General features: G+C 48.3%; 94 protein-coding genes, 1 tRNA gene, 1 rRNA gene and 1 riboswitch. Of the genes, 7 read left to right on the forward strand and 89 right to left on the reverse strand.

The features are described 5' to 3' along the window. Positions 1 to 224: 224 nt before the first annotated feature. Complete coding sequence (locus ACFPXP_RS19500) at positions 225 to 494, forward strand: hypothetical protein (RefSeq protein WP_379896076.1); 270 nt, start codon at positions 225 to 227, stop codon at positions 492 to 494. Then, entirely contained in the window at positions 482 to 883 is a 402-nt protein-coding gene (locus ACFPXP_RS19505; protein ID WP_379896077.1) for a cupredoxin domain-containing protein, read from the forward strand. Before ACFPXP_RS19500 ends, ACFPXP_RS19505 begins: the two co-directional genes overlap by 13 nt. Positions 884 to 925: 42 nt before the next feature. On the opposite strand, the gene ACFPXP_RS19510 is transcribed toward ACFPXP_RS19505, so the two are convergent. The 9 genes from ACFPXP_RS19510 to ACFPXP_RS19550 all read right to left on the reverse strand — a co-directional run bounded on the left by ACFPXP_RS19510 (position 926) and on the right by ACFPXP_RS19550 (position 7,856). Then, positions 926 to 1,393 carry a putative iron-sulfur cluster-binding metallochaperone gene (locus ACFPXP_RS19510; protein ID WP_379896078.1) on the reverse strand — a complete coding sequence of 156 codons (468 nt, stop codon included), beginning with the start codon at positions 1,391 to 1,393 and terminating at the stop codon, positions 926 to 928. Between the two features lie 39 nt (positions 1,394 to 1,432). Further along, on the reverse strand, positions 1,433 to 2,926 hold the full coding sequence (locus tag ACFPXP_RS19515; protein ID WP_379896079.1) for a multicopper oxidase family protein: 1,494 nt from the start codon (positions 2,924 to 2,926) through the stop codon (positions 1,433 to 1,435). 43 nt (positions 2,927 to 2,969) lie between these two features. Then, positions 2,970 to 3,380 carry a rhodanese-like domain-containing protein gene (locus ACFPXP_RS19520; protein ID WP_236595681.1) on the reverse strand — a complete coding sequence of 137 codons (411 nt, stop codon included), beginning with the start codon at positions 3,378 to 3,380 and terminating at the stop codon, positions 2,970 to 2,972. Between the two features lie 14 nt (positions 3,381 to 3,394). Beyond that, the gene (lgt, locus tag ACFPXP_RS19525) at positions 3,395 to 4,201 is read right to left on the reverse strand and encodes a prolipoprotein diacylglyceryl transferase (protein ID WP_379896080.1); all 807 of its coding nucleotides are present in this window, start codon (positions 4,199 to 4,201) and stop codon (positions 3,395 to 3,397) included. Between the two features lie 144 nt (positions 4,202 to 4,345). Beyond that, positions 4,346 to 5,203, reverse strand: a complete 858-nt coding sequence (locus tag ACFPXP_RS19530) for a prolipoprotein diacylglyceryl transferase family protein (protein WP_379896081.1) — start codon at positions 5,201 to 5,203, stop codon at positions 4,346 to 4,348. 13 nt (positions 5,204 to 5,216) lie between these two features. After that, a complete protein-coding gene (locus tag ACFPXP_RS19535) occupies positions 5,217 to 5,732 on the reverse strand; it encodes a TlpA family protein disulfide reductase (protein WP_127608029.1) in 516 nt (171 codons plus the stop codon). Positions 5,733 to 5,793: 61 nt separating this feature from the next. Beyond that, positions 5,794 to 6,507: a cytochrome c biogenesis CcdA family protein gene (locus ACFPXP_RS19540; RefSeq protein ID WP_127608030.1), complete on the reverse strand. Its 714-nt coding sequence runs from the start codon at positions 6,505 to 6,507 to the stop codon at positions 5,794 to 5,796. 60 nt (positions 6,508 to 6,567) lie between these two features. Beyond that, positions 6,568 to 7,425 (reverse strand): M56 family metallopeptidase, encoded by an 858-nt coding sequence (locus ACFPXP_RS19545; protein WP_379896082.1) that lies wholly within the window; start codon positions 7,423 to 7,425, stop codon positions 6,568 to 6,570. Continuing rightward, positions 7,422 to 7,856 (reverse strand): BlaI/MecI/CopY family transcriptional regulator, encoded by a 435-nt coding sequence (locus ACFPXP_RS19550; protein WP_127608032.1) that lies wholly within the window; start codon positions 7,854 to 7,856, stop codon positions 7,422 to 7,424. Before ACFPXP_RS19550 ends, ACFPXP_RS19545 begins: the two co-directional genes overlap by 4 nt. A 176-nt stretch (positions 7,857 to 8,032) precedes the next feature. On the opposite strand from ACFPXP_RS19550, the gene ACFPXP_RS19555 reads away from it, so the two are divergent. Further along, on the forward strand, positions 8,033 to 9,694 hold the full coding sequence (locus ACFPXP_RS19555; RefSeq protein ID WP_379896083.1) for a multicopper oxidase family protein: 1,662 nt from the start codon (positions 8,033 to 8,035) through the stop codon (positions 9,692 to 9,694). Between the two features lie 62 nt (positions 9,695 to 9,756). Here ACFPXP_RS19555 and ACFPXP_RS19560 read toward each other — a convergent pair whose 3' ends face one another. From ACFPXP_RS19560 to ACFPXP_RS19590, 7 genes are all read right to left on the reverse strand, one after another. Continuing rightward, on the reverse strand, positions 9,757 to 10,656 hold the full coding sequence (locus ACFPXP_RS19560; protein ID WP_379896084.1) for a WD40/YVTN/BNR-like repeat-containing protein: 900 nt from the start codon (positions 10,654 to 10,656) through the stop codon (positions 9,757 to 9,759). A 23-nt stretch (positions 10,657 to 10,679) separates the two neighbouring features. Then, entirely contained in the window at positions 10,680 to 11,759 is a 1,080-nt protein-coding gene (locus ACFPXP_RS19565) for a sensor histidine kinase (protein WP_379896085.1), read from the reverse strand. Continuing rightward, positions 11,756 to 12,448, reverse strand: coding sequence for a response regulator transcription factor (locus tag ACFPXP_RS19570; RefSeq protein WP_127608036.1), 693 nt, complete (start codon positions 12,446 to 12,448; stop codon positions 11,756 to 11,758). Before ACFPXP_RS19570 ends, ACFPXP_RS19565 begins: the two co-directional genes overlap by 4 nt. Before the next feature lie 18 nt (positions 12,449 to 12,466). After that, complete coding sequence (locus ACFPXP_RS19575; protein ID WP_127608037.1) at positions 12,467 to 13,291, reverse strand: C39 family peptidase; 825 nt, start codon at positions 13,289 to 13,291, stop codon at positions 12,467 to 12,469. A 104-nt stretch (positions 13,292 to 13,395) separates the two neighbouring features. Next, positions 13,396 to 15,564 (reverse strand): spermine synthase, encoded by a 2,169-nt coding sequence (locus tag ACFPXP_RS19580; RefSeq protein ID WP_379896086.1) that lies wholly within the window; start codon positions 15,562 to 15,564, stop codon positions 13,396 to 13,398. A 74-nt stretch (positions 15,565 to 15,638) separates the two neighbouring features. Further along, the gene (locus ACFPXP_RS19585; protein WP_379896087.1) at positions 15,639 to 16,424 is read right to left on the reverse strand and encodes an IS3 family transposase; all 786 of its coding nucleotides are present in this window, start codon (positions 16,422 to 16,424) and stop codon (positions 15,639 to 15,641) included. Between the two features lie 43 nt (positions 16,425 to 16,467). Continuing rightward, on the reverse strand, positions 16,468 to 16,791 hold the full coding sequence (locus ACFPXP_RS19590; RefSeq protein ID WP_379896088.1) for a transposase: 324 nt from the start codon (positions 16,789 to 16,791) through the stop codon (positions 16,468 to 16,470). A 478-nt stretch (positions 16,792 to 17,269) separates the two neighbouring features. On the opposite strand from ACFPXP_RS19590, the gene ACFPXP_RS19595 reads away from it, so the two are divergent. Beyond that, on the forward strand, positions 17,270 to 17,431 hold the full coding sequence (locus ACFPXP_RS19595) for a four-helix bundle copper-binding protein (RefSeq protein ID WP_307720683.1): 162 nt from the start codon (positions 17,270 to 17,272) through the stop codon (positions 17,429 to 17,431). Between the two features lie 62 nt (positions 17,432 to 17,493). On the opposite strand, the gene ACFPXP_RS19600 is transcribed toward ACFPXP_RS19595, so the two are convergent. From ACFPXP_RS19600 to ACFPXP_RS19665, 14 genes are all read right to left on the reverse strand, one after another. Continuing rightward, positions 17,494 to 18,684: a D-alanyl-D-alanine carboxypeptidase family protein gene (locus tag ACFPXP_RS19600; protein WP_379896090.1), complete on the reverse strand. Its 1,191-nt coding sequence runs from the start codon at positions 18,682 to 18,684 to the stop codon at positions 17,494 to 17,496. A gap of 345 nt (positions 18,685 to 19,029) precedes the next feature. Next, a protein-coding gene (locus tag ACFPXP_RS19605; RefSeq protein ID WP_379896091.1) for an IS630 family transposase occupies positions 19,030 to 20,092 on the reverse strand; the annotation gives its coding sequence in 2 pieces (ribosomal slippage) (positions 19,030 to 19,551 and positions 19,553 to 20,092; 1,062 coding nt in all). Positions 20,093 to 20,217: 125 nt separating this feature from the next. Beyond that, positions 20,218 to 20,841: a nitrite reductase gene (locus tag ACFPXP_RS19610; RefSeq protein ID WP_379896092.1), complete on the reverse strand. Its 624-nt coding sequence runs from the start codon at positions 20,839 to 20,841 to the stop codon at positions 20,218 to 20,220. Positions 20,842 to 20,888: 47 nt separating this feature from the next. Continuing rightward, positions 20,889 to 23,318, reverse strand: a complete 2,430-nt coding sequence (locus ACFPXP_RS19615) for a heavy metal translocating P-type ATPase (RefSeq protein WP_379896093.1) — start codon at positions 23,316 to 23,318, stop codon at positions 20,889 to 20,891. Between the two features lie 97 nt (positions 23,319 to 23,415). After that, positions 23,416 to 23,616, reverse strand: a complete 201-nt coding sequence (gene copZ, locus ACFPXP_RS19620; RefSeq protein ID WP_054798833.1) for a copper chaperone CopZ — start codon at positions 23,614 to 23,616, stop codon at positions 23,416 to 23,418. A gap of 25 nt (positions 23,617 to 23,641) precedes the next feature. Then, positions 23,642 to 23,980, reverse strand: a complete 339-nt coding sequence (locus ACFPXP_RS19625; RefSeq protein WP_379896094.1) for a metal-sensitive transcriptional regulator — start codon at positions 23,978 to 23,980, stop codon at positions 23,642 to 23,644. A gap of 386 nt (positions 23,981 to 24,366) precedes the next feature. After that, on the reverse strand, positions 24,367 to 24,750 hold the full coding sequence (locus tag ACFPXP_RS19630) for a DUF302 domain-containing protein (RefSeq protein WP_141336216.1): 384 nt from the start codon (positions 24,748 to 24,750) through the stop codon (positions 24,367 to 24,369). Positions 24,751 to 24,821: 71 nt separating this feature from the next. Beyond that, positions 24,822 to 26,075, reverse strand: coding sequence for a cell wall-binding repeat-containing protein (locus tag ACFPXP_RS19635; protein WP_379896096.1), 1,254 nt, complete (start codon positions 26,073 to 26,075; stop codon positions 24,822 to 24,824). A gap of 891 nt (positions 26,076 to 26,966) precedes the next feature. Continuing rightward, complete coding sequence (locus ACFPXP_RS19640; RefSeq protein WP_141336214.1) at positions 26,967 to 27,275, reverse strand: type II toxin-antitoxin system RelE/ParE family toxin; 309 nt, start codon at positions 27,273 to 27,275, stop codon at positions 26,967 to 26,969. Then, positions 27,268 to 27,528, reverse strand: a complete 261-nt coding sequence (locus tag ACFPXP_RS19645; RefSeq protein ID WP_379896098.1) for a type II toxin-antitoxin system Phd/YefM family antitoxin — start codon at positions 27,526 to 27,528, stop codon at positions 27,268 to 27,270. Before ACFPXP_RS19645 ends, ACFPXP_RS19640 begins: the two co-directional genes overlap by 8 nt. Positions 27,529 to 27,688: 160 nt before the next feature. Further along, positions 27,689 to 30,016, reverse strand: a complete 2,328-nt coding sequence (locus ACFPXP_RS19650) for a VirB4-like conjugal transfer ATPase, CD1110 family (protein WP_379896099.1) — start codon at positions 30,014 to 30,016, stop codon at positions 27,689 to 27,691. Between the two features lie 5 nt (positions 30,017 to 30,021). Next, positions 30,022 to 30,372, reverse strand: coding sequence for a PrgI family protein (locus ACFPXP_RS19655; protein WP_127608046.1), 351 nt, complete (start codon positions 30,370 to 30,372; stop codon positions 30,022 to 30,024). Beyond that, positions 30,356 to 30,727, reverse strand: a complete 372-nt coding sequence (locus tag ACFPXP_RS19660; protein WP_127608047.1) for a hypothetical protein — start codon at positions 30,725 to 30,727, stop codon at positions 30,356 to 30,358. Before ACFPXP_RS19660 ends, ACFPXP_RS19655 begins: the two co-directional genes overlap by 17 nt. 16 nt (positions 30,728 to 30,743) lie before the next feature. Next, on the reverse strand, positions 30,744 to 30,932 hold the full coding sequence (locus tag ACFPXP_RS19665) for a hypothetical protein (RefSeq protein ID WP_054795922.1): 189 nt from the start codon (positions 30,930 to 30,932) through the stop codon (positions 30,744 to 30,746). Between the two features lie 157 nt (positions 30,933 to 31,089). Here ACFPXP_RS19665 and ACFPXP_RS19670 point away from each other — a divergent pair, with 157 nt between their 5' ends. After that, positions 31,090 to 31,422 (forward strand): helix-turn-helix domain-containing protein, encoded by a 333-nt coding sequence (locus ACFPXP_RS19670; RefSeq protein WP_127608048.1) that lies wholly within the window; start codon positions 31,090 to 31,092, stop codon positions 31,420 to 31,422. A 7-nt stretch (positions 31,423 to 31,429) separates the two neighbouring features. Here ACFPXP_RS19670 and ACFPXP_RS19675 read toward each other — a convergent pair whose 3' ends face one another. The 43 genes from ACFPXP_RS19675 to ACFPXP_RS19880 form a co-directional block, all read right to left on the reverse strand. Continuing rightward, positions 31,430 to 32,311, reverse strand: a complete 882-nt coding sequence (locus ACFPXP_RS19675) for a hypothetical protein (RefSeq protein ID WP_449288668.1) — start codon at positions 32,309 to 32,311, stop codon at positions 31,430 to 31,432. A 17-nt stretch (positions 32,312 to 32,328) separates the two neighbouring features. Beyond that, positions 32,329 to 32,628: a glutamyl-tRNA amidotransferase gene (locus ACFPXP_RS19680; RefSeq protein ID WP_430016623.1), complete on the reverse strand. Its 300-nt coding sequence runs from the start codon at positions 32,626 to 32,628 to the stop codon at positions 32,329 to 32,331. After that, positions 32,625 to 34,400, reverse strand: coding sequence for a VirD4-like conjugal transfer protein, CD1115 family (locus tag ACFPXP_RS19685; RefSeq protein WP_379896100.1), 1,776 nt, complete (start codon positions 34,398 to 34,400; stop codon positions 32,625 to 32,627). The genes ACFPXP_RS19680 and ACFPXP_RS19685 overlap by 4 nt, the downstream gene beginning before the upstream one ends. Further along, positions 34,387 to 34,578, reverse strand: coding sequence for a hypothetical protein (locus ACFPXP_RS19690; protein WP_054795919.1), 192 nt, complete (start codon positions 34,576 to 34,578; stop codon positions 34,387 to 34,389). The genes ACFPXP_RS19685 and ACFPXP_RS19690 overlap by 14 nt, the downstream gene beginning before the upstream one ends. Positions 34,579 to 34,593: 15 nt before the next feature. Further along, the gene (locus ACFPXP_RS19695) at positions 34,594 to 35,487 is read right to left on the reverse strand and encodes a hypothetical protein (protein WP_379896101.1); all 894 of its coding nucleotides are present in this window, start codon (positions 35,485 to 35,487) and stop codon (positions 34,594 to 34,596) included. Then, positions 35,484 to 36,446, reverse strand: coding sequence for a DUF3801 domain-containing protein (locus ACFPXP_RS19700; RefSeq protein ID WP_379896102.1), 963 nt, complete (start codon positions 36,444 to 36,446; stop codon positions 35,484 to 35,486). The genes ACFPXP_RS19695 and ACFPXP_RS19700 overlap by 4 nt, the downstream gene beginning before the upstream one ends. Continuing rightward, positions 36,358 to 37,779 (reverse strand): relaxase/mobilization nuclease domain-containing protein, encoded by a 1,422-nt coding sequence (locus ACFPXP_RS19705; RefSeq protein WP_379896103.1) that lies wholly within the window; start codon positions 37,777 to 37,779, stop codon positions 36,358 to 36,360. The genes ACFPXP_RS19700 and ACFPXP_RS19705 overlap by 89 nt, the downstream gene beginning before the upstream one ends. Before the next feature lie 13 nt (positions 37,780 to 37,792). Continuing rightward, positions 37,793 to 38,158, reverse strand: coding sequence for a plasmid mobilization protein (locus ACFPXP_RS19710; protein ID WP_379896104.1), 366 nt, complete (start codon positions 38,156 to 38,158; stop codon positions 37,793 to 37,795). Positions 38,159 to 38,441: 283 nt separating this feature from the next. Further along, entirely contained in the window at positions 38,442 to 38,759 is a 318-nt protein-coding gene (locus tag ACFPXP_RS19715) for a type II toxin-antitoxin system RelE/ParE family toxin (protein WP_379896105.1), read from the reverse strand. Beyond that, on the reverse strand, positions 38,737 to 39,027 hold the full coding sequence (locus ACFPXP_RS19720) for a type II toxin-antitoxin system Phd/YefM family antitoxin (RefSeq protein WP_144938692.1): 291 nt from the start codon (positions 39,025 to 39,027) through the stop codon (positions 38,737 to 38,739). Before ACFPXP_RS19720 ends, ACFPXP_RS19715 begins: the two co-directional genes overlap by 23 nt. A 124-nt stretch (positions 39,028 to 39,151) precedes the next feature. Beyond that, the gene (locus ACFPXP_RS19725; protein WP_379896106.1) at positions 39,152 to 40,096 is read right to left on the reverse strand and encodes a DUF3991 domain-containing protein; all 945 of its coding nucleotides are present in this window, start codon (positions 40,094 to 40,096) and stop codon (positions 39,152 to 39,154) included. Positions 40,097 to 40,218: 122 nt separating this feature from the next. Continuing rightward, positions 40,219 to 40,503: a hypothetical protein gene (locus ACFPXP_RS19730; RefSeq protein WP_379896110.1), complete on the reverse strand. Its 285-nt coding sequence runs from the start codon at positions 40,501 to 40,503 to the stop codon at positions 40,219 to 40,221. Positions 40,504 to 40,690: 187 nt separating this feature from the next. Further along, positions 40,691 to 40,855 carry a hypothetical protein gene (locus ACFPXP_RS19735; protein ID WP_379896111.1) on the reverse strand — a complete coding sequence of 55 codons (165 nt, stop codon included), beginning with the start codon at positions 40,853 to 40,855 and terminating at the stop codon, positions 40,691 to 40,693. A gap of 20 nt (positions 40,856 to 40,875) precedes the next feature. After that, positions 40,876 to 41,190, reverse strand: a complete 315-nt coding sequence (locus ACFPXP_RS19740) for a DUF6664 family protein (protein ID WP_379896113.1) — start codon at positions 41,188 to 41,190, stop codon at positions 40,876 to 40,878. Between the two features lie 64 nt (positions 41,191 to 41,254). Further along, positions 41,255 to 45,169: a DEAD/DEAH box helicase family protein gene (locus ACFPXP_RS19745; protein WP_449288669.1), complete on the reverse strand. Its 3,915-nt coding sequence runs from the start codon at positions 45,167 to 45,169 to the stop codon at positions 41,255 to 41,257. Positions 45,170 to 45,346: 177 nt separating this feature from the next. Next, positions 45,347 to 47,401, reverse strand: a complete 2,055-nt coding sequence (locus tag ACFPXP_RS22755) for a hypothetical protein (RefSeq protein WP_449288670.1) — start codon at positions 47,399 to 47,401, stop codon at positions 45,347 to 45,349. Then, positions 47,329 to 47,769, reverse strand: a complete 441-nt coding sequence (locus ACFPXP_RS19750; RefSeq protein WP_379896115.1) for a TnpV protein — start codon at positions 47,767 to 47,769, stop codon at positions 47,329 to 47,331. The genes ACFPXP_RS22755 and ACFPXP_RS19750 overlap by 73 nt, the downstream gene beginning before the upstream one ends. A gap of 770 nt (positions 47,770 to 48,539) precedes the next feature. Continuing rightward, on the reverse strand, positions 48,540 to 48,806 hold the full coding sequence (locus ACFPXP_RS19755; protein WP_379896117.1) for a helix-turn-helix domain-containing protein: 267 nt from the start codon (positions 48,804 to 48,806) through the stop codon (positions 48,540 to 48,542). 21 nt (positions 48,807 to 48,827) lie between these two features. After that, positions 48,828 to 49,256 carry a hypothetical protein gene (locus ACFPXP_RS19760; RefSeq protein ID WP_379896118.1) on the reverse strand — a complete coding sequence of 143 codons (429 nt, stop codon included), beginning with the start codon at positions 49,254 to 49,256 and terminating at the stop codon, positions 48,828 to 48,830. Between the two features lie 38 nt (positions 49,257 to 49,294). Then, entirely contained in the window at positions 49,295 to 53,119 is a 3,825-nt protein-coding gene (locus ACFPXP_RS19765) for a DUF5704 domain-containing protein (protein ID WP_379896120.1), read from the reverse strand. Then, a complete protein-coding gene (locus ACFPXP_RS19770; RefSeq protein ID WP_379896121.1) occupies positions 53,120 to 54,232 on the reverse strand; it encodes a copper amine oxidase N-terminal domain-containing protein in 1,113 nt (370 codons plus the stop codon). 114 nt (positions 54,233 to 54,346) lie between these two features. Continuing rightward, positions 54,347 to 55,330 carry a hypothetical protein gene (locus tag ACFPXP_RS19775; protein ID WP_379896122.1) on the reverse strand — a complete coding sequence of 328 codons (984 nt, stop codon included), beginning with the start codon at positions 55,328 to 55,330 and terminating at the stop codon, positions 54,347 to 54,349. Further along, positions 55,317 to 55,865, reverse strand: a complete 549-nt coding sequence (locus ACFPXP_RS19780; protein WP_379896123.1) for a hypothetical protein — start codon at positions 55,863 to 55,865, stop codon at positions 55,317 to 55,319. Before ACFPXP_RS19780 ends, ACFPXP_RS19775 begins: the two co-directional genes overlap by 14 nt. A 10-nt stretch (positions 55,866 to 55,875) precedes the next feature. Then, positions 55,876 to 56,265, reverse strand: a complete 390-nt coding sequence (locus tag ACFPXP_RS19785) for a hypothetical protein (RefSeq protein ID WP_379896124.1) — start codon at positions 56,263 to 56,265, stop codon at positions 55,876 to 55,878. Between the two features lie 79 nt (positions 56,266 to 56,344). Beyond that, entirely contained in the window at positions 56,345 to 56,824 is a 480-nt protein-coding gene (locus tag ACFPXP_RS19790) for an ABC transporter permease (protein WP_379896125.1), read from the reverse strand. 75 nt (positions 56,825 to 56,899) lie between these two features. Then, positions 56,900 to 58,969 (reverse strand): hypothetical protein, encoded by a 2,070-nt coding sequence (locus tag ACFPXP_RS19795; protein ID WP_379896126.1) that lies wholly within the window; start codon positions 58,967 to 58,969, stop codon positions 56,900 to 56,902. Further along, positions 58,959 to 60,830, reverse strand: a complete 1,872-nt coding sequence (locus ACFPXP_RS19800) for an ATPase, T2SS/T4P/T4SS family (RefSeq protein WP_379896127.1) — start codon at positions 60,828 to 60,830, stop codon at positions 58,959 to 58,961. The genes ACFPXP_RS19795 and ACFPXP_RS19800 overlap by 11 nt, the downstream gene beginning before the upstream one ends. After that, positions 60,830 to 61,672 carry a hypothetical protein gene (locus ACFPXP_RS19805; protein ID WP_379896128.1) on the reverse strand — a complete coding sequence of 281 codons (843 nt, stop codon included), beginning with the start codon at positions 61,670 to 61,672 and terminating at the stop codon, positions 60,830 to 60,832. Before ACFPXP_RS19805 ends, ACFPXP_RS19800 begins: the two co-directional genes overlap by 1 nt. Positions 61,673 to 61,705: 33 nt before the next feature. Then, on the reverse strand, positions 61,706 to 62,410 hold the full coding sequence (locus ACFPXP_RS19810; RefSeq protein ID WP_379896130.1) for a hypothetical protein: 705 nt from the start codon (positions 62,408 to 62,410) through the stop codon (positions 61,706 to 61,708). Positions 62,411 to 62,421: 11 nt separating this feature from the next. Continuing rightward, a complete protein-coding gene (locus ACFPXP_RS19815; protein WP_379896131.1) occupies positions 62,422 to 63,534 on the reverse strand; it encodes an SAF domain-containing protein in 1,113 nt (370 codons plus the stop codon). A gap of 46 nt (positions 63,535 to 63,580) precedes the next feature. After that, entirely contained in the window at positions 63,581 to 64,189 is a 609-nt protein-coding gene (locus tag ACFPXP_RS19820) for a hypothetical protein (protein ID WP_379896132.1), read from the reverse strand. After that, a complete protein-coding gene (locus tag ACFPXP_RS19825) occupies positions 64,177 to 64,389 on the reverse strand; it encodes a hypothetical protein (protein WP_379896133.1) in 213 nt (70 codons plus the stop codon). The genes ACFPXP_RS19820 and ACFPXP_RS19825 overlap by 13 nt, the downstream gene beginning before the upstream one ends. A gap of 85 nt (positions 64,390 to 64,474) precedes the next feature. Continuing rightward, complete coding sequence (locus ACFPXP_RS19830; RefSeq protein WP_379896134.1) at positions 64,475 to 65,410, reverse strand: ParB/RepB/Spo0J family partition protein; 936 nt, start codon at positions 65,408 to 65,410, stop codon at positions 64,475 to 64,477. Then, positions 65,358 to 66,185 (reverse strand): ParA family protein, encoded by an 828-nt coding sequence (locus ACFPXP_RS19835; RefSeq protein WP_379896135.1) that lies wholly within the window; start codon positions 66,183 to 66,185, stop codon positions 65,358 to 65,360. Before ACFPXP_RS19835 ends, ACFPXP_RS19830 begins: the two co-directional genes overlap by 53 nt. 382 nt (positions 66,186 to 66,567) lie before the next feature. Next, positions 66,568 to 68,052 carry a recombinase family protein gene (locus tag ACFPXP_RS19840; RefSeq protein ID WP_379896137.1) on the reverse strand — a complete coding sequence of 495 codons (1,485 nt, stop codon included), beginning with the start codon at positions 68,050 to 68,052 and terminating at the stop codon, positions 66,568 to 66,570. Positions 68,053 to 68,054: 2 nt separating this feature from the next. Further along, complete coding sequence (locus tag ACFPXP_RS19845; protein ID WP_379896138.1) at positions 68,055 to 68,210, reverse strand: hypothetical protein; 156 nt, start codon at positions 68,208 to 68,210, stop codon at positions 68,055 to 68,057. 1,052 nt (positions 68,211 to 69,262) lie between these two features. After that, complete coding sequence (locus ACFPXP_RS19850; RefSeq protein ID WP_379896140.1) at positions 69,263 to 70,111, reverse strand: hypothetical protein; 849 nt, start codon at positions 70,109 to 70,111, stop codon at positions 69,263 to 69,265. 300 nt (positions 70,112 to 70,411) lie between these two features. Continuing rightward, positions 70,412 to 70,789 (reverse strand): hypothetical protein, encoded by a 378-nt coding sequence (locus ACFPXP_RS19855; protein WP_379896142.1) that lies wholly within the window; start codon positions 70,787 to 70,789, stop codon positions 70,412 to 70,414. Beyond that, positions 70,773 to 70,958 (reverse strand): helix-turn-helix domain-containing protein, encoded by a 186-nt coding sequence (locus tag ACFPXP_RS19860; RefSeq protein WP_230876310.1) that lies wholly within the window; start codon positions 70,956 to 70,958, stop codon positions 70,773 to 70,775. Before ACFPXP_RS19860 ends, ACFPXP_RS19855 begins: the two co-directional genes overlap by 17 nt. A gap of 565 nt (positions 70,959 to 71,523) precedes the next feature. After that, on the reverse strand, positions 71,524 to 72,996 hold the full coding sequence (gene rlmD / locus ACFPXP_RS19865; protein WP_379896144.1) for a 23S rRNA (uracil(1939)-C(5))-methyltransferase RlmD: 1,473 nt from the start codon (positions 72,994 to 72,996) through the stop codon (positions 71,524 to 71,526). A 34-nt stretch (positions 72,997 to 73,030) separates the two neighbouring features. Further along, positions 73,031 to 74,065: a diacylglycerol kinase gene (locus ACFPXP_RS19870; RefSeq protein ID WP_379896146.1), complete on the reverse strand. Its 1,035-nt coding sequence runs from the start codon at positions 74,063 to 74,065 to the stop codon at positions 73,031 to 73,033. A gap of 11 nt (positions 74,066 to 74,076) precedes the next feature. Further along, positions 74,077 to 74,853 (reverse strand): sirohydrochlorin chelatase, encoded by a 777-nt coding sequence (locus ACFPXP_RS19875; protein WP_379896147.1) that lies wholly within the window; start codon positions 74,851 to 74,853, stop codon positions 74,077 to 74,079. A gap of 67 nt (positions 74,854 to 74,920) precedes the next feature. Next, positions 74,921 to 75,211 carry a YerC/YecD family TrpR-related protein gene (locus tag ACFPXP_RS19880; protein ID WP_379896148.1) on the reverse strand — a complete coding sequence of 97 codons (291 nt, stop codon included), beginning with the start codon at positions 75,209 to 75,211 and terminating at the stop codon, positions 74,921 to 74,923. A gap of 330 nt (positions 75,212 to 75,541) precedes the next feature. Here ACFPXP_RS19880 and ACFPXP_RS19885 point away from each other — a divergent pair, with 330 nt between their 5' ends. Continuing rightward, positions 75,542 to 76,057, forward strand: a complete 516-nt coding sequence (locus tag ACFPXP_RS19885; protein WP_379896149.1) for an aminotransferase — start codon at positions 75,542 to 75,544, stop codon at positions 76,055 to 76,057. 95 nt (positions 76,058 to 76,152) lie between these two features. Here the strand turns inward: ACFPXP_RS19885 and ACFPXP_RS19890 are convergent, their stop codons facing one another. Then, a complete protein-coding gene (locus ACFPXP_RS19890; protein ID WP_379896150.1) occupies positions 76,153 to 77,241 on the reverse strand; it encodes a DUF3048 domain-containing protein in 1,089 nt (362 codons plus the stop codon). A 366-nt stretch (positions 77,242 to 77,607) separates the two neighbouring features. Between ACFPXP_RS19890 and ACFPXP_RS19895 the strand changes: the two genes are divergently transcribed. Further along, positions 77,608 to 78,141 carry a DoxX family protein gene (locus ACFPXP_RS19895; RefSeq protein ID WP_379896151.1) on the forward strand — a complete coding sequence of 178 codons (534 nt, stop codon included), beginning with the start codon at positions 77,608 to 77,610 and terminating at the stop codon, positions 78,139 to 78,141. A 158-nt stretch (positions 78,142 to 78,299) separates the two neighbouring features. Here ACFPXP_RS19895 and ACFPXP_RS19900 read toward each other — a convergent pair whose 3' ends face one another. From ACFPXP_RS19900 to ACFPXP_RS19970, 15 genes are all read right to left on the reverse strand, one after another. Continuing rightward, positions 78,300 to 78,968, reverse strand: a complete 669-nt coding sequence (locus tag ACFPXP_RS19900; protein WP_379896152.1) for a Bax inhibitor-1/YccA family protein — start codon at positions 78,966 to 78,968, stop codon at positions 78,300 to 78,302. A 301-nt stretch (positions 78,969 to 79,269) separates the two neighbouring features. Continuing rightward, positions 79,270 to 80,550, reverse strand: coding sequence for a phosphoribosylamine--glycine ligase (gene purD, locus ACFPXP_RS19905; RefSeq protein ID WP_379896153.1), 1,281 nt, complete (start codon positions 80,548 to 80,550; stop codon positions 79,270 to 79,272). A gap of 73 nt (positions 80,551 to 80,623) precedes the next feature. Next, entirely contained in the window at positions 80,624 to 82,165 is a 1,542-nt protein-coding gene (gene purH / locus ACFPXP_RS19910) for a bifunctional phosphoribosylaminoimidazolecarboxamide formyltransferase/IMP cyclohydrolase (RefSeq protein WP_379896155.1), read from the reverse strand. A gap of 200 nt (positions 82,166 to 82,365) precedes the next feature. Further along, positions 82,366 to 82,992 carry a phosphoribosylglycinamide formyltransferase gene (purN, locus tag ACFPXP_RS19915; RefSeq protein WP_379896156.1) on the reverse strand — a complete coding sequence of 209 codons (627 nt, stop codon included), beginning with the start codon at positions 82,990 to 82,992 and terminating at the stop codon, positions 82,366 to 82,368. Beyond that, positions 82,989 to 84,032 carry a phosphoribosylformylglycinamidine cyclo-ligase gene (purM, locus tag ACFPXP_RS19920; protein ID WP_379896157.1) on the reverse strand — a complete coding sequence of 348 codons (1,044 nt, stop codon included), beginning with the start codon at positions 84,030 to 84,032 and terminating at the stop codon, positions 82,989 to 82,991. The genes purN and purM overlap by 4 nt, the downstream gene beginning before the upstream one ends. 22 nt (positions 84,033 to 84,054) lie before the next feature. Beyond that, positions 84,055 to 85,560, reverse strand: a complete 1,506-nt coding sequence (purF, locus tag ACFPXP_RS19925; protein WP_379896158.1) for an amidophosphoribosyltransferase — start codon at positions 85,558 to 85,560, stop codon at positions 84,055 to 84,057. Beyond that, positions 85,533 to 87,788 (reverse strand): phosphoribosylformylglycinamidine synthase subunit PurL, encoded by a 2,256-nt coding sequence (gene purL / locus ACFPXP_RS19930; RefSeq protein ID WP_379896159.1) that lies wholly within the window; start codon positions 87,786 to 87,788, stop codon positions 85,533 to 85,535. The genes purF and purL overlap by 28 nt, the downstream gene beginning before the upstream one ends. Further along, positions 87,766 to 88,455, reverse strand: a complete 690-nt coding sequence (purQ, locus tag ACFPXP_RS19935; RefSeq protein ID WP_379896160.1) for a phosphoribosylformylglycinamidine synthase subunit PurQ — start codon at positions 88,453 to 88,455, stop codon at positions 87,766 to 87,768. The genes purL and purQ overlap by 23 nt, the downstream gene beginning before the upstream one ends. A gap of 1 nt (position 88,456) precedes the next feature. Beyond that, complete coding sequence (gene purS / locus ACFPXP_RS19940) at positions 88,457 to 88,705, reverse strand: phosphoribosylformylglycinamidine synthase subunit PurS (protein ID WP_379896162.1); 249 nt, start codon at positions 88,703 to 88,705, stop codon at positions 88,457 to 88,459. 50 nt (positions 88,706 to 88,755) lie between these two features. Continuing rightward, complete coding sequence (locus tag ACFPXP_RS19945; protein WP_379896163.1) at positions 88,756 to 89,631, reverse strand: phosphoribosylaminoimidazolesuccinocarboxamide synthase; 876 nt, start codon at positions 89,629 to 89,631, stop codon at positions 88,756 to 88,758. 76 nt (positions 89,632 to 89,707) lie between these two features. Further along, complete coding sequence (purB, locus tag ACFPXP_RS19950) at positions 89,708 to 91,003, reverse strand: adenylosuccinate lyase (RefSeq protein ID WP_379896164.1); 1,296 nt, start codon at positions 91,001 to 91,003, stop codon at positions 89,708 to 89,710. Between the two features lie 90 nt (positions 91,004 to 91,093). Beyond that, positions 91,094 to 92,245 carry a 5-(carboxyamino)imidazole ribonucleotide synthase gene (gene purK, locus ACFPXP_RS19955; RefSeq protein ID WP_379896165.1) on the reverse strand — a complete coding sequence of 384 codons (1,152 nt, stop codon included), beginning with the start codon at positions 92,243 to 92,245 and terminating at the stop codon, positions 91,094 to 91,096. Then, positions 92,242 to 92,736 carry a 5-(carboxyamino)imidazole ribonucleotide mutase gene (gene purE, locus ACFPXP_RS19960; RefSeq protein ID WP_379896166.1) on the reverse strand — a complete coding sequence of 165 codons (495 nt, stop codon included), beginning with the start codon at positions 92,734 to 92,736 and terminating at the stop codon, positions 92,242 to 92,244. The genes purK and purE overlap by 4 nt, the downstream gene beginning before the upstream one ends. Positions 92,737 to 92,940: 204 nt before the next feature. Then, a riboswitch (purine riboswitch) is annotated at positions 92,941 to 93,042 on the reverse strand. A 658-nt stretch (positions 93,043 to 93,700) separates the two neighbouring features. Beyond that, positions 93,701 to 93,817 (reverse strand): 5S ribosomal RNA (gene rrf, locus ACFPXP_RS19965). 19 nt (positions 93,818 to 93,836) lie between these two features. Then, positions 93,837 to 93,913, reverse strand: a tRNA-Pro gene (locus tag ACFPXP_RS19970). Positions 93,914 to 94,216 lie beyond the last annotated feature (303 nt).

Below are 94,216 nucleotides of genomic sequence, written 5' to 3' on the forward strand. Positions count from 1 at the left end.
TAAATCTGATGTAAAATGATTCATAGGGAAGACCTCTTTCTTGTGAGTTGGTTGTGGTGACTTAATTCTACAAGAAAGGTCTTCCTTTTTGCTATTTATCTATTTACACAAGATATTTTACGCTCTCGTAGAAGTTGTTGAAATCAAGTTTTTTCCACATTAATATTTAGGACATTCCATACATATTTTTAATATACAAGCTATCATTTACTGGAGGGCAAAAAATGACGAACACTTTCTTTTTCCTGGGCATTTATTCCGTTTTAACCATATGGATTCTTCGATTCATTATCGTTTTCCGCCATCGTTTATCCTGTATGGCCGGTATGATGGCTGCAATGGTGCAGGGAATGACAATCGGTTTAGGCGTAGGGACGCTGCTCGTTATATGGCTCCCGGGTGAAATCTTTCATGCAACAATAATTAGTATGTTAATCGGGGGAATCATCGGGACAGTTTCTGGAATCCCTATTAGTATTATGTGTTTGCCGTAATCGTTTTGTTTGCAATCATAATTATTTTGGGTGTAGGGAGTGATTTACACAATAACTACTACGGTAAACAATACAATAATACAGCTGATCCTAACGCTACGCATGAACACCAACTAGAGAAGAATTTACCAGACCTATCCAAAAATGAACTCGCAATAATAGCGAATGAATTTTCATTTTCCCCATCCACAATCCACATGAATGCGAACGAAAAAATAAAGATTATTTTGTATAACGCAGGAAATGTTGAACATGACTTTGAAATTGTCGGAACTGATATTCATGTCCATGCAAAACCAGGGCAAAGAAGCAGTGTAATCTCCACTCTGGAGAAACAGGTGAATACCGAGCAGTGTGTACATTGCCTGGCCATCAGGAGGCTGGAATGATCTCTGCCGTTCGTGTTCATCCATTATAGAACAATATTGATATTAAGACGTAGGATTTTTATCCGTGTTAATGCTGCGTATAAATGAGGTTACATTACCCAAACAACAAGACCCTTGCGGGTTATTAACTTCACAGCCACAACGCTTGGCTTGTACCTGCATGCGTATATGTTCTATGGGGCGTTGGTTTTTTAGAGTTGCTTCCGTTAGGCGTTTTCTCGTCCATCCAAAACAGTAGCAAACCGGCACATTCAAAGCCTTGTTTTTCTGAAATACAGATATTTTGAGGTCGTCTGAAACGTAAGTTTGATCATTGCTGAAATAAACTACTTCACATGAGGAATTTGAGCAGAATGTGTATATCAATTCACTGTCTATGGTGTCTAAGGCTTTTGGTATAAGCATTGCTTTGAGTGTAATAAGAGGAACGTTCTTGCCCTTTTGCTGACAAATAGGGCAATAATTAAGATTCGACTTTTCCAACGATGATGATTGGCAACATTCGTTCAATGATGACCACTCCTTAATGTCCGTAGAAACACGCTAATCTTACTCGCTCGGCTGCGATTGATCAATATGGCTCGGAATTGCATACCCGTCATAAAGTACTGATGTCATCATCCCAGAACTCGCATGGTTGAGATCGTGGCAATGAAACATCCACTCTCCGGGATTATTTGCAATGAAAGCCAACTCATACTTCTCGCCCGGTTTTACAACAAGTGTATCTTTGAAGATCGCCCCGTCTTCAACCGGTGAGCCATCCTTACTTAATACTTGAAAAAAGTGTCCATGCAAATGCATAGGATGATCGAACATCATATCTTTGCTTTCTAATGTTACTTTAATAATATCCCCTCTCTTCACATCAAGCGGATCGATATCAGGATATGTCCTTCCATTAATTGTATAGATCATCCCCATTCCTTTCATTCCATGCGACAGCACCATCTTGTATTCTTGATCATATTTATTTGATGCAAGAGATGCATATTCTGTTGCAATCCCGGATCCAATCAATGTAAAGATTCCGTCATACTCCGTTTCATCCAATGTTTTCTTGGATGTTCTATTAATTAATGGAATGATTAATCCATCTGCAGCAGGCGTATTTATCATCTCTCTTATAAAAAAGCTGCTATCGGGCGCAGTAAATTCCACATCGTATCTTTCCCCTGGTCCAACGGGCAAAAGCTTATTTTGGATTATTTGCGGATCCATTACTGCCTGCCCATCAACCGCCACGACTCTATATTCGATCGAACCCAAGTTCATATAATGGGTTATATATCCTGCATTTATAAAACGTAACCGCACATTCTCACCCGTTTGAATTTCGTACGCAGAAATCAAATCACCAGACTTGCCATTTACAGTGAAAAGATCATCATTGGAGCTTCCCATCATACCCTTTGGTCCTGCTTTTCCCTTACTATTCATCTCATCCAGGATAAACGTATAATCTCGGTCCAACTCCGTTTGCCGGTCGCCCTCCACGATCAGTGCACCATATAACCCAAGATCCACTTGCTCGGCACTTTTGTAATGGGAATGATACCAATAGGTGCCTGGAACGGTTGCTGTAAATGAATACTGAAAACTCTCTCCAGGTTTCACTGCGTTCTGTGTTACCCCGGGTACTCCATCCATATCTACCGGAACAGGATATCCATGCCAGTGGATGGTTACGGGCTGATCCAGCTCATTCTTCAAATTGACTTCTACCTGCTGCCCCACTTTTACACGGATTTCTTGGCCGGGTACTGTTCCGTTATAGGAATAAAGGTTTAGTTTTATTCCCGACGAGACCTCTTGTTTCGTTTTTTGTGCAACGATATTATATGTGATCTTATCGCCTTCGATTTGAGGCCTTGTATAAAAGGTATCATCGATTGGAAGTATTGAAAACTGATTAATATCCACTTCTTTCCGTTGTCTTTTTTCACTTGTGGGTTCTGATCGATTCATCATTCCCATCATTGAACAAGAACCAAGGACTGAGGCAATGAGAAGGATTAGAATTGCTTTATAAATGTTTTTCAACCGCTAGTCCTCCTTCTTAACGTGCTCGTATTTTAACGGATAGTTACTTCTCGAGGTCCCCCGTCCATTTAGCCATACCGCCGTCAAGATTATAAACCTGGTTATAACCATTCTCTAACAAAAGGTTCCCACTTTCCACTCCCATACGACCGGTATGACACACAAAGACAATTTCCTTATCCTTAGGCAGTTCAGTATACCTCAACTGAATCTCCTCAAAAGGAATGTTTATCGAGTTGGGTACTCTACTATTGGAAAATAATTCGGGTTCCCTTAAATCGACAATGACCATATCTTTTTTACTGTTTATCATATTCGTGAGCATCTTAGTATCCACGATTTGCAGTTCAGGTATAGTTTCTAGGGACTTGTTCGTTGTTAAAAACTTGATGGAGGCCGCTCCTAACATAACTACAATCAATACAAGTAAGACAAACCACTTATTTCTTATCACAAGCGACCCTCCTTTTAATGAATTTGTTCTAACTTGGGCGAAAGATCTTCGGGGTCTTTTCGTTTCTGTCTTAAAGTGAAGATCATCATGATTACCAGACTAATTACAATCACAACTACACTCGTCCATTGTCCTGCTGTCCAATTAAAAAGATATCTAGGAGAGTCACCTCTTAAAAACTCCAGCATAAACCTTCCGATCGCATACAAGATGTTATAAGATAAGAACAAAAACCCTTTAGGCCATGTTTTATTTTTCATGATCAATAAAATCGCAAATACAATGAAATCCCACTGACCTTCCCATATCTCGGCTGGCCAAAGTGGTTGCGGACCGTATTCGGCATATGCCATTGTGCCTTCCGGATAAACGATGCCAAAACTTGAGCCTGTAGGTGATCCATACGCATCTCCATTTAAAAAGCAAGCGATACGACCGATAGCCTGGCCAAATATAATAGCTGGCGCCATCGTGTCCGCCATCTCCCAAAATGAAATCCGAGCCACTCGGGCGTAAATCGCCGCAGCGATAAATCCACCTACTAGCGCTCCTTGAATGGCAATACCTCCGTTCCAAATAGCAGGTATCTCCACTAAATGTTTGGAGTAATAGTCCCATTGGAAGAAGAACACATGCCAAATTCTCGCAACCAAGATTGCTCCGATTATTACATAAAACATCATGTTTGGAATATGTTTGCGATATGTTGTCCCTTTTGCTAAATAATACGCCACACCCATGGCCAACATGATGGCTAAAGCAACGACCAATCCATATGATCGCACTTGGAAATCGCCAATCGAAAAAAGAATCACTCTCATCCTATACCCTACCTTGCCCTATAATTGTTTTGCAAATTAGGCGTTCGCCCAAAAAAACAGTCCCTTACCGCATCCGGGTCTAAATCCACCGCAAAGCAGAGCGCTTCAAACCATTCTGTTTGTATAAACGTTAATGCATCTTGTTTAATCTGAAAATATTGTCCTGTTCTCTTTGCTCGAATTTTCAGATCGGATTTGGTCAGCAACAGCATTTCCTGGATCAGAAGATAATACCCACGCGGCATCATGTTGATCTTCATCCCTTTCGCTTATTGATGTCTGTTCATGATGTTTCAATCTGTTTAAGAACATGGAAGATATAAATCCCGCTGCCATCATCAACAAATACACGATTTGTTGTCCAGATAACCCTAGTAGAAAAAGTGCTTTCGGCTTAAATAACGACACTAGCATCAAGCCTGCACCAAAATAAGTTAAAAACAGAACAACTATGTTTCCCGAACCGACCTTCGACCGTTGTCTCCACAAGTAAATGAGCATGGGAACTGTAATAAACAGCATGTAAACATTGATAGGATGATATTTAAACTGAGGGCTTTCAATCGAAATTCCCCAAGGCAACGAAGTAGCCGAACCGTATTGCCATCCAATCAAACTGTATACGAGGACTGACGTGATGGTTCCAATAGCAAGCAGGTCACCAATAAAAAAAGCCGGAACTTTCAATCGCCGTATACTTATGGTCATGTAAAATACGGCAACCGTAACTCCTATCCATAATCCCGTTGAAGAACCAATCATAGTAATTAATCGATACGGGTTACTCCATAAAATAGACGGCGAGAAAAGCAAGGGGCTGAATTTCCAGACGAAGAATACGATAATAAAACTATTGAAAAGCTTATCAAGAATTGGACTATCATAGAAAGGGGAGTTTTTGATTAGCTTTTGCAGTACATAGTAGCCAACCATTCCTGAAAACCCCATCAGCAGCCAGTTCAATTTAATCATAAAGGGTCCAAATTGCAGTATTTCCGGCATAACCCTTTGCCCCCTAACGAATAAGTCGCTTAAATTTACTTTCCAAATCTCGGGAATCTACAACTCCGATTACCTGATCCACAATGACGCCTTTCCCATTTACAAAAAAGGTTGTTGGAATTGGCCTGATCTGATATCGCCCAGACACTGTTCCTTCCGGATCCAGTAAAACGGGGAAATCAAAACCGTATTCCTCCACAAAAGCTTTTGCTCCATCAATACTGTCGCCGACAGTAACGTTTACTGCATAAATCTCGATCTGTTCATTATATTTTTCATACAGTCTCACCAAATCGGGCGCCTCAATCCTGCATGGGCCGCACCATGATGCCCAAAAGTTAATAACAACGGGTTTGCCATTCAAGTCATCAAAAGAATACGCCTTCCCATCAAGTCCAGTTAGTGAAATCTGCGGGGCTCGATACCCTACTTTGGGCAGTTCTTCCTTATTATTTGGTGATGGCGATTGATAAACAGCCGCAACGGTGAGAACAACAATAGTCGCTAGCACTATCCATTGTTTTTTCATCCTTTTCCTTCTCTCCATTACCATATTCAAAAAGTTATATTTTCCAGCATACTACTTCCTTTTAAAATCCTGTAAATCCACCGAATAACTGAATCAAGAAAATCGTAATTTTTGTCATTTGGTCCGTATACAACAGAATTCCGGTCAATACCATCAAGGCCCCACCAATTTTCATCAAGATGCCTGAATATTTAAGTATCGATTTTAATCGTCCGATAAAGAATGCCATCACGAAAAACGGAATAGCAAAACCAATTGTGTAAGCAACGGTATAGATAATTGCCTGATTCGGATTGGCCACTCCAAGCATAATCACCGCCGACAAAATTGGTCCGACGCAGGGTGTCCAACCCGCCGCATACGTTATCCCGACAAGTACGGAACCAAAATAACCAACTGGCTTGTTCTTGAAAGTAACTCTCGCGTCTTTCATTAAGAACTTGGGTGTAAAAACTCCAAGCATAACCAGACCCATAACAGCGACCATAATACCTCCAAGTTTGCGTATCAGGTCTTGATAATCAGTAAATAAGTTTCCTATGAAACTAACTGAGATACCGAGAGCAATAAAAATAATTGAGAAACCGATCATAAAAAACACCGTATGCATCATCGCTTGCCGGTGGAGCATTCCTTTACCTTCTTGCAAATCTTTTACAGAAATACCTGTAATGTATGATAGATAAGAAGGATACAATGGAAGACAGCAGGGCGAAATAAATGATAAAAGACCTGCGCCAAATACAAGCCAAATGCTTAAATCTGCAGCATTCAAAAAGGTTACCTCCATTTTTACACTACTGATTGTAGTGTAAATTGTTTGAAAAGGGCGGGCTTACGAACACCCACCTAAAATAATGCTACTCATAATAAATATAAGAGATAGGGTCAGTAACAACGGTTTAAAGTCAGACATGGGAACATGGATCCGCTGTTTCGGTTCAAGAACTTGCATAATTCGATAATTGATTGCATTTTCTGCAAAGTAAGCAACTGCAGTAGAGTGCTGAATCTTGCCTACTTTTGATAGCTTTAGCAGAACATTGCCTAAATAATACTCCGTCCCCATTTGCTTAATGGCGAATCGGTCGGCAAGCAATTCCTTCCAGGTCTTAAAATCACGTACCATCGCCTTCATCGTCGGTATATACCCTAACCCGTCAAGGATCAAAGCTAACAGGAACATTTTCAATGGGTCACGATTCCGGCAGTGGTACCACTCATGAAGCAGAATGGCTTCTACTTCATGATTAGAAAACATGCTCAATACTCCGGTTGAAACAATAATTCGGGGCTGGAAGAATCCTATTGTTAGAGCAATAAACTTCTCATCATTAACAACAATGAACTCTGTCCCCCACTTTTTATACTTATCATTCAGTTGTTTGGTAAGTTTCGTATGTTTCTTGCTATGAAACACCCTGAGCCATTTTTGGGTTAAACGTAATTGCTTGTAAAGACGCCAGATCATTTTCCCAAACGTATATAAAATGATCACGTTGATCAAAAATTTTGTGACATTATGGGCTACGGTTTCTTCCTTTAATGCACTTATACAATATTGGAAAAAGTTCCAGGGAAGGCGAACATCCCATAGTTGATGCGCTATATATAGGCCCATTTGTACTAAAATCATAACACCGACGAGTAACAAGGAACCGAAAATGAAATTTATTCGGAATACAGGATTCATAAATCTTTCCTGCTTTTCAGTTGATTTAATTTATCCGATAATTTATTGATCAATTCAGAGTCGGCATCCTCCAACGCATCAATCATGTGTCCCACAACAAGATCACCAAATTCTTGAATGAGGCCATCTGTAACCGCCTTAGTTTGTACGTGCAGAAATTGTTCTTTCGTTTGCACAGGTTCGAAAACTGTCACCCTATTCCTGCCTTTTCCACGTGTATCTTTACTAAGGTGCCCTTTTTCCAGCAATCGATTCATTACGGTCATCACTGTGTTAAACGAAATAGGACTTTCCTGATTTAAAATTGACTGCACATCCTTGATACTCATACCATCGGACAACCACAATATGTTCATAATCTTGGCTTCGAGTGGGCCGAAAAAACGATTTAATCCTTCTTCATTCACATTAAACTTCTTCACATTTGTCATTTTCTGCACCCCCCCCACACTACAAATTGTAGTCTATTAAATACACTGTGTCAATCGCTCACAAATCGGTCAAAAATGAATCCGGCCTCCCTACATAAGTTCTACATAATCATGCATTATGATTAGTTTGTGATAAATGTTATAGACAAAAGTATTGAGGATAGGGAGGAAGCATTATGAAGATTGGTACAAGTTTTAAATTAGTATTCGTTTTTGCAATATTTGCTGTTTTGCTTACAGCCTGCTTTGATTCGAAGGATTCGATGGAAGGAATGGATCACTCGAACATGAATCAATCCGGTATGACCAATACGGATAGCAGCAATCAGTCTAATGTAAATACACAAGATAAAACATCAAAGATGACAACCTTAAAGGGGAAGGAATTTACGCTTACCGCAAAAACAAGCAATTTAGAAATCACTCCTGGAAAAACGTTGCCTGTATGGACATTTAATAACTCTGTGCCAGGCCCCGAATTTCGTGTTAAACAAGGCGACACCGTCAAAATCACATTAAAAAACGATTTGCCTGAACCCACTACGATACATTGGCATGGTTTACCTGTTCCCAACGAAATGGACGGCATTCCGGGTGTAACTCAAAATGCTGTACAACCTGGGAAGTCATTTGTCTATGAATTTAAAGCTACTGTTCCCGGCACTTACTGGTACCATTCTCATCAAGACGGTGCTAATCAAGTGGATAAGGGCCTCTACGGTGCGTTTATTGTTGAAGGAACAGATGAGAAAGTGGATCGGGATTATACGTTAGTTTTAGATGAATGGATGAGCATGGGCGATATGGACATGTCATCAATGGACAATAGCAGCATGAACATGGATATGTCATCGATGGATCATAGCAACATGAATATGGATTCTTCAAAAGACCAGGCATCGAGTGAAAATAACATTGACCATGGAAATATGAGTGATGATGCTCACGGTTCTTCGGCTGAAGGTCATGATATGAGTATGTACGATATATATTCAATCAATGGGAAGTCGGGAGACTCGATTGATAAACTTATAGTGAAAAAGGGCGAAAAAGTTCGCATTCGACTCGTTAACGCTGGATTACTTTCGCATAATATCCATTTACATGGGCACGAATTTAAAGTCGTCTCTACTGACGGACAACCGATCAACAATCCTGCTTCTATCAATGATCAGGTCATTTCGATTGCTCCGGGAGAACGCTACGATCTCGAATTTGAAGCGAACAACCCCGGGCAATGGTATATCGAAGATCACGGAGATGATCCGCGTGTGAAAGGCATGAAGGCCATCATTGCCTACGAAGGCGCAAACGCAGATACAGACAAGCCAAACGAAACTGCCGCGCTGCCAATCCTTGATTTGACACGTTATGGGCAATCATCAAATTCAGTGTTCACATTGGACCAAAAATATGATTTAGAGTACACGATGGATCTGAATACGGATCAACAGAGTGGACAGCAGGTCTATACGATTAATGGAAAAACATATCCCGACACTGAGAAAATCAAAGTCAAAAAGGGAGACCTCGTCAAAGTCCGATTAGTCAATAATTCCAAGACCGACGATCATCCCATGCACCTTCATGGTCATTTCTTCCAAGTTCTTAGCAAGAACGGTAAGCCTATAGAAGGCTCACCCATCGTGAAAGACACACTTAATTTGAAACCAGGAGAAGAATACGAAGTGGCTTTTGTTGCGGATAATCCAGGAGACTGGATGTTCCACTGTCACGAACTTCACCATGCTGCAGCAGGTATGGTTACGCATTTGCGATATACCGACTATAAGAGCGATTTTGTACCTGATCCGAATGCCGGCAATAAGCCTGAATAACCTTAAATGGCCTGATCTTACGCCTTAAATTAGCGTAAAATCAGGCTGTTTTTTGCAGGTTGTTATTTTGTTTTCACCCAGCTCTCACCACCGTCTTTACTTTCAAATACCGAATACCTTTCAGTCACAATTAACAGACGGTTGGCGTCTTTCTTCGAACCTTTGATCCCAAGCGGCATTTCTCCATTCAAATCGACTAGCATTGGCTTCCAAGTTGTTAAGTCGTTCGATCTTTGAACTCCGCTTTCATTCATAGTAATGATTTCCCCGGTTGGCGTAATAAAAATTTGAAATGTCGGCTCATTACCGATCTTCGTCTCTTTTATATTGTTATCCATTATATCGTAACGGTACAGCCCGCTTTCTGTGCCGGCAATAATGGATGAAGATTGACCGGGTGCAATTGCTATAGAATATGCAGCTTGAGGAATAACACCTACCTTCGTCCAGGTATTCCCACCGTTGTTGGATTCATACAGATTGTCTCCTGGACCAGCAAGCATTGTATAAAGATGCTCAGGGTTATTTGTATCCATGGCCAAAAGGTGCGCATCCGGTTCATTTGGTTTTTGTTTATTCGGCAGCCCGTCTTCGGCCACATCCCAAGTCTTTCCACCGTCTAATGATCGCTTAACAAAACCATGACCGGAAACTATCATTTTTTCCGGATTTGTTGGATCGATTTCCAGTCCCATTACGTCGTTACTTTGCAAAGGTTGTAATGTGCGTAACCATTTCCCGTTGTTATATTCATAAACACCTGTATGCGTTCCTAACCAGACAGTTGATTCATCTGCAGAATAGCTAAAGACATGAGGATGCGTTGCCGAGCCGGGTTTTAACTCGTCCGCTGAGCTTGTCCTATTTATGATTCCCCAGACAGCCACGCCTAAAATTCCAATCATAACGATCGAAAATACCCACCCTATACTCAACGAAGATCCTTTTTTCTTACTGGCCATATTTATCTCTTCTCCTTCAGTTACTAATCCAAATTTTTAGGAAGTTGAATATAAACAATAGTTCCATGGTTGCTTTCAATCCATACCGATCCATGGTGGGCTTCGACTATTTTTTTTACGATTGTAAGACCAATACCTCCACCCCCGGATTTTCGATTTCGCGATTTGTCCCCCCGATAAAACCGTTCGAAAACATATGGCAAATCTTTAGGCGAAATACCTGATCCAGTATCACTCACAGTGATAAGAACACTTTCCCCCTTATCCGTCGCTTTTATTTCCACATATCTATTTTCCGGGGTAAATTCCAAAGCATTGCTTAACAGATTAACAAGAACTTGAATAAGACGTTCCTTGTCAACCTGTATGATGATTGAGGGAGCACTTTTGACTATGAGTTGAACATTTTTTTGCATGTAGGCAGCTGATACCACGCTTACTCCATGTTGGATCAACTTACTTATGTCTTCTTGTTTCAAAGATAATCGAAATTGGGAGGATTCTATATGTGTGAGTTGCTCCAAATCTGCAACCAAACGAATTAATCGCTCGATTTCTTCATAACAGGCTTGAATCCGCGACGGTGTCGGTTGCCAAACTCCATCTTGGAATGCTTGCATGTGACTTTTTAACGTTGCAAGCGGAGTACGCAATTCATGTGCAATATCTTGAGTCATTATTTTGCGCAAATGTTCCTGATTTTGCAATTGTTCTGCAAGTTGATTTAATGAGGCTCCCAGATCCGCCAACTCGTCATTTCCTTTAATGTTTGACCTTGATTCTAAATGTCCATGTGTCATTTTTTCCGCAACATGTTTCATTGTGATCAGCGGCGCAGATACTCGTTTCGCTATATATAAGCTAATACCGATGGTCAAAAGAAGCGCTACCAAAAATGTCCAAACGATGGATTGAATCAATGCTTGTTCTAAATGATAAATAAGCTGAGAAAAATCGTGAGTCATTCCCATCGACTGGTTCTGATACATCAAGAAGTGATAATGCGTCTCAAATATAAGACTTATACTAACGAATACGAGTATGGCTGCCACCGTAAAAATAAAAATGAAGGAAAGGCGGGCACGCAATCCGGTTTTTCTCATCTAGTACCACCCATAAAGCGATACCCAACACCGTAAAGGGTAACGATATATTCCGGTTTTTTAGGATCCGGCTCAATTTTTTGACGTAAATTTTTAACATGCTGATCAATGGACCGAACATCCCCCGCATAATCAAAACCATACACTTTTTCCACCAATTCTTCTCTTGTAAAATGTCTTTGAGGATGTCGGGCTAAAACCATCAGCAGTTTATATTCGTTCGGAGTTAACACAATCGGAGCTCCATTTAAATATACCTCATGGCGTAAAACATCGATAATAAGCTCGCCATCGTTAAAAGAGACGCGATCAGCAAGTAAATAACTATCATCGGAACGTCGAAGGATTGCCCTAACCCTGGCAACCAACTCTCGAACATCAAAAGGCTTAATCAAATAATCATCTGCACCAAGCGAAAGACCTTGTATCCGATTATTTTCTGAAACCTTTGCGGTAAGCATAAGAATGGGAACGGAGCTTTGCTGACGAATTTTTTGGCATACTTCTTCTCCAGGAATATCCGGAAGCATCAAATCCAGTATGACCAAGTCGATTGCCGTTGATTCGATAAACGATAAGGCTTCTATACCCGTTCCCGCCTCAACGACGTTGTACCCCTCCTTTACCAAATAAGAACTAATGACATCGCGGATTTTTTCCTCATCATCGACTATTAAAATGCTCTTCATACCCTATCATCCTCGCAATTAATCTACTCTGTAGGATAGCGCCTGTTTTCCTAAGGCTTCCCAACTCTCAATAAATTGTTTCTTATCGACTTTAATTCCTTTTTGATTTTTTCGCGGGTCGTTTATAAACACATGATCATTGTCGTAACCGACCAAGAGCACCGTATGCTCTTGAAACGTCGTCCGGATCGGCCCAAGTGGGGAATCCCACACCATCCATTGCTTTTCAGACGGCTTCGTGTATGAAACGGTTGTCCAAACCAGAACCGGAAAACCGTCAGATACTTGTTGCTCCAGTTCATCAAAGTCTTTTCCGGTAAAATCAATTCCGGTTGGAATATATTTGATAAGTAATTCAAATAATGCCGTGTGATAAATACCGTATCCTTTTTTCTTGCCTGTTATATCTCCTACAAAACCTAAATTCGGGTTTCCCCAATAGCGGATGCTTCCGTCTTTATTATACTCAATAGGCGTAGGATCCTGTTTTAGTTCGGGAAGCAAATCCATTTTACTTTTATCGATGCCGTAAAAATTGAACATCATCGTTAATGTTGCAATTTCACATCCGTTATAAAGTTCGGGTAACTGAAGAACGACAGGTGCGTCAATAAAGGCCGATTCGAGCTTTTCTTTTTTCTGATCAACATTATCACTTTCATTATAATCATCTTTATTTTCAGTTAAGATAGCGACGGATTGTCGCATGTCATCGGGATTAGAACCTATCAAAAACTCCTGATCAGTTATCTTTAAATACAATAACAACGTAAAGAACGCGCTTGTCATAACAAGGCCGATGACTAATATTGTTGCAAATATGTACTTCAGAGTTTTCAACATACTTTCTGCCTCTCCCGTTGTACAACCACTCATAATAAATTTAAAAATTTAATACACTACATATTGTAGTATATATTTGGATAATTGTAACTACCTGTTCTCACTTATTTATAAACCAATTTCGGATGCACAATGTATAGCAATCCGTAAACAGCGGCCCCGATCATCATTGCAACGGTAAATCCCATTGTCATGGAAATCATTACGGAAAGAAGGGAACCGGCTACTGTCATCAATCCGTTTATCGCCCAACTTACCGCCGTCTGCCGTTCCGAAACTTGAGTTAAACCATAAGGAAAGGGCATACCCATAAAAAAGCCCAGCGGGAATAACAATATCGCTGCAACTGCTATTCGATAAATCAAAGGCAAATAAAACATTTGCTCATTGTACCAAGTAATTCCCGAATTCACTCCTATCGCAAGAATTGTTATTATCAGTAAAGGGACAAATCGTTTCGTTTGTCCATTGAACCATATCCCGGATAACAAACTCCCGATTCCACCGGCAATCAGTAAAATACCCAGAACCAATACAAAAGACAACGTAGGATGGCCTAACGGTAAAATAAGCCGTTGCACAAGCGTTGTTTCAATGATAATAAAACCGATGGCAATACCTGAAAAATAGGCGGTCCCTCCGTATCCGTTTTTCGTTATTCTAGCAAAGACAAATACGAACAAAAATGTCAGAACTACGATCCAAATAAACGAATAGGGGATTTTTCCTGTTTTGTTATAAAAGAACGGCATATCGTCGCTATTCGCAGCCAAGTTGACTTTCTGATCGGCTAATAACTTACTTAACGAAGAGTATTGATCATTTACATGAGGAATGTGAATCGGAATTTGCTGTATGCTCTCCGTTTCCGATTTTAAACGGTTGGCTAACATTAACGAAATCGGCCGCTTGTTAATGATCAACAGAGGCCGTGTTATCACGCTTCCCCCCATACCCCAAACCTCGTGTCCAAGATGCTGAAACGTACCAATCACTGCAATGTGATCACTTATTCGATTGTTGGTAACCCCTTCGCTTTCAAGGGATTTTTCAACAGCAGTCATAACCTTCGCCAATTCCATTTCGTTATGAAGCAGAAAGGCAAGTCTTCCGCCCGGCTTTAACTTCTTTAGATATTCTCCTACCGCTTCAACTGTAAACATATAGTTTTCTGTTAAGGTCATACCCAAAGCGTTTTCTGACTCCTTTTTTACCAACGATAAGTAAATTAAGTCATACTGATTTTGGGTTTGCCGGATATAGTTACGGCCATCGGATACAATTTCCCTAACGCCAGGCTGTTTAAATACATTGCCTGAAAAAGATGACATTGCCTCAACAGCCCGAAAACTTCCTGGATTGATATCGACTGCCTCAATCTGCTCAAAACCGGCCATTTTTGCAGTCAGGACTTCTTGTCCCCCGCCAGCACCAATAATTAAGACCCGTTCTTTTGTAACATCTTGAAAAGCAAGAAAACTCGTTGTCCATCGCAAATAATCGACCTGCTGCAAATCGCCTGTATATTTCGAAATTGGCGATACTGCTCCGCCATCGATCGTGATATATAACAATTGCCCATCTCCCGCGTCGTATACATCTGTGCGAGAAAATGAATTCCAATCCGAATAAACAATGTGAGTGTCTTTTTCACCTAAAAACAAATTTGCCGGGCTCGTTTGGTAAGCACGAAATGGAAGAAAGTTAGTAAAAGGTTGAACTAAGTTGAAAATCAAGATAGCAAGACCCGTTATATATATATATTTTAATGGGTTTGCAGCGGTTTTGACGCTGCAAACAAAACTAATGAACACTAGCGCCGCTGATATTAGACTGACCATTTCGATCGGACCTAGTACATCCATTAACCATATAGAAAATACCGCACCAATTCCGGCACCGGCTAAATCGAAAAAATATATCGTCCGAATATTTTCACGTTGCCCCTGCATGATTGCGGCAAGCAACGAACCACCCGCGAAAAAAGGTAAAAGTGCTACAGCCGAATAGAACCATATATTCTGATAAGGAAGCACATATATTGTTAAAACTGAAATAATCAACAGGATAGCAAATAGCCCTAACCATTCATTGCGGTTTCTAAAGACGAATCCTGAAGATTTGTAGGCTAAAAACCCGCCAAGACCGATTCCTAATGTTGCCAGGGAAATCGTTAAAAAGACGAAGTTATAATCCAGTATCACCGAAAAAAAACGGGAGAGGAATACTTCATATACTAAAAAAGCAAAAGCCGATGAAAATGTAATCAGCATATCTTATAATGCTCCCCATTGTCAAGACACGAAAAGACGATTTCTAAGTTAATTCTCCTTTCGTATATTGGCATTTAGGCAGCACTCAAAAGAGTTCTACCGTAGTACACATCGTCGGGGCAAAGATCATCAATGGATGAATGAGGTCTGTAGGTGTTGTATTCGTGCATATAGCCGTGAATGGCCTTTCTCAGTTGTCGCGGCGTATCGAATTCATGAATGTAAATCAAGTCATACTTCAGCGTTCTGAAAAATCGTTCTGTTCTCACATTATCGAGCGCTTGACCTTTGCCATCCATCGAGACCTTCACTTCGGCGCTATCTAGAAGTTCCAAGTAATCGGGATTGGTGAAATGACTACCTTGATCGCTGTTGATGATTTCAGGCTTGCCGCTTGCCAGTGCCCGTTTCAGGCAGTTCATGACAAAGGTCTTCTCCAAGGTGTTGGACAGCTCATAATCGATAATACGCCGGCTGTACCAATCTATGATGACAAAGAGATACATGAAGCCCTTTTGCATCCGGAGATAGGTAATGTCGACTCCCCAGACTTGATTTGGACGAGAGATATTCAGCTTCCTCAATAGGTAGGGACGAATATATTGAGCATGATACCGCTTGCTTAGATTCGGTTTGGGATAGATCGTATAAACACCCATCTCACGCATCAACCTGCGGATCTTCTTGCGATTGACGCATCGCTTGTCATCGCGGCGAATGACCTTCGTAATCGTCCTGTAACCCCAGGTAGGATGGTCTGTGTGCAGTTCATCAATCCTCCGCATGATAAACAGATCCTCATCGGAGATCGTGTTCTCCTTGGGCGGCTGACGGTACACGCTGCTTCGATTGACGCTCAACAAGTCAGCCTGCCGACTAATTGTAATGTGGGACTCCTGAAAATCAACGTGGTTTCTTCTTCCAGCCGGGTCCGAGGATTTCTGTAGATTTTTTTTTCAACCAGTCTACCTCATAGGTAAGCTGGCCGACTTTACGCTCCAAATCTGCGATATGTTCTTTACTTTGTTCAAGTTCTTTTTCGGATTCGGAAGGTCCTTTCTTAAACACGTCCGAAGCTCGTTCCAAGAACTCCTTTTTCCAACGGGACAGGACCACTGGACTGACCTCGTATTTGGCAGCGATTTGGTTCACTGTGGATTCTTCCGACAGGATCTCCAGCACAACTTTCGTCTTAAATTCGGCAGTGTAATTCGTTCTCTTTTTCATAGTCTTAGTATAACTTAGATTTTAGATTCCGTGTCTCACCCTTGGGGAGCATTATATCTTTACGATCGCTTCGCTTCAATGACATAGTTCCCCTTCATAAGGTAATCCTGTTAATATTAACAGTTTGGTCAAATCGTGATGACCTTAAAACCAAGCAAGGGGTGATGTTTTTATAATATCTTTCCGGATTAATTAAATGAAAGGAAGATGGTTCTCTGCCCTCACGAATATAGATGTATCATTTGGGAATTATACATCAAGAAGTAACCAACGATATAAGGAGGAGTGTTATTCCATGCCAGTCACAACGCATACTGCACAGCATCACCAATCTTGTATCGACACATGTAATGCCTGCGTACAAGCTTGTGAACATTGCCTAACCGCGTGTTTGAATGAACCGGATGTGCAGGCAAGAATTCAATGCATTCAGTTGCTGCGGGATTGTGCAGATATTTGCTCAATCTCATCTCAATTCATGTCACGTAACAGTCCCTATGCCAAACAAATCTGTAATATCTGCGCAAGCATTTGTGATGCTTGTGCGGCGGAATGTGCGAAGTTTAAAGACGAACACTGCCAACACTGCGCCGAACTTTGCAGAAAATGCGCTGAAGAATGCAGAAAAATGGCAGCTTGACTGAGATAGGGGGACGGTTGTCCCCCTTTCAGTTATCCCTCTTTTTTTATTTGGATTTTTCTCTAATTTTCGAAAATTTGTTTAGATAATTTTTTTTGCTTTCTCTTTTTCCTTAAGATTAGAATAACGACCGTAAGAATTAACATAAACATAAATGTTATACTGGTGCTGAATGGGGATGATGCTGCCTTTTTTTCAATTGAAGGATCTTCCGTATTATCTCGTTTAAGTTCTTTATTATTATTGATTTCCAATTCTTTTGAATATATTTTTTTTCCGTCAAAGTTCAAAACAACGATTAGGAAAGCAGAATCATCGATCTGGATATCAAATTTTTCGTCTTTATCGCTTGTAAAGATTAATTGTTCCGGGATTACAAAACGGTCGATATAAGACTCAAATGCTGAGGGATTTAAAGTAATCTTATTGGTTTGAAAATGTTCAAATCCATAGTCGAACAATTTTACCATATCACCGTAAGCTAATTCTGACGAATCGGCTTTCAAGGTAACGGCAATCCATTCTGAATTCCCTCTCTTGACAGAGGCAACCAACGTGTTTCCGGACTGACTCACATATCCGTTTTTTACACCTGTTGTTCCTTCGTATCGCCATAGTAGTTTGTTATGATTATAGAGTGTTGTTTCCCATCCTTTCCCGATCCACTCCATTTCCTTTGTTCCAACGATGGAACGAAATATCGGGTTTTTCATCGCGTATTGCGTAATAATTGCCATATCATAAGCAGTTGTTTGATGTTTTTCATCAAATAGCCCATGCGGGTTTTGAAAATTTGTGTTCTTAACTCCAACCGTATCCCTGACAAATTGATTCATACGTTCTGCAAATTGGGCTTCACTTCCATCAAAATATTCCGCAATCGCTGTTCCCGCATCATTGCCTGAATTAATAAGCAGTCCTTGGACAAGTTTTAATAATGTAACCTGTTCCCCTTCAAGTAAATAAACTCTCGTACCAATAACATTTCTAGCTGTTTCGCTAACGGTTACAATATCGTCCAAATTGCCCTCTTCTATAGCTATTATCCCTGTTACGATTTTCGTGATACTTGCGGGATACATTAAGCGATTACTTTCTTTTTCATACAATATGGTGCCTGTTGCTCCGTCAATTAAGATAGCAGCTTCGCTGTTGAGCGAAAAATGCTGATCATCTTTCGTTTCATATACCGTATTTTGAAAAACGAATATGAACGAGACGAATAGAAGAAAAAAATGATAGAATGTTTTCACTGAACTTTTCCTTTTCATGAACGGAATTGAAAAAATACACTACTTATTGTAGTGTATTAAAAAGTGCAATGTCAAGATCTTAAGATCCTTGAAATATCCTTTGTAATATTTTGAAAATGCATATCGCTTTAGTTTTTATCTAAGAATTACAGTATAGCAGTACAAAGTTAAAATAACTTCGGACTGCTATACTATTTCCTTGGCATCCATTTACTTTATTTATACAGCGATTATAAGATATAACTAAATTGGATTTTCCTAAAATACCGCTCAGCACCAACCTTATACTGTTCTTTCACTATATAGACGGCAATAAAGATACCGCTTTAAATTAGCTTTACGGCATTAAAGTTTAATGCAAAGTCTATCTACAATTTTCATCGGTTCCTTGCTGATTTCTTCAATGAAACCATTTACAGCAGAACGTATCTCTTCTACGGTTTCAAAAAACACATTGTAGATAACAGATTTTTTCATCCATCCCCACAGCCCTTCAATAATGTTAAGCTGAGGGCTGTATGGTGGGAGGAATACAAGTTCTAATTGGTTTGCATGCTCGTTTAGAAATGGTTGAATCAACTTGGCATGGTGAATGCGTGCATTATCCAGAATCATAACGGTCTTGCCCTCTGGATATTTTGCGATGATGTTTTCAAGAAACGACAGAAACACCCCAGCATCGTACTGTGCATGATCCTCAACGTAGATTTCACCGGTTTCATAATCAATGGTGCCCATTAACTTTGCACCACGATGCTGACCGTAGGTCGGTATACGCTTTTGTTGACCTTTGGGAAACCAAGTATTAGCGAGCGCCTGATAATCCCGAATCATACATTCATCTTCAAACAGAATCCGAGCAATTTCGTGCAGATGCAATTTTTTTTAACCCTTCGAAGGATTCCTTGAATGCTTCTTGTTGCTCGGGATCCGCCTTTGCCAGTGTATATGTTGGTCTAGTGAAACTAAAGCCTAAACGATAAAGCAACTCACGTGTACCGCGTTCAGAATAACTGACCTGGTATTGCTGCTCGATCCACTGCCGGATCATTATTGAATTCCAATTCATATTGGCTGGAAAGCCAACTTCAGCAGGGCGCTTATGAATGATCGTTTGGCATAATTCTTGTTCTTGTTCATCCGTTAAGCGTCTCGGGCGTCCAGGTGAGTGATCCAACTGCAATCCCTCTAAACCCTCAGAACAGTAAGCTCGAATATAGATTCCGACAGTCTCAATGTTAAGATCTAGAATTTCCGTAATTCGATCACGGCGTTCTCCGGAAAGAAATAAATAAATGCACTGATAACGCACGTATAACCTAATTTCGTCTGTAGCTTTCATTGCAATTCGAACTTCTGTTAATCGCTCTGCCTTATCTTCAAATTGAATTGCTTTTGTTCTCGCCATGGGAACCACACTCTTTCCATAGTAATCTTTATCAATGGAAAGAATTAGATATTAACAGCGTTAAATCCTTTAGTAATATTGACGGTCTGTTATCAGCCGTCTATATAGTAGTCCCCTCTGAAATATTAAGCTGCTTCAGCAACTTCTCGTAATTTTTCCAGCGATATACGTTCCGCATATCTGGCGTAGGTCTCTTTCTTTTTTCCGTTCTGCTGAAAGTCTGTAATCAATCGGGTGACTGCAGGAATAAGCTGTTCTGCTCTAAGGCCAGGTACTAACAACTGCGCAAGCCGCGCCTTCAAACCCTTGGCATCGCCACCAACATAGAGATCATATCTATCTTTCATTTTCACGATAGCAATGTCTTTTAGTAAAGGCTCGCTCGTACCGAGCGCACAACCTGCATAACCAATCTTCAATGGACTGGGAACTGGATGACCGACAATTGCCTTATCGAGTGTTTCGGCTACATCCAACCCTGCATCCTCTGCTCCTCTGCAAAAATTGCATGCAATTAAACTTTTCGAATAAAAGCCTGCAGGGTGAATCTCCAAGCCTGCTTCCTGCAATTGTTTCTGCACTTCTTGCACACGTTCTTCTTGCAATGCCACATAAAGCTGCTTGAATGTCGTCATTTCAATCTGGGCATCTTCCCCTACGATGGAACCTAGCAATGCAAGCTGGTTAGGCTTAAATATTGTACCACTCACTCCAAACCCAGGTGTTACGGCAAATTTCTGAAAAGCCATTTGATTTTCACTCTCCCTTTTCAGTATATATGAAGCTTAGTTCAAACTTAAATTTTCACTCTCTGCAATCTCAATGCATTTAACACTACGGAAACGGAACTGAACGCCATTGCCGCTCCAGCCACCCATGGCGCCAACAAGCCAATTGCCGCAATCGGGATTCCAGCGGAGTTATAAGCAAGAGCCCAGAATAAATTCTGCCTAATGTTCCGCATTGTCTTACGGCTCATAAATATCGCATCAGGTATACTATTTAAATCACCACGCATCAATGTTACATCAGCTGCTTCCATGGCTACATCGGTTCCAGTACCGATCGCCATCCCGATATCCGCCAGTGCCAGGGCTGGAGCATCGTTGATACCGTCGCCAACCATCGCCACCTTTTTGCCTTGCGACTGTAATTTCTTGACCTCTTCCGCTTTTCCCTCTGGCAACACTTCGGCCAACACATTATCAATACCGACTTGCGATGCAATGGCCCGAGCCGTCCGCTCGTTGTCCCCCGTAATCATGATTACTTCTAGTCCCATCCGCTTGAGGCGATCAACAGCCGTTTTTGAAGTCTCTTTAATCGTATCAGCCACGGCTACTATTCCGGCATATTGTTGATCGATCGCAATAAGCATCGCTGTTTTCCCTTCCTGCTCTAACTTCGACATCTGATCGAACGCCTGCTCCGCAGTTACGCCATACTTGGCCATTAAACGGCGGGTACCGGCCAAGATCACCTTTCCTTCTACAACAGCGCGGATGCCGTATCCCGGGACGGCTTCAAACTCGCTAGCTTCGGGAAGTTCCAGACCTCTCCCCTTAATACCTGACACGATCGCCTCCGCAAGCGGGTGTTCCGAACTCTTCTCAGCTGCACCGACTAGGCGCAGGAAATCCGATTCCTCCATATTATCGACCCATACATCGGTCAATTCCGGCTCACCTTTTGTAATCGTGCCGGTTTTGTCCAAGATGATCGCCTCGATTTTATGCGTCGATTCCAAATGTTCTCCGCCTTTGAACAGAACGCCCATCTCTGCTGCACGACCGGAGCCCGCCATAATTGAGGTTGGCGTTGCAAGACCTAGCGCACACGGACAAGCGATAACAAGGATAGCTATCGATTTTTCCAATGCACTGGCAAAATCGCCTGGTGTTACAATGAAGTACCAAACCCCAAAGGCTAAAACCGCAATGGCGACTACAATCGGTACAAAGATGCCGGAAATACGATCCGCTACCCGTTGGATCGGCGCTTTCGAACCTTGTGCTTCTTCCACAACTTTAATTATTTGAGCCAGCACTGTTTCCTTACCGACTTTTGTTGCCTTTACTCTCAATCTTCCGTTCTTGTTAACGGTCGCTCCAATGACAAAGTCGCCTACGTTTTTCTCTACGGGAATACTCTCTCCGGTTAACATCGATTCATCTACGGATGACGTTCCCTCGACCACTTCTCCATCTACGGGAACTTTCTCACCCGGCTTCACAAGTACGATATCTCCGGTCACTACTTCTTCAACCGGAATGGTCAGTTCCTGTCCATCGCGCACGACTAGCGCGGTTTTGGCTTGTAAGCCCATAAGTTTTTTGATCGCTTCGGACGTTCGTCCCTTCGCCTGAGATTCGAATAGTTTTCCGAGAACAACCAATGTAATCAATACGGCGCTTGTCTCAAAATACAGATCCGGTCCATGATGTGCAGCATCCGCAGATGATGCCCACACAATCGATAAATACAAACTATAGAAATAGGCTGCAGACGTTCCTAGTGCAATAAGCACATCCATATTGGCGCTTTTGTTACGTAAAGCCTTAAAGGCACCCACATAAAACTGCTTTCCGATATAAAACTGGACTGGGGTGGCAAGTGCCAATTGGAACCACGGATTCATAAATAATTCAGGCATCCAGATCCACGATGTGAATGAAAAGTGGCTAACCATCGACCACAACAACGGCAAACTTAATAGGACTGAAATGAATAGCTTACGCTTTTGATGTATTATCTCTTGATACCGATGTTCCTCCAAATTACTTTGAGCTTGTTTTGGCATTGCTTTATAACCTAGTTTTTCTACTTGGTTCTGCATATCGGCGACAGTAACTTCCGTCGGGCTATATTCCACATGAGCTGTTTCCATCGCAAAGTTGACAGTTGCATTCGTAACACCCGGCAGCTTGTTAAGCGATTTTTCAATCTTGTTTGCACAGGCTGCGCACGTCATACCACTAAGCTGCAGGTCGATTGTTTCCTTTGCCGTCCCGTACCCCAGTTTTTGTATGCTTTGTTCCATTTTTGAAAGATCCATTACTGTAGGATCGTACGTTATCGTCGCCCGCTCCATCGCGAAATTAACATTGGCCTCTTTAACCCCTTCCAACTTATTCAAGCCTTTTTCAATACGATTCGCACACGCGGCGCAGGTCATACCAGTAATTTGCAGGGAACTTTGCTTCAATTCTATTTGATTGGATTCCATCTGTAGTCACCTTTTCATGTACCCATGGGGGGTATAATTTTGAGTAAAAAAATGATGGAAAATAGTCACTCGATTCGAGTGACTATTTCGTTAAATTTCAAACCACATCATAGCCTTGCTCTTCAATTTCATGTTTGATTTTCTCAAGATTAACGTTATTTTCATCATACTGAACCTGAACTGTACCATTTTTTAGATCAACTTTTGCGGTTACCCCAATATTTCGCAGTGCTCCTTCAATAGAATTTACACAATGATTGCAAGACATGCCTTCCACTTTCAATGTTTGATTTTGCATGTTACGGGTCTCCTTTATTTGAAATTTACTTCATTAAAGTATTCATTGTTTTCAATAGTTCTTCAATAACCTCGACTTCACCATCTTGTATTCGTTCCACAACACAGCTTTTTAAATGTTCGGTCAATAACAGTTTTCCTACGCCGTTCAGAGCGGATTGAACCGCGGCAATTTGATTCAAAACATCATCACAATAAGTATCCTTTTCGATTAACCCTTTTATACCTCGGACCTGTCCTTCAATCCGATTTAATCGAGCTGTTAGTGCAGCTTTCGTTTTACTGGAATGATGACTTTTCCGTTCATCTAAACTCGAACAACAATGTTCTTGAACATCTGTAACCCCAGTTTGTATGATTTCCACTAAATTGCACCTCCTTGTATTTATAGTATACCCCCCTATGGTAATTGTCAATCATTATTATCCGCAATTTCGGGTGTTTGCGCTGAAGCAATTTTCTAATAACGATATAGACAATAAATCCGGATACCGCAATAATCAAAGCCATTCCAATAAACATGACGATTCACATTCCGAACATACCATCCATCATCCAGTTCATTAATCCGTCCCTTATGTCACTATTTTTTCGAACAGTAGTTTTTTTTAAAGTCCATTTTTCTCATACCAAAAACACTAAATTTCAGTGAAAAATGACACATACCGGAGGCAGTGTCTAGACGTACCTTATAGCTAATGATATTTTCAGACCAGATGCGTTAATCACAACGTCCTTTGGATATCGCGGATTAACGGCTTTTTTCCACGCAGGCTATAAGCCGCTTCTCGATATCTGAAGCGATAGCCATCAGTTCATCGTTCTCTACAAGTCCGATTAAAGCCGTAGGCTTCGGCAAGCCGATCCGGGTACTCCCGCTCTCTTCATAAACGGCAAGCTTACATGGGAGGAAATAACCAACCAAAGCATTTTCTGAAAGCACACGTTTGGCTTCATTTGGATTGCATACTTCAAGAATATGATAAGTATTGTCAAAATCAACACCTTTCTCATGAAGTTTTTCCTGCATATCTAATTGCCAGAGGACACCGAATTTTTCTTCCTTTAGGTTTTCAGTAAGGGCTGAAATTGCTTCTTTAGGCGTTTTTGCTGTCTTAACAGTGTAATGGAACATGACTTTTCCTCTTTTCCCTGTTCAACTCGCCCGCGATGAAGACAATCGCAGTAAGTCCTTTTATTTAACATCTAATGACCCATACCCGGCATTTCCGACATGCCGTTTTTAGAATTCCCCTCATGTTGCCCATGTCCTTCGCCTGTGGAAGAAATGATCTCCAGCATATCGTCAATTTCTCCTTGTGCAGCCCTATTCAACGATTGTTCATCGCCGACTAACCAAGAATGGTTATACGGCCCTTCCGTTGGAGATTTCTTATATTTGGGTTGAACCGTCATCATGTAATCCATGACAGTGTCCGGCATCTTCTCCTTATCAGTCCAAAGAATAGGAGCATGTTTGCCCAGATGTGAGAAAGGCGCTGCTGCGAGAGCCAATGATGCTGTATTCAGACTAATAAACGAAAAGTTATGTCCCGGTGAAGTGATTCCCCATCCAAATCCGGTCTCGGGGTCTTTATATTTAGCAAATGCAACGGCATTTTCATAAGGGTCGTTTCCAGAGATCCGAACGACTTTTCCGTACTGTCCTAATTGTTTTTCAACATTTTCGGATATAATGCTCTTTGGTCCCAATAAATAAATAGATGCCTTTCCATTTCTAAGCTTTAATGCTTCTACTGTATCCGTTGGAATCTCATCCTTTGTTACATACAGTAGCGGCTCAGGCATGTGTGCAATCCAGTTAATTGCTGGCAGTGAATATTCTTGGCTATCCAGAGAGCCTATAATTACAGATTGTGGATAGCCCTGTGAAACTCTTGCATAATAATCATCTACTGTTTTAGCGATAGCTGCGGGACCTTCACCCTTAATCCAATCTGTTTTAAAGCCCATTCCTTTGATTTCCTGCTCAACATTTTGATCCAGATTTCCGACCAAAATAACTTGTGTTCCGTTATTCAAAGTCGATCCTACAGGATTGAGCCTTTTTAATTCATTTTTCGTAATCTCTGGCACATTATTCTTATTCACAAATAATACGGGGCCATTATTCGGATGATGAATTAAATCTGCACTTACTAGTGCGGATTGCCAATCTTCTGGGTTGGCCAGAATAACACCACCGGGCTGGTTCTTTTCGTTTGTCGCCATCCAAACCGTTTTGGACACCAATACGGCCGTTTGAAAAGGATCACTGTTGTTAATACGTGTTGTATTTTTAGAAGCGATCCAAGGAGGCTCTGACGCTTTGTTTTTCTGTTGATCGACGTTTACTTGACCTTTTTGTGTTTGTTGGCCTTGAGTAGCTCCCGGTGTGCATGCAGTTAATGTCAATATTACTGCGAAGAAAAGGATATTGATCTTTAAACGCTTATTCATGCGAAATCCTCCATCTTGGATTTTCATCTGTAACTTTTAGATGTACTTCAAACTTCTGCCTTTGCGGCTTCCCGTATATTATTTCCAAACGGCTGAAAGTCTTATCCATTTGTTTCTGGGGAATTTACGCCCCAATTAGTCTTGATTTACAAGTAAAGCTACTGTATGAGGTCACGAACAATCGGTTACAGCGTAAAATGTCTACTTTGCGTACGATAAATCAAACTTGCCATTTGATTTATACATCTTTCCATACTTTGTTGAATTCAGGTTTCGTATCATATTTTGGGCACATGCCGTGTTCATGTTATGCTATCTAGCATAGACTGTTATACGTGATGCAAACATCACGAATTCGCCCCTAAGGGAGGTATGCAATAACTTCACCTATTACACAATGCGGTGCCTACACCCTCAATCATGAAGATTGTTGCCGACAAAAAAGGTGGATTGGCATTTAAAAATGAAACTTTATCTTGAGCAACAAAAAACTAATTACTCGAAACAGGAGAAGAAATTTTCAAAACTTGCCGGGGAAAAAGCGCACGTGCCTAGTAACGACACCGTTGCATAATGTATGATAAGCATGATGGAGAGATCCGTGTATAGCGAGGTTTGCGAAGACTTTAAACGAGAACTGAACTCCCAAAAAATTGACCATTTATCTGTGCCTATATAGGAATGTGTTACCCCTAGCCGTTGGCCAGGGGTTATTCTACATTGGTATGTTGTTCCTAATTATTTGCTTCTTCCATCTATCTCGATCTTTATAGAATGATTCAGTTGAAAAATCTCTTATTTCGTATTTCCTTGGTAACTGCATTGTTATTTATATATAAAGCATAGAAAAAAGCAACCTAGATAAGAGTTGCTTTCGATTATATTATGTTTCTATATTAATTTATTATAGTCTTGTGCTCCATAAAAGAAGCGTAAAATAACTACCTTTTCTGCGGCTTCGTCCACTTTATAGACAAGAATATAATTCTTTATAACCGCCTTTCGATAACCTTCCTTCTCCAATCGATTATCTTGACACTTAGGATACATTACAGGGTTATTTCTTAGATGAGCATAACACTTATCAACCTCGTCAAGGAAATCAGAAGCAGCTGTTGGATTTGCCAGCTGAACTGCAATGTATGAAACAATATTATCTAAATCCTGATGAGCAAGTTCTGTGACAATCAATCTATACATCGTATTTTTCTCTTATGCTTTTTAATGAAGATTCGCCATCAAGAACTTTTTCTTCCGCCAATTGTTGTTCAGCTGCATTCAGCTTTTCGTAGACATCAAGCATAAACATCTTTTCCTCATACGTTTTCATGCTCATGAGAACCATGTCTCCATATCCGTTCTTGGTAATAAAAATAGGCTCATCAGATTCTTGACACATTTGAGAAATTTCACTCGTATTTTTCAAATCGCGAATTGGGATTATTTTAGGCATAACATCCAGCTCCTTTTCGTGGCCTTATTGTACCATAAATATCCCCTACATTCAATGATCTTACTAATCATCTTATTAATCATCCCTACTATCTGTCACCATCTTTATAAAATAGTAAGCGGATGGATCTAATGGCGACCAACCGCTTACTGCTGTTTTGTTATCCCTCCCCGGGCTTTGTCGTCATTAGGCGATACAGTTTCGTATTCCGCGGGAATTTGTCGGTAAATGGAACAAGGGAACTGCCTACCTTCATAAGTCCATTTCCGGCGTCTACATTCGTGATGTATGAGAGTTGCAGGTCTGAAATATTAAGCAACTCGGCAAGCTCCATCCGATCGGTGCTGGCCTGATTCAACATGACGATAAATTCACTATTTGCTAACATGGTACGTGCCGTATGGCTTTGCAGCAAATCGTCCACGTTTTGCGTAATTCCCGTACAAAAGGCGCCATACTTTCGGACACGCTTCCAAAGCGTGAAAAGAAAGTTGGCGCTATATTCATGCTGGAACAACAGATAAATCTCGTCGATAATGATAAACGTATTTTTTCCCTTTGCCCGGTTTTGTGTAATCCGATTCAGGATACTATCCAGTACGACTAACATGCCAATCGGGAGCAGCTGCTTTCCCAAGTCAAGAATATCATAGCAAATGAGCCGGTTATAGACATTAACATTAGTAGGCTTTGCGAACGTATTCAGACTGCCGGAAGTAAACAACTCAATCGCCAGAGCAATGTCTTGCGCTTCTGGTTCAGATTGCTTGAGCAGTTCAGCGTGAAAATGTTGCAAAGTAGGCGGGTCGCCTTTGAAATTGCTTTGCAAATAAGTTCGATACACTTTTGCGGTGCAGCGGTCGATCAACGACTTCTCCTTTGCGCCAAGGGGATAGCCGCCCATCAGTTGTTCGCACAGCGACAGAACAAACTCCGACTTGAGGATGATTGGATTGGCCCCGTCGCCGTACTGTCGATTGATATCCATGGCATTAATATGATTCGGCGAGGTTGCGGAAATATGGACCGTTTCGCCGCCCAGTGCTTCCACCAGCGCAGAATATTCACGCTCAGGGTCAATCAGGATCACGTCGTCATCGCCTGCTAGCACCAGATTGACTATCTCACGCTTTGCCGTAAAACTTTTACCTGAGCCGGATACCCCCAGAATGAAACTGTTCCCGTTTAACAGTTGCTTGCGGTTGGCCATAATCATATTCTTACTGATGACATTTTGGCCGTAATACATACCGCCGGGATGGATGACCTCCTGTGCCCGGAATGGAATGAAAACGGCAGTGCTTTCCGTCGTCAAAGTTCGCAACGCATGTACCTTGCGCAATCCATACGGAAGCACCGTATTGAGTCCGTCCATTTGCTGAAAGGTCAGCGGTGCTAACTGGCATAGATGCTTGCGAGCAGTTGTCAACAGGGCTTCGGTATCGTTGTCCAACTGCTCCTTGCTCTCCGCAATATGCACCATTGTCAGCAGTCCGAACATCATGCGCTGGTCGCGTGTCGTCAGATCGTCCAGAAACTCCTTGCTTTCCTTGCGTTGTTGCTCCATATCATAAGGAACAACGGCAGAGAAATTATTATTGTTGTTTTGCCGCCGCTGCCAATTCGTTATATTCGTTTCCACGCCGAGCAGCCGGTTTTCCACTTCGCGGACGGCCTCATCGGTCGGAATCGGTATCACATCAAGAGATAGCAGCAAGTTCCGGTTTAGGTCGCATAATTCAGCCACCATGCTGTCCTTGATGTAGCTCGCGTATTCCCGTAGAAAAACGACACGGCCAAAGTAGCGTCCCATCCGAAAGTAATCCCGTTCGAACTCAAACGTATCCGGACTGATGTAATCCTTGAAGTCATGTCCCTTGCGCATGGTAGCTGACAAGTCAAAGTGATAGTCAGCCTCCTCGCCAATTCGAAAAAAATCATGGAGCATGCGCAGGCGATCTGTCGCATCCAGTTCCACGCATGCGGAACCAAGACGCGAGAAATGCGCCATCAGTTCCGAACCGATTCTGGCGAAATACTGACGGGCATCCTCCACATTTCTTTTGACCACAGATACCGTAATATATTTTTCCTGAAAAGTGCCGTTTGCGCCCATCGCCTTGTCGAGCAACATCTGGTTGTATTCCTCGCGGTATCCATCAAGTCCGTCCTGACGATGGGGGATCAGCAAGGTGTCTTCCACGTCCAGCCGATTTAAACGTCGGTTATGAATCGTGATTTTCGTCGTCGCGCCGCTATCGAGAGAATTAAGCAGTTCGCAATAGGCTAGGAACATTGCTTCCTTGTCTTCTCTGGAGGCGACAGCGTAGTTCATGTCTTCAAATCGGTACGACTTAGAAAACTTGTTGCCCACAAAAAAAATCCCATCTGGCCAGATGGCACGAATCGGGATGACTTGCTGGACACCCTTCGGAATGGCGAACCGTTCCTTGTCTTGCTTGATAATTCGTTTAAGCGTTTTAATCACGAGCTTCACTCTCCTTGCTCACGCTGCTGGACATACTTATGCAGCACCTCGTAGTAAATGTTCGTCGCGCGATAAACCAGCCGTTTGGGCATGAGAAATTCGGATTTTACATACGTCCACAGAAGCTGCTCTGCCGTCATGCCGTGGTAGTGAATAAACCCGAGCGCGGCGCAGGGGGCGGCTCCCAGAATGCACATCCAACTGAGCGTCTCCACGCCGAAGCGGTCTCGCAAAGCAAAGTACAAGCCAATTGCCACCAGAACGGCCAATACTGAAAAAAAGAACTGCCGCAAGGACAGTCCAAAAAACAAGCTCTCGGTATATTCCCGGATTTCCCGGTTAATTTTGACTTCCATGTGTAGGACCTCCCGAATCTGCCGCCCGTGCATCGGGCTGGCGACTATCTATGTTGGCGAAGCCCTGCTCATCGAACGGATGAAGATGACTCGATAACGCGGACGCAAGCTGTATGCCATCTTTCAGACCTTGCAGATATAGCCATTCATTCATAATTGCTTGCTTGAGGTGCTGACAATCTTCCCAACCCGCAAATTCCGGCATGCGCCCGATGTCCATGCCCGCGAATAAGCGTTCAAATGCTTTTCTTTCGTTTTCCCGAATGCGGCTAAGTTCGGAGTGATTTTCAATAAGATCGGATACATTGTCTAGCCGTTTTTGAATCGCTTCTCTGAACCATGGCGGAAATTTCATCGTTTGCCCACACCTCTCATCTACCATGTCTCCGATGCCGTTTGCGTCGGGTACGCTCATAACGAACGAGCAATTCATCCACTTTGCGACTTTGCTCCTGCAATTCCTGGTTGTCGGATAATCGAATGGATTGCTTCAATGACTGCTCGCCTAGCTTGTTCAGCTCCTGTCGTTCTTTCTCCAATTTACGCAATAGATTGCTCATTCTTCCACCGCCTTGTTTTCAGATGGGCTACCGATTAACATATCTGGATATGAGTTTTTAACCCCCCCTGATAGTAATTTCAAAACTCATGTAAGTCAATTCTGTGCTTGTCCATAATAGGAACTATGAACTCCTATTCGGAAAGAGATGACAAGCGATGCACGTTTACGATAAAAAAATAGTAGGCCAGCGGATACGCAAACGGAGAGAAGCATGGGGCATGTCACGCGAGCAACTGGCCGAGCAGATCGGGCGTGTTCCCCGGTTTTGCGCGGACATTGAGCGGGGGAAAGCCGGCATGTCGATAGAAACGATGCTCAGCATCTGTCATGTGCTGAAACTGTCTCCGAATGATTTGCTGCTACAAAACGTTTACGCTGAACCTTCCAATGAAATTGAGCTGATTATGGCCGCGCTCCAGCAATGCACAGACAAACAGCGCAAAGACTCGCTGGCGCTGCTGAAGCTGTTTCTGACCGCCATCCAATAATTCCCGCCTATAAACCCATCATCTCCCGAACGACCCGGTCGGCCATCTTCACCGTGCCGACCAAGACCAGCATGTTAAAAATGAGTTCTCCGATGTACGTCCATACCATCGTGACCGCGCCTGAGCCAGCTTCGACAGCCGGGGGCGCGCTGGCAAACGCCGCGTAGATGATGCACGCCAGCACAATGATCGCCCCTTCCATACAGGCGGCTGCATATCCTTTCAGAAATGATTTGCCGATACTCTGGCTCGGCTCGCCAGCGAATGAGGCGAGCGGAACCGGAGCAATCGCTGTATACAGATAAATCCGAAAAAAACGCCCGTACACAGAAAGAATCATGATGAAGGACAGAACGGTAATAAACAGGCTGCCCAGCAAAGAGACGACCCAGAGTGGTATGCTTTGCCAAAACCCGACATCTTCGATCGCCTGGGTAATCGTGTCCGGCAGCGACATGCCATCCACCGCACCAAACCCCGAACGGGACATCATCGTCGAGATGATGCCCTGCACAATCGTAAACAGAGCCATCATCAGTTCCAAACCATAGGTGACAACTGCCTTGGCCAGCACAAATCGGACAAATAACTTGACCGCCAGCTCCGGCCGCTTCAGTTCGGCAAAATTACCCGCTGTTTTCATCACACCGACGACAAAAAATAAAACCAGCAGCGCCAGTCCCGTTGCCTGTAACGCGCCGTGAATATCCGTGATGATGCGCCAAATGGTGCCCCCCTTGAAATCGACTGGTGACTGGGTAACAAGGTGCCAGATTTCATTCATTTTCTGCTCCCAGGTATCTAGAGCATTCTCCAAATTATCTGCAATCCAACTGTTTTTCGACATACGCTCACCCTTCTGTCGAGGGAGGAACGGGCGTCGGCTCATTCCTCATCCTCCATGGCTTAACCTGTGATCAGGTCCAAAATCTCTTTGGTAAACGTGATGATGACGCCCCCGGCCAAGGTTAAAAAACCATTCGCTCGCTGCGAAGGGTCATGCGACTTGAGCGACAAGCCGATCTGCACAACGCCAAACCCCAAAATAATCATGCCGACCGCGCGAATCAACCCGAAGATAAAATTGGACAAGTTGTTGACTGTCGTCATCGGGTCGCTTTGGGCATAGGCGGTGGAAACTAGCATCGTCCCGAACAGCACCGTCATCATGTAGAAAGCAATCAGCCATTTCGTTTTACGTTTCAAACGCGATCCATCCCTTCATGTAAAAATAATGCCTCCAGTTCTTCCTCTGACAAAAGCTCATATTCACCGTTCTCATCCAATTGCACCGTCTTCCAATCGAGCGCATGCTCCGTACCGCCGTGCTGGTACGCCTGACCTGCGCCGTCTGTCGTCAGCGCGATATGAGGATGGCGCAGTACCTCGTATTTGTCATCAAGCACCGGTCGTTCCCCACGAATAAACAGCAGCGCATAACGATTATCAAGGAGTCGCACTTCATCAGGGGTAAGCAATTCCCGGCCAGACTGCTGGTAGTTGATGGAATAGCTGCCGCTGCGTCCTTTACTTTGGCCGTAGGTGTTCGTATCAATAGTTTCTTTGCCAAGTAGCTCCGACACATACTTGTGCGTGGATTGTTCATTGCCACCCAGATACAGGAACAGATCGCAGTTGCCGACGATGGATTCCCATGCGTCCTTGTACAACACTTTAAGCTGTGCCAAGTTTTGCAAAATGATAGACACCGATATTTCCCGACTGCGGATCGTTGAGAGCAGCTTGTCGAACTCATCGGGCAGGGCGACATTCGCGAACTCGTCCATGACAAAATGCACATGCACTGGTAGACGGCCGCCATAACGGTAGTCCGCTTCGTACATGAGGCATTGAAAAAGCTGCGTGTACAGCATGCCCACGATAAAATTGAAACTGCTGTCGTTGTCGGGGATGACGGCAAATAGCGCCGTCTTCCGGGTGCCGATACGTGGCAAGTCCATTTCATCGACCAGGCTCATTCCGGCAATGCTGTGCAAATTGAATTTTTCCAATCGCACGCCAAGTCCGATCAGAATGGATTTGGCTGTCTTGCCCGCAGCCAGCTTGAAGATGTTGTATTGCTTGACGGCGAGATGTTCCGGGTCGCGCATGGCAAGCCGCTCGAACAATTCATCTAGCGGGCTTTGGTACGTTTCGTCTTCTTCCCGAACCTCGGCAGCAGCAATCATTTCCATAATCATCGGGAAGTTCTGCTCCTCCGGCGGCGCTTCATAGAGCAAGTACAGCATGAGCGCTTCCAGCAAGGCGGTTTCAGAACGTTCCCAAAAGGGATCGTTCGTATTGCTGTTTTTTGGCGTCGTGTTGCGAATCAGATTGGTGACCAGCTTTAGCACATCCTTATCATCCTGCAAATAGGAGAAAGCGTTGTAGCCGTGGGAACGGTGCGGATGAATCAAATCCAACACTTTAATGTCATACCCTTTCGTCTGAAGCAAATGACCGGTGTCACGCAATATTTCGCCTTTCGGATCAAGTACGACATATGAGGTGTGCGCCTGCATCACGTTCGGCTTCGCATAAAACCGCGTTTTGCCGGAACCGGAACCCCCTACGACGAGAACATTCAGATTACGGCGGTGCTTGCGTCCATCTAGACCGATGCGCACGTGCTGCGTCAATATTTTGTTTTGCTCCGCTTGCTTGCTCTGGTATTTGGCGTTGATCGGTTTCGCCTTGCCCCACTTGGCGCTGCCATGTTCTTCGCGGCGACGATAATTACGCGGCGAAGCCAGATACGCGCCAACCGCCAGCCCATAAGCCAGCGTACAGACGAGCAGGCTTCGGATTGAATCCTCAACCCACTGGAGTTGAAAGGGATTCGCCTCGCTTAGATGAAGCAGGATTGCAGGCAATCCCCCAGATAACGCCGGGGCGACGAGCAGCGCCACCCATATGACGGGAATAAAAAAAACCGCAACGAGTACTAGTTGACTCCTTGCGGCTTTAGCGCGTTTCATGGCGACTCCGGCGTTTCATTCTTTGATAGGGCGCATCCAACGTTTTCAGTAGCAGATCGTCCACCGCATCGGTCGGCCGCCGCTCGCCTATCAAGTCATTACGCAGCTTATTCAACGCGTTGATGACAATGCCATGCTCGTAGTGGTCGAGACTGAGTATGCGTTCTTCCGTTTTCATGGTTCCTCACGCTCCTTAGCGGGTAGGATCGGTTCGACCTGGTTGCGAAGGTCGCCGCTGCGGGTTCAGTATGCGGTGCATACGCCGGGAAATCGTATGCGAAGCTTCTTTCATCGTCGTCAATTCCGCACGAATCGGCTGCGGCTCCAAGTCTTTGAACCGTTCTGCCACCCGGTCAAACCGGAACGCGGTCGTTTCAACTCCAGCCTGCTTGCAAAGGATATAGGCAACACTGTAGGCATGAAACTGATATTCTGATCGGCTGTAGCGACTATCGCCGCGATCCATTTCCGCATGCGCCAGTTCCTGCGCCAGTGCGCGGAAGATGTCTCCAGCTGCCAGCCCGCGGCGGATGACAATGTTGCGCACATCCGGTTGGTAGAGCGCATGCACATCCGCAGGAAGCGCATCGCTGATTGTGATCGGTACTGGCGCACGATCCATGAGCGCCTTGATGCGGGTGCGATCATCCGGGTAGACCGGTTGATCCGGTTTCTTTGCAGTGGTTTGGGCTATATCGAACATCTTCTTCGGGTTGTAGCTGGTCGCAGTGCTTCCATCTTCCCGCCGGTATTCCTCGCCCGGTTCCAAAATATAAAAACCGGTTTCCTTGCGGCGGATCGATACGCCTTGTTCCTTCCAACCCTCGAAATCCGCTATGCGTGTCGCTTCCGGGCGTTGTGCTAAAATCAGCAGCGCATTGGAGACACTGTAACGGTCAAAACGGCTTTGCACATCCAGATAACGCTGAAACTGTTCTCCATTTTGAACAATCGTCATCGTCGTCGTATCAATCGTGTCGTAAGTCCACTGCCGCTGTTCCTGTTTTTGGTGAACCCACGCTTCCTTGTCAAACGACTGCTCTCGCTGGATGGAAGGAGTAGAGAATAATTCGTCCAGTTCGTTCATTTGGATTTCCCTCGCTTTCGATTCCGGGTAGTGGGCGTTGGCGTTTTGTCGCCCGATGTTGCCTTGCCACGATTCCTGCGTTTAGGCAAAGACGGCTCACGCTCCATTTGCCGCCGTCTTTTCTCCGCTTCGCGATTTTCTTCACGAATTTCACGCAACAGTTGACGGATCGACACCTTTTCCTGCGCCGGTTTACGATCAGTCGAATCCCTTACGTTGTCGACGCTGTGCCCGGAGATAGGCACGGACGGAATGGCCGGTTCCATCGTTCTTCCCTCCTGCATCGGGGGAGAGGGCAGCGGTGTCTGCTGCTGCACTCGTTCGTCGGCCGAAGGTGCGGCTGCCGGGGGAGTCGATTCCGGAGGCGCGGCTTCCGGTTGCTGGCTTGCTGCCCGAACCTCCTCCGGCTGTTCGGTCTTTCCCAGCAGTTCGTCCAAAAAATCTTCTCGAACTTCCTCCGTGACAGATGGCGGACTCCCTTCCCGCTCAGGCGCTTCGCCGTTTAACTCCGGCGTTTGCGCAGTTTGGCTCTCGTCCGGCTGCTTTTCGCTGCGGGTATTTGCAATTTCTTGTTTGATGCTGGCCGTGTCTACCGTCGCCAGTTTGAAGCGCTCGACGATCCGGTTGATCTTGGACGCATCTTCGGCACGCACCATCACATCGCAAAGCCCGTCCACGTTCTTTTTGTCGCGTAGCGCGCAATATAGCACACCGTACCGCTTGGCCTCCTTACAAAAAGTCGGGAGATCCTCGGTTTTCACGGCAAACACCTTGAGTTCCTTGCCGCTGCGGAGCAAACTTTCCAAACGGATGCGCCCTTTTGTCCGTTTCTGTCCCTGCAAGGCGGCGAACAAATACACCGCCAAATGCTTAGCGCCTTCCCCGGAAATTTTGGCCACCATCTCGATGCCCCGCAGACTCATGCTGACGACTTGATCGGCCGCTTCGTTTCCGCTCATCGGCGTTCATCTCCTTTCGTATGTGATGTTCGGGTTCACGTTCACGCAATAAATGGACCATCCCCTCCGAACGGGCGAGAATACCCGTGCAAAGCTTCACCTCCTTTCGCAGTTTCGCAAGCTGCCGGGTCGCCTCGGCAATTTGTCTTTTGATTGCCTCACGCTGCTCCGGCTGCTTACAACGGCGCAACCGGTTGTACAATGCCTTGCGCGCGCTGTACCCTTGTTTCATTTCCTCCTGAAGCCCGGTGAGATTTGCGAGTAGCTCATCCTTCGTGGTGATGCGGCGGCGACACAGCATTCTTGTCTGCTCGGTGATGACCGTCAAGTGGCGCAAGTCTTGACGCAACAAAAAATGCGTCCTTCGCGGGGACGCACGTTGACGGGGCAGGATGCCCATTTCATATAAATAGCGTAGGTACAACGCCTGCAAGCCGCTGAATTTACGTCCAGCCCTCCAAACTCCACGAACCCTGACAACTCGCTTTCGGCGCGGTAGCGGAAGTGAGGGCTGGCGCTTCGGCATGTGGTTTTGCAAGATGCGCTCCTTTAACGCTTCCTCCGTATATTCGTATCCCAAACTGCGCAAGCGGACGAAGCGCTCCTTGCCGGGCGGACGCACTGCCAGATGTTTCACATTGGTTTTGATCGCATACCCTTGTTTTTGCAGAGCGGCGAAAAACTGGGTCATTGTCATGGAAGCTGCGATGGCGGTGTCGATGTCCTCACGAATCAATCCCCGCCAAGTTGGTTTGTTTTCGCGTTCCGCCTGCCACTCCCCATAGTGCTTAGCTTTACCTGGTTCGGGATGTTCAATGACCGACAGCGCATGCTCCCGGCAAAGCCGGTCGGACGTTTGCCGCAGCAAAGCGTAGGAAGCTTTGTTGTCGTAGTACCGCTTGCCATCTACAAAAGAAACAGCATTCAACACAAAATGATTGTGCAAATGTCCCTTGTCCAGATGGGTCGCTACGACGACTTCAAAGCGTTCTCCCCATAGTTCTTGCGCCAGCCTAACCCCGATGGCATGGGCAATTTCCGGCGTCGCTTCGCCCGGCGCGAACGACTGATATCCGTGAAACGCGACAATGCCATCCGTTTTTTGAAATTGTCGCTTGGTGCGCTGCATTTGCTCATAAGCGGTGAGCGGGTCGCAGTTGATGCCGTTCACGTACAGTTGCCTCTCCGTTTTCGCATCCGCTGTCGCATAGCCAAGCGCCTGCTGCAAGCTATCTGGTTCGGCGCGATCTTGTGTCGTTTTGTCGGGATTTCGAGCGTAGTCCAGTACGCGCTTCAAACGGTCAGTCACATCCCAGATCGCGGTCGTTGCCATTTGTCATGCCCCCTTACGGCGGATGTCCGCTTGTATGCATCGAAGGTAGTTCGCTTCTTCGCTCCGGTCCGGTTACCGCTTGTTGAATGTGCTGAACAGCACGGCGCAAGTGATCGGCTTCCTCCTGAAAGGCAGCTCTTTCCAGACGACCGGTCGTATGTGCCTTCACAGCCAGTTGATTCAGATTATTGCCTATGGCGTGCAGCTCTCGAATCATCGCGTAGTAGTCCAGCGGCGGCAGCTGCTTCGGTACATATCCATTAATGAGCGCTCGGATGTACGCCTCCCGAGAAAGTCCTGTTTTTTCCACTTCTCTAGTAAGGCGAGCATGTTCGCTTTCACTCAGGCGAAGCAGAAATGATATCGAACGTTTCCTCATCGACCATCACCCCTTTCCATAAATGTCTCCTTGAAGCAGAACGCTGCCGCGATGAACAACCAGTTTGAACACGATTCGATCATCGAAACGATAGCATCGCGATGATGGGGTCTTAGGGGCTGCGCCCCTAACAAGCGAATTTGGATATCCAAATTCAGTGCTTGCTGCAACACGAGACATTCGTCTCGCGTCGCCTTCAAGGCACCTGCCGGGAAAAAGAGGGGACCCCCAAAAACAACAAAAAGACGCCGATCCGCTCAGCGCCTTCCTCCGAACTTTATTGTTATCTCACCAACCAGCGATAATCCTGACGGCAGTCTACAATGAAATCAACATACACGATTTCATCCTGAATTTGATACAACACCAAATACCATTTTTCCACGAACATCTTATGGTACCTATTTGACGGGATAAATTCCGCTTCCTGAAAAGGATAGCGTTCCGGCAATCGCGCCAAGGAACGTATCGCATGCAGCAATTCGTTTTTCGTTTTTCGCGCCGCATCCGGACTTTTCTCCGCAAGAAATCGCACATGAGTCGCCAGCATTTGGCGGGCGCGATCGGAAACGATGATCTTATATCGGGGCATCTTTTCCATGCTGCACCTCGTCAATAATGCCCTCCAGGTAAGCGTCCAGTTCATCCGGCGTCACGCCAGCACGGCCCGCCAAACGATCTTCTTGCACAGCGAGCAGTTCTTCGCGCAGCTTTAACATCTTCTCGCGACGAGAGAACGTCTCGATGTCCATTACGACAAGATCGCCTTCACCGTTCTTGGTTAGATAAACCGGTTCCCCGGATGTTTTGCATAGATCGGCGATTTCATTATAGTTTTGCCGGATACTGGCGGAAGGTTTGATAATCATCTTGCTCACTCCTTGCATAGCTGTATATTGACTTTATTATACCTATTACATGCTATACATTCAATGAGGTTGCGCTTATCCCCAATCTGTCCACATCTCATCCACATGCAGTGCTCGTAACCGCTCATCGAGATGGCGCTTCGCGTCTTCTTCGTAATTCCATCAATTCATTGTTTACATCCTTTCCAAGTTTAGGCGGCTCATCGGATACGAGAAGGACGGGAGAAAGGAGTCTCTGTATCGTGGCCGCCGCCAATCGCCCCGGCTCGTCATTGTCCAGATGCAGCACCAGTCGATTTACCTGCGGATAGTTCTGCAAGTATTGCGTGAGAGCAGCAGGCAGGGTAGTTTGCTCCTGATCCGCCTTGGGCCTGAAAATGCCGGCCAAAGACAGCTTATGCGCCTGTTGCCAATCCCTACCGGCGAGATGTTCCAGCGTACAGTAAGATAAAAGATCAATGGAACTCTCAAACAGATGTAGTTCATTACTGTCTTCTGAGGACGGAATAGAAAACGAATACCGCTTGTCGCTTCCAGCGGCTTCCCCCATATAACGGGTGCTTGTCGTTCCGCGTATCGCCGCATAGCGCGGAATCCCTTCTTGGTCAAAACCGACGAATACCGCGTTGTGATAGCGTCGGCTTTCATACAATCGCCCTGTTTCAAGACAATATTCGACCAACGCGCGATGAATACCGCGTTTGTTGAGGTAGGTCATGACGCGATGCGAGTTACGATTCGGTTCGGGAAGCTCAAACTGCACCGGGCGATGTTGCGAAGGGTGCGAAAACGTAGGCGCGCTGACCGGATGAACGTCTTCGATTAGCAACACCGCATCAGGAAAAGACATGCCTCGCACTTTCATTAAATAGTCCAGCGCCGAGCGTCCGCCGATCCCCCTTGACCACCAGTACCATTTGCCGTTGGAAATTTTCAAGCTGTCATGTGTCCGGGTAGTGTAAACGTTGCGGGAGCAGCGTACCAGTTCAGCAGGCTCATACATTTGTAAATATGTTAGTAAATCCAGACTTTTCGCACGTTCGATCTGTTCCTTGCTTACATAACTCATTGCCGCAGCTCCCCTCAGAAAAACTAATTAAACACAACTGCTTCTACAAGTCGTGTCCTTGAGCCGTCAAATATGTCCACATAACTAATCGAGAGCAAAGAAGTATCCGATAGGTACATCGTTCATCGTGCCTTGCCCCGCTTTTTGGGGTACAGAAAAGCCCTGCCTTTCTTTAACTCTGTAGCACCATTCTTTTTCATATAGGCGTCTAAATCGCCTTCATAAACCCTACTGGTTACCCCGTTCGAATTTCGGATGTAATAATACGTGTCGCCAAATACGTTCTTCTCTTTGGATATTAACTCCAATGTTGCCACGGTCTCTCCCTCCTCGGCCAAGCTGGTTCCGTAACAAAAAAGTTGTGGAATCGGGCAAAAGCATCCGCCGCTCGGGATGGCATACAACATGTGCATTCCTCCAAAAATGCGAAAAGGACCCCATACTGGAGTCCATTCGCAGTGTAATTTATAACTTTCATAGACGGCCTGTCTTTGGCCTATGAAATTATGCACGTCGAAGACATCATTTTCTAAACGAAAAAAAAGCCTGCCGCGCGATGAAGCGCAAACAAGCTTCTACTGTAAATGCGAAGATTTACCTTTCTTTGTCTGGTTCTCTTTTTTCCGGTTCTACGAACTCGATTCCGCTTATGGCATGCTCGTAAAGGAAAGTCTTGATAGCATGCATATCATTCGTGTTGTCGTAATCGGTCAGCAGTTCATTAAACTGCGCTATGTTTTTCTCTGTAATGGTCAGCATGCTGTTTCCCTATCTGTCTGCTATAATGCACCAATCTTACGCAAATACGCGTAACAATCGGCATGTCCTTGCAAATAAAGCGCCATTCGCTCCATCTGGTCGGATTCGTCCGATGCGCGCTTGTAATCCAGCCATGCCTGATGATCTTCGGCACTTGGAAAGACCGAAGCGTCTCCTTCCAATACCGATTTGACGAACGGATATCGCTCTTTAAGATCGTTTCTTTGCCGGAACAATCGTGCGTACGCCTCCTCGTTTGCGCGCAGGCGGCTGACCGTCCTATTTTCAATCTCATCAAATACGGCTTCCATTTGTAGCACATTCATCGATTCCATCCGCATCCCCTCCTTGCTTCCACTATAACAAGAAGGAAGGGGAGGAACGATGGTGCGAAAACCGTTATCGTTCACGGCCCACAGCCCGTCGTTCCGGTGCTTCCGGTTCTTCGTCCGGCACGTTGTCCACGGTTTCATTTTCCCGTTTGTCCATGTTGAGCAGCGCATTCAGTTCTGCAAGCCGCGCCGATTTCGTTTGCAACTCCTGTTCTTTCTCGAATGGAGCCGCGATTTGTTCCTTCGCCGTTTCCATTTGCTGACGTAAGGTGGCAAGCTGCTCGCGGGCACGCTCCAGCTTTGCAGGCAAGTCGGATAAGGCATTGTTGATCCGGGTTATGTTACCGCCCGCATCCGCGCCTAACGCGACCGTATGACCCAGCGCACCGCGTAACGTTGCCTTGTATTCCTTGTGGAAGCTGTCAAAGGACAACCACAAGGAAAATCCCCGATAGTTGCCGACTTCCTGCGGATCGGGCGATGTCATTCCTTTGCAAGCGTCAAGCAAAGCTGCACCTGCTGCCGTTCGCTCCGTATAAGTGAAATCCTTGATGACCATGCTGGGGAATTTCGATTCCTCCGATTCCTCTTGCTCAGTCGCTTTGGAACGTAAGAACAATGCTGCATCCTGTTCATAGCCGGCAATTCGTTCTTCGGTGGACTTGATTTGCTGCGGCAACATTTTAAGCAACCGGTCCTCCAGCGCGTAACGCTGGCTTAAATGGTTGGCTTTGAGCAGTTTTAATTTGGATACCTGGATATCCAAGTCCATTTTTTCTTTAATGTACGGGTTTCCGGTCGCCAGCGCCTTAACCTCGGCATAAGAGAGCGCCGTTTCGTCAATATCTTCGGCAGAACGAACCGGCGACTTGCTGGTCATGATCTGCGAGATAAAACGCTGCTTATTCTCAAGTGTTTGGTATAAATACGCATCGAACGTGTTCTCCGTCACATAGCGAAAAATATGCACTTCGCTGTTCTGGTTGCCTTGCCGGATAATGCGCCCGCTGCGCTGCTCCAAGTCCCGCGGACGCCAAGGGCAATCAAGGTCGTGGAGGGCAATCAGTTTCGTTTGCACGTTCGTACCCGCCCCCATTTTGAACGTCGATCCGAGCAGTATCCGAACTTGGCCGCTGCGTACTTTGGCAAACAGTTCCTTTTTCTTGACCTCGGTATTGGCGTCGTGAATATAGGCGATTTCCTCGGCAGGAACACCTTTTTCCATCAATTTGCGCTTTAGCTCGTCGTACACATTGAAGGTGCCGTCCTGTTTCGGAATGGACAAATCGCAAAACACCAACTGCGTAAGCCGCTGCTCCTGATGTTCCTCCCAACACCGGTAGACGTTGTCCGCGCAGGCGCTTACTTTGCTGCCTTCGTCGTCGGGGAGCATTGGGTTAGCCAGCCGCTGATCGAGCGCCAGTTTGCGGCCGTCATTGGTGATCGTCAGCATATTGTCTTCGTGAGGCTCCACTTCCTTCGCCCGCACCCGTTCGGCGCGGCGGGCGAGATCCGCTACCATGTCGCGTTGAAAGTCGCTTGGCGGCACGGCAACATTATGGAAGTGAGCTTTCGGCACGGGAAGCTGGAGCATGTCCGCCGTCTGAATGTCAGCCACTTCTTTGAACACGTTCATTAACTCGGGCAAATTATAAAAACGGGCAAACCGAGTTTTCGCCCGATAGCCCGTTCCTTCCGGCGCAAGCTCTATCGCCGTAACCGTTTCGCCAAATGTCGAAGCCCAGGCGTCAAAATGTTGCAAGCCCTGCCGCTTGAGCCGCTCGTATTGTAAGTAGCGCTGCATCGTGTACATCTCGGTGATGGAATTGGAGATCGGCGTGCCTGTCGCAAAGATAATGCCCCGGCCTCCGGTTAGTTCATCCAAATAGCGGCACTTGGCAAACATGTCCGATGACTTTTGCGCTTCGGTTTGCGACAGCCCGGCTACATTGCGCATTTTCGTGTAAAGAAACAGGTTTTTGTACGAATCGGCTTCGTCCACGAATAATCGGTCTACGCCCAGTTCCTCGAAGGTGACGACATCATCCTTCCGGCTCGTATCGTTCAGCTTTTCCAGCTTGATTTGCAGCGTTTTTTTCGTTTTTTCAAGCTGCTTGATTGCATATCGTTCGCCTCTGGCTTCTTTTAGTTCCCGGATGCCGTTTGTAATTTCCGAAATTTGCTCATACAGTTGCTGGCGCTGCCGTTCCATAGAAATCGGTATTTTTTCAAACTGCGAATGGCCGATGATGATCGCGTCATAATCGCCGGTGGCAATCCGCGCGCAAAACGTTTTGCGGTTTTTCGTTTCAAAGTCCTTTTTGGTCGTCACCAAAATATTCGCCGACGGATAAAGCTGTAAAAACTCCGCCGCCCACTGCTCGGTCAGATGGTTCGGCACGACCAGCATGCTCTTGTTGGACAGTCCTAAATGCTTACTTTCCATCGCTGCGGCGGTCATGGCGAACGTTTTGCCTGCGCCGACACAATGCGCAAATAGGGAGTTGCCACCATACAGCACACGGGCAACCGCATTGACTTGATGCTGGCGCAGCCGGATTTCCGGGTTCATCCCGGTGAACCGAATATGACTGCCGTCGTATTCGCGGGGACGGATGGCATTGAACCGATCATTATACAGTCTTGTTAGCCGTTCGCGCCGCTGCGGATCTCGCCATATCCATTCCCGAAAAGCTTCTTTCATCATCTCCTGCTTTTGTTGGGCGATAGCCGTTTCTTGCTTGTTCAGCACGCGTTTCTCCACGCCATCTTCATACACGGTGTCAAATACACGCACGTCCCGCAAATTCAACGTATCTTCGAGAATTTTGTACGCATTGACGCGATTTGTACCATAGGTGACGTTCGCCTTAATATTACTGCTGCGGTCATCGCTTTTGCCTTTGACGTTCCAGGCCGCCGTATATTCGGAATACATGACGTTGATGTAGGTCTGGTACATCGGCGGCGTGTCCACCAGTTCAAACAGAAACTGCCGAATATCTTCCGGCGGCAGCCAAGTTGCGCCCAAGCGGACGTCGATTTCGGAGGCGTCCAGGTCTTTCGGCTGCACCGCTTCAAGCGCTTTGACGTTTTCGCCGTAACGTTCGGCATCGTATGCGGCAAACTGTCTAGCCACACGCAGCTTCTCCCGCACATTGCCGGACAGGTACGCATCCGCGGTTTCATAGATCGGCTTTCCTTCCTCGTCCAGATGTTCAGGATTAGGAAAGATGACGCCGCGCAGCTCCTTAATCAGCTGATCTTCCGTCTTGCCCGTCAGCTCCGCCATATACGGCAAATCGACACGAGCTTTTGCGCCGATGGAAACGGCAAGCGCCTCAGAAGCGGTATCCACCTGGTCTACTTGAATGCGCTGCCGGATGGTTCGTTTGGTGAACATATCTGCCTTGCGCAGTAACCGTCCTTCTTCGTCCACAATTTCAAGTGAGCAGAGAAGAAAGTAAGAACTGTCATCCGAAAAGGCAAGGCTGTTGGCTCGGCTGTTGATCAAGCCGTATTGTGCCGTAAACCGATCGTACAGCGCATTCAGCTTGCGCTGCTGCTGCCCAATCATCTCATCGCTGTAGTCTTCGGTTTGGTACTCGATCAGCTCGCGCACGGTGTCTCGCAGCTGAATCATTCCTTTGATGCGACCTGCTGCCGTAGCCGACGTGTCCACACGGCGCATCCGACTGTTTTCCCGATAGTAGATGTGACCGTCCACCAGCGCAAAGCTGAAATTGCGGACAGACGGATCGGCTGGGAGAGAAGGTTCTTCCTCCTCCGGCTGGTCTTCCCGTTCCAGTTCCACCCATTCGGCATGGATGTTAGACAACGCTTCGCGCAGCAGTTCATCTAGGCTCGCGTCCGGGTACGGCTTGCAGGACGTTTCCTGACGGTTGCCGTACATCCGGTCGTCAAAAACCATCGTGCCCAGCACCATCTCCGGGTGGGCGGCGAAATAGCTATTGATCGGCACCCCGTCCGCTGTCTCGGCTAGTGATAGCCATGGCTCGGTTTGCTCGCTGACGGCGACCATGCGATCCCGTTTTTGTAAAAAGATAATATCGGCGGTTACTTCCGTACCCGCGTTGGCGAAAAACGCATTATTCGGCAGGCGCACCGCTCCGAGCAGTTCGGCGCGCTCCGCAATATATTAGCGCACCGCAGGGTTTTGCTTGTCCATCGTTCCTTTGGACGTAATAAAGGCGATGATGCCGCCCGGACGCACTTTATCCAGCGTCTTGGCGAAAAAGTAATCGTGGATGAGAAACTTGTGCTTATCGTAACGTTTATCCGCCACGCCATACCCGCCGAACGGCACGTTCCCAATGGCGAGATCAAAGAAGCTGTCAGGCAAATTCGTCTGTTCATAGCCGCTGACGGCAATCGACGCCTGCGGATAAAGCTGTTTGGCAATACGGCCGGTAATGCCGTCCAGTTCCACGCCAAACAGCCGCGAGCCTTGGAACGACTCCGGCACCAGACCGAAAAAATGGCCGATGCCGCAAGACGGTTCCAAAATATTGCCGCTGCGAAAGCCCATCGATTCCAGACAGTCGTACATCGCCTTGATGACGGTCACAGACGTATAGTGGGCGTTTAGCGTCGATGCACGAGCGGACGCATATTCCTCCGGCTCCAACAAATTTTTCAGTTCGCCATATTCGGCTGCCCATTGCGTGTTCGCTTCATCAAATGCCTGCGGAATGCCGCCCCATCCGACATAGCGAGCCAGCACCGCCTGCTCGTCCGCTGTCGCTTGCCGCTGCTCCTGCTCCAACTCGTACAGCAGTTGAATCGCTTCTGTGTTCCATTTGAACTTCGTTTTTGCGCCGCCATGTCCCAGTTCATCATCCGTAATCCGGTAGTTGACAGCCGGAGCAGCCGGACGATCCGATGCTGGAGCAGGTGAAGGGACATTCGCTTGTTGTGGCTGTTGCTCCTGCTCATCGTTTAATCCGTTCGATGAAACATCTTCTTCTGCTACCGGCTCCCAGCCTTCGTTTGTTAATCCCGGTTCTAACTCTCCGGTAATCAGATGATCATTCAGCGGATTTTCGCGCAGCATCCGTTCCAATTCATGACGGCTTAATTCTTTGATGAAGAGCGGAAACTGACGGTCTTGCAGCACCACCGTTCGCTGCGCCAGTTGCACAATTTCATATTCATCCGCACCAATCCAGACGGTGCTACCCACATCATAACCGTAGCGCGCCCGTTCCCGATTCACCGGTAGGCGCTCCGATTCCGCTTGTGCGTCCGATTGGGGAAGCCCCTCCGATGACGATGCATCCAGCTGCGGCACATCGAGCCTGACCATTTCCGCCGCTTGCTGCCGCCGCTTTTCCTCCTGTTCCTCCGCGAAGGCGGGCAACCGCTCGGCTTCCTGCCGGTTCAAATAACGCCCCGCTGCCAGCAGCTCGCCGATCCGTTTCTGTACTTTCAACCACGGCAGCACCACCTGCGTATCCGGGTTCATAATGGAACCGCGGGTCAGCGTAATGCCTTTGCTGTCATAATTCATATGAATATCCGTGCCGACCAGCGCGGGGAGACGCCCGCCAATCCCGTACTCTCGTTTCAGGAAATCGGCGTTCTCCTGTGCGGACAGCGACTGCTGGAAATGCAGCGCAATGCGATACTTGCCGTTCTCAAAACCGCTGCCGTTTTGCAAAACGGCGTCAATGACCGCTTGCGGCATAAAAAAAGCAGAGGCTTTTTCGTCCTCCGCTTGTTCCATCCACAATGTCTGTTGCTGGATGGAGGGTTCTGTCTTTCGCGATAAATCAAATTCGTTTAACAGCATCATGCTGGCGATATGCCCGGCGATGACACCCCAATCGTAAAAGCTTTGTGCTGTGCGTTCATCCGCCGTACCCGTCCACAAATGCAAAACGTTGCGATACGGTTCAAATCCAGCTCGTAAGCCGTCTTCAAGCGTTAGCTCGGTGATGCCAGCCGGAAACAAGCTGCGCACATACAACACGCGCTCGTGTTCATCTTCATGGGCTTGAAAAAACGCTGCAATGTCCGTCTTATTTTCCCGCAGTGGCGCGGCGCGGAGCATATCATTGATGATCGCCTGGTCATGAAAAAACGGAAGACTTCGGTCCTCCGTTTCCCGATCAAACCATGTTAATGATAAATCAATTCCGTGAGAATCAGTTCCTCCGCCTGTTGCTTCAAGTTGTTCATGTGCCCTGTCCAAGTCAGCGGATCGCTCGTCTTGTCCGGTGCCGGGTGAGTCGTGAGCAACTGCTGGATCGTCCGGTCGATCTGCTCCCGCGCTGTCTGGTCGATGTCCGCCAGATGGCGGTTCAACTGCTCCGTCAACATCAGATGGGCGTACATGCCCTTCCGCTCGGTTTTCAGAAACGTCTTGCGCATCATTCCGTACTTCCCGATCGTCATCTCCGCTTCGCTCAGCGTCAGGTTGGGCAGCAGATAATCCCCTTGCGGCGTGTAGGTCAGTTCCATATTCATCCTTCCTTTCTTGTCGAGTAGCTTCATTGTGCGGCAAGGAATCGGGTCGTGCAAGGGTGTGAACCGATTGTCTCTCATTCGTTCGCTGCACATCCCGGCGCAGCGCCCGGACGGTCGATTCCACTTCCCGCAGCATCATCTCGGACACATCACTGATTGCTGCTCCCAAATGGGACAATGCAGGAAGCGTGTTGAAATAACCGATGCCGGACAAGTCCTCGATACTGATGTAATGTGCGGGATTCAGTCCGCAACGGGTCATTGCCATGTAGGCGATGGCCGATTCGGCTGTTTGCTTGAATAGCAATTCCACATGCGGGATGTCCAGGTCCTCCAGCAAACTATGCTCCCGCTCTTTGATCAACTCGGCCACATAATCGGCGCTGTTGTCATCCACCGCATTTCGTGCAGCAGCGAGGAACGCAGCAGGCAGATCCGCATGCGGTTCCATCTCATTCGACGCGCCGAACGCATTTTCCAGCGTCTCGATGACATGAGCCGTATCGCTATCCTGCAATCGCCATAGCGATAACTCCGGCTGGCGTCTGCTCTGGGTATCCGATACGTCAAACACATGGCGCAGACCCAAGTGGTTGCCCCGATCTTCGATCAGAGCGATCCCTTTTGCGCCGCGTTTCACCCAGCGATCGAGCCGTTTGTTCCAAACATCAATCGGCGCGCAAGCTGTCGCATCAGGACGTTGGGCGTAGATCAACAGTTGATCCTGAAACGGATATTTATAGTTCCAAGCCGCCGTCCGCAAAAAATCCGCCCAGCGCTCAGGCTGATTCGTCACCGTGCGAGCCGTGTCGGCAGCCAGTTCGACGATGCGCTGCAACTTGGCTGTCATGAGAGCACCTCCCTTACAGAAGCGTAATTTGATTGGTCAGGCGAATGCCTTCTTCGGAATAACGGGCCGTAATCCGAAGGAGTCCGATACGTTGCAAGCGATAAAGATTGCGGCGGACAGTGGAAGGGGAAACGCCCATCTCCAAAGCCAGCTTTTTACCGGACAACAAGACGCAGCTATGCCGTCCGCCCGCGCGGTCCATCAGGTAGTTGTACAGCAGTTTTGCGGCAGGCGGAACTTTCGCTTTCGCCAGCAGTTTATACCTCGCGAGATCGTTCATGGGCTTCCTCCTCAGCGAGCGCTAACGCTCCGACAAACGATCCTGCCGGACGTAGCAGTACAAATAGAAATTGTAGTCTCCCGTATGCGGAAAACAGCGCAGATAGTATTGATGGCGCTCCGTTTGAAAACAAAAGCCGTAAACGCCGGAATGCCACGCACCGGATAAACGGGCCTCTGGATGCGACAGGCAATAGCGGTTCATCCGGCTGCGGCTTTGAAGCAGTCCTTGCTCGGTCAACGCCTTCACCACCGCATCCAGTTCCGCTCGAAAGGACGGCGTTTTGAGCGCAGGTGCATGATCAAACCAGGTTGCCCAGTATGTCTCGCCGCTGCTGCCAAAATAACCGCGCAAATGCCCAATGCATCCGCGTGCGGAATCCTTATCCGTTGAAGCGGAATAAAAATAGGCCGCATCCTCCGACACGGCCGCTTGCAATTTTTCCAGCATGTTTTTTTCCTCCCAGCTGGTATAAAAATCAGTTTTCTTTAATGGGTTCCCCCTGTGCCATAGTCGTCATAGGAGGATAGATTCGCATGGTAAAACACAATATCGCCGTCCTTCAACTGGAACGTCACGCTATACGGATCGGTGAAGCTTCGCTGAAACCCTTCCATCTGCCATTGGTTGTTCAGTGGTCCGTACATATACTGCAAATGAGGATGGTTCAAGTCTTTGTTGCGGATCGTTTCGAGATTGAAATTAACAACGATGTACCCGTCCTTCAAGAAAATAGGCGACTTGTCATCCAGCCGGTTTTTCCGTCCATATTCAGCCAAGTTGAAACCTTTGGGCACCACATACGGCGCGGCAGGCAAACTGTATTCGCCATACCACTTCTGCACCGAAGCGTTGGCGCGGGCTACATGGACGCCGGAAGGCACGTTCATACTGCCGACAAACGTCCGAAGCTGCGGCGGCAGCAGCATGATATCGTAGCCGCCGACATACGTTGGCTTCTGCGCATCCTTCAAATATTGATCGATAAACGTCTGCTTGGTACCGGGCGAACCGCTTAACGACCAAAGGGTGGCGGCGGTGTCGGTCAACTCCTGCTTCGGCACATTGCGCAGACGAGCGTCGAGCGTCACATATCGCTTTTCCACATCATCGCTAGAGCCAATGCGAATAAATCGCTGATTGCCCGAATGGTAGTAAAGATCGACTTCTTGCCGGTTTTTTCCCTTGCTGTCCACAAAATAAAAGGTCGGTGTAATGCGGATGCCGTCTCCTGCGCCGAACATGTTGCCTTTCGTCATGACTTCAAATTTGAAATGATAGCCCGTTTTAACCGCAACGTTTTTCTTGCCGCTTTCCGGGTGACTGCCCTGCCGTACCGGCAGCACGTAAGGAGGGGTATTGCCGCGCGGTGCGCCGTCAATGCCTTTCGTTCCGACCCAATAAGCGTTTCCTGTCGGCGCTGCGCTGCCCTTTTGGGTACGGAACACCGACTCCCAAGCAAAGTCGGCGATGTCGGTGATCCGGAAATCATAGAGACGGCCAATGACTTCCACCGGAACCACCTGCGTAGCCACATGATGTGTCAAGTCCAGATTGGCATTCATTTGAGATGTAAAGGAAGCCGGGCTGTTCTCGGCAAACGTTCGGAATAACACATCGTAATTGCCCTCATCCACCCAAACGGGCAAGTAGAAGGTCGTCTGCATTTGTCCGACCGGGATGGACACCCACGTTTCTTTCGGAACGAACGTTGTGCGATCCGCTTTGTACACGTCAAACGGAAAACGAACTTGTTTATCTCTCACATACTTGGCATAATCCCGATTGCCGTAGCCCTTGATGTCCTTGTGCGGGCCGCTTGTCGGAATCGTCACGGTAAAAGGCCGATCCAAAATGAGCGCCGAACGTCCGGCGGTCGGCTGCGTCTTCTGGTTGTAGGCCTGATCGTCCGACACCGAAGCGTAGTTCACCACCGGAGTATGCACGGTCACTGGGTTGATGCCGTTTATCGGAAAAGTTTTGTCTCCGCCGCCACCGATGCCTTTAATCAAGGAATACGATATTGTGCCGGTGCTTGGCTGACTTGCTTTGTTTATTTTGGACGCGTTGATGAGATAGCCTTTGCCGTACAACACATCTTGCCCGATCATCGTCGGAGCCGGAATCGCACCCGGCGTCGGCGCTTTTTCCTCAACGATTCGGTTGTCCATGATTGTTGTTCCGTTAAAAACGAGCGAATCGTTTTTTACTTTGATTTTGCCAATCGCTCTCTCCGCCTCGTTTTTCCAATCCTCGTTCGGAACGGATGGGCGGCTGGAACCGCCGGAAATCGTTTGTCCGGGAAGCGTCACATTCGAATAGACCGGATCGATGATATGCGCGCTAAGCGACGCATCATGCGATGCGGAAACGGTTGGCGGCGTGTAGCCACTCGGCACAAGCGTAACTGTTCCCGAAGGAAGCGCATAATTCGAGACCGTCGCCTTTTGAATGCCGTACACTTCAAGATTTTGAATCGTCCAGAAGCTGTACTTGCGTTCAATCGAATAGTTTTGGGTCACCGTCTGTGTGTCTGAACGCGGAACCGTCATGGTCGTCGGATTCCCGTTCGCATCAGGCGGGCCGGGAACGTATTCGGTCCATCGCAACGTATATGTCCGGCTCACGGAAATCGGGTATTGTTTCGTTCCGGTCGTTTCCTTGAACGTGTTGCGGTACAAGTACGATTTGGCCAAAGCGTTGACATACAGGCTCTCCGAAGTCGGAATACCTTGCAGCACATCAAACTTTTCTGCGCCGCGCGCATCCGCTTGAATGACAGCGGAAACGGTTGGCTCCATTACTTCGGCCTGCTGGGAATCGCCGGGCCGCGGTTCTTCGCCGCCATCACCTTTGCGAACCATATGGTCGGATGTCGAATCCCCGGTATTGCCGTCCACATCCTTCACGACGACGGTGATTTGCACACTCACTTTGTCGCCGGAGGTAAACGGGATTTTGATCGGAATCGTTTTATTAGCCGTTGTACCGGTGAGCGTTCCGGTTTTGTCGCCTGTTTGAACGAGTCTGGCATTTCGAATATCCGTGATTTCGTATGTTTTCAGGTTTTTTAATGACTTCACTTCAAAAACAAAATTCCCGTTCACTTCGGTCACGTTTTTGTCAACGGTTTCCGGCGCTTCAATCCGGGACGTGACCGTAACCGAGGAGGGAATTTTGTAAATGCCGATAAAGTTGGAGCCGCCCGATCCAACGAGAATGGATCGCTCCTTGAGCTTGGGATCGCCTTTCTCCTGAATGAACAGCTTTTCATCGGGCTTGTTATTGTTCGTAATGTAGGAGCGGATGATTTCATAGGTTTGGCCGCCAGAAGTGATTTGTCCCTCAAACGTATGATTCGCTTCCTCTCCTGTTGCGAAAACGCCTTTGTCCATTTCCTTGAGCTTCGTACCGTCTTCTTTCTGGTAAATAGCCATCACCGGATTGTTCTCCGCATATTCGGCTATGGCATCTGTTCCACCCAGCGCAACTGTAAAACTTCGCGTTCGCACCTTCGGATTCGTTTCGGGATCTTCCTGCAGCCAGTTTTTCTTCGTCGGGTCCTGCTTCGGCGACAAATAGGAACGAACAATCGTATATGTTTTTCCATTATCCTCAATCGTTTCGGGAAATTCATGGTCGATCGTTTCCCCGATTTTGTACTTGCCCTTTAGAAACGTCACTTCCGGTTTTTGAATAACTTTGCCGCCTACAGTTTTCGCAATGACATCGACCGGAAAATCTGCGCTGCGGTACGGTACATGAATGCCGAAATAATCGTCCAAGTCATCCTCGTGCGCCCAAGGTTCGGCCCGTTTGATCTCTTCCAATGTATAAAATGGACCTTTGCGCACATTGCCATTCCCATCGATGGACACCATGATCGCATACAAATATAAATCGTCGTTGTCCTTGATGTCGCCCATGCCCGCCTTCCACATGCCTTCCGTGACAAGCGCCTCGCTGACTTCGTAAAAGGTCGTGAGAGGCTGGCCGGGAATCGGCGGATTCGGGTATTGGCCTACCTGCTGCACTTGTTGGTTCAAAAACGAAGCATGCTGGCCGTTTTTCGGATTGCCGCACTGCTTGGGCGTTGTATTTGTGCATAATTGATCTCTGCGTATCGTCCAACCTACCGTTCTGTAGCGGATGGAAGAGGTTGCGGCCGTACTGGTTATTTCAAAGCTGATTTTTCCTGCCTCGGTTCTTACTTTGGGGGGCGCAGCATTCGCTACGAAAGGAAATAAAGAGAATAAAAAAGAGCATGCCAGAAGCACGCTCAACGCCGTTTTTATGATTTTGCTTTTCCTCATCTATTTCGAGTCCGCCTTTCCGATGAGATAATTGCGGAATAAACTTGCTCCTGGATCGACTTTCAATGTGCTGCCCCAATCTCCACCAACATTAGTGGATAGGGAAATATCCGCATATCCTTCGTACCAAACCTGCGTTTCGAATTTGCGGTCGTTGGGGAAATGCTCATCGTACAGCAAATTCTTACTCTCCGTGAATGAATTGAATTTGATTCTAAACTTGGAACGCACGTAATTGTTCCCAAACCCATCCTTATAAATCATGGACGGCTCGGGATCAAGAAAGCCTTCGATTTGAATCTTGTTTTCCTTAACCCAATCCACATACCGCCGTATATATTTCAATTCCGCATTGGAGCTTTGCACTTTCGTAGCAAATACCGCCTGCGCCCACGTATCATCGATCGTGTTGTAATCCACGTTCAACCACAGCGCGCCAAACGTTTTCAGTCGGTTCATCCATATATCCACGTTTTTCTTATTAAACTCCGGTATGGTTGAATACAGAACCGAAGAAACCTTGCTGTCCGTAGGATGCGAGTAGGGATAGGCCAGTTCATACGCTTCATTCGGCACATCGGCCAGAATGTACGGGTAATCTTTCGCATTCTTCGGTAAGTTGGTCGTGCGAATGAGTCGGCCCCATTCATCGTAGTTTTCATGGTCATCTTCTTTTGTAGAAATAAAGACGGTCGATGTCGGGCTATCCCAATCGACTTGCGCTCCCAACGCTTCGCTGACAAAACGCAGCGGGACAAACGTTCGTCCGCCGCTGGTGATCGCCTTCGTATCGAAAACCATTTCCTGACCATTAACGAGCGCCTTGCTTTCGCCGATTGTAAGCACAATATGCAAATCGTCCCGCTCAATTGGTACGGTCATGGTTTTGGGTTCCCAGCCCACGTTCGCACCCATCTTTTTCGCAATGAATCGAACCGGCACGAGCGTCCGGCCATTTTCATCCACAAAAGCCTGTGCATCAGGGAACCAGATTTTTTGTCCGTCCATTACGACGCTGACAAAGGACGGAGGTTTGTTTGCCGCGCTTGCCGTCGCACTGAACAAGCTGAAAATCAATGCGGCGACAAGACTTGCCAATATGCCTTTTCTCACGCGATTCGCTCCTCTCTCAATATGGATCATACAAGTTTGGAAAATTTAGATTGTTAGTTTCATCATAAAACCGATTCGGCGGCCTGTCCACTTTCCGAAATAGCCGTCGTCTTGTTACGATGGCGCAGGCGGGCAGCCAAGCGGCATATAGCCTTTTAGCGCAGCCACTTGTTCGCTGGAAAACGTTTCTTCCACCGGATAGGAAAAGCCGCATGCCGCACGGTAATACACCTTCATGTTTCCTTTTCTGGCTCCGACAACCTCCGGCTTCTTGAGCACGCGGCTTCCGCCGAGCGCGTAATTGTTGTAAAACTTGCCTCCCATCGGAATGCCTTGGATAAAGGCAAGCACTCCGACGTCATCCACGGTATTGTGCCACTCCTCCTGCGAAATCGTTGGCAAGGTGAACGTGTAGGAGAGACCCAATCGGGAAACCGATTCGTTGTGTTTGTTGATCCGATAGGCCAGTTCGTCCTCGATCGCGCGGACAATGGAGCTTCGGCGTACCTGCTCGAATCGCTCTGCGTCCTTTAGCAGCGCGATGTTCGTCTGCTGCCTAACGTCAGCCCGCAAGCCTTCGTGCCAACTCCGGCTTCCCGCATCGTAAGCGAGGACGAAATCGTCCAGCGTAAACGAAAGGCTGTTGCCCGCTGAATCGGCATAGGCATACGGCTTTTTCGCTCCCCAAACCGGTTTTCGTTCCGTGTTCCCGCTGGCACCCATCCACTCCTCCTCGGCATAGACATAGAAACCGTCGTACCCGATCACGACTATAGCCGGGATATACCGATTTAATACGCCTTGCGCAACGGGATCGTCAGCAATGCCGAAGTTAGTGTAAAGCGTCCGATAAAAAGCGGCAATTGCTTCGTCCTTGTTCAGCGCCACCCGCTTGACCGATTCGTATTGCGTCTCCCGTTGCTGGTTGGCATTGACGATTAGCATCCGCGCCGCGTCGTCTACCGCCGCGTCCAGCGCGGCGTTATACCGAAGCTCGGTGAGCAGCGCCTTTCGCTGCATGTCGACCTCGATCCGGTTTATCGTTGCAAACGGCAAGAAAATGAGCGCCCCGACAATGGCCCATTCAATCCATTTCATTGCGCACCATCCCGCCGTAAGGAATAAATATTTTATCGTTCGGACTGATGGCCTGGTTCAGAAAATCGAACAGGATCGTGCCGGGAGTCCGGTTCGTATTCTTAACCGTCACTGCAAAGGTGTCGCCAACTCGCAGCTTGTAGCGCCGCGACGGATCGTCTTTTTTAGCCGCGCTGTTCGGGAACAAAATAGGCAGGATCTGCGCGTTGTAGAACGCATCGTAATGTACTTCGTAGCTGCCCCGAAACGTCTCCGGCCTCGTCGGGTCGTCGTACACCGCTACGTATTTTTTGCTGCCGTGTTCCATTTGCACATCGAAGGTGTTGCCCGTTGCCGCGATGGCCTCCATAAAATCGTTGTACATGGTCGGTGACACATAACCTTTATCCCGTACCGCATCCACAAACGTGGTTGTCGCTTTCAGAACGACCAGTTCTGAAATATCGTCCTGCTGTTCGAATGCCGCAGAAATGGGATAAAGGTAGAGCAATAGAACGGCAATGAGCACCGCAAAAATTTTCGAAATACTGTTCATGGCATTCTCCTTAACGTGAGACGAAAATAAGGCGCAGCAGCTGACCGTACGCATCCCGCTGGGCGACTGCCGAATACCGGGCATTCAGATGAATGCCGGAGGGGGCGAACTGGTCCCGATCAAGCGGCGGTGCGTACCGAACGCCGTCCACCACGATTTCCGCATCTCCCGACTCCAGCCGGGCAATGGATTGCAATACTTCTGCGCCAGATGCGGTGCCGTCGCCGGAAATCGGTGAAAAGGTCATCTGCATGTTGCGGTCCAGCGACTTTCCCGATACATAGGCGGTAGCGTTCAGCGCGGCCCCGGTTTGAAAGAGCAAGAGTCCGCTCGTTACAGCCATTAGAAAAAGAAAACAGGCCACGCTCATCTCCAGCATCGTTCTGGGGGCATATTCCATTGATTTCCCTCCTTGAAAACACAGGGGCGTCCGTCAGTAGAGGACACCCCATAAGCGTTGTTATGGTGGAAAGGAACGCTTATTGCTGCCGGAATACGATACCGCGGATGACATTGCTGCTGTCGTGCACCAGTTGCGCCCGGAATTTGCCGCTCGGATTGACGTAGTTAATATCTGATTCATCGAGCGCATGACTGAGTTGCCCTGGCGCTGTGCCAATGACCGAACCATAGGTTACGCTGTCGATCGGAATGCCTGTATTGATTACTTTGCCGTACCATTGTCCGACCGGATTTTTCCCCGTGACGATCTGAATGCCAAACTGGTCCTGATCGCTGAACTTGCGCAGCGCGTTGACCACCTGGCTACCCGATAACGTCGTGTTGTCGTACACCGTAAACGCCGTCTGTGACAATTCCGTCTGGATATTGCTGAAATTGCTTTGCGCCGCTTTGGTTGAGTCTTGTGCGGAAATAAACAACACAACGGCGAGGGTAATGAGCGCGATGGCAAGAAAAATACCTGCTGCCATCACGAGTGCTTTTTGTGCGTTAGACATGAACCGATCTCTCCTTCAAGTAAATTAGGAAATTAAAAAGCACTTCCCGTTTGGAAAGCGCCGCAAGTTGACCGTTTACTGAATGCGCTGAAGCTGTTCAAAGTAAACGGACATTTGGTGCAGGCTGACGATAACGAGCGGAATGACCAGATAACCGAAAATAAGGGCCATCATTGGCGCAAATCCGATCCATTTTCCCCAGCCTGCCTTTTGCTCGATCAATTGCTCATATTCCTGTTTGCGCTGCTCCTGCGCGTAAGCCTGCTCTGACTCCAGGTCGTCGAACGCTTCTCGAATCGGCAGGCTTTGCGCCGCCAGTTCCAGTTTCTCGACCGTGCGGACGAACGGCAAAAACGGTGCATCCTCTTTGAGCTGCGCCAGCGCCTGCTCCGCGCCCTGTTCGAAATGAAGCAAGCAGGTTTGCAGCGGTTCCTTGAACACGCAGGCAAACTGCTCCATCCAAATGAGCAGATGCTCGACCGACATCCGATCCATGTCCGCCAGCATGGCGATGACCGCATGCAGTTGATCCACTTCATGCTTCATCTCCATCTGCCGCATTCGCCGCTGAAACCACCGAACGCCGACCGGCATGGCGTAGCCGCCCCATCCCGCGAGAGCGGCAAGGAGCGTTTCCCACCACTTCACATATTGATTGTCCAGCTTCGCGAGCTTGCCCAGAATGCGCCGAGTCGTTGCACGAAGCTGATCGTCCTTGTTTAATGCTGGCGATTCGCTGCGGAGCAAGGTCATAATCGTTTCTTCGGTGCGGTGCTTCACCTCCTTTGCGCGATGAATGATGCGGCGGTCGAGCGCCGCCGCATCACGCGCCTTGGCTTCTTCCTCAGGGGAAAGCTGGCCGAACAGGATGCCCGACTTCACTGGCGCATACAGAATTTGATGCCGACTTGCGGCATGCAGCGCCATAAACATCCCAAGCACAACCAAAAACGCCATGCCTCCCGCCACGATGCGCTGTACATAGAGCCATTCCAGCCGAAGCGGCGATGCGGTTTCCTTGAGCAACTTGACCATGCGGTCGGCTTCTCGGGAACCGGGGACGGGGCCGAAGCGATGCACAAGCCAGCGCATCCATGACCACTCGTACACCCGTTTCTCCCATCTTTTTCGGCTGGTCGGCTTTGGACTCACGTCCAGCTCCTGAATGTTGCGCAGCAGGACGTAGGACAGCCAAACGACCGCCATCAGACCGATTTTCACGATCCAGCCAGCGGTGCTCGCATAAAAAGCGTCCATCGCCGGAAAGTAGTGGCTGGCCCAAGCTTCAATCGGCCGGGTAAACAGCAGCGGCAACAGCGCGATGGCGGTCAGTCCTTGCAACAGGAAACTGAGCCGTTCACGGCGCAACAGTTCCAGATTCAGTTCGGTCGCGAGCTTCCCGAGCGCCTTCAAGTACACGGAGCCGGTTGCAGTACGTTTGTCGCCGTACTCTTTCACCAAATGCGACAGCCCGGCCAAGCCCTGCAAATAGCGATTCGGCGCGCTTTCGATGTACTGCGCCAGACGCTGCTCAGCGTCGCTTGCCGTCAGCACTTCGTATATTTCGTGTCCATGCAGCGCCATCTCATACGGCGCACCGTCCGCCGCTTCGTAAATGGCTTCCTCCACCATCCCATGACGATGATAGTGGTGACGCACATCCGAGAAAAAATGCCGAAGTTGCCGTAGCAGATGCGTTTCCAGACGATGGACGAGGTTGTCCGAAAAGATGCCATGGCCCACCCAAAAGCCGATGGCGATCATGCCAAGCGTGGCCGGGTCGCGCACACCGAGTGCCAGCGGAACAGCCGCTGCAAGTAGCACGCCCCATATGAGGAGTGCTGTTTTCATCGTCTCCAGCCGCAGCTTCCATTCGTCGCCAAGCTGGAGAATGGTCATTCGTTTGCGGAGTTGAAGCACATAGGCGCGCAGAATCGGCACGCGTTCGCATAGGCGATACATCTGCTGCATGACGCTATACAGTGCATGCTTCTTATTGACTTTGCCCGGCTTGCGCAACGCTTCATACTGCCGAACAGCCTCCACGTCCGAACCGTGACGGGATACCCATTGAAACGCCGCTGCCATCGCGAGGAAAAGCACCGTCGCCACACCGAGCAATAGGGACAGCCATTCAAGTTTCATCGCCATCCCCCCAATGAACCGCCAAAAACGCCTCGAACGCCGCCTGGTCCGGCCCGGCGAGGCAAGCAGCGATTTCCTTGCGGCTTTTCTCGGATAGCGGATGAACAGCGACATACCGTCCGTCTCGGTATTCGATGACGTTGCGCGCGACATAAAGCGGGCGATCCGTCGTGCGGCGGAAGTATTCGAGCATCGTCTCCATAAACGCCGTCATTTTCTCTTCGGTCGTTGGTTTGTGACGGAACGAATCCGGGTAGGCCGCCTCCTGCTCTATCGGGACGCATTCCGTAATGCGCTCGATATAGCGATGACCGTCCGTGTCCCGTCTCAGGTGAATGTCGAAGTTAATGACATTGACGACCTGCTGCTCGGCCACTTTCTCGTTTGTAAACACCCTTGTTTTCAGCAACGAATTGCGCAGCGAATAGACGAGATCACGGAATGTTTTAGCGTGATGCGTAAACAAAGTAAACAGCGAAGCGACCTGCGCCATCTGCACCATCCAGGCGGCAACCGGGTCGGTCGCCACTTCACCCAAAATATTGACCGAGCCGTCCGTTTTTTTCTGAATGTCCAGCCCGTCCTGCCCGGAGATTGTTTCCGTTTCCCGCAAGCTTAAAATGTTGCGATCCCGGTAAATTTTCCGAAGTTGAAGCTCAAAGCTCATTTCCTGCACCCGAATCGGCAAAATAGCCGGAATGTAGCGCACCATCGCCATTAAGAGCGTCGTCTTGCCGCTGCCTTGTGCGCCGGTAATGGCCGTAATGCGCTCGCCCATGACCAAATATCGAATCAATCCAATCGGAAGCTCGGCATGATTGTCTTGAATCAACTGTTCGAGCGTAGCGTTTTGCACATCGAATTTGCGCACAAAAAAAGCCCACGATTCACTGAACCGGGGGCGCAACACGACGACGCGGGAGCCATCCGCCATTTCGTTCACCTTAAAGCCGTTCGCTTCGGACAATTGGCCGGGAAAATTATGCTTGTACACATTCTGGCACACGCGCCTTAGCTCTTGTTCCGAGCCGAAGGACAGAAAGCTCAAATGAATAGACTTTCCTTTATAAAACAGCCATACGCTGTCATGCGACCTTGGCACCTCGCTAAGTTGCGCTTCTTCCTCCAAGCTCCACTCGCCTTCCCACATCGCGGGCGGGATGCCGGACACGCCGCCCGATACGCCGTCGATTTTCATGTCGCGGATTTCGTCGATGACGCTAAATCCTTTGTACTGTTGGTATATCCGCTGTACGACGATCTGCGTTTTGTCTTCGGCGGACAGCTTGCGCACTTCCCGCTTGTAGATGTCGCGGATTTCATCAGCGGTCATCCGGTAAGATTCGATTTCTTCGTCTTCCATGCTCCGTTTGGGGCGATCCAGTTCGTATTTTTGGATCAGTTCGTCCAGCGCCCTCAAGCGATGTTGTTTCTTATATAGATAGAGCAGGATGTCAAACTGATCTTGCGGCGTGAGCGCTTGCGGATCGTCAAACGGCAGAAGCCGATTCAAGTTATCGTCGTCCAGGTTGTAGCGCTGTCCGAGCAAATCGGCGATCACTTGCTTCACATAGGCCTTGTCCCGCAAATCACCGGATGTACAGCCTCGCAGCGCTTTTTTCAGTTCCGCGCGCTTGTTTTTCCGGCGGCGGTATTCTTCTTCCGACAAGCCGAAGTCGATCAGGTTGCTGCTCGTCATCTCATGCAGCGCCACTTTCACAAACGCAGTCATCGCTTCCAGCGTATAGACTGGCTTTTCGTCCGGCTGCTCCGGCAAGCGGCGGCTCATGCGCAAATAAAGCAGGACGCCGACCGCGATGAGGATGCCTGCAATGATCAATCCGTTCAAAACGAACATCATTAGCCATCGTCCTCCTTCCCGCCGAAATGAGGATTGCTTAAACCAGCATACTGGATGATCGCCTGCGCTAACGCCCGCACTTGTTGCATAAAGAGGTTGTTTTCATGATCGCGAGGCACCTTCCGGTTGCGAAATAAAAAATGAATAGCGTCTCCTTGCTGGGCGGCATCGAGCCAGCCCGTATTATGGACAATCGGGTACGCAGGCTCCCGACGGTAAAACTGGCGCATGATGTTTTTGATAGTCAACGACGAGCGAGGATCAACTTGTCCGAAAACGAGCAACAGTTTCCGGTTGGACAGAAGCTGCGCCTCCACCAGCGGAAAAGCCTGCTCCAATTTGAGTATATTTTGCGGCAAACAGACGACCAGCAAATCCGCCTGATGCAGCAGACTTCGTGTCCACGCCGACTCATTGCCGCTTCCGCCATCCAATAACACCAGATCGTAAGCGCGCTTGGTCAGTTCCAAAAGCGAGCCAAGCCAGTCCTGTGCGGACGAAACAAACGATGCATCCGGCTTGTTCGATCCCGGCAGGATGTCAAGGCGCTCGGCGAGCAAAGGCAATGTGTAATTCCGCAGCAATTTCGGTTCGAGCTTGCGGTTTTGCAGTAACCTGAGTAGCGCGTCAATTCCTACGTCGGATGAGACGTCCGCTTTGTTTGTCCAAGATCGCCTTGGGTAAAATCCGCGTTCGAAGGCTGCATATTCGCTTTGCAAATGCCCGAGCAGCAAAAGACGCGAGGAATATTCGAGTCCGAGCAGAGCGGCGGCGGCGATCAGGTTGCTCGTCGTACCAGCCTGTCCCGAAACCGGACTCCAGAACACCACAGTAAAACCCATTGCTTCATCTCCTTTCGTGCAACATTACCGGATTTACGCGCGCCTTCGGGAGTGCGCCCATGCTCGCCGGGCCGTTTTGGCATCGCAATCAAACAACTGTTGTAGCATGTCCAGCACGGTTCGGCGATACGTCCCGGACAGCCGCCGGATATCGATGCGGCCATGATGCTGGTTGCCCAGCTCAACGGATAGATTCCGTTCGTCAAGCGGAAAGCGGAATACGGTGTCCCAGCGTACAGCTTGCTGCGGTAGCAGCGAATCGATATACGACTCGGGTATGGCAGTCGGCAAGGTGGGGATAATCAGTTTGTAAAAGGTGAGCGGCTGTCCCTCCGCTTCGTGAAGGCACAGCCGCTGCATCAGATTCGCATTCATTTGCATACCCAGCCGACTGTAATTGCTGCACCAAACCCGCTTGTCATAGCCCGGCAAGTCTCGTCCTTTCACAAATTCGGTGTGATCGGTGTCAAGTAGCATGACATCGTAAGCCGCTTCGCCTGTGGATTGAAGGACGGAGCGCTCCAGTTGCGCTGACGTGAGCAGCCCGGTCGCCACGTCGATACCTTCAAACTCCCGCAGCGAATAGCCGAATTCCACTTGCGGCAAATAGCCTTGCATCGACTGAGCGAGGGTGGAATCCACGATCAGCACCTTTCGCTCCAGCGCCGTGAGCAGCTTGCCCAGCACAAGGAGCAGGTGGCTTTTATCCGGCGCGCCGAAAAACACAACTTTTTTCATGACGGCCTCCTTCATTGATTAAAAATGTGCTCCAATTTATCTTCGCTGGCAGGCTCTCCCGACGGCGAAGCCGGCGCTTGCGGCGGTGATGGCGCTGGCTCTGTTTCCGGCCCATTTTCATTCGTTATTAACGAATCGGAAGGGGAAGGCAGCGGCTGCGCGGCTAGCGGTTCGCGATCAACCGTAACCGTTGTGTCCGCCGGTTGCGGCAGCACGGGTGTCGTTTCTTGCATGGCATTGCCTTGCTGCGTGACAATGCGCTCATTTTGCAGTTGCTGCTGAATCGTTACGCTGCCGCTTGTCACGCGCAGTTTGTCCGACTCGCTCATCGCTTTGAGATTGTCATCCAGTGTCGCGCGAAGCTTGCGGGCAAGCTCGGTTGTCGCTTTTTCGAGCAGGTTTGGGTCATGTTCCATCAAATCAAGCACCTTCGGATTGGCGGGATAATTGACCACAGCCGCTTCCTGCAACCCCGGCTCGATATAAGGCAGGGCATAGAGACGAGCGCCTTGCAAGTAGGCATCGATAATCGCGCTTGACGTTTGCAAAATATCCCGCTCATTCATTTCCAGCCAAATGACCGTACCCGATAGCTCACGCGCCTTTTTTTTCGCCAGCAGGACAAAATCTTCACCTGTCGGGAAGTTGATTCGCACGTCAATGTACTGTCCCTTTTGTAGATTGGAGGGAAGCTGAATGACATGAAACTCCTGCACCCTCAAATCCTTCGGAATAGGCGAACTTTCATACAACATCGATGGCATCAGCGGCGTACCGGGCAGCAATTCAATTTTGGCGCTTTTGCCGATGGCAGCTTCGCGTTTGGTAATCATACCGGACGGCACCAAACTTACAGGCATCGGGACGGACTGAAGATCATTCGCCGTCACGATGCCGCCGGCCGGGATGGTTCGCCCTACGGTCCAGACGCTTCTGCGCGATTGTTCCTCCATCGTTTTCAGTTCCTCAATTTGCCTTTCATAGTGTTCCTTCATTTGTTGGTGATTCTGTTGCTGTTCCGATTGCCGGATCAGAGAATAAATGACTGCAGCCACAAGTAAACCTACGCTTATGGCGATTGCGGCGATAATCAGCGTCTTACGGTGTCGATAAGTCCACGACATCGCTCACGTCTCCTTTCAAACCGAGAATGAAATGCTATCGAAAGTTTTACCGGGCTTCGTCACGGCGCTTCGGCTTTTGCTGGGTTGAAGACTGATGTTGTTCCAGCTTTTCTCGCGCCCATGCGGGCATATGCTCCGGTTTTATCAGACCCATAAAATCTTCCCGATTCCAGCGTGACTCCTCCCCGGAATACAGATTTAACACGTAGACGGCGCGACCTCGGGAATAGGCAGAGGTGCCAAAACCGCTTTGTGCCAATACAAGCTGGTTAACAGCGGTGCGATATTCGGGACGCAACCGTTCCGGTCGGATGACGACGACCTGGTTGTCAATGCGCATGTCTTCGCGAATGGGCTGACATTGGGATTGTGTAATTGTAGATAAGGGTGCTTGGGCGCTTGCCCGTTCTTCTTTGAGATCCTCCAGTTCCCATTGCACACGGGAAATAAAGTCATGCATGGCTTCAAGGTAATCCGCGCCGGCCGCAATCGCGTAATATTGTTCAACACCCAAAGAATTGTTTCGGGTGCAGGTACATACCATGTACGGACGTTCGGCATTGCTTTCGTCTATGCCAAGCAACACTTCCACCTTGCCGATGGAGATGGCCTGATAGACTTCGTAGTTGTCCACCATTCGCTTCATTTCTTCCATCGTCCGTCTTCCTTTCCTGACAAGTTACGCTCTTCCTTCGTTCTCCGGCTTCGTTTTGATTGACCGTTTTCACGAGATTCCTTTTTTCGCGTGCGCGGCCCCTCGGTCTCATCCTCCAAAACTTCAATGCGGTTGAAACCCGGTTTTTCTTGCATCAGGCGCTCATACTGACGACGCCTCCCTTTTGTGAAATACACCATGTATCGCCTCCCAAAAAAGTGGGCATAAAAAAGCTCTCCGTTATAGGGAGAGTGCCAACGAACAGGATAAGTATTAAAATACAAGTTAGCGTTCCTGTTCCCGCTGCCGCTTTTTATACCAGTTTTCCAGTAATTGAACGATCAGGTCTTCCTTTTGCTTTTGAGTAAACTCCCTCGGAAAGAAGCGGTCGATCCGCTCGCGCTGAATGGCGATCTTCTCTTTCTGGTTCGGCTTTTCCTCCGTAAGAATCGAGAAGATGACATCCACGTTAAGCCGCCCGTCCTGACTTAGCTTTTTCATGCGCTGCGCCTGCGCCAGCGAGGGGGTACAGTCCTCAGATTGCATCGTTTCGTAAAGGGCTTGCTGTTCTTCTTCGGCCAAGTAAGAAATCTCTACGGCCGGGTTAAAGGCGATTTGTTTATTGTCCACCATTTCAAGAATGGAGGGGGTCAGTTCAGTAAGTCGGATATAGCGCTGGATTTGTCTTCCACTTTCTCCTACCTCTCGACCAATAATATCGGCACTTTCCAACTTCCCGACAACTTGTCGGGAAGTTAAGTCGGTACGTTGACCTTGCCGATTCATCGCCTCCAGCTTCATCTTATAGGCGAATGCCTTCTCGCTTGGAGAGATGTTTTCCCGCTGCAAGTTACTATCAACCATAATGATAATCGCCTGATCGTCATCCAGCTCGCGAACAATGCAAGGCATCGTTTCTCTGCCCGCCAACTCGCTTGCTTTCTTGCGCCGGTGTCCTGCTACCATTTCATAGCCGCCGTCCGCCTTCAGGCGCACTAGGCCGGGAACAAGAACGCCGTATTGCTTCACGCTGTCCGCCATTTCCAGCATCGCTTCATCCGCCTTCACTTTGAACGGATGACCGTGGAAATCGCTGATTTCCGACAAAGGGATTTCCATCACCTTTTCCCGCTGCTCATCGGCACGGCTCTCTTCGGTAGAGAATAAATCATCGACTGTGGTCAGTTTGATGCTGGCGAGCCTGTCGTCTCTCTTTGCCAATGCCTTGCACCTCCTTCGTAAAGGCGGCATACGCCTCCGCAGCTTTCCCATCCGGGTCATGGGCATAAATACTTTTTCCCTTGGCACTCGTTTCCGCCGCGCGAATGGATAAAGGGATTTCAGTGTTGAACACGCGCAGCTTGTCCCCGTAATCGCGCCTAAGAACGAGCGCAATATCTTTGGCGAAATTGGTGCGGCTGTCCACCATCGTGAGCAGCACGCCGTCCAAAACCAATTTTGGATTGATCTGCCTGCGTACTCGGGCAATCGTCTGTAACAATTGCGTCATTCCCTTGGCCGGCAAATAATGCGCCTGTACGGGAATAATGACGCTATCCGCAGCCGCCAGCGCATTGATGGTCAACATACCCAAACTCGGCATACAATCAATCAGTACGTAATCGTAGTCGGTTTTAATGGAGTCGATGTATGAACGCAATATTGTTTCTCTGCTCATCGTGTTGACGAGTGATACTTCAACAGCAGACAGTTCAATGTTGCCCGGCATCAGGTCAACGCCTTCATGGTGATGCAAAATACCTTTCCGCGCTTCATAGGGTTCTTCCAGCATCGTTTTCACCAGCAACGTAGCTAACGATACCGACAGATTGTCCGGTTCATGGAACCCTAACGAATCCGTCAGGTTGCCTTGCGCGTCCGCATCGACCAGCAAAACCTTTTTCCCATCGGCAGCCAAACCAATTCCCAAATTGACCGCCGTTGTCGTTTTGCCCACGCCGCCTTTCTGATTGGCTAGGGCGATCACCTTGGCCATCCCGCATGTCTCCTTTCATGCAAAAAGCCGGTTGCGCTGAATATTTCAGGGCAACCGGCTTTTTGAATAGTATCTATATAAAAAGAGAACACCGCAAAAAGGGCGTTCTCTTGAATATTTCTATGTCACAGTGGCTTCATTTTCGAATTTCTCGCGGGCTTATTCTAACGAATTCAACATGTCTACACACACGACGTCCAAATCCATGTCCAAAACGACGGAAACCCCAATTTTATCTTTAAGCACCTTATTTTTGAAATCGCTGCCGTCCGCCGTGAAAGTCATAAATCGCGCAAAGTGTTGAAAACAAAGGATTTCTACGTATCGATTCGTTGCATTCCTATTACGCACTCCACATGGCTTGAGTGCTGGTCACTGTAAACTAAGCTGAAAGAAGAGCGGTGGGGGTGAATTTATAATGTATGTTCACCGAACCATCCGCTTTAACTTCAATCTTTTCGATAAACCGATGCACCATTTCAGGCGTTAGTTCATCTAGCTTCATAAACTGCTGGAGTTCTTTTTTCAATCGAATAATACTTTCCGCAGTGCCACCTTGTAAGGCTGATAACGCTAGGAGTTTCTCTTGCAAACTGGCAAGTTCAGCATTACTACTCTCCGTTGCTTGCTTATAATCGGCTTCTGAAATCGTGCCACTTGCTAAAAGTCTAATTAACCCAGTCTTCTCTTCCTTCAGCTTGTCAATACGCCTTTGTATAGACTGTCGTTGTTTCTCAGCTTGTTTTCTTGCTTGCAACGCTTTTGCCTCTAGTCGCCCCATGACTTCATTCTCATTGAGTGTTTCAGCCATATTGCGAATATCAGCTAGGATAACCTCTATGAGTTCATTTTCCTTAACGCTGTGCTGACTGCAAGCGTGTTTTCCATGCTTGTAATAGTTGCCGCATACATAGCCCTTGCGATAGTGGACATACCATAGAGCCTTGCCGCAATCAGCGCAGTAGAGATAGTTAGTAAACAGGTGTTTCTTTGCTTTGGGCTTGGCTTGTTGCCGCTTCCGCCCCGACATATACTGTTGTACAGCTTCAAAATCTTCTCTTGAAATAAGAGCAGGATGAGCATTTGGAACAACAATCTGTCTTTCCTTCGGAACGTCCTCACGGGCTTTTGATGTAACACTTCTTGTTGTTTGTCGCCCTTGCACAAGGTCGCCAACATAATGAGGATTGCTGAGAATAAGTTTGATTGTTGAGCCATGCCAAAACTGTCCTGCATTTTTCTTGTTTAATACTTGTCTAGGAGTAGGGTATCCCTCACGGGTTAAAGTCCGTGCAATAGCGTCAAAACCCTTTCCCTCAAGATACATGCGGAATATACGTCTCACTACATTGGGTGTTTCATCCTCAGCAATGACTAGCTTGTCATTTTCTACCCTATATCCATAAGGTGGTAATGAACCTTTGAACTCTCCTTTTCTAGCTTTACTGCTGAGAACTGCTTTGATTCGTTCAGAAGTTCGTTGGGATTCTTGTTCATACATCCAAGCGTACAAGCCGAACATGTTAGCGTTGCCTTCAAGAGTGTTTATTGCACCATCAGAAGTAATGATATGAATACGATTTTGTTCAGCAATGTCCCTGATTCGGTAGGATAGCCCGCCGTTGCGGGCGAGACGTGAAAGTTCTTTTGCTAAAATAACGTCAAACCTACGCTGTTCAGCGTCTTCAATCAGGCGTTGGAGATTTTCCCTCTTGTCGGTTGTCCCACTTTCAACGTCAACATAGAACTTGTAAACATCCCAACCCCTGTCTTCGATAATTTGGTAAAACATGTTTTTCTGATTTTCCAACGACTGCTTTTGTTCTTCTTTGTCTGTCGAAACACGGATATATACAGCACATCTCATAGTTACGCAACCCCTTCACTATGAGATGTATTGGCGTTACCATCATTATACTGTAAGTCGCCTTGTTGTTCCATAATTCTGTCAATCTCAGCATCAATCAACGGCAATAGCAGACTAATAAATGAATCGTTCCCATTAAAAGTTCTTTCGACATTCATTGTTATCATCTCCCTTGCTATCAATGGTCGCTCTATGTATTTGAAAAGGTGCGAACAGCAATAGATAGGCTGTAAAGAGGGTTTTGGAAAGTTTTGCCGAATAGTTCTACATACCTACAAACATTCATCAGGAGGGAATCAAAAGAAGTGCAACGTGATACTAGAACTACATTCAATCAGCCCAATAGGTCAGCGCCCGCCCAAGCAAACAGGGCTGTTAGCGGTCAATCTAGGGCGGCTAGTCCTCAAGTAAACAGGGCTACTGTCAGCCAAGCAGGGGGAGCGGGAGGTCAGTCGGGCGGCACAGGCAATGTCAATGCTGTTGCATGCCGCAAATGCAAGTCACAGCAAGTAGTAGCCAACAAAAGAGGGTACAGTTTTGCAAAATTGTTCATAACCCTTGGTCTTATGATTGTTATTGGCATTCTGCTGACAATGCTAAGCAGTGTTATGCTGTGGTACAGTTCTATTGCTAGTTCTGTTACAGGCACAGCGGTAGGTGCTTTTGGGATTATCGGGGTCATTAGTATGTCTCTTGCCTTACCTGTAAGTATCTTAGTCGGGTTCGTTGGGAGAAGTGAAATTGTCAACGGCTGTATGAACTGCGGTTTCAAATGGCGACCTGCTAAGAGGAAGTAAAATTTGATGGGGGTGGGTCAAAGTTTGATGTACCCCGCCGCGTTGGTTTTTATCATGGGGGATTCACAATACTCTTACAAATTGAAAGTCATTATGTATAATAACGTTGTGAGAGGTAAAGAAGCCCGAAGGCTTCTCGCCCATCAATGTTGGTTAGTGGTCGCTTCCTGTGTCAGCAGGGAAAGAGCCGTTCCTGTTTCAACGGGGGCGGCTCTTCTCCTTTTCAACCAATATATTTTGGGTTATAAAAGGGGTCGAAATGGGGTAAGAATCGCGGTTGGAGCAGTTTTTGTAACCCATTTGGGTTGCAAAAGGAGGATATTCGGAGTAAAAAGGGGTTCAAAAGTATTTGCTTAGGGGGTGGGTCAAAATTTGATACACCCCCGTCAATTATTGAACAGTTATACATACGATTAAAGGACTTGGTAGAACGGGGAATTTTGATAGGCAGGGGCAAACAACTTTTGCAATTGCGCTTGCATTTCTTCCTTGTATAGTTCAAATACTTCGGCGGGGTGCGGGTCTAAACTTTTAGAAGCCTGATATTGCAAGTCTCGTAATCGCTCTTTGACCTTTCGCCCCAACTCGTTCCATAACTCAGGTTGTTCTTGCAGACCTATAAGCATCAACCTGTCAGCCGCCTTCATATCAGGCGGGAAGGAAGCGGGAAAGGTGAAGGTCATGCCTTCGTATGGATTGATGAAATAGTCGTTCTCATCCTTAAACCTTGACCGTTGTATCTCAACCCGCCACCAATGAGGATGATTTTGAGGTAAGGTCTGACGTTCTTTATATCCCTTGTCATAGAAGTTTATGCGCTTGTCTCCGTTGCCACTCCCCAGAGTTATGGATTCCAACTTGCCTGAAGGGGCATAATAGACCGCTTTCTTCATGGTACGGGGGGTACTGATTGAAAGACTGGACAAGTCATAGCCGTGATAGTCAACCGCAAAATCAATTCCTGTCATGCGGGGATGCTTCATAAAAGCAATGATTTTCTGCATTTCTTCATAGGTATCCCGCCCATGTAATGTGTTGGGATTGAAGTCTAACCTAACATTTTCCTTCCTCTTTTCTCTACTATTTATCTGTATGAAACTTCCATCCACACACTTGATATTCGTATCGTAGTCGCCCTGTCGGGTACTCCCGTAAACTACATCAACATAGGGATTCAATTCTAGCGACTTCGAGAAGTAAGATAGGTCAGAAATGTAAGCCAATGCTGAAACACGGTCTATTGAGCATGTCACGTCTTTCAATCTTTTTCACCTCCCTTTGTCCGAAATGTACATTATTTACGGATGTTATATTGCCGTTTTAGTCAGCCGCTGGAAAGATAGCTTTAACGTCAAATTCCTTTGCCTGTAAGAAACGCTTCAACTCATCCTCCCGAATCCATACGGGCTTGAAAGATATTCCACGCACACCGCTAGGGGTCACTTCGTAACATAGACCTTCATTCTGACACCAAGACCAAATGCGTTGCATTGTGTAAACTCTCGTAGGACTAGCCTTAGTCATTAGATTAGAAATTTCGTTCAATGTGTACATTCGCATAATTAGCACCACCCTGTAACATAGTCGTGTAAACTTTGGGCATGGACAAAGTATGTCCCGCCCTCAAACCCCGCTTTCAGCTTTCCCGCCTGAATGAGCCGATGCACGGCGGCTTCAGTGTGCAGTCCTAGCTTGGTCATAGTCTCGGCGATGGTAAAGTTCCCTGAACGTACTACAACGGGCGTAGGGGCTTCCTGAAGGGCTATCCCGCTTCGGCTAGCGTACCTCTCAAGGCTTCTCACGATAATTCGTATCTTGCCATTCTCAGGCTTAGATTGCTCCAAGTACCCATGCTGGCTAAGTTGTAGAACCTTCTGCTCGGTCATACCTAGCATTGTTGCGGCTTCAGCGAGTGAGACCGTCTTACTGTTGATAATCATTGCCGCTACCTCCTGACGTATCATTAAGAATGAACTTCTTTAGCCCCGATTGCGGGATTCTGATGACCCGCCCCACCTTCACAGATGGAATAGTGTTATTCGAGACAAGCCTATGAATCGTTCGATAGGAAACCCGTAGTAGGTCTTTAGCTTCCTGCATTGTCAGCATTTGCTCCAATGCTTCCAACTCCTTTCAAATATTGTCACCCACAATATAGGTAATTGGGGCAGATGCAGAACACACAGAGCGTAGAGAGTAATAGAGACGTGTAATAAGTCTCTAGTAAGAAACCAAATAATCCGTTCTCATGAAGAAAAGCGGAGCATAAGCAAGCTAAGGAGATTGAGGGCTGTGATGATTGTATCTAGGAAAATAGGTCATATGCGGCGGGGAGGACATTAGCAAATAGGGGTACTTTCTAAAGCATTTATTTCGATAGGAAGGGAGGTATATTAGTTATCTTCATGTTAATAATAGAACCATCACGCTCCTTGTTTTGCCCCGCCGATATGGTTGGGGCTTTCTTTGTGCGTACAGAAGATATTCGCAAAAATTTCAGGCGGGTATGACAAGCCTTAACTTCGGCTAATAAGCAATTGCATTTACGGTAGGCACTGGGTGGGGGTACAACAAAGGACGACTATCAATAGCCGCCCCTAATTGAACTTATGGTCAAAAAAAGAAGCGGGACTTCTCCCGCTCCGTTGCTGTATACGCCAATACACCTCAACTATTAGTCTTTCCTGACCAACAGTGAGCAACACTCCACATGCCCCGTATGCGGGAACATATCCACGGGCTGCACCTGCAGCGTCTGGAAGCCGCCGTCCTCGAGGATGCGCAGATCGCGCGCGAGCGTGGACGGGTTGCACGACACGTACACGACGCGCTTCGGCTGCATCGCGATGATCGTCTCCAGCAGCGCGGCGTCGCAGCCCTTGCGCGGCGGGTCGACGACGATGACGTCCGCCGCGATGCCCTGCGCCCTCCACGCCGGGATGACCTCCTCCGCCGCACCCGCGGCGAAGTCGGCATTGCGAATGCCGTTCAGCTCGGCATTCGCCTTCGCGTCTTCGATCGCCTGCTCCACGATCTCGACGCCGTACACCTTCCTCGCCTTCTGTGCGAGGAAGAGCGAGATCGTGCCGATGCCGCAGTAGGCATCGATCACCGTCTCTTCTCCGGTGAGCTGCGCGTACTCCAGTGCTTTGCCATACAGCACTTCCGTCTGCACCGGATTCACCTGATAGAACGACCGCGCCGATATCGCGAAGCGAATCGGACCGATCGAGTCATAGATGACTTCGCGGCCCCACAGCACCTTCGTCACATCGCCCAGCGCCACGTTTGTCCGCTTCGTATTGACGCTTTGGCAGATGCTCTTCACCTGCGGCATCCGCTCTACGATGCGCCGCGTCCACTCCTCCACCTTCGGGATGCGGTCGCCGTTCGTGACGAGCACGACCATCATCTCGTCCGACACATAGCCCGTCCGCACCATCACATGGCGGAGCAGGCCTTTGCCCGTCTCCTCGTCGTAGGCGGTAATGCCAAGCTCCTCCCCGATCCGCTTCACCGTGCGGATCACATCGTCGTTCGGACCGTGCTGAATCAGGCACGTGTCCATATCGATGATGCGGTGGCTGTTCGCCGCATAGAAGCCGCCGACCAGCCCGCCCTCGCGCTCGCCAATTGGCACGAGCGCCTTGTTGCGATAGCGCCATGGGTCCTGCATGCCCAGCGTCGGCAGCACCTCCACGCCTTCACCAGCCACGGCTCCAGCCGCTGCCACAGCATCACCATCCGCTTCCCCGTTCACCTGCAGCTTGCCGATCTTCACGAGGTTGTCCACCACCTGCTTGCGCTTCATTCGCAGCTGCGCCTCATAAGACAGATGCTGGAGCTGACAGCCTCCGCACTGATCGTAGATCGCGCACGGCGGCGCCACGCGGTCCGGGCTCGCCTCCAGCAGCTGGGTCATCTTCGCATAGCCGTACTGCTTCTTCAGCTTCAGCACCTTCGCCCGCACCTTCTCACCCGGCAGCGCGCCATGCACAAAAAGGGTAAAGCCATTCACGCGCCCTACCCCTTGTCCGTCATGGGTCAACCCGATGATCTCGGTGACCACCTCTTCATTTTTCGCCACCGGCAAATCCGGCAGCTCCTTTTTCACCGTATTCGTTTTTCTTTTCCTCGTCTTCGTCATGCTATTCCGCCCACTATTTATAGTTAAAGTGCCATTATTTCATCTGTTCGTCATGCTCACGATCTTCCAAATCCTGCAGTTCATCTTTATTGTCACCATCGCAGGCTTCTGTATGCGTATCTGCGTGCTCCGCATGCTCGTGATGATCCCGATGCTTCTTCATATTGTAGCTGTACGTTCCCGTCTCATCCACGAGCACCGATATATGCTTTGGCAGCACCGAGAACGAGCACGGCAGCGTACCACCGAATTCGCCGTCCAGATTGAGCTGCGTGTAATCCTTTGACGACACCTCCACGTGCTTCGTCTGGAACGTCACGAAGTGCGAATCGTTCAGGTGCTCGCCCCGCAGTGCCAGCGTCACCAGCTTCACAAAGTCCGCCAAGTTGCATTTCTTCAGCAAAATCACATCCAGCAAGCCGTCATCGAGCGTCGCCATCGGCGCCAGCTTCTCGAAGCCCCCGACCGAGTTGCTGTTGGAGATCAGGAACAGCATGAACTGACCGTTCACCGAATACTCCTCGCTCCGAATGTCCAGCTCGATCGGACGCAAGCGCGGCAGCTTCTCAAGTCCCTTCATATAATAAGCGAGCTGCCCGACCATCGTCTTCAGACGGCTCGGCACCTCATACGTCAGCTCCGTCATTGAGCCGCCGCCGGCAATATTAATGAAGTACTTCTCATTCACCTTGCCGATGTCGATAACGCGGCTGTGCTGACGGATGATAATGTCGCAGGCCGCTTCCCAATTCTTCGGAATGCCGACCGCCCGCGCGAAATCGTTCGTCGTCCCGACGGGCAGAATGCCCAGCGCCGGACGATGCTCCTGCTCCGCCATCCCGTTGATGACCTCATTCAGCGTGCCGTCTCCGCCCGCTGCAATGATCATATCGAAGCCGCGCTCAATCGCGGTAGCCGCCGCCAGCGTCGCATCGCCTTCACCGATGGTCGCATGACAGGATGTCTCAATCCCTCCGCGCTCGAGACGATTCAGTATGTCTGGCAGACGTTTCTTCATTTCCTCCCGACCCGATGTCGGGTTATAGATCAGTCTTGCTCGTTTAACCATATTCTAGACCCCTATCCTGTTTTTTCCCCAAGAGCCTTGTGTACTTGTTTCTCTAACCAATTCACAATGTTCGGATGCGGCAGCATCGCTTTGCCGTTATAGCGGTATACACACCCGTCCAGCCGCTGCGGAACGACCCGATTCGTGAAATATCCCTCACTTAAGAAAAGAGGCGCTACAATGACCTGATAGTCCGGTTGACGAGTATTCCACTCCCGCACCTTCTGTCCCAGCTGATCCGGCAGCAGCATGCTGACGTCGCTTTCCGCGAATCCGCCCAACCGCTTCACCTGAGCCGCCAAGCTCTCCATTCCCCGCAGCCATGCCTGATGAAAGCCGTCCTCGTTGCTGCCGTGACCGACAAGCATCACAATTTCCCGTTCCGGCCGCTCCGACAACGGTTTGATTTTCTCATATAATATGTCCGCCGCGATCGGATCATCATCCAATGGCGAACAGAACGTCACTTTACCTTGTATACGAAAACGCTCAAGATCCGTTTCCAAGATCGGCGTATCCTTCACACCGAGCGCCCAGCTGATCTCATCGATGTGCGTACTTCCCGAAGACACGAACAGCGGCACGACAATGATGTGTGTTACCCCTGCCGCCTCCAAGCGGTCAATCCCGTCCTGTATGAGGCGTCCTTCCACCAACTCTAAAAAGGAGCATTCCACAGGCAACGACCTGGAAAGCTCCATCTGCTCCACCGCATCCGTCACCAGTCTGACCCATTCCTCGTCCCTGGATCCATGACTAATAACCAATACCCCGTATTGTTCCATCATATTCAGCGTCTTCCCTTCCCATGCAGATTGTTTGATCAATATGGACGGGATGCTGAGAATCTATAGGCTATCGTCCAAGACGCTCCAACGCCATTTTATACCCGTCATTGCCGTAATTCAAGCAGCGTTTTACACGGCTGATCGTCGCTGTGCTGGCTCCGGTCTCCGCTTCGATCTGGTTGTACGTGCAGCCTTTGCGCAGCATGCGGGCAACCTCCAGACGCTGAGCGAGCGACTGGATTTCATTTACCGTGCACAAATCATCAAAAAATGTATAGCACTCTTCAACATCCTTCAGCGTCAGGATGGATTCGAATAATTGATCGATTGATTTATCGTTCAGCTTTTTCAGTTGCATCAGCGTTCATCCCCTAATGATTAAATCTCTCTTGCCCTATCATACTTTATTTCGGTAAAATCTTCAAACGTTAAAAAGGTTGTGCATTAGCGGCCGAAAGAATACATTCCGCTCCCTTATCCATAATAGGCGGCTTACATAGGGATAATCATCCCAAAATACGGGCACAAGTCCATACCATCAGGATAAATGCCACATACAGTAAAGCATAAGACTCCTCATATGACTATGTTCTCGAATCAAATCAAGAAGTCGCAGCTGCAAGTTTACAGCGGGCGGCCCTTCTATGGTTGCAAAAGAAAATAATAAAGGAAAAGGGTTGTGAAAACAATGAGTCAAATGCACCATCACAAATACGATGCCCATCGCGCGGCCAAGGCACGCACCTCTTCCTTTCTTGGGGGAGGGGGCTCCACGGGACAAAGCTATCCTACCGGTGGATTTCCCGGCCTAGGACCAGATTGGGGAGGATTCAGTGGTTCCAATCCCGGAAGCTTCGGGTCGGGCGGCAGCGGCCTATTCGGCGGCGGGGGAGGCGGAACCGGAGGCGGTTCCAGTCTCGGCAATTTCAGCTTCAATGATGTTAAGGGCATCATCGATCGTATGGGCGGCATAGACGGTCTTGTCGGGACGATCGGCAAAGTGAACAAAATGATGCAGACGATTAATCAAATGAGTCCGATGCTGAAGCTGCTGTTAGGCTCGTTCCTTGGTAAAGCGGGAACGACGGATGCCGATGACGAGATTGATGAGGAAGCATATGTTCCTCGCCGTAGGCGCAAAAAGAAAAAGGCACGCCGAGCAGTTTCCCAGAAAAGAAGAACCTCCACTCGCCGCCGGAAGTGAGCAGGCACACGAAAAGCAAGGCGCCAATAATTCTTGGCGCCTTGCATAACATTCATAGCTATTCAGTGTTCATCATTCCCGTTCTCTGCCGCCCATTATAACGGCAGCTCACTATTCAATCCCGATGGGGATGGCTCATCCATCAAGTCCGATTCGAATTCCACATTCGAGCTCTGCGGAACGACCTGAATCCACGTCTTCCCCGGAACAAGCGGCATCTCTTGGCCGCTCTCATCATAGGCGCGGATCATCCCGTTTCGATATTCCCACGTCACCTCGTTCATTTGGCCCTTCTGCAGCAAATATCCCTCACCCGGACCGAAGATATCGACCTCCCGCCGTCCAGCACTATCGGTGACCGTATGAGCAGCCCGGCAGATGAGCACGTTCATCGCGCTGAGCGGAGTCTCGGTTTCCTTGTCCACATGCGGCTCGCCTGCCATAATCCGATAATACAATCCATCCTCATCTGAATATTCGTAAGCGACCTGATACCCCTGCAGATAGTCCATTGTCACCTTCGCCACAGCTTGTCCGGCGATGACATCATCCGCTTCCGTGAAGACAGGCATGACAGGCTCCCATACCTCGCGAAATCCTCGATCCTCCGCGCCTTCCGCAATTTTTTCCAAGCTGGTATATAAGTTGTGCGGCGCTTTCCGTTCATCCGACCGCCAATAATACTCATGATCGCCATAGACGGCATCTAGATGATTCAGTTTTCGCGCACTGAGCAGATTCATCGCATCCTGACTCCATCCGGCATGCACGATAACCGCATCAAGTCCATCCCCAATCTCTACGAAATAAGGACGAATGCTGCGTACAGGTCCGATGACCTCCGCATCTTCACTATGGTAAATGGCCACGAAGCGTGTAATCTCGCCTTCAGCCAATATCTCATATACGATATCTGCGTACTGCAATCCGGACTGCGGACGCGCTGCAGGTGAATTTTCTACCATAATCGAAACCGGCCTCTGCTGCAAATGATCCTCTGTACCGAGTCCAGTAAGCGGTGCTGTAAATGGATATACCACGGGCACTTCCTCTTGAATCGGTTCCTCTACCGGAGGCTTCTCCTCTACCTGCGGATTCTGCACCTCCGTCGTCGCATTCCCACAGCCAGCAGCAAGAACCGCCGTCAATGCCAGCATGCTTGTCCATTTTCCGAATCGCTTCATTCTGTCCTCTCCCCTTTGTCGTTCCTTATTAAAGCTATTTTTATTAAACCACAACCATTCTATCCATGAAAGCATTGCTTTGCTTCGGACCGCCGCCTTTGGCCTCCGTGATGATAAGACAATACGTGTTTGGCAAAAATCTGCCGATGTAAGCTGTCCCATATAACCTGCACTCAATTTATTGTGAATATTTTCACAAATTAGTAACAAATCCATCACAAATTGTGATTTTTTTCACAATTTTATTCTCTCCCCCATGCTATTCTATAACTGTAAAGAGGAGATACAAAAAAACAAGCAGTAACGCACTCCTTTTTACCTTATCCAATCTACAAGCTAATTCAATACCATGAAGGAGTGATTGATATGTTTATTCGATTTTTAAGAGAGAATGTGTACGCCGCCGGTGCTCTGCTTCTAATTAGATTATATCTCGGTTGGGAGTGGATGACCGCGGGTTGGGGCAAAATTACAGGCGGGTTCGAAGCAGAGGGCTTCCTGCAAGGCGCGATTGGCAAAGCGGCAGGCGATCATCCAGCGGTGCAAGGCTGGTGGGCATCGTTCCTAGAGCATTTCGCACTGCCGAATGTCGGACTTTTCAACTTCTTGGTACCTTGGGGAGAATTTCTAGTAGGGATTGCTTTACTGGCTGGTCTCTTCACTACCTTTGCAGCCTTGATGGCAGCGGTCATGAACTTTGCCTTTCTTTTCTCGGGAACAGTAAGCACCAATGCTCAAATGGTTCTGCTGGCCATGTTCATCCTCGTCGCTGGTGCGAATGCGGGTAAATTCGGTCTAGATTATTACGTACTTCCTTTCCTTCGGACGAAAGTAAAAGCTCTCTTCCACAAAGAGAAAGGAAAAGGTGAGCACGACGCGAAAAAGGCGTTAGCTCATTAATCGATTCGATAACATCTCATTATTGGTTTATATATCTACCTCTCTCCACTCTTTGAGGAGGAACGGCCAAAGACCATATGGCTGTCCCTCCCATTTTTTTGCTTTAAATATGAAAAACGCCCCGCCTGATCACTCGATCGAAGCGAAGCGTTCTTATCTTAGTCATCGTTTAAAATGCCAAGCAGCTGAAGCAAATACAAGAACAGGTTAATAAAGTTCAAGTACAAGCTCAGTACCGCAAGCGGAATCATTTGATCCGGCACCCCGTGCTTATACTGCGAAATATCGTAAAGGATAAATCCAGAGAAAATCATAACCCCAGCAAAAGCGATCGTCAGTCCCATCGCACCCGTATGAAGGCTCGGCATGAAAATGCCAACGATGCTGAAACCGATCAGTGCCAGCACCCCTATCATTAGGAATCCGCCCAGGAAGCTGAAATCGCGTTTGGAATAATAAGCATACAATGTAAGAATCGCATAGATGGCAACCGTGATGACGAATGCCGCGGTTACAATACCTGCCCCAGCGCTCGTCGCATAATGGTAAATCGCTGGATAAATCGTAATGCCGCTAATCAGACAGAACGTAAAGACGAACCCGTAGCCCACCGCCTTGCGCTTGCGCAGCATGAAGGCTGAAATAATCATAATCAGTTGGACAATACCGAGCGGCAGGAAAATCGCCGGCGGCAGCATGGTGCCTACATACGCACCGATAAAGGCAATCAAAATCGAGAACGTAAACATTCTCATCAGCTTATGGAACGATTCATTATATGAACTTCGCTCCAACTCGCCAGAATAGGCTTCATTTCTGTATTCCATGTTTAACCTCCTAATCTTCTAATCCACTCTACTACGATTCAAAATGTTTTCAATTACTACCTATTTTATCATAATTATTTTTCAACATACCACTTTATTTCAAAAATTTGGTCAAGGCCTACCCTATTTTCCTTAATCAGGTAAATATTTCATGATATTAATTTTATGAGTAGACCAGCTTTGCTCCTTCACCTAGGTCCCCTCCCCTTTCTCCCTCTTCATCTAAGCAAAAAAAGTCCTGAATCATCCCCGCTGAAGGAGACGATTCAGGACATCTTCTTATTATCCGCTCACGCTTCGATTATTGCTGATTCTGCTTTGCTGCGTCCAAAGCTTTCTGGGCAATATCCTTGCGGTAATGCTTGCCTTCGAACTGAATCACTTCGGCTGCCGCATAAGCCTTCGCTCTCGCTTCCTCAATCGTCGCACCCATGCCCGTGATGCCTAGAAGACGTCCTCCGGCTGTGACGATTTGACCGTCCTTCGCCGCGGTTCCGGCATGGAATACGATCGCATTCTGAACGTCGTTCAAACCGCTAATCGGCAGTCCCTTCTTGTAGCTTCCTGGATATCCTCCGGATGCCAGCACGACACAGACCGCAGCTTCATCGCTCCACTCAAGCTCCAGCTCTTCTAGCCGGCCTTCGACCGTCGCCATAAATACATCGAACAAGTCCGTCTTCAGTCTTGGCAGGACTACCTGCGTCTCCGGATCACCGAAACGGCAGTTGAACTCGATCGTCTTCGGACCGTTCTCCGTAATCATCAAGCCGGCATACAGCACACCACGGAACGGGCGGCCCTCGCAGCACATCGCCTTCGCCGCAGGAATCAAGATGGTCTCAATCGCTTCATCGACAATCGACTGCGGCATATGCGGCACTGGAGAATAGGTGCCCATACCGCCCGTATTCGGACCCTTGTCTCCGTCAAAGACCGGCTTGTGGTCCTGGGACGGAACCATCGGACGCACCGTCTCACCGTCGACGAATGCCAGGATCGACATTTCCTGTCCCTGCAAATATTCTTCAATGACGACTTGATTTCCCGCTTCGCCGAACGCTTTGCCGACCATGATATCCTTCAAAGCCTGCTCCGCTTCTTCCATCGTCGCCGCTACGGTCACTCCTTTGCCCGCAGCCAAGCCATCCGCCTTAATGACGATCGGAGCTTGATGCGCATGGAGATAAGCCAGAGCGTCATCGTAACGATCGAAGCTTTCATAGGCCGCCGTCGGGATTTGATACTTCTTCATCAAATCCTTCGTAAACACCTTGCTGCCCTCAATGATCGCTGCATTTTTGCGAGGACCGAACGTCTTAATGCCTGCTGCCTCCAGTGCGTCCACCGCTCCTGCAAACAAAGGATCCTCCGGTCCGACCACCGCTAGATCAATCTTGTTTTCCTTCGCGAATCGGCACAGCTCTTCGAACTGTGTTTCCTCGATCGATACGCAATCGGCCATTTCCGCAATGCCCGCGTTACCAGGGGCACAGTATATTTCGCTGACCTTCGGACTTTTCTTCAGCGCCCAAACGATCGTATGCTCTCTTCCGCCCCGTCCTACGACTAGAACTCGCATGTGAGACCTCCTGTTCATCCGTCACAAAAAATAGTCGGAGGCTTTCGCCTCCTATATGCACCTAACCTTCCGATTAGTGTTTAAAATGGCGTACGCCCGTGAAGACCATGGCAATACCGTTCTCATTGGCTACCTTGATCGATTCTTCATCCTTAATCGAGCCGCCCGGCTGAATGACGGCCTTAATGCCTGCCTTCGCCGCAAGCTCCAGTGTATCGCCCATCGGGAAGAACGCATCCGAAGCCAGCACGCTGCCGACTGCCTGCTCACCCGCCTGCTCAATCGCAATTTTCGCTGCGCCTACGCGGTTCATTTGGCCTGCTCCTACGCCGATCGTCATGTTATCCTTCGCAAGCACAATCGCGTTCGATTTCACATGCTTGACGACCTTCCATGCGAACAGCAGCTGCTTCAACTCTTCCTCTGTCGGCTTCCGATCGGTTGCGACTTGAATGTCTTCATCCGCCAGCTGTCTCACATCCTTATCCTGTACCAGCATGCCGCCTTCTACAGAAGTAATGAGCTGTTCTGCCTTCTGGCTGCCCTGCAGCTCGCCCAGCTTCAGCAGACGGATGTTCTTTTTCTTCGTCAGAATCTCCAGCGCTTCCGGCGTGAAATCCGGTGCCAATACGATTTCCAAGAAAATTTCGTGCAGCTTTTCCGCCATTTCCTTGTCTACCGTACGATTCGCAGCAACGATCCCGCCGAAGATCGAGGTTGGATCCGCTTCATACGCTTTTTGATAAGCCTGTGCAATCGACTCGCCGATACCTACGCCGCATGGGTTCATATGCTTCACCGCAACCACTGCCGGCTCCGTGAACTCCTTGACGATATTCAGCGCTGCATTCGCGTCATTGATGTTGTTGTACGAAAGCTCCTTGCCGTGCAGCTTCTCTGCGGTCGTAATGCTGCCTGCCTCCGCCAGCGGCTTTTTATAGAAGGCTGCCTTCTGATGCGGATTTTCTCCGTAGCGAAGCTCCTGTACTTTTTCGTACGTAACCGTATATCGTTCTGGGAATTCCTCTCCTAATTGCTTGGACAAATATTCCGAAATAAGCGCGTCATAAGCCGCCGTATGACGGAACACTTTCGCCGCCAAACGTTTTCTCGTGTCCAGCGTCGTATCGCCGCCTTGCGCGATCTCCTGCAGCACCTGCTCATAGTCTCCGGCGTCGACCACGACCGTTACGAAAGCATGGTTCTTCGCCGCGGAACGGAGCATCGTCGGACCGCCGATGTCGATGTTTTCAATTGCATCTTCATATGCCACATCCGGCTTTGCAATCGTCTGCCCGAAAGGATACAGATTCACGACAACGATATCGATGTAATCGAGTCCTAATTCCTCCATCTGCTTCTGATGCTCTTCATTATCACGAACAGCCAGCAAGCCGCTATGTACAGCGGGATGCAGTGTCTTCACTCGGCCATCCATAATTTCCGGAAAACCTGTCACATCGGAAATTCCGATGACCGGAACATTGTTTTGTTCTAGAAGCGTCTTCGTCCCTCCGGTCGAAATCAGCTCCACACCTTGTTCTGCCAGCTTGGATGCAAATTCTACGATGCCTGTTTTATCTGAGACACTAATCAGCGCGCGTTTGATCGCCACGTACGATTCCTCCCATGTGTATTCAAAGTTTGATGTTTCGTTAAGCTTCTGTCATTAGTTACCGCCTTGCTCCTGCCCGAACTTATTTGAAAGTAGTGCGCATGCCCGTTATTCTCGCTTCACATCTCGTCAATCGATGCTGGCCGCATACGGGGATAAACCATTTTAAGCATCATGCCTGTATTCAATCAATCTGTAAATTAACGTTCAATGAAACCGTTACGTTTCGATACCTTTCGTCCATTCAACTTTATAAGCCCCTGAGCAAGAGAGCGAACTACTTCCGGATAAATCTGCTGCTCCGCTTCGTGAATGCGCTGATGCAGCGACTCCACCGTATCATGATCCAGCACAGGGACTGCCTGTTGTGCGATAATCGGTCCGGTATCCATACCTTCATCTACGAAGTGTACAGTGCACCCCGTGACCTTAACGCCATATTCGAAAGCATCCGCCACACCCTGCTTGCCCGGAAAGGATGGCAGCAGCGATGGATGAATGTTAATGATACGTCCTTTGTAAGCATTCAACAGCACGGGTGAGATCAGCTTCATGTAGCCTGCGAGGACGATCAAGTCGACCTGCTTTTCTGTCAGACGTTCTAAAATCGCTTCCTCATACGCCGCCTTCGACTCGAACTGCTTCAGCGTAAGCACCAGCGTCTCTACACCGGCCTTTTCCGCTCGCTCGATGATTTTGGCCTGCGGCTGATCACAAACCAACAGCTCGATCTTTACATCGAGCTGTCCGGCTTGAACCTGATCCGCAATTGCTTGAAAATTCGAACCGTTCCCCGAACCGAATACCGCTATCCGATAATCGCTCATTCGAGCTCCACCCCGCCGAACGTTACGCGGCGCTGGCCGAACTTCACGCGGCCGATCGTGTACACTTCTTCTCCGAAGGTGCGGGCAATCTCCTTGACCTGCTCCACATCCTTCTGCGAAACGACAAGCACCATGCCGATCCCCATATTAAAGGTCGTGTAGGCGTCCTTGTCGCTGAAGCCGCCTTCCTTCTTCAGCAGCTCGAAGATCGGTGGCACGGGCCAAGAATCCGGGGTGATGTCCACATTCACGTCCGCAGGCAGCATGCGAGGAATATTCTCGATAAAGCCGCCTCCTGTAATATGGGACATCCCTTTAATGTTCACTTTTTCAAGCATTGCCAAAATCGGTTTCACATAAATTTTCGTTGGCGTCAGGAGTACCTCTCCTAGCGGAGTGTCTAACCCTTCCACCTGATCGTTCAATCCGTAGCCTTTTTGCTCAAGCAGGATACGGCGCACAAGCGAAAAGCCATTGCTGTGCAGCCCGCTGGAGCTCATACCGAGCACCACATCTCCGCATTCAATGCTGGAGCCGTCGACCATCTTCTTGCGGTCCACGATGCCGACGCTGAAGCCGCCGATATCGTATTCGTCTTCATCGTACATCCCAGGCATTTCCGCCGTTTCACCGCCGATCAGAGAGCATCCGGACTGCAAGCAGCCTTCGGAGATCCCTTTCACGATGCTTTCGATCTTCTCCGGCACGACTTTACCGAGTGCCAAGTAATCGAGGAAAAATAGAGGCTCTGCGCCCTGTACGACGATGTCGTTGACACACATGGCGACCGCATCGATGCCGATCGTATCGTGCTTATCCATCGCGAACGCCAGCATCAGCTTCGTTCCTACTCCGTCCGTACCGGACACGAGAATCGGTTCCTCATACTTCTCTTTATTCAGTGCAAACAAAGCGCCAAATCCGCCTAGATCCGCCATGACCTCCGGACGAAACGTTCTTTTCACATGCTTCTTCATCCGTTCTACCGCTTCGTTGCCGGCTGCAATATCGACTCCCGCTTGCTTATACGCCTCTGACATGGTTTTCCCTCCAACTCATCCGTTACTTCGTAGATTCCACTAACCCCTCTGAGCTCTTTCCTTCACTTGTATCTGCCATCGTAGGATAATCGTTGTCAAAGCATGCCAGGCACATTCCGCTGTTTTTATCCGTGCTGTCCGAACCAATCGCCTCCAGCAGCCCTTCCTTGCTCAAGAAATGAATCGAATCCGCATTGATCGCCTGACGGATTTCCTCCACTGATTTCTGAGCGGCAATGAGCTCATTACGGCTCGGCGTATCGATGCCGTAAAAACAAGGGTTCATGAATGGCGGCGAGCTGATGCGCACATGCACTTCCTTCGCCCCGGCTTCTCTGAGCAAATTGACGATGCGCAAGCTGGTCGTCCCCCGTACGATGGAATCGTCGATCATGACAACGCGCTTGCCCTCTACGACTTTGCGTACAGCACTCAGCTTCATCTTCACGCCCTGCTCACGCAGTTCTTGGCTGGGCTGAATGAACGTTCTACCCGTATAACGGTTCTTAATGAGACCGAGCTCATACGGGATACCGGTCTGCTCCGCGAATCCGATCGCCGCCGAGATGCTGGAGTCCGGCACGCCGGTCACCACATCGGCATCGACGAACGCTTCCGCCGCGAGCACCTTCCCCATCCGTTTGCGGGAAGAGTGAATATTGATACCGTCCACATCGCTGTCCGGACGGGCGAAGTAAATATACTCCATCGCGCACACTGACTGGCGCTGCTTCGATGCAAACCGCTCCTCGCGCATGCCGTTTTGATCCAGCACGAGCAGCTCACCAGGCTGTACGTCGCGGATATATTCCGCTCCGACCGCATCGAACGCACACGATTCGGAAGCGAACAAGATCGCGTCGCCGAGCTTGCCCATCACGAACGGACGAAGGCCGTTCGGGTCGCGTGCCGCGATGAGCTTGCCTCTTGTCATAAACAAGAAGGCATACGCTCCTTTCACCTCGCGAAGCGCTTCTCTCACCGCGTCTTCGAGCTGATCATACGGAGAGCGCGCAATAAGATGCGCCACAACTTCGGTATCGCTCGACGTCTGGAAGATCGAGCCGAGCCGCTCCAGCCGCTTGCGAATATCCATCGCGTTGTGCAGGTTGCCGTTCGTCGCAACGGCCAAGTCGCCTTCACGGTATTTGAATACGAGCGGCTGCGCATTCGCCAGCTTGCTCTCCCCAGAAGTCGAGTAGCGAACGTGCGCGATAGCGTTCGAGCCTTTCAGCTCCTGCAATCTCTCGTTTGTGAATACTTCCTTGACCAGTCCCATACCGCGATGATAGTTGAATTCCTCTTCATCCGACGTGCAGATCCCGCCGCTTTCCTGCCCGCGGTGCTGCAGCGCATGCAAACCGTAATAAGAAAGATGAGCGGCTTCTGGGTGACCGAACACCCCGAATACGCCGCACTCTTCCTTCAATTTATCGAAAAACCCATCGTGATCATGGGTCACGCCCTCATTGTAATAGTCGCCTGTCCACAGCTGCTGCTTTAATTTGTCTTGCTGCCCATGAGACATGGAATCGCATCCTTCCATACGCTTTCCAGATCGCTGACGGAGCTGTTCACCGCCTGCTTATCGTTCACTTGGATATTCAATTCGCTTCCTGTCACCACACCGATTTCTTGAACGGGAACGCCTTGCTCTTTAAGGAATGCAGCCGCTTCCGCTGCATTCTCTGGTTTTACCGTGAGAATGACGCGGGATTGGCTTTCACTGAACAATGCGATATCCGTGCGAAGCTCCGTACGGAACTGAACCTTCGCGCCGAGCCCTCCGCTGATGCACGATTCCGCCAATGCGGCAGCTAATCCGCCTTCCGACAAGTCGTGTGCCGATGCCACGTATCCTTTGCGAATGAGCGTCAATACCGATTGCTGCAATCTCTTCTCGACATCAAGATCGAGCTGCGGAGGTCTGCCTTCGGTTACGCCGTGTACAATGTATTGGAATTCGCTGCCGCCGAGTTCCGCTTTCGTATCGCCGAGCAGCAGGATCACATCGCCTTCTGCTTTGAAGCTTTGGGTCGTGATGTGGTCGACATCCTGCACCAATCCGACCATACCGATGACTGGCGTCGGGTAAATCGCACCCTTGGCATTTTCGTTGTACAAGCTGACGTTACCGCCGATGACCGGGGTATCCAGCTGACGGCAAGCTTCGGAAATACCGTCTGCCGCTTTTTCCAACTGCCAGAAAATATCCGGCTTCTCTGGACTGCCGAAGTTCAGATTGTCGGTAATCGCCAGCGGTTCCGCGCCGGAGCAGACGATGTTGCGCGCTGCTTCGCTGACCGCGATTTTGCCGCCGACTTCAGGATCCAGATACACGTATCTGCCGTTGCAATCGGTCGTCATCGCCAGCGCCTTGCGTGTGCCAGGGACGGTCACAACCGCTGCATCCGAGCCAGGACGTACAGCCGTACTCGTACGCACCATATGGTCATATTGGTTATAGACCCATTCCTTACTTGCCACCGTTGGAGATGCCAGCACCTTGCGAAGTGCATCGTCTAAGTCGACCACTTCCGCATAACCAACAGTATCGACACTTGCGTTCAGCTCATAATAAGCTGGCACCTCGGATGGCTTATTATAAACCGGACACTCATCAACGAGCGCTTTAACCGGCATATCAGCTACAACGTCGCCTTGATGATACAGCTTCAGACGTCCCGTATCCGTTACTTTACCCACTTTGTAGCAGGTCAGTCCCCAGCGCTCAAAGATCGCCTTCGCCTGCTCTTCTTTGTTCGGTTCAACGACGAACAGCATCCGCTCCTGAGACTCGGAAAGCATCATTTCATAAGGCGTCATGCCTTCTTCACGCTGAGGCACTTCGTCCAAGTACAAATCCATCCCGTTGCCCGCTTTGCTCGCCATCTCCGCACTGGAACACGTTAAGCCTGCTGCCCCCATATCCTGAATGCCAAGTACGATTCCAGAATTGATCAAGTCAAGACAAGCTTCCATGACCAGCTTCTCCATGAATGGATCGCCGACCTGTACCGCCGAACGCTTCGCTTCGGATTCTTCGGTCAAGTCCTCAGAGGCGAACGTTGCACCATGTATGCCGTCGCGTCCGGTTGCAGGACCGACATAGAACACTGGGTTGCCTACGCCCTGAGCGACACCGCGCTGAATTTTATCGTGATCAATAATGCCCACGCACATCGCGTTGACGAGAGGATTCCCCTCATAGCTTTCATCGAACATCACTTCGCCGCCGACGGTAGGGATCCCGATACAGTTGCCGTATCCTGCAATCCCCGATACGACATGCTCGAACAAGTATTTCACCCTTTCGCTGGACAGCTTGCCGAATCGTAAGGAGTTGAGCAAAGCGACAGGACGTGCGCCCATCGAGAAAATGTCGCGAATAATACCGCCGACGCCTGTTGCCGCGCCTTGATACGGCTCTACGGCCGAAGGGTGGTTATGGCTTTCGATCTTAAATACGACCGCTTGATTGTCGCCAATGTCTACAATCCCAGCACCTTCACCCGGTCCCATGAGTACGCGGGGACCCGTTACAGGGAATCGCTTCAGAATCGGTTTCGAATTTTTGTACGCGCAATGCTCGGACCACATGACGCTGAATACGCCGATCTCGGTGTAGTTTGGCTTCCGACCCATAAACTCGCAGATGAGCTTGTACTCGCTGTCCGTTACGCCCATCTCCTTGTATATTTGCAGGTCTGCGATTTGTTCCGGTGTCGGTTCTTTAGCTGCTAACTGCTGCGCCATGTTTTTCCCTCCAAGTTTTCAGAATTGAAGTAAACATCCGTTTACCGTCCTCGGAACCTAGAATTTGATTCACTGCGCGTTCCGGGTGAGGCATCATCCCTACGATATTGCCCTCGCGGTTGCAAATCCCTGCGATATCGAGCAACGAGCCGTTCGGGTTCGTCTCGTATGTGAATACGATCTGTTGATTGGCTTTCAGTTCTTCCAGCGTCGCTTCATCACAGAAATAGTTGCCTTCTCCGTGAGCGATCGGAATGTCGATCACTTCTTTTGCCGCATAGTCTCTTGTAAACGGAGTCTGATTGTTCTCCACAACCAGATTCGAGCTGTGGCAGCGGAACTTCAAGCTTTGGTTGCGAAGCATCGCGCCCGGCAGCAGTCCTGACTCCAATAAGATTTGAAATCCGTTGCAAATCCCTAAAATATATTTTCCGGCTTCCGCCTCTTTCACGAGCGCATTCATGACCGGAGCAAAACGAGCGATCGCACCGGAACGCAGGTAGTCTCCGTAAGAGAATCCGCCGGGTACGATAATGCAGTCAAAACGGGAAAGATCCGTCTCCGTATGCCAAACGTATTCCACCGATTCCCCAATTGTCTCTTCTACCGCCTTGTAGCAATCCACGTCACAATTCGAGCCGGGAAAGACGAGCACCGCAAATTTCATTTTATAGGCCCTCCAATTCGAAGCGATAATCTTCGATGACCGTATTGGCCAATAGCTTCTCACACATTTCCTTTAATCTTGTTTCCGCTTCTCTGCGGTCGGTTGTATTCAAAGTAAGTTCCATATATTTACCTACGCGCACTTGGCCAACTTCCTGAAATCCCATCGAATGCAGAGCACCTTGAACGGCATTGCCTTGCGGGTCGAGCACGCTTTGTTTAATCGTTACATATACCGTTGCTTTAATCATCGGTAGTTCCTCCTTCGTTCCTCACATGTGATTTAAAGTTGCTGATGTCTTTATTTCATCAAACGTTTCATGATTTCGCGGTAACGGGACGTCGTCTCTGCCACCACTTCGGCAGGGAGCTGCGGCGGCGGACTGTTCTTATCCCAATCCGTACCGGCCAAATACGTCCGTACCGGTTCTTTATCCATGCTGTCGATCTCAATATCCAACGCATAGCCATCATGATCCCAAAAACGGGAGGAATCCGGTGTAAACAGCTCATCGATGAGGATGACTTGTCCATCCAAGATGCCGAATTCAAACTTGCAATCCGCTAAAATAATGCCGCGCTGCTCACAGTAATCTCTTGCGAATGCGTACAGCTCCAAGCTTTTTGCCTGCAGCTCGGCGGTAAGCTCCTTGCCGACTCTGCGCTCCATCTCCTCGATGGAAATATCCTCGTCATGTCCTTGATCATTCTTCGCGGCAGGTGTGAAGAGCGGCTGAGCCAGCTTTTCATTTTTTCGCATGCCTTCGGGCAGCTTATGTCCGTTCACTTCGCCGGTTGTCTGATATTGTCTCCAGCCGCCGCCGGTAATGTAACCGCGAACGACGCATTCGATATCGATACGTTCGGCTTTGCGGGCCACCATAACGCGGTCTTTCATCAGCTCAGGAGATGGAATGACATCACTCAGCTTCGTCACATCGGTATGAACGACATGATTTCGAATGAGGTGCGAGGTCTTCTCAAACCAAAATGCGCTGAGCGTGTTCAGTACATTCCCTTTATCCGGTACAGCCGGCGATAAAATATAATCGAAGGCTGAAATGCGATCCGTGACCACGATCAAAAAATGTTCCCCTAGATCATATAGCTCACGAACTTTTCCTTTATACAGCAGCGGCGCTTTTACGAGTTCGGCTGCAGTGGTTAGAGCGGTCATCTTTTGTGCGGGCTCCTCTCTCTTAAGGAAGTCGGCGGTTGTGCCGTAATACCTTTTCTCTATGGTCAGGCTTGTCTTAGTTCAAGCCCAAACGTTCAAAAATCGTATCCACATGCTTCAAGTGCCAGCTCGGATTAAAGCAGTCTTCAATCTCCTCTACCGACAGATGCTTCGTAATTTCCGGGGTATTCAGTACAATCTCCTTAAAATGCTGCTGCGTCTCCCAAGCCTGCATCGCTCTAGGCTGTACCGTATCGTATGCTTCCTCGCGGCTTAAGCCCTTGTCGATCAGCTTCGTCATCACGCGTCCGGAGAACGGTACGCCGTAGGTGCGCTCCATGTTCCGTTTCATATTTTCAGGGAACACCGTCAAATTCTTAATGATATTGCCCAGACGATTCAGCATATAGTTGAGCAGCATCGTCGCATCCGGCAGAATGACTCTTTCTACAGAAGAGTGGGAGATGTCGCGTTCATGCCACAGCGGTACATTCTCATAAGCGGAAACCATATGCCCTCGGATGACGCGGGACAGACCGGAAATATTTTCGCAGCCGATCGGATTGCGCTTATGCGGCATCGCGGAGCTTCCTTTTTGCCCTTTCGCGAACGCCTCTTCCACTTCTCGAAATTCGCTCTTCTGCAGCGCACGAATTTCCGTCGCGAATTTATCCATCGACGTCGCGATCAGAGCAAGTGTTGCCATGTAGTGGGCGTGACGGTCACGCTGCAATGTCTGTGTCGAAATCGGAGCCGGTGACGTACCCAGCTTTTTGCATACATATTGCTCAACGAACGGATCAATATTCGCGTACGTTCCTACCGCACCGGAAATTTTACCGAATTCTACGCCTTTTGCCGCCTCGCGGAAACGGTCTAAGTTACGCTTCATCTCTTCATACCAAAGCGCCATTTTGAGTCCAAACGTCGTCGGTTCTGCATGAACACCGTGCGTCCGGCCCATCATCGCCGTATGCTTATGCTCTTTCGCTTTATTTTTCAATATATCAATGAAGTTGATCAGGTCTTTTTCCAAAATCTCATTCGCTTGTTTAAGCAGATATCCCAAAGCCGTGTCCACGACATCGGTGGAAGTCAGGCCGTAATGAACCCATTTTCTTTCCTCGCCTAGCGATTCGGATACCGCGCGCGTAAAAGCAATTACATCGTGACGTGTTTGCTGCTCAATCTCATAAATTCGATCTATGTTGAAGGTCGCATTCTCACGAATTTTTTTCACGTCTTCTTTTGGAATGATGCCAAGCTCGGACCATGCTTCACAGGAGCAAATCTCCACTTCGAGCCATGCCTTAAATTTATTCTCTTCCGTCCAAATCGCAGACATTTCTGGCCTTGTGTATCTTTCGATCATTGGGTTACCTCCGAGAGTTCTATATTGGTCGGGCCAAGGCCCGTTCTATCTTATCGTAGTCCATTTTAGGAGCGAATGCACGGTAGACCATCAGGAATTCCAAATGCCCGAGCGTTCCACCCAACGGATGGCATCGTCTACGCTGTTGCCGAGCAAATTGATATGCCCCATTTTCCGTTTCGTCTTCGCTTCCTTTTTACCGTAAAAATGAATCTTCGCCGTTAATGAATCATCGATTGGCTGTCCTTCTTCCATCCATTCAAGAACGGGCTGAACGTGTTCACCCAAAATATTGACCATCACGACTGGCGTCAAAAGATCGGTCTGGCCTAGCGGCAAATTGCAGATCGCTCTCACATGCTGCTCGAATTGCGATGTTTTGCAGGCATCCATCGTATAATGTCCGGAATTGTGAGGTCTTGGCGCCAATTCATTGACGTAGATCTCTCCGTCTCGGGTCAGGAACATTTCCACGGCGATAAGACCAATGACATCCATTCCTTCCGCTATCTTCAGCGCCATTTGTTCCGCTTTAGCGGCAATTTCCCGAGTTATACGGGCCGGAACAATCGATAGATGAAGAATGTTATCGACATGGATATTCTCTGCTACCGGGAATGCTTTTACTTCCCCTGCTGGATTTCGCGCTGCAATAACGGATAGCTCCAGCTCAAACTGGATAAACTTTTCAAGGACAAGATCCGTACCCGCTTGGGTTAACGTTTCATACGCGGGGATCACATCCTGTTCACTTCGGATCACCCACTGTCCTTTGCCGTCATAACCACCCGTCGCCGTCTTCAGAACACAGGAATAATCAAATTGTTTAGCTGCCTTCTCCAACTGCTGAAGACTATGGATCTCAAAATATGGAGCTACCTTCGCACCGGCTTGCTCAATCGCCTTTTTCTCCCTAATCCGATGCTGCGTAGTATACAAAAGCTTGCTGCCCTGCGGTACATAGGAGGTCTGCTCCAGTACCTCGGCAACGCTGGCATCCACATTTTCAAATTCATACGTAATGACGTCGGACTGTTGAGCCAGGCTTGCGGCTGCTTCTACATCACTGTACACGGCATTAATTTCAACATCCGCCACCTGACCGCAAGGACAATCCTGTGTTGGATCCATGACCGCAAAACGAAAGCCTAAATTTCGACCTGCTAAACTTATCATGCGTCCAAGCTGTCCGCCGCCCAAAATCCCGATCGTGCTTCCCGGCAATATCTTTTGCGTACTCATATAAGTTGATCACTGCTTTCCATAACCGTTTGTTTCAAACGCTCCCTGCGTGCGGCAATTCTAGATGTAAGATTAGGGTCAGATGTTCCTAAAATTTGAGCTGCCAGCAATCCTGCATTCGTTGCACCTGCTTTGCCGATCGCCACGGTAGCCACTGGAATTCCTCCAGGCATCTGTACGATGGAAAGGAGCGAATCCAAACCATTCAAATTGGATGATTTCACGGGAACACCGATGACAGGCAACTCCGTCTTGGATGCTACCATCCCAGGAAGATGTGCTGCACCGCCCGCACCCGCAATAATGACTTTCAGACCTCGAGATATCGCCTGTTCCGCATATTCAAACATGAGATCTGGGGTTCGATGTGCAGACACTACCTTTTTCTCATAGGGTACTTCTAATTCATCTAATATATCACAGGCGTGCTTCATCGTTTCCCAGTCTGAGCTGCTGCCCATGATCACTCCTACTTTCGCTTGTTCCGCCACGCTTATCCCTCCATCAGATGCTCTCATGTATAAAGACACAAAAAGGGCAGGCTTATCAGTAACCTCCCCTTGAACCGAGCCCCCCATACCGAGGCATCATTGTTATATCTAAGAACCACAGAAAAATGGGGACGCCAAAAATCGGGGCTTCATCTATTGTCTTTGTCCGTCTGCACTTAGCAGGATGTCTCGCCTTATCCGATCAAGGACGCCTTCTCTTCCCGTAGTCCAAAAATTTACGGTTTTTGGGTAGAAACTTTCGGGCCATATCCCCGATATTATACAGGACATTCGTCTATTTGATTGTTATATTTCACATTTCGCTGTTTGCAATACTAGTTTAACAATATGTTACGGGTCATGTCAAGTTAAAAAGCGAACATTAAATAAATATAAAGTTTCTATAGTTCGGTTTATTTTATATGTTTTTGTAATAATCGTCTCCTTATACAGGAGTAAATGTTCAATTTTTAGCACGTGTCTGTTACCAAGCAAATCTAATACCTCGATGTACTATCCATTTCCGTACATTTAGTGCATACGACAAAAAAAGACCTGTGTCTCTGCACAGGTCTTTAGTTGGCTTGATGGCGTCCTTCCGCACCGAGCATCCCCTTCTTCGCTTTACTACGAGGTCGGCATCGGTTTCTTCCTCTATTTCACGGACATCCTCCGTTGCATTGCTTCGAAAGGAAGAAACCGTATACTCTCTGAGCGGTGTAGGACGAGCAGCATAGTAAAAGACCCATGCATCTGCACAGGTCTTTAGGTTGGCTTGATGGCGTCCTTCCGCACCGAGTGATCCTTCTTCGCTTTACTTCGAGGTCGGCATCGGTTTCTTCCTCTATTTCACGGATATCCTCCGTTGGAGTTACTTCGATCGGAAGAAACCGTATACTCTCCAAACGGCGTAGGACGAGCAACATAGAAAAAGACCCGTGCAGATGCACGGATCTTTAGGTTGGCTTGGCAACGTCCTACTCTCCCAGGACCCTTCGGTCCAAGTACCATCGGCGCTGGAGGGCTTAACGGTCGTGTTCGGGATGGGTACGCGTGGTTCCCCTCCGCCATTATTACCAAACCAGTTATGATATTGAAAGTGGTCGGGACGACACGATTTGAACATGCGACCCCCTGGTCCCAAACCAGGTGCTCTACCAAGCTGAGCTACGTCCCGATAATTGTACTTTCAAAACTGAATGCGAAAGTGTAAGGTTGCTTGTTGATCAACATGTTGTCGATCTTTTGATTCCTGATGGAATCTTTGATGGGCCCCGAAAAAGTAATCGGAATTCGCTACAGCGCTTCACGTCACTTTTTTGGGTCATATTAAGGTGTATCTTTTGATTTCTTTGAACTATTGTCACATCAAATGTGATTCGTATTTGTTGTGACGCTAAGGTAGAAATCAAAAATATGGGATAAGCCCTCGACCGATTAGTATTCGTCAGCTCCATGCATTGCTGCACTTCCACCCCGA

This window comes from Marinicrinis lubricantis, from assembly GCF_042658665.1.
Classification (GTDB): domain Bacteria; phylum Bacillota; class Bacilli; order Paenibacillales; family KCTC-33676; genus Marinicrinis; species Marinicrinis lubricantis.

Excerpts from the sequence above, each read along its gene's own strand:
- ACFPXP_RS19655 (WP_127608046.1), bottom strand. The coding sequence starts at position 30,372 with ATGGAAGTCAAAATTAACCGGGAAATCCGGGAATATACCGAGAGCTTG.
- purN (WP_379896156.1), bottom strand. The coding sequence starts at position 82,992 with ATGAGCGATTATCGGATAGCGGTATTCGGTTCGGGGAACGGTTCGAAT.
- copZ (WP_054798833.1), bottom strand. The coding sequence starts at position 23,616 with ATGCAAAATCAAACATTGAAAGTGGAAGGCATGTCTTGCAATCATTGT.
- ACFPXP_RS19785 (WP_379896124.1), bottom strand. The coding sequence starts at position 56,265 with ATGGAATATGCCCCCAGAACGATGCTGGAGATGAGCGTGGCCTGTTTT.
- ACFPXP_RS19700 (WP_379896102.1), bottom strand. The coding sequence starts at position 36,446 with ATGAGCGGAAACGAAGCGGCCGATCAAGTCGTCAGCATGAGTCTGCGG.
- ACFPXP_RS19790 (WP_379896125.1), bottom strand. The coding sequence starts at position 56,824 with ATGTCTAACGCACAAAAAGCACTCGTGATGGCAGCAGGTATTTTTCTT.
- purS (WP_379896162.1), bottom strand. The coding sequence starts at position 88,705 with ATGATTAAAGCAACGGTATATGTAACGATTAAACAAAGCGTGCTCGAC.
- ACFPXP_RS19735 (WP_379896111.1), bottom strand. The coding sequence starts at position 40,855 with ATGCTGACCATTACAGAGAAAAACATAGCGCAGTTTAATGAACTGCTG.
- ACFPXP_RS19640 (WP_141336214.1), bottom strand. The coding sequence starts at position 27,275 with ATGTATAGATTGATTGTCACAGAACTTGCTCATCAGGATTTAGATAAT.
- ACFPXP_RS19755 (WP_379896117.1), bottom strand. The coding sequence starts at position 48,806 with ATGAACGATCTCGCGAGGTATAAACTGCTGGCGAAAGCGAAAGTTCCG.
- ACFPXP_RS19725 (WP_379896106.1), bottom strand. The coding sequence starts at position 40,096 with ATGAGTTATGTAAGCAAGGAACAGATCGAACGTGCGAAAAGTCTGGAT.
- purM (WP_379896157.1), bottom strand. The coding sequence starts at position 84,032 with ATGTCAGAGGCGTATAAGCAAGCGGGAGTCGATATTGCAGCCGGCAAC.
- ACFPXP_RS19900 (WP_379896152.1), bottom strand. The coding sequence starts at position 78,968 with ATGGAATACAGAAATGAAGCCTATTCTGGCGAGTTGGAGCGAAGTTCA.
- ACFPXP_RS19945 (WP_379896163.1), bottom strand. The coding sequence starts at position 89,631 with ATGACCGCTCTAACCACTGCAGCCGAACTCGTAAAAGCGCCGCTGCTG.
- ACFPXP_RS19590 (WP_379896088.1), bottom strand. The coding sequence starts at position 16,791 with ATGAAAAAGAGAACGAATTACACTGCCGAATTTAAGACGAAAGTTGTG.
- ACFPXP_RS19815 (WP_379896131.1), bottom strand. The coding sequence starts at position 63,534 with ATGTCGTGGACTTATCGACACCGTAAGACGCTGATTATCGCCGCAATC.
- ACFPXP_RS19530 (WP_379896081.1), bottom strand. The coding sequence starts at position 5,203 with ATGCCGGAAATACTGCAATTTGGACCCTTTATGATTAAATTGAACTGG.
- ACFPXP_RS19800 (WP_379896127.1), bottom strand. The coding sequence starts at position 60,830 with ATGATGTTCGTTTTGAACGGATTGATCATTGCAGGCATCCTCATCGCG.
- ACFPXP_RS19630 (WP_141336216.1), bottom strand. The coding sequence starts at position 24,750 with ATGTTCCATTACACTGTTAAGACAGCAAAAACGCCTAAAGAAGCAATT.
- ACFPXP_RS19690 (WP_054795919.1), bottom strand. The coding sequence starts at position 34,578 with ATGAAAACGGAAGAACGCATACTCAGTCTCGACCACTACGAGCATGGC.
- ACFPXP_RS19715 (WP_379896105.1), bottom strand. The coding sequence starts at position 38,759 with ATGGAAAAGATGCCCCGATATAAGATCATCGTTTCCGATCGCGCCCGC.
- ACFPXP_RS19570 (WP_127608036.1), bottom strand. The coding sequence starts at position 12,448 with ATGAAGAGCATTTTAATAGTCGATGATGAGGAAAAAATCCGCGATGTC.
- ACFPXP_RS19555 (WP_379896083.1), top strand. The coding sequence starts at position 8,033 with ATGAAGATTGGTACAAGTTTTAAATTAGTATTCGTTTTTGCAATATTT.
- ACFPXP_RS19535 (WP_127608029.1), bottom strand. The coding sequence starts at position 5,732 with ATGAAAAAACAATGGATAGTGCTAGCGACTATTGTTGTTCTCACCGTT.
- ACFPXP_RS19695 (WP_379896101.1), bottom strand. The coding sequence starts at position 35,487 with ATGAACGAACTGGACGAATTATTCTCTACTCCTTCCATCCAGCGAGAG.
- ACFPXP_RS19750 (WP_379896115.1), bottom strand. The coding sequence starts at position 47,769 with ATGTGCAGCGAACGAATGAGAGACAATCGGTTCACACCCTTGCACGAC.
- ACFPXP_RS19825 (WP_379896133.1), bottom strand. The coding sequence starts at position 64,389 with ATGGTGTATTTCACAAAAGGGAGGCGTCGTCAGTATGAGCGCCTGATG.
- ACFPXP_RS19805 (WP_379896128.1), bottom strand. The coding sequence starts at position 61,672 with ATGGGTTTTACTGTGGTGTTCTGGAGTCCGGTTTCGGGACAGGCTGGT.
- ACFPXP_RS19705 (WP_379896103.1), bottom strand. The coding sequence starts at position 37,779 with ATGGCAACGACCGCGATCTGGGATGTGACTGACCGTTTGAAGCGCGTA.
- ACFPXP_RS19550 (WP_127608032.1), bottom strand. The coding sequence starts at position 7,856 with ATGACAAATGTGAAGAAGTTTAATGTGAATGAAGAAGGATTAAATCGT.
- ACFPXP_RS19670 (WP_127608048.1), top strand. The coding sequence starts at position 31,090 with ATGCACGTTTACGATAAAAAAATAGTAGGCCAGCGGATACGCAAACGG.
- ACFPXP_RS19895 (WP_379896151.1), top strand. The coding sequence starts at position 77,608 with ATGTTTATTCGATTTTTAAGAGAGAATGTGTACGCCGCCGGTGCTCTG.
- ACFPXP_RS19835 (WP_379896135.1), bottom strand. The coding sequence starts at position 66,185 with ATGGCCAAGGTGATCGCCCTAGCCAATCAGAAAGGCGGCGTGGGCAAA.
- ACFPXP_RS19765 (WP_379896120.1), bottom strand. The coding sequence starts at position 53,119 with ATGAGGAAAAGCAAAATCATAAAAACGGCGTTGAGCGTGCTTCTGGCA.
- ACFPXP_RS19885 (WP_379896149.1), top strand. The coding sequence starts at position 75,542 with ATGAGTCAAATGCACCATCACAAATACGATGCCCATCGCGCGGCCAAG.
- ACFPXP_RS19500 (WP_379896076.1), top strand. The coding sequence starts at position 225 with ATGACGAACACTTTCTTTTTCCTGGGCATTTATTCCGTTTTAACCATA.
- ACFPXP_RS19760 (WP_379896118.1), bottom strand. The coding sequence starts at position 49,256 with ATGCTGGAAAAATTGCAAGCGGCCGTGTCGGAGGATGCGGCCTATTTT.
- purB (WP_379896164.1), bottom strand. The coding sequence starts at position 91,003 with ATGATCGAAAGATACACAAGGCCAGAAATGTCTGCGATTTGGACGGAA.
- ACFPXP_RS19575 (WP_127608037.1), bottom strand. The coding sequence starts at position 13,291 with ATGTTGAAAACTCTGAAGTACATATTTGCAACAATATTAGTCATCGGC.
- ACFPXP_RS19685 (WP_379896100.1), bottom strand. The coding sequence starts at position 34,400 with ATGAAACGCGCTAAAGCCGCAAGGAGTCAACTAGTACTCGTTGCGGTT.
- ACFPXP_RS19890 (WP_379896150.1), bottom strand. The coding sequence starts at position 77,241 with ATGAAGCGATTCGGAAAATGGACAAGCATGCTGGCATTGACGGCGGTT.
- ACFPXP_RS19660 (WP_127608047.1), bottom strand. The coding sequence starts at position 30,727 with ATGAAATTTCCGCCATGGTTCAGAGAAGCGATTCAAAAACGGCTAGAC.
- ACFPXP_RS19880 (WP_379896148.1), bottom strand. The coding sequence starts at position 75,211 with ATGCAACTGAAAAAGCTGAACGATAAATCAATCGATCAATTATTCGAA.
- purF (WP_379896158.1), bottom strand. The coding sequence starts at position 85,560 with ATGTCTCATGGGCAGCAAGACAAATTAAAGCAGCAGCTGTGGACAGGC.
- ACFPXP_RS19820 (WP_379896132.1), bottom strand. The coding sequence starts at position 64,189 with ATGGAAGAAATGAAGCGAATGGTGGACAACTACGAAGTCTATCAGGCC.
- ACFPXP_RS19675 (WP_449288668.1), bottom strand. The coding sequence starts at position 32,311 with ATGAGCCGACGCCCGTTCCTCCCTCGACAGAAGGGTGAGCGTATGTCG.
- purQ (WP_379896160.1), bottom strand. The coding sequence starts at position 88,455 with ATGAAATTTGCGGTGCTCGTCTTTCCCGGCTCGAATTGTGACGTGGAT.
- ACFPXP_RS19545 (WP_379896082.1), bottom strand. The coding sequence starts at position 7,425 with ATGAATCCTGTATTCCGAATAAATTTCATTTTCGGTTCCTTGTTACTC.
- ACFPXP_RS19615 (WP_379896093.1), bottom strand. The coding sequence starts at position 23,318 with ATGGAATCCAATCAAATAGAATTGAAGCAAAGTTCCCTGCAAATTACT.
- ACFPXP_RS19645 (WP_379896098.1), bottom strand. The coding sequence starts at position 27,528 with ATGCCTAAAATAATCCCAATTCGCGATTTGAAAAATACGAGTGAAATT.
- ACFPXP_RS19595 (WP_307720683.1), top strand. The coding sequence starts at position 17,270 with ATGTCACGTAACAGTCCCTATGCCAAACAAATCTGTAATATCTGCGCA.
- ACFPXP_RS19780 (WP_379896123.1), bottom strand. The coding sequence starts at position 55,865 with ATGAACAGTATTTCGAAAATTTTTGCGGTGCTCATTGCCGTTCTATTG.
- ACFPXP_RS19855 (WP_379896142.1), bottom strand. The coding sequence starts at position 70,789 with ATGATTATCAACAGTAAGACGGTCTCACTCGCTGAAGCCGCAACAATG.
- ACFPXP_RS19580 (WP_379896086.1), bottom strand. The coding sequence starts at position 15,564 with ATGCTGATTACATTTTCATCGGCTTTTGCTTTTTTAGTATATGAAGTA.
- ACFPXP_RS19730 (WP_379896110.1), bottom strand. The coding sequence starts at position 40,503 with ATGTTGTATGCCATCCCGAGCGGCGGATGCTTTTGCCCGATTCCACAA.
- ACFPXP_RS19795 (WP_379896126.1), bottom strand. The coding sequence starts at position 58,969 with ATGAAACTTGAATGGCTGTCCCTATTGCTCGGTGTGGCGACGGTGCTT.
- purK (WP_379896165.1), bottom strand. The coding sequence starts at position 92,245 with ATGAGTACGCAAAAGATATTGCCGGGAAGCACGATCGGGATTTTGGGC.
- ACFPXP_RS19775 (WP_379896122.1), bottom strand. The coding sequence starts at position 55,330 with ATGAAATGGATTGAATGGGCCATTGTCGGGGCGCTCATTTTCTTGCCG.
- purL (WP_379896159.1), bottom strand. The coding sequence starts at position 87,788 with ATGGCGCAGCAGTTAGCAGCTAAAGAACCGACACCGGAACAAATCGCA.
- ACFPXP_RS19665 (WP_054795922.1), bottom strand. The coding sequence starts at position 30,932 with ATGAGCAATCTATTGCGTAAATTGGAGAAAGAACGACAGGAGCTGAAC.
- ACFPXP_RS19845 (WP_379896138.1), bottom strand. The coding sequence starts at position 68,210 with ATGAATGTCGAAAGAACTTTTAATGGGAACGATTCATTTATTAGTCTG.
- ACFPXP_RS19720 (WP_144938692.1), bottom strand. The coding sequence starts at position 39,027 with ATGATTATCAAACCTTCCGCCAGTATCCGGCAAAACTATAATGAAATC.
- ACFPXP_RS19860 (WP_230876310.1), bottom strand. The coding sequence starts at position 70,958 with ATGCTGACAATGCAGGAAGCTAAAGACCTACTACGGGTTTCCTATCGA.
- rlmD (WP_379896144.1), bottom strand. The coding sequence starts at position 72,996 with ATGACGAAGACGAGGAAAAGAAAAACGAATACGGTGAAAAAGGAGCTG.
- ACFPXP_RS19875 (WP_379896147.1), bottom strand. The coding sequence starts at position 74,853 with ATGATGGAACAATACGGGGTATTGGTTATTAGTCATGGATCCAGGGAC.
- ACFPXP_RS19870 (WP_379896146.1), bottom strand. The coding sequence starts at position 74,065 with ATGGTTAAACGAGCAAGACTGATCTATAACCCGACATCGGGTCGGGAG.
- ACFPXP_RS19635 (WP_379896096.1), bottom strand. The coding sequence starts at position 26,075 with ATGAATAAGCGTTTAAAGATCAATATCCTTTTCTTCGCAGTAATATTG.
- ACFPXP_RS19565 (WP_379896085.1), bottom strand. The coding sequence starts at position 11,759 with ATGAGAAAAACCGGATTGCGTGCCCGCCTTTCCTTCATTTTTATTTTT.
- ACFPXP_RS19710 (WP_379896104.1), bottom strand. The coding sequence starts at position 38,158 with ATGAGGAAACGTTCGATATCATTTCTGCTTCGCCTGAGTGAAAGCGAA.
- ACFPXP_RS19840 (WP_379896137.1), bottom strand. The coding sequence starts at position 68,052 with ATGAGATGTGCTGTATATATCCGTGTTTCGACAGACAAAGAAGAACAA.
- ACFPXP_RS19610 (WP_379896092.1), bottom strand. The coding sequence starts at position 20,841 with ATGGCTTTTCAGAAATTTGCCGTAACACCTGGGTTTGGAGTGAGTGGT.
- ACFPXP_RS19740 (WP_379896113.1), bottom strand. The coding sequence starts at position 41,190 with ATGGAATCGATGAATGTGCTACAAATGGAAGCCGTATTTGATGAGATT.
- ACFPXP_RS19810 (WP_379896130.1), bottom strand. The coding sequence starts at position 62,410 with ATGAAAAAAGTTGTGTTTTTCGGCGCGCCGGATAAAAGCCACCTGCTC.
- ACFPXP_RS19560 (WP_379896084.1), bottom strand. The coding sequence starts at position 10,656 with ATGGCCAGTAAGAAAAAAGGATCTTCGTTGAGTATAGGGTGGGTATTT.
- purD (WP_379896153.1), bottom strand. The coding sequence starts at position 80,550 with ATGCGAGTTCTAGTCGTAGGACGGGGCGGAAGAGAGCATACGATCGTT.
- lgt (WP_379896080.1), bottom strand. The coding sequence starts at position 4,201 with ATGAGAGTGATTCTTTTTTCGATTGGCGATTTCCAAGTGCGATCATAT.